The 94,720-nt window shown below is 43.4% G+C and carries 100 protein-coding genes and 1 rRNA gene (1 of these 101 only partly in view); 28 read left to right on the top strand and 73 right to left on the bottom strand.

The genetic code is table 11. The features are described from left to right. Window positions 1-383, bottom strand: a 16S ribosomal RNA gene (locus C9J48_RS16870); the annotation flags it as partial. Between the two features lie 715 nt (window positions 384-1,098). Between C9J48_RS16870 and C9J48_RS16865 the strand changes: the two genes are divergently transcribed. From C9J48_RS16865 to C9J48_RS16820, 10 genes are all read left to right on the top strand, one after another. After that, window positions 1,099-2,433 carry an O-antigen ligase family protein gene (locus C9J48_RS16865; protein WP_006232375.1) on the top strand — a complete coding sequence of 445 codons (1,335 nt, stop codon included), beginning with the start codon at window positions 1,099-1,101 and terminating at the stop codon, window positions 2,431-2,433. Between the two features lie 215 nt (window positions 2,434-2,648). Further along, window positions 2,649-3,653, top strand: coding sequence for a glycosyltransferase (locus tag C9J48_RS16860; RefSeq protein ID WP_242610860.1), 1,005 nt, complete (start codon window positions 2,649-2,651; stop codon window positions 3,651-3,653). 63 nt (window positions 3,654-3,716) lie between these two features. After that, a complete protein-coding gene (locus C9J48_RS16855) occupies window positions 3,717-4,055 on the top strand; it encodes a hypothetical protein (RefSeq protein ID WP_006232373.1) in 339 nt (112 codons plus the stop codon). A 1-nt stretch (window position 4,056) separates the two neighbouring features. Continuing rightward, window positions 4,057-5,484, top strand: coding sequence for a GumC family protein (locus C9J48_RS16850; RefSeq protein WP_006232372.1), 1,428 nt, complete (start codon window positions 4,057-4,059; stop codon window positions 5,482-5,484). Between the two features lie 10 nt (window positions 5,485-5,494). Further along, window positions 5,495-6,568 (top strand): glycosyltransferase, encoded by a 1,074-nt coding sequence (locus tag C9J48_RS16845; protein ID WP_006232371.1) that lies wholly within the window; start codon window positions 5,495-5,497, stop codon window positions 6,566-6,568. A 24-nt stretch (window positions 6,569-6,592) separates the two neighbouring features. After that, on the top strand, window positions 6,593-8,386 hold the full coding sequence (locus C9J48_RS16840) for a sugar transferase (RefSeq protein WP_006232370.1): 1,794 nt from the start codon (window positions 6,593-6,595) through the stop codon (window positions 8,384-8,386). 57 nt (window positions 8,387-8,443) lie between these two features. After that, complete coding sequence (locus C9J48_RS16835; protein ID WP_006232369.1) at window positions 8,444-8,755, top strand: STAS domain-containing protein; 312 nt, start codon at window positions 8,444-8,446, stop codon at window positions 8,753-8,755. Beyond that, window positions 8,752-9,534: an OmpA family protein gene (locus tag C9J48_RS16830; protein WP_006232368.1), complete on the top strand. Its 783-nt coding sequence runs from the start codon at window positions 8,752-8,754 to the stop codon at window positions 9,532-9,534. The genes C9J48_RS16835 and C9J48_RS16830 overlap by 4 nt, the downstream gene beginning before the upstream one ends. Then, window positions 9,531-12,485, top strand: coding sequence for an SLBB domain-containing protein (locus C9J48_RS16825; protein ID WP_036803931.1), 2,955 nt, complete (start codon window positions 9,531-9,533; stop codon window positions 12,483-12,485). Before C9J48_RS16830 ends, C9J48_RS16825 begins: the two co-directional genes overlap by 4 nt. After that, window positions 12,482-13,177 carry a CpsD/CapB family tyrosine-protein kinase gene (locus tag C9J48_RS16820; RefSeq protein WP_006232366.1) on the top strand — a complete coding sequence of 232 codons (696 nt, stop codon included), beginning with the start codon at window positions 12,482-12,484 and terminating at the stop codon, window positions 13,175-13,177. Before C9J48_RS16825 ends, C9J48_RS16820 begins: the two co-directional genes overlap by 4 nt. A 47-nt stretch (window positions 13,178-13,224) precedes the next feature. On the opposite strand, the gene C9J48_RS16815 is transcribed toward C9J48_RS16820, so the two are convergent. The 38 genes from C9J48_RS16815 to fkpA form a co-directional block, all read right to left on the bottom strand. Next, window positions 13,225-14,205, bottom strand: a complete 981-nt coding sequence (locus tag C9J48_RS16815) for a glycosyltransferase family 4 protein (RefSeq protein ID WP_006232365.1) — start codon at window positions 14,203-14,205, stop codon at window positions 13,225-13,227. An 87-nt stretch (window positions 14,206-14,292) separates the two neighbouring features. After that, window positions 14,293-14,676, bottom strand: a complete 384-nt coding sequence (rplQ, locus tag C9J48_RS16810) for a 50S ribosomal protein L17 (RefSeq protein WP_006232364.1) — start codon at window positions 14,674-14,676, stop codon at window positions 14,293-14,295. 33 nt (window positions 14,677-14,709) lie between these two features. Then, window positions 14,710-15,699, bottom strand: a complete 990-nt coding sequence (locus tag C9J48_RS16805; protein WP_006232363.1) for a DNA-directed RNA polymerase subunit alpha — start codon at window positions 15,697-15,699, stop codon at window positions 14,710-14,712. 23 nt (window positions 15,700-15,722) lie between these two features. After that, window positions 15,723-16,343 (bottom strand): 30S ribosomal protein S4, encoded by a 621-nt coding sequence (gene rpsD / locus C9J48_RS16800; protein ID WP_006232362.1) that lies wholly within the window; start codon window positions 16,341-16,343, stop codon window positions 15,723-15,725. A 27-nt stretch (window positions 16,344-16,370) separates the two neighbouring features. Beyond that, complete coding sequence (gene rpsK, locus C9J48_RS16795; protein ID WP_005370963.1) at window positions 16,371-16,760, bottom strand: 30S ribosomal protein S11; 390 nt, start codon at window positions 16,758-16,760, stop codon at window positions 16,371-16,373. Window positions 16,761-16,779: 19 nt separating this feature from the next. Then, a complete protein-coding gene (rpsM, locus tag C9J48_RS16790; protein ID WP_006232361.1) occupies window positions 16,780-17,136 on the bottom strand; it encodes a 30S ribosomal protein S13 in 357 nt (118 codons plus the stop codon). Between the two features lie 144 nt (window positions 17,137-17,280). Continuing rightward, window positions 17,281-17,394 (bottom strand): 50S ribosomal protein L36, encoded by a 114-nt coding sequence (rpmJ, locus tag C9J48_RS16785; RefSeq protein WP_006232360.1) that lies wholly within the window; start codon window positions 17,392-17,394, stop codon window positions 17,281-17,283. A 36-nt stretch (window positions 17,395-17,430) separates the two neighbouring features. Further along, window positions 17,431-18,747 (bottom strand): preprotein translocase subunit SecY, encoded by a 1,317-nt coding sequence (gene secY / locus C9J48_RS16780; protein ID WP_006232359.1) that lies wholly within the window; start codon window positions 18,745-18,747, stop codon window positions 17,431-17,433. A gap of 22 nt (window positions 18,748-18,769) precedes the next feature. Continuing rightward, a complete protein-coding gene (gene rplO / locus C9J48_RS16775; protein ID WP_006232358.1) occupies window positions 18,770-19,204 on the bottom strand; it encodes a 50S ribosomal protein L15 in 435 nt (144 codons plus the stop codon). Between the two features lie 5 nt (window positions 19,205-19,209). Next, on the bottom strand, window positions 19,210-19,389 hold the full coding sequence (rpmD, locus tag C9J48_RS16770; protein ID WP_006232357.1) for a 50S ribosomal protein L30: 180 nt from the start codon (window positions 19,387-19,389) through the stop codon (window positions 19,210-19,212). Between the two features lie 5 nt (window positions 19,390-19,394). Further along, window positions 19,395-19,892, bottom strand: a complete 498-nt coding sequence (gene rpsE, locus C9J48_RS16765; RefSeq protein WP_006232356.1) for a 30S ribosomal protein S5 — start codon at window positions 19,890-19,892, stop codon at window positions 19,395-19,397. A gap of 13 nt (window positions 19,893-19,905) precedes the next feature. Beyond that, window positions 19,906-20,259: a 50S ribosomal protein L18 gene (rplR, locus tag C9J48_RS16760; protein ID WP_006232355.1), complete on the bottom strand. Its 354-nt coding sequence runs from the start codon at window positions 20,257-20,259 to the stop codon at window positions 19,906-19,908. 9 nt (window positions 20,260-20,268) lie between these two features. Then, window positions 20,269-20,802, bottom strand: a complete 534-nt coding sequence (gene rplF / locus C9J48_RS16755; protein ID WP_006232354.1) for a 50S ribosomal protein L6 — start codon at window positions 20,800-20,802, stop codon at window positions 20,269-20,271. Window positions 20,803-20,814: 12 nt separating this feature from the next. After that, a complete protein-coding gene (gene rpsH, locus C9J48_RS16750) occupies window positions 20,815-21,207 on the bottom strand; it encodes a 30S ribosomal protein S8 (protein ID WP_006232353.1) in 393 nt (130 codons plus the stop codon). Window positions 21,208-21,241: 34 nt separating this feature from the next. Continuing rightward, window positions 21,242-21,547, bottom strand: a complete 306-nt coding sequence (gene rpsN / locus C9J48_RS16745) for a 30S ribosomal protein S14 (protein WP_006232352.1) — start codon at window positions 21,545-21,547, stop codon at window positions 21,242-21,244. Between the two features lie 15 nt (window positions 21,548-21,562). After that, window positions 21,563-22,102 (bottom strand): 50S ribosomal protein L5, encoded by a 540-nt coding sequence (rplE, locus tag C9J48_RS16740; RefSeq protein WP_006232351.1) that lies wholly within the window; start codon window positions 22,100-22,102, stop codon window positions 21,563-21,565. A gap of 17 nt (window positions 22,103-22,119) precedes the next feature. After that, a complete protein-coding gene (gene rplX, locus C9J48_RS16735) occupies window positions 22,120-22,434 on the bottom strand; it encodes a 50S ribosomal protein L24 (protein WP_006232350.1) in 315 nt (104 codons plus the stop codon). A gap of 11 nt (window positions 22,435-22,445) precedes the next feature. Then, a complete protein-coding gene (gene rplN, locus C9J48_RS16730) occupies window positions 22,446-22,817 on the bottom strand; it encodes a 50S ribosomal protein L14 (RefSeq protein WP_006232349.1) in 372 nt (123 codons plus the stop codon). 164 nt (window positions 22,818-22,981) lie between these two features. After that, window positions 22,982-23,236, bottom strand: a complete 255-nt coding sequence (gene rpsQ, locus C9J48_RS16725) for a 30S ribosomal protein S17 (protein WP_006232348.1) — start codon at window positions 23,234-23,236, stop codon at window positions 22,982-22,984. Beyond that, window positions 23,236-23,427 (bottom strand): 50S ribosomal protein L29, encoded by a 192-nt coding sequence (gene rpmC, locus C9J48_RS16720; RefSeq protein WP_006232347.1) that lies wholly within the window; start codon window positions 23,425-23,427, stop codon window positions 23,236-23,238. The genes rpsQ and rpmC overlap by 1 nt, the downstream gene beginning before the upstream one ends. After that, a complete protein-coding gene (gene rplP, locus C9J48_RS16715) occupies window positions 23,427-23,837 on the bottom strand; it encodes a 50S ribosomal protein L16 (RefSeq protein ID WP_006232346.1) in 411 nt (136 codons plus the stop codon). The genes rpmC and rplP overlap by 1 nt, the downstream gene beginning before the upstream one ends. A gap of 11 nt (window positions 23,838-23,848) precedes the next feature. Continuing rightward, the gene (rpsC, locus tag C9J48_RS16710; protein WP_006232345.1) at window positions 23,849-24,538 is read right to left on the bottom strand and encodes a 30S ribosomal protein S3; all 690 of its coding nucleotides are present in this window, start codon (window positions 24,536-24,538) and stop codon (window positions 23,849-23,851) included. Between the two features lie 15 nt (window positions 24,539-24,553). Further along, window positions 24,554-24,886, bottom strand: coding sequence for a 50S ribosomal protein L22 (gene rplV, locus C9J48_RS16705; RefSeq protein ID WP_005302797.1), 333 nt, complete (start codon window positions 24,884-24,886; stop codon window positions 24,554-24,556). Between the two features lie 10 nt (window positions 24,887-24,896). Further along, window positions 24,897-25,175, bottom strand: coding sequence for a 30S ribosomal protein S19 (gene rpsS / locus C9J48_RS16700; RefSeq protein ID WP_007469141.1), 279 nt, complete (start codon window positions 25,173-25,175; stop codon window positions 24,897-24,899). 17 nt (window positions 25,176-25,192) lie between these two features. After that, window positions 25,193-26,020, bottom strand: coding sequence for a 50S ribosomal protein L2 (gene rplB, locus C9J48_RS16695; protein ID WP_006232342.1), 828 nt, complete (start codon window positions 26,018-26,020; stop codon window positions 25,193-25,195). An 18-nt stretch (window positions 26,021-26,038) separates the two neighbouring features. Then, on the bottom strand, window positions 26,039-26,341 hold the full coding sequence (rplW, locus tag C9J48_RS16690; protein WP_006232341.1) for a 50S ribosomal protein L23: 303 nt from the start codon (window positions 26,339-26,341) through the stop codon (window positions 26,039-26,041). Next, window positions 26,338-26,940 carry a 50S ribosomal protein L4 gene (rplD, locus tag C9J48_RS16685; protein WP_006232340.1) on the bottom strand — a complete coding sequence of 201 codons (603 nt, stop codon included), beginning with the start codon at window positions 26,938-26,940 and terminating at the stop codon, window positions 26,338-26,340. The genes rplW and rplD overlap by 4 nt, the downstream gene beginning before the upstream one ends. Window positions 26,941-26,955: 15 nt before the next feature. Continuing rightward, a complete protein-coding gene (gene rplC, locus C9J48_RS16680; RefSeq protein ID WP_006232339.1) occupies window positions 26,956-27,585 on the bottom strand; it encodes a 50S ribosomal protein L3 in 630 nt (209 codons plus the stop codon). Window positions 27,586-27,597: 12 nt separating this feature from the next. After that, entirely contained in the window at window positions 27,598-27,909 is a 312-nt protein-coding gene (gene rpsJ, locus C9J48_RS16675) for a 30S ribosomal protein S10 (protein ID WP_006232338.1), read from the bottom strand. An 860-nt stretch (window positions 27,910-28,769) separates the two neighbouring features. Beyond that, window positions 28,770-29,954 carry an elongation factor Tu gene (gene tuf, locus C9J48_RS16665; protein ID WP_107281187.1) on the bottom strand — a complete coding sequence of 395 codons (1,185 nt, stop codon included), beginning with the start codon at window positions 29,952-29,954 and terminating at the stop codon, window positions 28,770-28,772. 101 nt (window positions 29,955-30,055) lie between these two features. After that, window positions 30,056-32,152, bottom strand: coding sequence for an elongation factor G (gene fusA, locus C9J48_RS16660; RefSeq protein WP_107254621.1), 2,097 nt, complete (start codon window positions 32,150-32,152; stop codon window positions 30,056-30,058). A gap of 78 nt (window positions 32,153-32,230) precedes the next feature. Then, complete coding sequence (gene rpsG / locus C9J48_RS16655; RefSeq protein ID WP_006233899.1) at window positions 32,231-32,701, bottom strand: 30S ribosomal protein S7; 471 nt, start codon at window positions 32,699-32,701, stop codon at window positions 32,231-32,233. Window positions 32,702-32,793: 92 nt separating this feature from the next. Next, a complete protein-coding gene (gene rpsL, locus C9J48_RS16650) occupies window positions 32,794-33,168 on the bottom strand; it encodes a 30S ribosomal protein S12 (protein WP_006233900.1) in 375 nt (124 codons plus the stop codon). Between the two features lie 179 nt (window positions 33,169-33,347). Continuing rightward, entirely contained in the window at window positions 33,348-33,641 is a 294-nt protein-coding gene (tusB, locus tag C9J48_RS16645; RefSeq protein ID WP_006233901.1) for a sulfurtransferase complex subunit TusB, read from the bottom strand. A 7-nt stretch (window positions 33,642-33,648) separates the two neighbouring features. Continuing rightward, window positions 33,649-34,005, bottom strand: coding sequence for a sulfurtransferase complex subunit TusC (gene tusC, locus C9J48_RS16640; protein ID WP_006233902.1), 357 nt, complete (start codon window positions 34,003-34,005; stop codon window positions 33,649-33,651). A 38-nt stretch (window positions 34,006-34,043) separates the two neighbouring features. Then, window positions 34,044-34,436: a sulfurtransferase complex subunit TusD gene (gene tusD, locus C9J48_RS16635; RefSeq protein ID WP_006233903.1), complete on the bottom strand. Its 393-nt coding sequence runs from the start codon at window positions 34,434-34,436 to the stop codon at window positions 34,044-34,046. Then, window positions 34,433-35,122 carry a helix-turn-helix transcriptional regulator gene (locus C9J48_RS16630; protein ID WP_373456046.1) on the bottom strand — a complete coding sequence of 230 codons (690 nt, stop codon included), beginning with the start codon at window positions 35,120-35,122 and terminating at the stop codon, window positions 34,433-34,435. The genes tusD and C9J48_RS16630 overlap by 4 nt, the downstream gene beginning before the upstream one ends. 223 nt (window positions 35,123-35,345) lie before the next feature. Beyond that, a complete protein-coding gene (gene fkpA / locus C9J48_RS16625) occupies window positions 35,346-36,164 on the bottom strand; it encodes an FKBP-type peptidyl-prolyl cis-trans isomerase (RefSeq protein WP_107254617.1) in 819 nt (272 codons plus the stop codon). Between the two features lie 180 nt (window positions 36,165-36,344). Here fkpA and C9J48_RS16620 point away from each other — a divergent pair, with 180 nt between their 5' ends. Together C9J48_RS16620 and C9J48_RS16615 are read left to right on the top strand one after the other, a co-directional pair. Next, entirely contained in the window at window positions 36,345-37,322 is a 978-nt protein-coding gene (locus tag C9J48_RS16620) for a WD40 repeat domain-containing protein (RefSeq protein ID WP_006233819.1), read from the top strand. Between the two features lie 51 nt (window positions 37,323-37,373). Further along, on the top strand, window positions 37,374-37,595 hold the full coding sequence (locus tag C9J48_RS16615; protein ID WP_006233820.1) for a SlyX family protein: 222 nt from the start codon (window positions 37,374-37,376) through the stop codon (window positions 37,593-37,595). 95 nt (window positions 37,596-37,690) lie between these two features. Here the strand turns inward: C9J48_RS16615 and slyD are convergent, their stop codons facing one another. The 4 genes from slyD to kefG form a co-directional block, all read right to left on the bottom strand. Continuing rightward, window positions 37,691-38,251 (bottom strand): peptidylprolyl isomerase, encoded by a 561-nt coding sequence (gene slyD / locus C9J48_RS16610; RefSeq protein WP_006233821.1) that lies wholly within the window; start codon window positions 38,249-38,251, stop codon window positions 37,691-37,693. A gap of 79 nt (window positions 38,252-38,330) precedes the next feature. Beyond that, a complete protein-coding gene (locus tag C9J48_RS16605) occupies window positions 38,331-38,540 on the bottom strand; it encodes a YheV family putative zinc ribbon protein (RefSeq protein ID WP_006233822.1) in 210 nt (69 codons plus the stop codon). A gap of 96 nt (window positions 38,541-38,636) precedes the next feature. Continuing rightward, the gene (kefB, locus tag C9J48_RS16600) at window positions 38,637-40,439 is read right to left on the bottom strand and encodes a glutathione-regulated potassium-efflux system protein KefB (protein WP_006233823.1); all 1,803 of its coding nucleotides are present in this window, start codon (window positions 40,437-40,439) and stop codon (window positions 38,637-38,639) included. Beyond that, window positions 40,429-41,028, bottom strand: a complete 600-nt coding sequence (gene kefG / locus C9J48_RS16595) for a glutathione-regulated potassium-efflux system ancillary protein KefG (protein ID WP_006233824.1) — start codon at window positions 41,026-41,028, stop codon at window positions 40,429-40,431. The genes kefB and kefG overlap by 11 nt, the downstream gene beginning before the upstream one ends. A gap of 241 nt (window positions 41,029-41,269) precedes the next feature. Here kefG and C9J48_RS16590 point away from each other — a divergent pair, with 241 nt between their 5' ends. Then, the gene (locus tag C9J48_RS16590; protein ID WP_036804496.1) at window positions 41,270-43,195 is read left to right on the top strand and encodes an ABC transporter ATP-binding protein; all 1,926 of its coding nucleotides are present in this window, start codon (window positions 41,270-41,272) and stop codon (window positions 43,193-43,195) included. Continuing rightward, window positions 43,182-43,655, top strand: a complete 474-nt coding sequence (locus C9J48_RS16585) for a TIGR02444 family protein (RefSeq protein WP_006233826.1) — start codon at window positions 43,182-43,184, stop codon at window positions 43,653-43,655. The genes C9J48_RS16590 and C9J48_RS16585 overlap by 14 nt, the downstream gene beginning before the upstream one ends. A gap of 21 nt (window positions 43,656-43,676) precedes the next feature. Here the strand turns inward: C9J48_RS16585 and C9J48_RS16580 are convergent, their stop codons facing one another. After that, on the bottom strand, window positions 43,677-44,276 hold the full coding sequence (locus C9J48_RS16580) for a LysE family translocator (protein ID WP_006233828.1): 600 nt from the start codon (window positions 44,274-44,276) through the stop codon (window positions 43,677-43,679). A gap of 148 nt (window positions 44,277-44,424) precedes the next feature. On the opposite strand from C9J48_RS16580, the gene C9J48_RS16575 reads away from it, so the two are divergent. The 4 genes from C9J48_RS16575 (at window position 44,425) to C9J48_RS16560 (ending at window position 48,093) form a co-directional block, all read left to right on the top strand. Further along, window positions 44,425-45,825, top strand: coding sequence for an aminotransferase-like domain-containing protein (locus C9J48_RS16575; RefSeq protein ID WP_006233829.1), 1,401 nt, complete (start codon window positions 44,425-44,427; stop codon window positions 45,823-45,825). Window positions 45,826-45,840: 15 nt separating this feature from the next. After that, window positions 45,841-46,803, top strand: a complete 963-nt coding sequence (locus C9J48_RS16570; protein WP_006233830.1) for a hydrolase — start codon at window positions 45,841-45,843, stop codon at window positions 46,801-46,803. Between the two features lie 82 nt (window positions 46,804-46,885). Further along, window positions 46,886-47,101 (top strand): YheU family protein, encoded by a 216-nt coding sequence (locus C9J48_RS16565; RefSeq protein WP_006233831.1) that lies wholly within the window; start codon window positions 46,886-46,888, stop codon window positions 47,099-47,101. A 122-nt stretch (window positions 47,102-47,223) separates the two neighbouring features. Then, a complete protein-coding gene (locus C9J48_RS16560) occupies window positions 47,224-48,093 on the top strand; it encodes a phosphoribulokinase (RefSeq protein ID WP_006233832.1) in 870 nt (289 codons plus the stop codon). Between the two features lie 90 nt (window positions 48,094-48,183). On the opposite strand, the gene C9J48_RS16555 is transcribed toward C9J48_RS16560, so the two are convergent. Then, window positions 48,184-48,588 carry an OsmC family protein gene (locus C9J48_RS16555; RefSeq protein ID WP_006233833.1) on the bottom strand — a complete coding sequence of 135 codons (405 nt, stop codon included), beginning with the start codon at window positions 48,586-48,588 and terminating at the stop codon, window positions 48,184-48,186. A gap of 249 nt (window positions 48,589-48,837) precedes the next feature. On the opposite strand from C9J48_RS16555, the gene crp reads away from it, so the two are divergent. Beyond that, window positions 48,838-49,470, top strand: coding sequence for a cAMP-activated global transcriptional regulator CRP (crp, locus tag C9J48_RS16550; protein ID WP_006233834.1), 633 nt, complete (start codon window positions 48,838-48,840; stop codon window positions 49,468-49,470). Window positions 49,471-49,720: 250 nt separating this feature from the next. Next, window positions 49,721-49,915, top strand: coding sequence for a hypothetical protein (locus C9J48_RS16545; protein WP_006233835.1), 195 nt, complete (start codon window positions 49,721-49,723; stop codon window positions 49,913-49,915). A gap of 65 nt (window positions 49,916-49,980) precedes the next feature. On the opposite strand, the gene C9J48_RS16540 is transcribed toward C9J48_RS16545, so the two are convergent. From C9J48_RS16540 to rpe, 9 genes are all read right to left on the bottom strand, one after another. Further along, window positions 49,981-50,772 (bottom strand): DUF1338 domain-containing protein, encoded by a 792-nt coding sequence (locus tag C9J48_RS16540; RefSeq protein WP_006233836.1) that lies wholly within the window; start codon window positions 50,770-50,772, stop codon window positions 49,981-49,983. A 55-nt stretch (window positions 50,773-50,827) separates the two neighbouring features. Next, the gene (gene astD, locus C9J48_RS16535; RefSeq protein WP_006233837.1) at window positions 50,828-52,285 is read right to left on the bottom strand and encodes a succinylglutamate-semialdehyde dehydrogenase; all 1,458 of its coding nucleotides are present in this window, start codon (window positions 52,283-52,285) and stop codon (window positions 50,828-50,830) included. A 90-nt stretch (window positions 52,286-52,375) separates the two neighbouring features. After that, complete coding sequence (astA, locus tag C9J48_RS16530) at window positions 52,376-53,392, bottom strand: arginine N-succinyltransferase (RefSeq protein ID WP_006233838.1); 1,017 nt, start codon at window positions 53,390-53,392, stop codon at window positions 52,376-52,378. A gap of 225 nt (window positions 53,393-53,617) precedes the next feature. Beyond that, entirely contained in the window at window positions 53,618-54,835 is a 1,218-nt protein-coding gene (locus tag C9J48_RS16525; protein ID WP_006233839.1) for an aspartate aminotransferase family protein, read from the bottom strand. 356 nt (window positions 54,836-55,191) lie between these two features. Then, a complete protein-coding gene (locus C9J48_RS16520; RefSeq protein WP_006233840.1) occupies window positions 55,192-55,770 on the bottom strand; it encodes an aminodeoxychorismate/anthranilate synthase component II in 579 nt (192 codons plus the stop codon). A 107-nt stretch (window positions 55,771-55,877) separates the two neighbouring features. Continuing rightward, complete coding sequence (locus C9J48_RS16515; RefSeq protein WP_006233841.1) at window positions 55,878-58,223, bottom strand: ExeM/NucH family extracellular endonuclease; 2,346 nt, start codon at window positions 58,221-58,223, stop codon at window positions 55,878-55,880. A 261-nt stretch (window positions 58,224-58,484) separates the two neighbouring features. Continuing rightward, complete coding sequence (gene trpS, locus C9J48_RS16510) at window positions 58,485-59,504, bottom strand: tryptophan--tRNA ligase (protein ID WP_006233842.1); 1,020 nt, start codon at window positions 59,502-59,504, stop codon at window positions 58,485-58,487. A 105-nt stretch (window positions 59,505-59,609) separates the two neighbouring features. Beyond that, window positions 59,610-60,299, bottom strand: coding sequence for a phosphoglycolate phosphatase (locus C9J48_RS16505; protein WP_006233843.1), 690 nt, complete (start codon window positions 60,297-60,299; stop codon window positions 59,610-59,612). A 2-nt stretch (window positions 60,300-60,301) separates the two neighbouring features. Beyond that, window positions 60,302-60,976, bottom strand: coding sequence for a ribulose-phosphate 3-epimerase (gene rpe, locus C9J48_RS16500; protein WP_006233844.1), 675 nt, complete (start codon window positions 60,974-60,976; stop codon window positions 60,302-60,304). 151 nt (window positions 60,977-61,127) lie between these two features. On the opposite strand from rpe, the gene C9J48_RS16495 reads away from it, so the two are divergent. Next, the gene (locus C9J48_RS16495; RefSeq protein WP_006233845.1) at window positions 61,128-61,343 is read left to right on the top strand and encodes a DUF2970 domain-containing protein; all 216 of its coding nucleotides are present in this window, start codon (window positions 61,128-61,130) and stop codon (window positions 61,341-61,343) included. Between the two features lie 8 nt (window positions 61,344-61,351). On the opposite strand, the gene dam is transcribed toward C9J48_RS16495, so the two are convergent. The 9 genes from dam to pilM form a co-directional block, all read right to left on the bottom strand. After that, a complete protein-coding gene (dam, locus tag C9J48_RS16490) occupies window positions 61,352-62,188 on the bottom strand; it encodes an adenine-specific DNA-methyltransferase (protein ID WP_006233846.1) in 837 nt (278 codons plus the stop codon). A gap of 114 nt (window positions 62,189-62,302) precedes the next feature. After that, window positions 62,303-63,829, bottom strand: coding sequence for an AAA family ATPase (locus C9J48_RS16485; protein WP_006233847.1), 1,527 nt, complete (start codon window positions 63,827-63,829; stop codon window positions 62,303-62,305). 14 nt (window positions 63,830-63,843) lie between these two features. Further along, a complete protein-coding gene (gene aroB, locus C9J48_RS16480; protein ID WP_006233848.1) occupies window positions 63,844-64,923 on the bottom strand; it encodes a 3-dehydroquinate synthase in 1,080 nt (359 codons plus the stop codon). 23 nt (window positions 64,924-64,946) lie between these two features. After that, window positions 64,947-65,465, bottom strand: coding sequence for a shikimate kinase AroK (gene aroK / locus C9J48_RS16475; protein ID WP_006233850.1), 519 nt, complete (start codon window positions 65,463-65,465; stop codon window positions 64,947-64,949). A 163-nt stretch (window positions 65,466-65,628) separates the two neighbouring features. After that, a complete protein-coding gene (locus C9J48_RS16470) occupies window positions 65,629-67,326 on the bottom strand; it encodes a type IV pilus secretin PilQ (protein WP_006233851.1) in 1,698 nt (565 codons plus the stop codon). A gap of 22 nt (window positions 67,327-67,348) precedes the next feature. After that, window positions 67,349-67,870, bottom strand: a complete 522-nt coding sequence (locus C9J48_RS16465) for a pilus assembly protein PilP (RefSeq protein WP_006233852.1) — start codon at window positions 67,868-67,870, stop codon at window positions 67,349-67,351. Further along, window positions 67,867-68,466, bottom strand: coding sequence for a type IV pilus inner membrane component PilO (locus C9J48_RS16460; protein WP_006233853.1), 600 nt, complete (start codon window positions 68,464-68,466; stop codon window positions 67,867-67,869). The genes C9J48_RS16465 and C9J48_RS16460 overlap by 4 nt, the downstream gene beginning before the upstream one ends. Continuing rightward, window positions 68,459-69,118, bottom strand: coding sequence for a PilN domain-containing protein (locus tag C9J48_RS16455; protein WP_006233854.1), 660 nt, complete (start codon window positions 69,116-69,118; stop codon window positions 68,459-68,461). Before C9J48_RS16455 ends, C9J48_RS16460 begins: the two co-directional genes overlap by 8 nt. Further along, window positions 69,115-70,149, bottom strand: a complete 1,035-nt coding sequence (gene pilM, locus C9J48_RS16450; protein ID WP_006233855.1) for a type IV pilus biogenesis protein PilM — start codon at window positions 70,147-70,149, stop codon at window positions 69,115-69,117. Before pilM ends, C9J48_RS16455 begins: the two co-directional genes overlap by 4 nt. A 151-nt stretch (window positions 70,150-70,300) precedes the next feature. Here pilM and C9J48_RS16445 point away from each other — a divergent pair, with 151 nt between their 5' ends. Further along, window positions 70,301-72,874 (top strand): penicillin-binding protein 1A, encoded by a 2,574-nt coding sequence (locus C9J48_RS16445; protein WP_036804502.1) that lies wholly within the window; start codon window positions 70,301-70,303, stop codon window positions 72,872-72,874. Window positions 72,875-72,962: 88 nt separating this feature from the next. Here the strand turns inward: C9J48_RS16445 and oxyR are convergent, their stop codons facing one another. After that, window positions 72,963-73,862: a DNA-binding transcriptional regulator OxyR gene (oxyR, locus tag C9J48_RS16440; RefSeq protein WP_006233857.1), complete on the bottom strand. Its 900-nt coding sequence runs from the start codon at window positions 73,860-73,862 to the stop codon at window positions 72,963-72,965. A 162-nt stretch (window positions 73,863-74,024) separates the two neighbouring features. Between oxyR and C9J48_RS16435 the strand changes: the two genes are divergently transcribed. From C9J48_RS16435 to C9J48_RS16425, 3 genes are all read left to right on the top strand, one after another. Next, on the top strand, window positions 74,025-74,753 hold the full coding sequence (locus C9J48_RS16435; RefSeq protein WP_006233858.1) for a glutathione peroxidase: 729 nt from the start codon (window positions 74,025-74,027) through the stop codon (window positions 74,751-74,753). A 118-nt stretch (window positions 74,754-74,871) separates the two neighbouring features. Further along, the gene (locus tag C9J48_RS16430) at window positions 74,872-76,323 is read left to right on the top strand and encodes a dihydrolipoyl dehydrogenase (RefSeq protein WP_006233859.1); all 1,452 of its coding nucleotides are present in this window, start codon (window positions 74,872-74,874) and stop codon (window positions 76,321-76,323) included. Between the two features lie 147 nt (window positions 76,324-76,470). After that, window positions 76,471-76,719 (top strand): DUF3624 domain-containing protein, encoded by a 249-nt coding sequence (locus tag C9J48_RS16425; RefSeq protein WP_006233860.1) that lies wholly within the window; start codon window positions 76,471-76,473, stop codon window positions 76,717-76,719. An 83-nt stretch (window positions 76,720-76,802) separates the two neighbouring features. Here the strand turns inward: C9J48_RS16425 and argH are convergent, their stop codons facing one another. The 4 genes from argH to argC form a co-directional block, all read right to left on the bottom strand. After that, the gene (argH, locus tag C9J48_RS16420) at window positions 76,803-78,680 is read right to left on the bottom strand and encodes an argininosuccinate lyase (RefSeq protein ID WP_006233861.1); all 1,878 of its coding nucleotides are present in this window, start codon (window positions 78,678-78,680) and stop codon (window positions 76,803-76,805) included. 112 nt (window positions 78,681-78,792) lie between these two features. Continuing rightward, the gene (locus tag C9J48_RS16415) at window positions 78,793-80,007 is read right to left on the bottom strand and encodes an argininosuccinate synthase (protein WP_006233862.1); all 1,215 of its coding nucleotides are present in this window, start codon (window positions 80,005-80,007) and stop codon (window positions 78,793-78,795) included. Window positions 80,008-80,131: 124 nt separating this feature from the next. Continuing rightward, entirely contained in the window at window positions 80,132-80,911 is a 780-nt protein-coding gene (gene argB, locus C9J48_RS16410) for an acetylglutamate kinase (RefSeq protein ID WP_006233863.1), read from the bottom strand. A 10-nt stretch (window positions 80,912-80,921) separates the two neighbouring features. Then, entirely contained in the window at window positions 80,922-81,935 is a 1,014-nt protein-coding gene (argC, locus tag C9J48_RS16405; protein WP_006233864.1) for an N-acetyl-gamma-glutamyl-phosphate reductase, read from the bottom strand. A 731-nt stretch (window positions 81,936-82,666) separates the two neighbouring features. On the opposite strand from argC, the gene ppc reads away from it, so the two are divergent. Together ppc and C9J48_RS16390 are read left to right on the top strand one after the other, a co-directional pair. Next, window positions 82,667-85,297 (top strand): phosphoenolpyruvate carboxylase, encoded by a 2,631-nt coding sequence (gene ppc / locus C9J48_RS16395; protein WP_006233865.1) that lies wholly within the window; start codon window positions 82,667-82,669, stop codon window positions 85,295-85,297. 435 nt (window positions 85,298-85,732) lie between these two features. Next, window positions 85,733-86,299: a PadR family transcriptional regulator gene (locus C9J48_RS16390; RefSeq protein ID WP_006233866.1), complete on the top strand. Its 567-nt coding sequence runs from the start codon at window positions 85,733-85,735 to the stop codon at window positions 86,297-86,299. An 80-nt stretch (window positions 86,300-86,379) separates the two neighbouring features. On the opposite strand, the gene metF is transcribed toward C9J48_RS16390, so the two are convergent. The 3 genes from metF to C9J48_RS16375 all read right to left on the bottom strand — a co-directional run bounded on the left by metF (window position 86,380) and on the right by C9J48_RS16375 (window position 91,151). Continuing rightward, entirely contained in the window at window positions 86,380-87,279 is a 900-nt protein-coding gene (gene metF / locus C9J48_RS16385; RefSeq protein WP_006233867.1) for a methylenetetrahydrofolate reductase, read from the bottom strand. Window positions 87,280-87,567: 288 nt separating this feature from the next. Beyond that, window positions 87,568-89,985, bottom strand: coding sequence for a bifunctional aspartate kinase/homoserine dehydrogenase II (locus tag C9J48_RS16380; protein ID WP_006233869.1), 2,418 nt, complete (start codon window positions 89,983-89,985; stop codon window positions 87,568-87,570). After that, window positions 89,985-91,151 (bottom strand): O-succinylhomoserine (thiol)-lyase, encoded by a 1,167-nt coding sequence (locus C9J48_RS16375; RefSeq protein WP_006233870.1) that lies wholly within the window; start codon window positions 91,149-91,151, stop codon window positions 89,985-89,987. Before C9J48_RS16375 ends, C9J48_RS16380 begins: the two co-directional genes overlap by 1 nt. 180 nt (window positions 91,152-91,331) lie before the next feature. Here C9J48_RS16375 and metJ point away from each other — a divergent pair, with 180 nt between their 5' ends. Continuing rightward, entirely contained in the window at window positions 91,332-91,649 is a 318-nt protein-coding gene (gene metJ / locus C9J48_RS16370) for a met regulon transcriptional regulator MetJ (protein ID WP_006233871.1), read from the top strand. A 191-nt stretch (window positions 91,650-91,840) separates the two neighbouring features. Here metJ and C9J48_RS16365 read toward each other — a convergent pair whose 3' ends face one another. After that, complete coding sequence (locus tag C9J48_RS16365; RefSeq protein WP_036804510.1) at window positions 91,841-93,004, bottom strand: cation:proton antiporter; 1,164 nt, start codon at window positions 93,002-93,004, stop codon at window positions 91,841-91,843. 98 nt (window positions 93,005-93,102) lie between these two features. After that, window positions 93,103-94,720, bottom strand: the 3' portion of a protein-coding gene (locus C9J48_RS16360; protein ID WP_006233875.1) for a cation-translocating P-type ATPase. It continues 1,133 nt past the right edge of the window; 1,618 of the gene's 2,751 nt are visible here — the last part of the coding sequence; its start codon lies beyond the right edge, outside the window; its stop codon occupies window positions 93,103-93,105.

Genomic DNA, 94,720 nt, shown 5'->3' with positions numbered 1-94,720 from the left:
TTTCCCCCATTGTGCAATATTCCCCACTGCTGCCTCCCGTAGGAGTCTGGACCGTGTCTCAGTTCCAGTGTGGCTGATCATCCTCTCAGACCAGCTAGGGATCGTTGCCTTGGTGAGCCTTTACCTCACCAACTAGCTAATCCCACCTGGGCTAATCTTAGCGCGAGAGGCCCGAAGGTCCCCCTCTTTGGTCCGAAGACGTTATGCGGTATTAGCTATCGTTTCCAATAGTTATCCCCCACACTAAGGCATATTCCCAGGCATTACTCACCCGTCCGCCGCTCGTCAGCAAATTAGCAAGCTAATTCCTGTTACCGCTCGACTTGCATGTGTTAGGCCTGCCGCCAGCGTTCAATCTGAGCCATGATCAAACTCTTCAATTAAAGTTTTGTTGGTCTTTCGACCGGCTCAATGATTTTTACTGATATTCTTGTTTCATTCTTCTTGCGAAGAAATGAAGCATAAATTGACTGTGTCATCTTGCGATGATTAAGGTCACTCAGTTCATTGATAAATCTTTCGACTTAAAATTTCACGAGTGCCCACACAGATTGCATGGTCAAATTGTTAAAGAACAATACTTAAAATCAGATTAACGCCTTAGCATCAACCATCCTTTGAAGTGGACGGACATTTTATCCAAATGCATTACCGTGTCAAGCACTTTGTAATGATTCGTTATCCGTGCATCGATTAACCGGCTACTCACCGTTTCGATGGGCTGCATTATAGATAATAAGAGACTATTGGCAAGTAAAAAAACACAAAAAAAAACCAACTGACGACTTTCCCACCAAAGGTGGCGTTATCACACCAAGTTGAACAATTTCAACGCTATTGTTTAAAGAACTTTACGAGGGAGTCTTAATGAGTACCTATATTCTGGCATCAAGATTGTATGGCTACTAAGGATGAAACAGACTTAATCAATAGTATTGCAAATGAGTAAAGATATTGCGGCTTATCGAAAAGGAATACTAGGATGAACTTATCGCAACGATACGCTTTAGGAAAGATCGAGCATTGCCCATCTCCTACATTAACAGCAAACCACTTTAGCCATCATATACCACTATATATAGAGAGAGCCTAAGCACGATGAAACGATGCAATCAATTATGGTTAGCGTTTGGCGGATGCATCTTAACTTATGCCGCGTGGGCTCTGTTGGGTACTGATAGCTTATTGCTCTGCGCAATCATTATTTTTCCATTTATCATCAATCACTCATTTACCATATGCGTCTTCTTTATTCTTTTTTCTTATTTTCGCTTACATGAAGCGTTTCCTATTTTAATGCCACTTCATATTCCATTGCTACTCGCAACATTTAGCATTGCAGGGTTATGCATCCATCTATGGTTAAAACGTGACGAGATTCATTGGCATTCGTTGCAGACATTTTTTTTACTATTCAGTTTTTGGGTCTTTATCTCATGTTTGTTGGCGACGAATCGAGCCGAGGCATTCGCAACATTTAACAATAGCTTTATTAAAATAATCATTATGGTTTTTGCTATTAGCTGGCTACCGACTAAACAAAAACAGTTAAAGCCGATACCTATTTTATTAATACTTTGTGGTGTCAGCCTCTCTATTCTTGCTTTATATAATAGCATCAACGGTATTGGGTTAGTAGAAGGTACTCGCGTCACTATTGGGCGAGATATCGGTTCTATCTTAGGTGATCCAAATGATTTATCTCTTGCTCTTCTATTCCCTCTTTCTTTTGCATTAACGAATATTTTTCAAGGCAGCAAAGCACAGCGTACTATGACCGCCTTGTTTATGATCATTTTGGTCAGTGGTATAATAGCCACTCAAAGCCGAGGTGGATTACTTGGTATTACTTCCGCCTTCTTTACTTTAATGTTGCTACGCAGCCGCTCAATTATCATTCCCTCAATAATCAGTGGTATTGGATTAATACTTCTCGTGGTATTTGCAGGTATAAGCGATCGATCTTCAGGAGGATCAGGAGAAGAAGGGATTGATGAGTCTTCAATGGGTCGCTTATTTGCATGGGAAGCTGCATTTAGAATGGCACTAGCAAACCCTTTGACAGGCGTTGGACTTGATAATTTTTATTTTAACTACTTTTTTTACTCTCCCCACTGGGACGGCAAGAATCATGCTGTACACAGTACATGGTTTCAAATTTTAGGTGAAACCGGCTTTATTGGCTTTCTTTTGTTTATTTGCTTACTTGTAGGAACTTTTACGCTGAGCTATCAGTTACTAAACCGCCTACGCAATCATGAAATGAAACCTATCGCAGAAGGGTTATGGATAGGGCTGATCACTTTTTGTGTTAGTGGCACCTTTCTCACCCAAGGAACAACATGGCCGTTATATATATTGATTAGCTTATTAATCGCCTTAGACAGGCTGACAAGTAATGTCACGACCGCACACTCAATATCGGCACAATGACAATCTTTACGGCAGAGTTCACCCAATTTAAGGCTTAAATTGCAATTTGCAAAAACGGAAGTACAAAAAACTAAGGAATATTTATGGAATTTCTCGTATTTGGTGAAGATTGGGGGCGCCACCCTTCAAGTAGCCAACACTTACTTTCAGTATTAATGCATGATCATTCTGTAACTTGGATAAACTCCATAGGGTTAAGGCAACCCAACCTTACAATGCGAGATTTAAAACGCATTAATGAAAAAATCACTACCGCACTCACAAATTATGAACCACTAGCAGTATCTATAAAGCCAAGGAAAATAATCAAACCCTTAGTGTGGCCTTTAGCTAAAAGCGTTAACATGCTAAAAATAAATCAGTTTTTATTAAGACGACAGATTCCACCAAAGAAATACCATCGAGTCATATGGGCAGCCCTACCTACAGCAGTTGACTATCTCGAGATAAGTGAAAGCGATTTGGTTATTTATTATTGTGGTGATGATTTTTCAGCCCTTGCAGGTGTTGACCACCAATATGTCGCAGAAGCTGAGCAGCGCCTTATTCAAGTATCCGATATCATCCTTACCGCTAGCCCGACTCTGCAACAAAAGTTTCCACAAGATAAAACCTGGCTTCTTCCTCATGGTGTGGCTATCAATAACTTTAAACAACCGACCTCGAAGCCTACTGAAATATGTGTAGATCAGCCTAGCATTGGATTTTATGGCAGTATTAACAATTGGTTAGATATGAAATTGCTAAAATGTTTAGCAGAATCTCGCCCACATATGAATTTTTACCTTGTAGGTAGAAAAGATGTTAACCCCTTTGAACTTAAGCAACTCTCGAATATCCATTTTTTACCCGCCTGTCCTCACAATCAACTACCAGGGTATTTACAGCATTGGTCTATTGCCATTTTGCCTTTTGTTGATAATCCCCAAATACAAGCTTGTAATCCTTTAAAGCTAAGGGAATATCTCGCTTCTGGATGCCCAGTAATTAGCTCCAACTTTCCTGCCGCAACGGAATACCAACCACTAGTTACCATTGCAACAACAGTTAATCAATGGCTTGAAGCAATCGATAAGTTAAGTCAGTTATCAGAATTAGAACGACAACATTATGCGACTAGAGCACAAGATAAAGTGAAAGATGAAAGCTGGGAAAATAGGGCCAAAGAAGTACTCCAATTAATTTCATCTGCCTTAAAACAAAAGAAATATTCAAGTTAACCTCACATTAGGCATTTTTTTTGCTAAACCTTTCTGTATGCGGTAAACAAAAAGGAGAGAAAGATGAAATGGATTGGGTACGTTATTTTAACGTCATTTTTATGGGGTTGTGCAAGTTCACCACAAAAAAGCCAAGAACTAGAGCTATTTTTTAGCCCGGAACAAATATCATTAACAGCAGAACAAACACGAAAAATAAACGTTTTTTTAGACCATAATCCTTATAACCAACTAACAGTATACGTTGGCCCTGCAAACTTAGACGATAAATTCAAAGCTTTATTACAAAGCCAAAAACGTATTAAAGCGGTGAACAAATTATCACAAATGAAAGATATACCAATGCGGTTGGAGTTTGCACCACAGCAAGCAGCCGATACGCTGTTAATTCAGAGCCAGTAAAATGCGACATTTATTGTTTGCTCGGCTCTACCCTTTGCTTCATGCCTTATGGCGCTATCGGTATTTAGTTTTAATTCCGATCATTATCATGCCTATTCTAATGACAACGGGCGGCTTATTTAAAGCTAAGCGATACTATTCCGAGACAACAATTTTAGTACAAGAGTCTGCACTGCTAAATCCATTTTTGGAAGACCTCTCAATTTCGGTCAACTTAAAACAACGCATTAAAGCGTTGCAAGTCATCATTCATAGTCGAAATATTTTAGAAAATGTCACTCATGATTTAAATCTAGCGCCACCAGATGACTTACTACAAACAGATAATATGATTAATCTACTGCGTAAAAACTTATCTTTATCGCTACTTGGTAATGATCTTGTTCAACTTAGCCTAACCTGGAAAACGCCATCAGAAATTCCTTTGATTTTAAATAAAGTCTCTGATGTTTTTAAAGAAAAATTACGCGCGCCAGGACGAGCATCTGTTGATGGTTCAGAACTATTTTTACAACGACAATTAGAAACAACCCAATTGGATCTCGAGTTAGCTGAAAGTGCACTGGCGAAATTCAAAGCAGCCAACGCTAATAACCTACCTCAATTACAAGGTGCAAATGCACAAAATGACCTCCAGCTAGCCAATCAAACCCGTGAAACTGAACTGAATTTACTACAAGCTAAAAGTAAGCGAGCAAATCTCTACCAAAGGCTAGCGAGCACGAACCCTATCGTTGGCATCTTAGAACAAGAGATAGTCAAATCTGAAGCTGAACTTGCAATATTACGCGCGAGTTATACAGACCAACACTCGTCCGTCAAAGGTGTGATCCGACGACTTAATCGCTTAAAGCAGGAAAGATCCCGTCTAGTTGATGAGCAACAAACGTTAAATCCACAGGAAATAAATCAGCTGTGGCAGCGAATCGCAAACAGTAATCAAAGTAACGACCCAACTAAGCAACCGATATTATTAAGTCAATTTGAAAAATTACAACATGCAGAAAGCCAAATACAAGCATTAAGCGAAGAACTCACCTTATTAAAAGAGCAAACCAACGAACTATCAGAAAAACGGATGGAATTCGCTGATTTAGAAAAACAACTGAAAATATTACAGCGAAACTACGATGTAAAATCAAACGTTTACAACCAGCTATTTGAACGTTATGAGATGGCTAAGGTAACAGGGCACCTTGGTCGCTTTGAAGAACCCGAAAAATTAAAAGTGATTGTGCAACCAATAGAACCTAAGAGACCACTAAATTGGCCATGGTGGATCAATTTTTGCTTAGGTATTGTTGTTGGTTTTGGATTAGGCGCTTCCCTTGCAGGAGTTGTCATCCTCTTTGATACACGCCTTTATCAAACCGACCATATTGCCAAATTAACACAATCACAGGTACTGGTTCGAGTACCTCTGTTTTAGGGGGAGTCTAATGGAACACATCACATTACAAGTTGTGCAACATCTACAACCTGGAGGAATAGAAAAGCTCGTGTTAAATCTCGCTCGATTTGCCTCCCCTTGCCACAAAGTTTATATCGTCGCGCTAGAAGGCAATAAAGAAACAGCCATAAAGCAGTGGCCTGAATTACGCACTTTCGAATCACAATTATTTTTTCTCAACAAACCTATTGGTAGGAACCTTTCAACAGTTATCAAGCTAAAGAAATTGATAGCAAAACTGAATGTAACAATGCTTCATTCACACCATATCGGGCCTTTGTTTTATAGCCGACTAGCATTGCTGGGGCATAAAGCAACACACATACATACTGAACACGATAGTTGGCATCTCGCCGATAAAAAACAGTGCCGCATGACGCGTTACTTACTCAATACCAATAGAGTAAAACTCATTGCTGATGCACCAAGAGTTGCCTATCAACTAGAAAAGATATTATTACTCAGCCCAGATCATGTGATTTGTAATGGAATTGATACTCAGTATTTCACGCCAGGTAATCAGCTCATCGCACGGAAACAATTTAACCTACCGTTAGATAAGAAATTAATCGGTTGTGCCGGTCGACTGGTTAAAGAAAAAGGGATTGATACATTAATAAGGGCGCTTCATGACCTACCTAAAGATCACCACCTTGTTATAGCTGGTGATGGTCCTCAATCTCGACAATTACGCGCAGAAGTACAAAAATGGCTGGTTACGGATCGTATACATTGGCTTGGTTATTGCGCTCAAATGCGTAATTTCTACCGTGCGATTGATGTCTTTTGTATGCCATCCCGTCAAGAGGGGCTCCCTCTTGCATTACTGGAAGCGCAATCTTGTGGCAATAGTATTGTTGCTACGACGGTAGGCGCAATACCAGATCTTATTTGCCCACAAACAGGAATACTAGTTCCACCTGATGATGAAACAGCGCTTACAAAAGCATTAATACAAGTGTTAGAACAAGACCCAAATGCAGCGAATCAAACAGTACAGTTCATTCAACACCAAGCAGACGTGAGAGCCATGACTGCTGCATATGAAGCATTATCTTGTTAAATAAACCTTAAACTCGAGGCTGTCATGATTTTAGGATGGATCATTTTATTTGTAATAACTGCCGTTATTATCTATCACCATTTTGTTTATACCGCAGCGTTAGTTTGGTTAGGAAATAAAAGAAAAAATGAAATAAAAGAAAAGCACAAAGACCCATTAATTTTTCCCAGTATCTCTCTCATCATGCCCGCTCATAATGAAGAGGCTTACATTGAAGCCAAGCTCGCGAATATATTAATGCTCGATTATCCGGCTGAAAAATTGCAGGTTTTAATCTGCTGCGATGGTTGTAGTGATAATACCGCTGAAATTATTGCACAGTATGAATCACAATTTACCGCAGCTGGAATACGCCTTAAATTCTGGGTCAAAAAAAGCAACCGAGGAAAATTAGCACGCCTCAATGAATTAATGACTTACGCAAAAAATGAAGCCGATATTATATCTCTTACCGATACCTCTGCTTTAATATCGATTGATGCTTTAAAACAAGTTGCTAAAAGTTTTGAAAATGAAGAAACAGGTGCAATTACTTGCAGCTATTTACTGGCTTCTCCTTCTGAAGGTGAAAACCAATATTGGCAATGGCAAAATAATATCCGTTTTGCCGAGTCTCAATTGGGCAGTGTTATCGGAGGAAATGGGGCATTTTATGCCATGAGATCTCATCTCTACTCTCCCCTTCCCGAAGATACGATAAATGATGATTTCATTTTACCGATGATGGTATTAAAGCAAGGCTTTAACATTATCTTTAATCAAAATATCAACAGTGTTGAGATTGCCCCGACAAGTCAAAATGAAAACCATCAAAGACGACAAAGGATTGGAGCCGGTAATTTACAACAATTAATACGTTGTCAATTCGTCTTTACCCACAAAAACCTGAGAGTCCGTTGGTTGTTTACTTCCGGAAAAGGCCTTCGCACAGTGATGCCATTCCTATTCGTGGGTTATTTTATTACTTCAGTATTAATGGCATTACAAGGCTCGGCATTGGCCTTGGGTATGGTGATTAGTCAATTATCCATATACGGTATTGCATCTCTACCGCTAATCAATATCCATTCAAAGGTTATCGATAAAGTTCATTACATTATCGGGGCATACTATTCTTCTCTACTTGGCATGCTACGGTATTTGAACGGACAATTTAAGCAAGGGTGGCGCCACTTACCGCCCCTGAGTAACTATCAAACACAATCGACCCAAACGATAAAGCGAATGAGCGATATCATTTTTAGCTGCATTGGTCTAATTCTGACACTGCCACTATGGCCATTCATCGCCTTCGCCATTAAATATGATTCCTCTGGTCCTATATTTTATCGCCAAATACGAGTCGGTCAGATAAGTGAAACAAAAGTAGAGTTATTTGAAATATTTAAATTTCGCACCATGACAAATGATGCAGAAAAAAAATCAGGTGCGGTATGGGCGACAAAAGATGACCCTCGAATAACCAATACTGGCCGTTTTTTACGAGCAACACGTTTGGACGAACTGCCACAATTCATAAATGTAATAAGAGGCGACATGTCCTTAATCGGCCCCCGTCCTGAACGACCAGAAATGTGCGGTAATTTGCAAAATGCATTGCCATTTTATTTAGAAAGAACGACAGGACTTCGACCAGGCCTAACCGGTTTAGCGCAAGTTAATAGCGGCTACGACAATGATCTTGAGGATGTTAAAAATAAAATAGCTTGGGATCACGCTTACGCCATCGCATTAAGTTCACCAATACAGTGGCTTCGAATGGATTTGTATATTCTATTCAAAACATCTTACATCATGTTTGCCAAGCGAGGGCAATAACTGGCACACACTTTGTATTACTCCTTATGAGTCCAAATCTTTATATAAGGCGGTTATATGTTAACTCTTTCCCAGCCAGCAGTAGCACTTTCTTTAGAGCATGAATTCGATGTCCAGAGTGCTAGGCAACTAGAAGTTGAATTTGAAACCTTAAGTAATACAGAAAAAAATGAGCTAGTAATTGATATGACACACGTACAATTTATTGACTCTTGTGGAATCGGTGCCATTGTTTTCTTATACAAACGTCTAAAAAGTCGTAATAAAAATTTGTGTCTACTCAATGTTAATGGTCAGCCTAGAAAGCTCATGCAAATGCTACGAATAGATAAAGTTATCCCTCTGGTCACTTCTGCGGAGTTTTTATGATATGGAGACTGATCTGCTTGCTTACACCATTAGCCTTAGGAGGTTGCACCTTATGGCCGCCTGTAGAAGATAATGATCCAGATCCTCCGGTTCAAGTACAGCTTCGTCAACTAGAGCATCACGGTTTTGAGCTGCAAATATTAGCAACTCGTGGTGCCAAGCTTTGTTTACCGGGGCAATATCAAAAGCTTGAGTACCTTTATTTAAAAGCGCGCGATGAGGCAAAAGCTGGGTTTGATAAAGATGCTGAAATCACCCTACTTCAATACCAGACTCAACAAGCGATTATTCAAACGCAAATGGATTGGCTTGAATATCACACCACATGCTTTGACCATAGCTATTCAGAAGTTGAGCTAAAAGAAAAACTCCTTGTTTTCATGGCTCTTGATAATCAATTTGCGTTAAATCGTGCAGAGCTCTTACCTGATTATCAACAAGCATTACGCTATGCCGCAACAATATTGAAGCGACAATCTCATTGGCACCTTCAACTTACAGGTCATACCGACTCATTAGGTACTAGTGATAGCAACATCCAACTAGGAATGAAAAGAGCTTCAGCCGTTAAACGATTTCTGATTGAACAGGGGGTTAAATCAAACCAAATCGCGGTATTTAGTGCAGGAGAAAGTATGGCTATGGATGACACTCACTCACGAACCCAACGCCTTGCAAATAGAAAAGTTGAGGCACAAGTTCTTGTTGAACATCACGCACAATCTTTACACCGTGTGTATTCACTAAAAGACTGGAACGCAGTACGAGAATCATTATGAGAAGAATGTTCCTACTTCTTCTGCTAATAATGCCTTTTTCTTACGTATGGGGAGATACATTAACACCCGGCGATCGAGTTTTTTTACAAGTTCCAGGTGAAGCGGCTTTTGATACCCCATACACGATTAATGACCAAGGGCAATTACGGTTACCTGAAGTAGGCTTAGTCAATGTTGCAGGGTTAACCGTAATAGACGCCGAACAGCATGTACGTCAAAAACTTGCATCTATATATCGCAACCTTGATGAATTTAAACTCACGATAATGGAGCAGCTGATTCGAATTAAGGTGCTCGGCTATGTAGAAAAGCCAGGAACAGTATCACTTAAACCTGGAAGCAATGTACAAATGGCGCTTTCCGCTGCTGGCGGAGCAAGACCAGGAGCACAATTAGATAAGTTCAAGTTACTACGTAATAGCAGTACCAAAATATTCAATTATAAAGCCTATCTAGATTCTGGCGATCAGACTCTACTACCCAGCCTTAAAGGTGGTGATACTATTTTCATCCCTGCCTCTCCATTATTAGGCAACATCGAAATGAATTTTGATGATATGTCGATACATGAAAGAGGAGATGCCGACGAGGCACAAGGCATAACTATTTTCGGAGAGTTACGCAATCCAGGTACTTTCAGCTTCAAGCCTAATATGACGGTTGTCGATGCATTAATGCGAGCCAACGGTGTTACTCGTTATGCCGATGTAACAAAAATACGCGTGATTACCAATGGGATGTCTTATCGATTCAATTTAAGTGCCTACCTTGAAACTGGAGATACCAGTAATCTTCCTCCAATAAAACCAGGTACAACTATTTTCGCCCCAATTGAAGCGCCTGAAAAAACGAGTACCGATGATATCCAAGGTGTCACCATTTTTGGTGAATTGCATAAGCCAGGCACCTTCAGCTTCAAACCAAACATGAATGTCGTCGACGCACTAATGCGGGCAGAAGGTGTTACCCGCTATGCTGATGTCACGAAAATACGCGTCATAACAGATAATGTTCCCAGCCAATTTGATTTAAAAGCCTACCTTGATACTGGTAAAACAGACAACATGCCAGAAGTTAAACCTGGTACTATTATTTTTGTTCCTATTGAAATAAAAGATATCAACACAACCTCACGAACCATCTACGTGATGGGCGAGGTAAAAGCCGCAGGGCCCTATGAAACATCACCAGGTACAAGTTTCATCGATGTTCTTGCAAATGCTGGGGGGCCAACTCGTTTTGCTGATACAACGAATATAAAAATATTAAGTAATACAAAGGCTCCTATCGCAATAAACTTGGTTGAATATGCACAGAACCCAGCCAAATATACTCTTCCAGCAATGTCCCCCGGTGATGTAGTTTTCATACCGGAAAAAGTTGATCTTAATGAAAAGTCATGGCTAAAAGTGACCAATGATCGTGCAATAAAAATTATGGGGGCGGTCTATAAACCAGGTCGTTACGAATGGCATGACAGTATGACATTCATGGATTTACTCGCTCACTCTGGTGGCCCAAAACAACAAGCTAATCTCAGTAACATTCGAATAATTAAAGAATCTACTGCAGAAAATAAAGGGCACGAAGTTCAATTTTTCGACTTACAAGCGTTTACAAAACAAGGAAGCCCAACAAATTTACTTCCTAATTTAAATGCCAGCGATACTGTCATCGTCGATGAATTACCTCATGATCCTACCGATAATAAAGCCGGTTGGATTAGACAGGCAGCTAAAGATTCCATTTATATTTTTGGTGAAGTGGGTGCTCCTGGGCGTTATGCTTTTAACCAAGAACTTGGTTTTTTAGATATTCTGTCTGCGGCCGATGGCCCAAATAGTAAAGCTGACATTCAAGAAATATTAATTAGCCACAGAAACGGTAAAACAAGTCGAGTTACACGTTTTGATTTAGCTCGATACTTTGAAACAGGCAATGAAAAGGTGTTGCCAAAAGTGAATGCAGGCGATGTTATTTACGTGCCAAAAACTGAAAGTGCCGCAGATACAAAAGCTGTCAAAGTCATTGGTGCAGTCAATACTCCTGGACGTTATAAATGGAATAACCAAATGTCCTTTCTTGATTTACTCGCGATGGCTGGCGGCCCAAAACAGGAAGCCAATATTAGTAATATTCGCATTATTAAAGAGAGCCTAGTTGGGAAAGAAAATGTCATTTATTTTGATTTAGAGAGCTTTATAAATGAAGGGGGTAATTTTGCAGGTCTTCCTCAATTAGAAGCAGGCGATACAATTGTTATTGATGAATTACCTCATGACCCTTCCGACAATAAAGCAAGTTGGATACGCCAATCATCAGATGATTCGATTTATGTATTCGGTCAAGTTGGCGTTCCTGGCCGTTACGCTTTTAACCGCGAATTAGGCTTTCTCGATATATTATCTGCAGCCGATGGCCCTAACGGTGAGGCAGACTTACGTCAAATTAGAATCAGTCATCGTGATGGCAATAAGACCAAAGTCACTCAATTAAATCTATCGCTATACTTTGAAACAGGTGATGAATCATTAATCCCCAAGGTTGTGCCTGGAGATGTGATATATGTACCTCGACGTCAAGGTGATTGGCTAGATAAACCTGCAGAACGCGTTGTTCGATTAATGGGGGCCGTCAATAAGCCGGGGCGCTATTCGTTCAATACACAAATGAATATTTTAGATTTGCTTGCTGAAGCTGGTGGGCCAACAGATAAAGCCTATATCGACAGAATAATGATCGTAAATACATCATGCTGCGGTGATAAATCACAAACATTTAGCTTAAGAGATTATGTTAATGATCCCAGTCGTAGCCCACTCCCTCTACTCCGCCCTGGTGATACCGTGTACGTCCCAGATCAAGATGACTCAGTAACAGAGCAGTTCCGCCAAGGGATAAGGGATGCACTAGGTATTATCACGTTAATTGTATTAGGGGCAGCCTTATGAAGCCGTGGCTAAGCCAAGAGTATGACCAATTATTCCAGCAAATTCATCAACAAGAAGCGCGAGTCATTAGCTTTACTGGGGCAAGCCCACAATGTGGAAGTTCAACAATGTGCTATTGGCTTGCTAGACGTTGCGCTGAAGATAACAATAAAGTTTTATTGATCGATCTTGATCTGTCGGGATCAGGACAAGGAAATCACACCACAGACTGGGAAACGAATGGCTCAGGTGAAATGGACGCGATTATTCATAAAACATCACAACTAGATATTCTTCCCCCTCCGAAAAATCAAGAAACCACAATGGCTCTACGACAACCACAAACACTATTAAATACTATCCAACGGTGGCAACAAACCTATCACTACATTATTTTTGATGCAGGTACTGTTTCAGCGGCTAACTGGCGTAACCTTCCAGCAGCAAACATCTGCCATGCTAGCGATGCTGCTATCTTATGTATAGCGGCAGCAAAAACAACGGAAAGTGAAGTGCTTACAAGTATCGATAGGCTAAAACAAGGAGGGGTGAATTTATTAGGGTGTATAGTGAATGACCAACATAACCCATCTCTGGCCTGTGAAATATTACGAATTTTAGATACAAAAGCATCATGGCTTCCCAAAAAGATTAAAATAGGGCTCACCCACTATCTGAATCAAAATTCAATGCTACAAGGCAAATATCAATAGATGCAATACATTCAGCAAGCGAAATTTTAGATAAGTCTGATGAGAGTTCACAATTGATAGGCTTTTTCTATTTGTTCCCAACGACTTTCCCCAGTGAAATCATCAATAATTTTGGCATACGAATCTTTTGAAAGCGCTCTCCACTCGATATTATCGTAAGCATCCAACTTATCGATTAAAATAGATAATCTTTCCCAATCCGATTCTTCAACAATCCAATCACTAGCAACTAATTTACTAAGGTCACCCACATTTGTTGCGATAACAGGAACACCATGTGCCATCGCTTCTAGCGCCGCCATTGGCAGCCCCTCAGCCCGTGAACTAATTACAAGTACATCAATTAAAGACCAATGTTCCTCCATTGAGTCAACTGCACCATACCAATGAATATTTTTTTTAGCTATGAGTTGAGATTGTTCATCACCATCGCCAAAAACATGAAATTGGCAGCCTGTAAGCAGGTCACTCAACTCAATAAAGCGATCAATTCCCTTTTCATGACTCAGGCGACCAACAAAACCGACTTGTAGAACCTGATGTTTGGAACGCATTTTAAACACTGGTAATTGCATAATGAAATTATTCAGCAAATGACAACGAAAAGGAACGGTACGCTTAATCCTAGAGCTAACGGCAAAATTATAGGAAAGAAAACTTGTTATTCGATTTAAATACTCATAAGACGCCAGTTTTCCACTTAATTTCTCTCCCGCATGGAAACTACTTATTGCACGAAATGAATATCTAAGTCGATAGAATCGAGAGAGTAAAGAGGCTTTATAACCATGGGCATGAACAACATCTGAGGGTAAAAGCAGACTAAAGAATAAAGACGGAGCCATATCAGATAAGAAACGGTACTTAATTTTATTCGCGCAGAGACGTTGATACAGAGGGTGATCGGGATAATAGTCCACAAACAAAACTTCGACATTTCTGTTTTGTTGCTTAACCAGAAGAGCAAATTGCAATATGTGACTTTCTATACCACCAAAGCCTGAACTGTCGATAAATAAATAAATCATGTCATTCTCCATACTATGAAGAAGATTACATGCAAAAAAAAAGCCGAGTCTTAAACTCGGCTTTCTCTTAATTTAGCAAACTAAAGCTTATTCAGCTGAAGCAGCTTCCTGAGCAGGACGATCTACTAGCTCGATGTAAGCCATTGGGGCTTTATCGCCAGTACGGAAACCGCATTTCATAATGCGCGTGTAACCACCTGGACGCTTAGCAAAGCGTGGACCTAATTCAGTAAACAATTTCGCTACCACTGCGTTATCACGCGTGCGGGCGAAAGCAAGACGACGGTTAGCAACACTGTCTGTCTTTGCTAGGGTAATCAATGGCTCAATTACGCGACGTAGCTCTTTTGCTTTTGGCAAAGTAGTCTTGATAATTTCGTGACTTACCAAAGAGCTAGCCATGTTGCTGAACATCGCTTTACGATGGCTGCTGTTGCGGTTGAGTTGACGACCACTCTTACGATGGCGCATGACCTAATCCTTCTAACTAGATATCAGTAACTATTAATCTTCAGCGATTGATGCTGGCGGCCAGTTTTCTAAGCGCATGCCTAGAGAAAGACCACGTGATGCCAACACATCTTTGATTTCTGTCAAAGACTTCTTACCAAGGTTTGGAGTCTTTAGAAGCTCTACCTCAGTACGCTGAACGAGATCACCGATGTAATGGATCGCTTCTGCTTTCAAACAGTTAGCAGAGCGAACAGTTAGTTCAAGATCGTCTACAGGACGCAGTAGGATCGGATCGAACTCTGGCTTCTCTTCTTTCTCTTCAGGAACTCGTACATCACGAAGATCTACAAATGCATCCAGTTGCTCAGCAAGAATAGTTGCTGCACGACGGATAGCTTCCTCAGGATCAAGTGTACCGTTTGTCTCCATATCGATTACTAGCTTATCAAGGTCAGTACGTTGTTCAACGCGAGCTGCCTCTACAGCGTAAGCAATACGGTCAACTGGGCTGTAAGTTGCATCAACTAACAGACGACCAATTGGACGCTCATCTTCTTCAGTGTGAATACGAGCTGATGCTGGTACATAGCCACGACCACGTTCTACCTTGATGCGCATGCTAATCTCAGCATGGTCATCAGTAAGGTGGCAGATTACGTGCTCTGGGTTCGCAATCTCAACATCACCATCATGGGTGATGTCACCTGCAACAACAGGGCCTGCACCAGACTTGTTCAGAGTAAGAATAACTTCATCTTTACCCTCAACCTTAACGGCTAGACCTTTAAGGTTTAAAAGGATCTCGAGAATATCTTCTTGAACTCCCTCTTTGGTGCTGTACTCATGTAACACACCATCGATTTCTACTTCAGTTACAGCACAACCTGGCATTGAAGATAATAAAATACGACGAAGAGCGTTTCCTAGCGTGTGGCCAAAACCACGCTCTAGTGGCTCTAGAGTTACTTTTGCGTGCGTCGTGCTAACTTGTTCAATATCAACAAGACGCGGCTTAAGAAATTCTGTTACAGAACCCTGCATTGTGTCCTCTCTTAACTATAGCTTTACTTAGAGTAAAGCTCGACGATCAAGTGTTCGTTGATGTCGGCAGACAAATCAGAACGTTCTGGAAGGCGCTTGAAAGTACCTTCTAGTTTGCTGTTATCTACTTCGACCCAAGTCGGTAGTTCACGCTGTGTAGCAACTTCAAGAGCTGCTTTAATGCGTGCTTGGTTCTTAGCTTTCTCACGAATGCTAACAACGTCGTTTGCCGCTACCTTGAAAGAAGGAACGTTTACGACTGTACCGTTAACTAGAATCGCTTTGTGGCTTACCAGTTGACGTGATTCAGCTCGTGTAGAACCAAAACCCATACGGTAAACTACGTTATCTAAACGACCTTCAAGAAGCTGAAGCAGGTTTTCACCTGTGTTGCCTTTAAGGCGAGCAGCTTCTTTATAGTAGTTACGGAATTGTTTTTCTAATACGCCATATGTACGACGAACTTTCTGCTTCTCACGAAGCTGAACACCGTAGTCAGACAGACGACCACGTCGAGCACCATGTTGGCCCGGCGCGTTATCAATTTTACACTTGGTATCAATCGCACGTACGCCTGATTTAAGGAATAAATCAGTGCCTTCGCGACGGCTAAGCTTCAGCTTAGGACCCAAATATCTTGCCATGTTCTTTCTCCAATATTCCTAGGAACGTTATACGCGACGTTTCTTAGGTGGACGACAACCGTTATGAGGAATCGGAGTCGCATCAACAATGTTAGTGATACGGAAACCCGCTGCATTTAATGCACGGATTGTAGACTCACGACCAGGACCAGGTCCCTTAACCATAACTTCCAGGTTCTTAACGCCATATTCTTTGGCCATTTCACCACAACGTTCAGCAGCAACCTGTGCAGCGAACGGAGTAGATTTACGAGAACCACGGAAACCTGAACCACCTGCAGTTGCCCATGAAAGAGCATTACCTTGACGGTCTGTAATGGTTACGATTGTGTTGTTAAAAGAAGCATGGATGTGCGCTACGCCATCAGCTACTTGCTTGCGTACGCGCTTACGAGCGCGAGTTGGTTGCTTTGCCATTGTACTCTACCTTATCCGACTATCTTTTGATCGGCTTGCGCGGACCTTTGCGGGTACGTGCGTTGGTTTTAGTACGCTGTCCACGTAGAGGTAGACTGCGACGGTGACGGATTCCACGGTAACAACCAAGGTCCATAAGACGCTTGATGTTCATAGAAACTTCACGACGTAGATCACCTTCTACAGTGTATTTAGCTACACCATCACGCAGTAGATCGATCTGCTCTTCAGATAATTCACTGATCTTAACACTTTCAGCAATACCCGCTTCAGCTAAAACAGCCTTAGAACGAGTTTTACCGATTCCGTAAATCGCGGTAAGCGCGATAACAGAATGTTTTTGATCAGGAATGTTAATGCCTGCAATACGGGCCACTATTCACTCCTAGTACTTTACAAGAATAACCACTGCAGAGCCCGTTTAGGATACGCAGTGGTGGTACAATTCTTTGCACACACAAAAGATTGGTTGGCTAATTTAGCCAACCTACCTTCAATTTGCAAGAAATATTTCTGCTAATTAGCCTTGGCGTTGCTTATGCTTCGGCTCAATGCAAATTATACGCACAACACCGTTGCGCTTAATAACTTTACAGTTACGGCAGATTTTCTTAACGGAAGCACGAACTTTCATTGCTAAACTCCGTAAAGGTTATCTAACATCAAGGACTTAGCCTTTGAGGTTAGCCTTTTTCAAAACAGACTCATATTGTTGAGACATCATGTGTGTCTGAACTTGAGCCATGAAATCCATAATAACTACAACTACGATTAGTAGTGATGTACCGCCAAAATAAAAGCGTACATTCCATGCAATCATCATAAACTCGGGGATCAGACAGATAAAGGTAATATACATCGCACCCGCTAAGGTTAAGCGTGTCATAACTTTATCAATATATTTCGCAGTCTGTTCGCCCGGACGAATACCAGGTACGAATGCACCAGACTTCTTCAAGTTATCAGCTGTCTCGCGAGGGTTAAACACCAACGCGGTATAGAAGAAACAGAAGAAAATAATCGCAGCTGCATAAAGCATTACATAAAGCGGTTGACCAGGGCTAAGTGCAAGCGATATATCGCTTAACCAACCAAGGTTCTCGTTCTGTCCAAACCACTGAGCCAGTGTGCCTGGAAACAGAATAATGCTTGATGCAAAAATCGCTGGAATTACACCTGCCATATTAATTTTCAATGGCAAGTGAGTGCTTTGCGCTGCGAAGACACGACGGCCTTGTTGACGCTTGGCATAGTTAACGACGATACGACGCTGACCACGCTCCATAAACACTACAAAATATATTACAGCGAAAGATATAACCGCAATTAACAGTAGAAGAAGTACGTGCAATTCACCTTGACGTGCTTGCTCAACAGTTTGTCCGATAGCTGGTGGCAAACCGGCTACAATACCAGTGAAAATAATCACTGATATACCGTTACCGATACCACGCTCAGTAATTTGCTCACCTAACCACATTAAAAACATGGTACCAGTGATCAAACTAACAACCGCAACAAAGTAGAAACCAAGGCCTGGATTAATTACCAGACCAGGAATCATACTTGGTAACCCTGTAGCAATACCAATTGCTTGGAAAGTTGCCAAAACAAGCGTGCCGTATCGGGTGTACTGGCTAATCTTACGACGACCAGATTCACCTTCTTTCTTCAACTCGGCTAATGCCGGATGAACTACCGTTAGCAACTGTACGATAATCGATGCCGAAATATACGGCATGATACCTAGTGCTAAGATAGAAGCACGCTCGAGTGCACCGCCAGAGAACATGTTAAACAGTTCAATAACGGTACCTTTTTGCTGTTCGAACAAATCGGCAAGTACAGCAGCGTCAATACCAGGGATAGGCACAAAAGAACCTGCTCGGAAGATTAAGATTGCACCTAATACGAATAGAAGGCGTGTCTTAAGCTCTGCTAGGCCACCTTGTGCACTACGAAAATCTTTTCCTGGTTGTTTAGCCATCTGTACCTCATCCTCGAGTTAATTATTCCTCGATTTTACCGCCGGCAGCTTCGATTGCAGCTTTAGCGCCTTTAGTCACGCGAAGACCATTAACTGTTACTGAACGAGCGATCTCACCAGAAAGGACAACTTTTACAAACTTGATGTCTTTAGTGATAAGGTTTGCTGTTTTCAGTGTAGCTAGATCAATCACATCACCATCGACTTTCGCCAGTTCGCCTAGACGAACTTCAGCTGTTACCAAGCTCTTACGAGAAGTAAAACCGAATTTTGGTAGACGCTGTTTCAAAGGCATTTGACCGCCTTCGAAGCCTGGACGGACAGAACCACCAGAACGTGATTTCTGACCTTTGTGACCACGGCCACAAGTTTTACCCAGACCAGAACCGATACCACGGCCTACGCGCTTCGCAGAAGGCTTAGAACCCGGAGCCGGTGATAGAGTATTCAAACGCATACTGATTACTCCTCAATTTTAACCATGTAGTGAACTTTATTGATCATGCCGCGTACGCAGGCAGTATCTTCAAGCTCAACAGTGTGGTTGATACGGCGAAGGCCTAGACCACGCAAACAAGCTACATGCTTCGGTAAACGACCGATAGAGCTCTTTGTTTGTGTTACTTTAATAGTATTTGCCATGTCGATCACCCCAGAATTTCTTTAACAGAAAGGCCACGCTTTGCAGCGATCATTTCTGGAGAGTTCATTCCGCCTAAACCATCAATTGTTGCGCGAACAACGTTGATTGGGTTAGTAGAACCGTATGCTTTAGCTAGTACGTTACGGATACCCGCAACTTCTAGCACTGCACGCATTGCACCACCGGCGATGATACCAGTACCTTCTGAAGCAGGTTGCATGTACACTTTAGAACCAGTGTGGCGACCTTTAACAGCGTGGTGTAGAGTACCGTCGTTTAGCGCAACTGTAATCATGTTACGACGTGCTTTTTCCATTGATTTCTGGATTGCAGCAGGAACTTCACGTGCCTTACCGTAACCAAAACCGATGCGACCGTTACCGTCACCAACTACTGTTAGTGCAGTAAAACTGAAAATACGACCACCTTTAACCGTTTTTGAAACACGATTAACTGCGATAAGCTTTTCATTCAAATCTGATTGAGTCTTTTCGTTAGCCATCTTTCCGCCTACCTTAGAATTTCAGTCCAGCTTCACGAGCAGCTTCTGCTAGAGCAGCTACACGGCCGTGGTATTGGAAACCAGAACGATCGAAAGCAACATTAGAAATGCCTTTTTCAATCGCGCGCTCAGCAATAGCTTTACCTACAGCTGCAGCAGCGTCTTTGTTACCGGTGTTCGCAATTGACTCACGGATCACTTTTTCTAGGGTAGAAGCGGCAGCGATAACCTCAGAGCCGTTCGGTGCAATTACCTGAGCATACACATGACGTGGAGTACGGTGTATTACTAGGCGAGTTGCGCCCAGTTCAGCAATCTTACGACGTGCTCGGGTCGCACGACGGATACGAGATGCTTTCTTATCCATAGTGTTACCTTACTTCTTCTTAGCTTCTTTAGTACGCACGACTTCGTCGGCGTAACGAACACCTTTACCTTTATAAGGTTCAGGGCTACGGTAAGCGCGAATGTCCGCCGCTACCTGTCCAATAACCTGCTTATCAGTACCCGTAAGTACGATTTCAGTTTGTGTTGGACATTCAGCTTTAACACCAGTTGGCAATACATGCGCTACTGGGTGCGAGAAGCCCAAAGTAAGGTTAACAGTATTACCAGCAACATTTGCACGGTAACCTACGCCTTTAAGGGTTAGCTTCTTAGTAAAGCCTTCAGTAACACCAACAACCATGTTGTTCACTAATGCACGAGCAGTACCTGCTTGTGCCCAAGCTTTATCAAAGCCTTCGCGTGGACCAAATGTGATGGTGTTTTCTTCCTGAGTTAAAACTACTGCGTTATTAGCAACAAGAGCTAGTTCGCCCTTAGGACCTTTAACAGTAATTTCCTGACCGTTGAGTTTAACTTCTACGCCAGCAAGAAGTACTACAGGTGCTTTTGCAACACGAGACATGTCCTACTCCTATTATGCTACGTAGCAGATAATCTCACCGCCAAGACCCGCTTTGCGAGCAGCGCGGTCGGTCATAAGACCCTTGGAAGTGGATACAACAGCAATACCAAGGCCACCCATCACTGACGGTAGCGCATCTTTTTTCTTGTAGATGCGTAGGCCAGGACGTGAAACACGTTGGATTTGCTCGATAACTGGGTTAGCTTCGAAGTACTTAAGAGTAACTTCTAGCTCTGGCTTAACTTCACCTGTAACAGTGAATTCAGCCACAAAACCTTCTTCTTTCAAAAGAGCTGCAATTGCAACTTTTTGCTTAGAAGATGGCATTTTAACAGCAACTTTTTTTGCTGTTTGACCGTTACGAAGACGGGTCAGCATATCCGAAATCGGATCTTGCATGCTCATAGTCAATACTCCGTGATTCTAAATTGGTAACTAATTACCAGCTGGCTTTACGTAGACCCGGAATCTCGCCTTTCATGCAAGTTTCACGAACCTTGATACGGCTTAAGCCGAACTTACGTAAGTAACCGTGTGGACGTCCAGTCTGGTTACAGCGATTACGCTGACGAGATGAACTAGAATCACGTGGTAGAGACTGAAGCTTAAGCACTGCGTTCCAGCGGTCTTCTTCAGACGCATTCACGTCACTAATAATAACTTTTAGCGCTGCACGCTTTTCAGCGAACTTAGCTACTAGCTTGGCACGTTTAGCTTCGCGTGCCTTCATTGATTCTTTAGCCATATGTAACCCTTACTTTTACTTACGGAATGGGAAGTTAAAAGCAGATAACAGAGCTTTTGACTCTTCATCAGAAGCAGCAGAAGTAGTGATAGTAATATCAAGACCACGCACTCGATCTACTTTGTCGTAGTCGATTTCTGGGAAGATGATCTGCTCACGAACGCCCATGCTGTAGTTACCACGACCATCGAAAGAGTTCGGGTTTAGACCACGAAAATCTCGAATACGAGGAACAGCAATTGAAATTAGACGTTCAAAGAAATCCCACATACGTTCGCCACGTAGGGTTACTTTACAGCCAATCGGGTAGCCCTCACGGATCTTAAAACCAGCAACAGACTTACGAGCTTTAGTAATTAACGGCTTCTGACCTGCAATAGCAGTCATGTCAGCAGCAGCATTTTCTAAAAGCTTTTTGTCGTTGATCGCTTCACCCACACCCATGTTAAGTGTGATTTTTTCGATCCTTGGGACTTGCATGATACTCTTGTATTCGAACTTTTCAGCAAGCTCTTTTACAACAGTCTCTTTGTAGTAATCATGCAGTTTCGCCATAGTGTACTACTCCAAAATTACTTAATAGTTAAGCTATTAGATTTAAAGAAACGAACTTTTTTGTCGTCTTCGAATCGAAAGCCTACACGGTCTGCTTTGCCGGTTTCAGCATTGAAGATTGCAACGTTAGAAACATCAATAGCTGCTTCTTGTTCAACGATGCCACCTTGCACACCCATTGCCGGTACAGGCTTCTGGTGTTTTTTCACAAGGTTAATACCTTCAACGATAACTTTACCGGTTGCAAGAACCTTAGTTATTTTACCTTTCTTACCTTTATCTTTACCGGTAAGAACGATAACTTCGTCGTTGCGACGGATCTTAGCTGCCATTTTGTTACTCCTTACAGTACTTCAGGCGCTAGTGAAACGATTTTCATGAATTTCGTATTACGAAGTTCACGTGTCACTGGGCCAAAAATACGAGTACCGATCGGTTGCTCTGTAGTATCGTTCAATAATACGCAAGCATTACGGTCGAAGCGAATGACAGAGCCGTCTTGGCGACGAACGCCTTTACGGGTGCGTACAACCACCGCCTTCAGAACATCACCTTTTTTAACTTTACCGCGAGGAATTGCTTCTTTCACAGTAATCTTGATGATATCACCGATGTGTGCGTAACGGCGGTGAGAACCACCCAGAACCTTAATACACATTACGCGACGAGCGCCGGAGTTATCGGCTGCGTCAAGCGTACTTTGCATTTGGATCATGTTAGTGCTCCGCTTATTTTAAAACATCTAGACCCACTACGGATCGATATGCCTTTTCTTCAAAGGCGGCGAATAATAACACCATTTTCGACCGATGGGTAGACAAAAAATAAACGGCCCCAATATTTTTCAGGGCCGCTTAATCATTTAGTTGCTAAGTTCGCTTAACCGCGAGCTTTTTCAACTACGCGTACCAATGTCCAAGACTTAGTCTTAGATAGTGGACGACATTCACGAACTTCAACAGTGTCACCTAGGTTACACTCATTGTTTTCATCGTGTGCATGAAGCTTAGTCGTACGCTTAATGTACTTACCGTACATTGGGTGTTTCACCATGCGTTCGATAGCAACAACGATAGACTTGTCCATCTTGCTGCTAATTACACGACCAAGCTGGATACGAGTTTGTTCGCTCATTATGCGCCAGCCTTCTCAGTAAGAACGGTTTTAACACGTGCGATATCACGACGTACAGCTTTCAGGTTATGAGTCTGCTGTAGTTGACCAGTCGCAGCTTGCATGCGCAAGTTGAACTGTTCACGTAGTAGGCTCACAAGCTCAGCATTTAGTTCTTCAACGCTTTTAGCGCGTAGATCTACAGCGTTCATCACATTACCGCCTTAATTACAAATGTTGTCTTGATTGGTAGCTTACGTGCAGCAAGTTTAAATGCTTCACGTGCTAGTACTTCAGGAACACCATCCATTTCATAAAGAACTTTACCTGGTTGGATTTGGGCAACCCAGTATTCTACTGAACCTTTACCCTTACCCTGACGAACTTCCAACGGCTTGCTTGTAATAGGCTTGTCGGGGAAAACTCGAATCCAGATTTGGCCTTGACGTTTCACATGACGAGTCATGGCACGACGAGCAGCTTCAATTTGGCGAGCAGTCAAACGACCACGACCAACAGCTTTAAGACCAAATGTACCGAAGCTTACGTCAGTACCGTTCGCTAGACCGCGGTTACGACCTTTAAAAGTCTTGCGGAATTTAGTGCGTTTTGGTTGCAGCATCAATAAACTCCTTATTTACGGCTTTTGCGCTGCTTCTTAGGCTTGTCAGCCTTAGGCTCTTCAATTGGCATACCGCCTAGAACTTCACCTTTGAAGATCCAAACTTTAATACCGATAACACCGTATTGGGTGTGAGCCGAAGAAGTTGCGTAATCAATGTCAGCACGAAGAGTGTGTAGAGGTACACGACCTTCACGGTACCACTCTGAACGTGCGATTTCAGCGCCGCCTAAACGACCACCTACTTGAACTTTGATACCCTTAGCGCCAAGACGCATAGCGTTTTGAACTGCACGCTTCATAGCGCGACGGAACATAACACGACGTTCTAGTTGAGACGCGATGCTGTCACCAACTAATTGAGCGTCTAGCTCTGGCTTACGTACTTCAGAAATGTTGATCTGAGCTGGAACACCCGCGATCTTTGAAATATGAGCACGTAGTTTTTCTACGTCTTCGCCTTTCTTACCGATAACGATACCAGGACGAGCAGTGTGAATAGTCACACGGATGCTCTTCGCTGGACGCTCGATAACAACACGAGATAAAGACGCTTTTTTCAGTTCTTTAATAAGAAACTGACGTACCTTGAAGTCGCCATCTAGGTTGTCAGCGAATTCTTGGCTATTAGCAAACCAAGTGGTATTCCAAGGCTTAACGATGCCTAGACGAATACCATTAGGATGTACTTTCTGACCCATTGCTTTCTCTCCTAGTTAGCGGTCTGCTACAACAACAGTGATGTGGCTAGAACGCTTCAAGATGCGATCGGCACGGCCTTTAGCACGAGGCATAATACGCTTCATGGTAGGACCTTCGTCAACGAAGATTTTTGCAACATTAAGATCATCAATGTCTGCGCCTTCGTTGTGTTCTGCGTTAGCGATAGCTGACTCTAGAACTTTCTTGATTAAATCAGCAGCTTTTTTGTTGCTGAAGTTAAGAATTTCTAGAGCCTGTGCAACTGGCTTACCGCGCAGTTGATCTGCTACCAAACGTGCTTTCTGAGGCGAAATACGAGCAAAACGATGTTTAGCAATAGCTTCCATATCCTACTCCTTAGCGCTTCTTAGCTTTCTTATCTGCAGCGTGGCCGCGATAAGTACGTGTTGGTGCAAATTCGCCTAGCTTGTGACCGATCATTTCTTCAGAAACGAAAACAGGTACGTGCTGACGACCATTATGGACAGCGATGGTCAAACCGATCATCTGAGGGATGATCATTGAGCGACGGGACCAAGTCTTTACAGGCTTCTTGTCTCCGCTTTCCACCGCTTTCTCTACCTTCTTCAGCAAGTGCAGGTCAATGAAAGGACCTTTCTTGAGAGAACGTGGCATGGCTTATCCTCTGATAATTATTTTTTATTACGACTACGTACAATGTACTTGTCGGTGCGTTTGTTCGAACGAGTCTTGTAACCCTTAGTTGGTACGCCCCAAGGGGATACCGGGTGACGACCGCCTGATGTACGACCTTCACCACCACCGTGTGGGTGATCGACTGGGTTCATTACAACACCACGTACAGTTGGACGGATACCACGCCAGCGTGAAGCACCAGCTTTACCTAGCTCACGTAGCATGTGTTCCGAGTTACCAACTTCACCAAGTGTCGCACGACATTCAGAAAGAACTTTACGCATTTCACCAGAACGTAGACGTAGAGTCACATAAGTGCCTGTACGTGCAATGATCTGAGCGTAAGCGCCAGCTGAACGAGCCAACTGAGCGCCTTTACCTGGCTTAAGCTCAACACAGTGTACTGTTGAACCTACAGGAATATTGCGCATTGGTAACGTGTTACCAACTTTGATTGCAGCATCTTCGCCAGACTGGATCATGTCACCAGCTGACACACCCTTAGGTGCGATGATGTAACGGCGTTCACCATCAGCATAAAGTACTAGTGCAATGTTTGCACTACGGTTTGGATCATATTCCAAACGCTCTACTTTTGCCGGGATACCATCTTTAGTACGCTTAAAGTCGATTAGACGGTAATGTTGTTTATTACCACCACCGATGTGACGTACTGTGATACGACCGTTATTGTTACGACCACCAGACTTAGAGTTTTTCTCTAAAAGTGGTGCGTACGGCTTACCCTTATGCAGGTCAGAGTTAACCACTTTTACTACGTGGCGACGACCCGGGGAAGTCGGCTTACATTTAACAATAGCCATTCTTCTTTGCTCCTAGCCTTACTCTGCACTACCAGCGAAGTCGATGTCTTGACCTTCTTTCAAGATAACGTACGCTTTCTTCCAGTCACTACGACGGCCTTGGCGTGCACCTTGACTTTTGGTCTTACCCTTAGCAACAAGAGTATTTACAGACTTAACTTCAACCTCGAACAGTTTTTCAACTGCTGCTTTAATCTCTCTTTTTGTCGCAGTAATCGCTACTTTAAACACGATAGTATTCGCGCTTTCTGCAGCCATTGTTGCTTTTTCAGAGATGTGCGGAGCACGTAGAACTGTTAAAATACGCTCTTCAGTGATCATGCTAGCATCTCCTCAACTTGCTTAACTGCAGCTGCAGTCATCACAATTTTGTCAAAAGCGATCAAGCTAACTGGGTCGATTGTCGCTGCATCACGAACGTCTACCTTGTAAAGGTTACGTGCTGCAAGGAATAGATTCTCATCTAATTCGCCAGTTACGATAAGAACGTCAGACAGATCAAGCTCTTTAAGCTTAGCTGCTAGTTCTTTTGTTTTTGGTGCTTCTACAGAGAAGTTATCAACAACGATTAAACGCTCTTGACGAACTAGCTCAGAAAGAATGCTCTTCATTGCACCACGGTACATTTTTTTGTTAACTTTCTGGCTATGGTCCTGTGGACGAGCTGCGAAAGTTACACCACCGGTGCGCCATAAAGGACTACGAATAGTACCTGCACGTGCACGGCCTGTACCCTTCTGGCGCCATGGTTTTGCACCACCGCCAGAAACGTCAGAACGAGTTTTCTGAGCACGAGTACCTTGACGAGCACCTGCTGCGTAAGCAACAACTACCTGATGTACTAGAGCTTCATTGAAATCACGTCCAAAAGTAGTTTCGGAGACAGTTAGCGCATCAGCGCCTTTGACTACCAATTCCATTACTAACTCCTCGACCTACGCTTTAACAGCTGGTTTAACGATCACGTTGCCGCCGATTGAGCCTGGTACTGCACCTTTAATAAGAAGCAGATTGCGCTCAGCGTCAACACGTACGATCTCTAGGTTCTGAGTCGTAACACGCTCAGCTCCCATGTGACCAGCCATTTTCTTGCCTTTAAATACGCGACCTGGAGTTTGACATTGGCCAATTGAACCCGGTGCACGGTGAGACAAGGAGTTACCATGGGTCATATCTTGAGTACTGAAGTTCCAACGCTTAATTGCGCCTTGGAAGCCCTTACCTTTAGATGTGCCAGTAACGTCTACTTTTTTAACTTCGTTGAACAGTTCAACATTTAGCTCAGCGCCAACTGTAAACTCTTCACCATTTTCTAGACGGAATTCCCAAAGACCGCGTCCAGCTTCAACACCCGCTTTCGCGAAGTGACCAGCAGCTGGTTTAGATACACGGTTAGCTTTCTTAGTTCCAGTAGTGATCTGAATTGCGTTGTAACCGTCAGTCTCAAGAGATTTAACTTGAGTTACACGGTTAGCTTCAACTTCAACCACTGTTACTGGGATAGAAATGCCTTCTTCGGTAAAGATGCGGGTCATGCCCACTTTACGACCGATTAGACCAATCATTTCTTACTCCCCTTAACCTAGGCTGATCTGGACATCAACGCCAGCAGCTAGATCTAGACGCATAAGAGCATCAACAGTTTTATCTGTTGGCTCAACGATGTCGATAAGACGCTTGTGAGTACGGATTTCGTACTGATCACGTGCATCTTTATTGACGTGTGGAGAAGTAAGAACAGTGAAGCGTTCTTTACGTGTAGGAAGAGGGATAGGACCCTTAACCTGCGCGCCAGTACGCTTAGCTGTTTCAACGATTTCCGCTGTTGACTGATCAATCAGACGGTGATCGAACGCCTTAAGGCGGATACGAATACGTTGGTTCTGCATGAGACAGAGCTCCAATTAAAATTTACACAAACAATATCGCCATTCTAATTCGAATAAACGAATGAATGCCGATTGATTTATGTGAAACCGTAGTGTCCCATTTGGACACGTTGTCAGTCAATTTAATGACTGCGAACATAAGTCAGAGTATACATTATTAAGTCATATAAATGACTTCTTCCTCAATGCTTATTGGTTCACAACTGTCTTTATAAGGACAGTGCGATGCATTATACAGATCACACTTTAGAGTGCAAGCCTCGTTCGCAAAATAATCAAACTGGAGTGCTTGGTAAGGGTTAGGGCTATCAATATTCTAGCAATCAACGGCTTATAAATAGACCTATCTCATTAATAATTAAGCTCTATTCTCATCAATAATCTAAGCCTGATTGTTGCTTGTTATGGCTCTCTTATCAATCAAGCTTAATTATTTTTCCAGCCAATCAACGTGTTCTTCATCATCATCTAAAATATTTTGGAATAATTCCCGTAAAACATAATCACGTATAACTTCAACATATGCGATTGCCTAATACTTTTTTAGTGCTGAATAATTTTGGATTGAGCTTTCATTGGGAATGCCCCTCCTCTTTCAGTTCATCTAAGAATAAAACCGATTTAAGAGTGCAAAAGACTGCAGGTTGGCTATAGCGGGGACTAGCTATTTTTCAAAGCTAATCGTAATTGTCTCTTGGGTTAATCTGATGATGTTTTTGTCATTGAAAATGATTATGCAAGATAATTTGGAATAGAATTTAATAACGAAGAAGGAAAAGAGAGTTATAGATTAACAAGTGAAATTTAGACATTAAAAAAGGGAGCCTAAGCTCCCTTTTGCGTTGTTCAATTATTGCAAATTAAGCAATGATTGTTGCAACAACACCAGCACCTACAGTACGGCCACCTTCACGGATAGCAAAACGTAGACCTTCATCCATCGCGATAGGAGCGATTAGAGTAACAGTCATAGCAATGTTATCACCAGGCATTACCATCTCAACGCCTTCTGGCAATTCGATAGTACCCGTTACGTCAGTTGTACGGAAGTAGAACTGTGGACGGTAACCTTTGAAGAAAGGAGTGTGACGACCGCCTTCATCTTTAGAAAGAACATAGATTTCTGAAGTGAAAGTAGTGTGTGGAGTGATTGAACCAGGCTTAGCAAGAACTTGACCACGTTCAACTTCATCACGCTTAGTACCACGTAGAAGAACACCAACGTTCTCACCAGCACGGCCTTCGTCAAGAAGCTTACGGAACATTTCAACACCAGTACATGTAGTAGTGATAGTCTCTTTGATACCGATGATAGCAACTTCTTCACCAACACGTACGATACCTTGCTCAACACGACCAGTTACAACAGTACCACGGCCTTGAATTGAGAAAACATCTTCGATTGGAAGGATGAATGGAAGATCGATTGCACGCTCTGGCTCTGGGATGTAGTTATCTAGAGCTTCAGCTAGTTCAACGATTTTCTCTTCCCACTGAGCTTCACCGTTAAGTGCGCCAAGTGCAGAACCCATGATTACTGGGCAATCATCGCCTGGGAAATCGTATTCAGAAAGAAGTTCACGAACTTCCATTTCTACTAGTTCTAGTAGCTCTTCATCATCAACCATGTCACATTTGTTCATGAATACGATGATGTAAGGAATACCAACCTGACGACCAAGAAGGATGTGCTCACGTGTTTGTGGCATAGGACCATCAGTTGCAGCAACAACTAGGATACCACCATCCATTTGAGCAGCACCAGTGATCATGTTTTTAACATAATCGGCGTGTCCAGGACAGTCAACGTGTGCATAGTGACGAGTAGGAGTATCGTATTCTACGTGAGAAGTAGAGATTGTGATACCGCGCTCGCGCTCTTCTGGAGCGTTATCGATAGAAGCGAAGTCTTTTGCATCACCACCGTACACTTTTGCAAGTGTAGTACAGATAGCAGCAGTTAGAGTTGTTTTACCGTGATCGACGTGGCCGATTGTACCAACGTTAACATGCGGTTTTAGACGTTCAAATTTTTCTTTAGACACGATCGTGTTCCTTCCTAGTTAAGATACGCCCCCCACTAGGTTAGGGGACGCGTCCGAAGTTTGTATTTTATGCGTCTACAACTGTAGACGCAATAATGAAATTATGTTCGCTCTGCGATTATACGATTAGCAACATTTTTTGGTACTTCAGCATATTCGCTAAATTCCATAGAATAAGACGCGCGGCCTTGTGTTGCTGAACGTAAATCAGTTGCGTAACCGAACATTTCAGAAAGAGGTACTTGAGCTCGAAGAATCTTAAGATTCGCCGGGCCATCATCCATACCTTCGATCATGCCGCGGCGACGATTAATGTCACCAACAACATCACCCATCCAATCTTCAGGTGTAGTTACTTCAACTTTCATCATTGGCTCAAGGATCACAGGGTTTGCATTTAATGCACCGTCCCTGAAGGCCATAGAACCAGCAATTTGAAACGCAATTTCGCTAGAATCTACATCATGGTAAGAACCATCAAAGAGTGTCGCTTTGACATCAAGAATAGGGAAGCCCGCAAGCACACCACTATTCATTTGCTCTTCAACGCCTTTGGCTACTGCACCAATAAATTCTTTTGGTACAGAACCACCCACGATTTCATCAACGAAAACAAAACCTTCATCAGGTTCTGACGGTTCGATCTTTAGCCAGACATGTCCAAACTGACCGCGTCCACCTGATTGACGTATGAACTTGCCTTCAGATTTAGTTGTACCACGAATTGTTTCACGGTATGCAACTTGAGGGTTACCCACGTTACAGTCAACACTGAATTCACGTTTCATACGGTCAACAATGATATCAAGGTGAAGCTCACCCATACCAGAGATTAAAGTCTGGCCTGATTCATTATCGGTTTCCACTCGAAAAGATGGATCTTCTGCCGCTAGTTTACCTAGCGCAATGCCCATCTTATCTTGATCAGCTTGAGATCTTGGCTCAACCGCAATCTGGATTACTGGTACAGGAAATTCCATGCGCTCTAAAATAATTTTATTATTTAAATCACACAGAGTATCGCCAGTAGTCACGCTTTTAAGGCCAATTGCTGCAGCGATATCACCAGAGCAAACTTCTTTGACCTCTTCACGCTTATTTGCGTGCATCTGAACGATGCGACCTAAACGTTCACGTTTTTCTTTTACAGAGTTGTAGACAGTATCACCAGATTTTACAACACCTGAGTAAACACGCATGAATGTCAATGTACCTACGAACGGGTCAGTTGCGATTTTAAACGCAAGGGCTGCAAACGGTTCATCATCATTAGAATGACGCTCTGCAGCATTACCCAGTTCGTCTTCACCAGTGATAGCTTTCACTTCAGTTGGTGAAGGTAAGAAATCAATAACGGCATCTAGCACAGCCTGAACACCTTGGTTCTTAAATGCTGAACCACACGTTGCCAATACGATTTCATTATTCAATGTACGTTGACGAAGACCTGCCTTGATTTCTTCTTCAGACAGCTCACCTTCTTCAAGGTATTTTTCCATTAGTTCGTCATTTGCTTCTGCAGCCGACTCAACTAAGTTCATGCGCCATTCATCAGCAAGGTCTTGCATATCTGCTGGAATGTCTTCATAGGTAAAAGTCATACCTTGATCTTCAGAAGACCAATTAATAGCCTTCATCTTGAACAGGTCGATTACACCTTTAAATTCTTCTTCAGCACCAATATTAAGCTGGATTGGCACTGGGTTCGCACCAAGACGGGTTTTGATTTGGTCAACAACACGCAGGAAGTCGGCACCAGCACGGTCCATCTTGTTTACGAAAACCATACGTGGCACTTCATATTTATCAGCTTGACGCCACACAGTCTCAGACTGAGGCTCAACGCCTGAAGAACCACAGAAAACGACAACAGCACCATCGAGTACACGTAGAGAACGTTCAACTTCGATTGTGAAGTCAACGTGTCCAGGGGTATCAATGATGTTTATGCGATGCTCTGGAAACTGGGCTTCCATACCACGCCAAAACGTAGTAGTAGCAGCAGAAGTGATAGTTATACCACGCTCTTGCTCCTGTTCCATCCAGTCCATTGTAGCAGCGCCATCGTGCACTTCACCGATCTTGTGGGATAGGCCTGTATAAAACAGAATACGTTCGGTAGTCGTTGTTTTACCAGCGTCAACATGAGCACAAATACCAATATTACGGTATCGCTCGATAGGTGTTTTACGAGACACGGTTGTATCCTCTTACTAAGGGGAACCTTAGAGTATGGTTTAGATGCAACAGGAAACGCCTGCTGCATCCATTCGCTATTACCAGCGGTAGTGTGCGAATGCTTTGTTCGCATCTGCCATGCGGTGAACGTCTTCACGTTTCTTAACAGCAGTACCTTTGTTGTCAGCCGCATCAAGCATTTCGCCTGCAAGACGCTGAGCCATAGATTTTTCACCACGCTTACGCGCAGCTTCAACTAACCAGCGCATAGCTAGTGCATTACGACGTACTGGACGTACTTCTACAGGCACCTGGTAAGTTGAACCACCCACACGGCGAGATTTAACTTCTACCGCTGGACGTACATTTTCAAGAGCTTTTTCGAATACTGATAAACATTCTTCACCAGAACGTTCAGTCATAGTATCTAGTGCAGTGTAAACAATTTTTTCTGCAGTAGATTTCTTTCCGTCAACCATAAGGATGTTAACGAATTTTGCCAGCAGATCAGATCCGAACTTAGGGTCAGATAGAATTTTACGCTGGCCGATTACGCGACGACGTGGCATGGATATATCTCCGTTGTCTTCTTCAGGTTATCCAAAACTTTTCAGTTTTTTCAAATTTAATTTAAATGTTTGGCCTTACTTAACGGAATCCATTAAGACTTAGGACGCTTAACACCGTACTTAGAACGACCTTTCTTACGGCCATTTACGCCTGCACAGTCAAGTGCACCACGAACGGTGTGGTAACGCACACCTGGTAAATCTTTAACACGACCACCACGGATAAGAACAACTGAGTGCTCCTGAAGGTTGTGACCTTCGCCGCCGATGTATGAAGTAACTTCAAAGCCGTTAGTTAAACGAACACGACATACTTTACGTAATGCTGAGTTCGGTTTTTTAGGTGTAGTAGTGTAAACACGAGTACATACACCACGCTTTTGCGGGCACGCTGCTAGTGCAGGCACGTTGCTTTTTACAACTTGCTTTACACGTGGCTTGCGAACCAGCTGGTTAATAGTTGCCATTAAATAGCTCCTGAAATATTACTTTCGTAAAGTGTGAAAAATCTGCCTCCCAACAACAGGAGGACGCGAAATTTTAGGCGTCGCACATTAGGGTGTCAAGATGTATACAACGATCAATCAGGTGATCATTTCTTAAACAATCATGAAAATTGACAGTTAACCCGATCTAAAGCGGGATTTCACTCCCATTTAACCTGTGCTTCATGTTGAACAGACAAGGAAACAAACCCTGAATAATCAACAACTTCAAAACACTCGTCAACTTTATCCACAATTCCTCTCGCCAAGAGATCTTCTTTCAGTAAATATATTTTTACACCTGAAACTTTTATTGTTTTAGACCAAATATTTTCTCGTAATCCGGCAAAAACTGCATCTTGAAGCAATAAAATCTCATCATCTTGGCTTATATAGCGTAGACAGCTTTGCAAAGACTGGGTATGAAAAGGTGATGTGGTGACGGTATGAAGCATAAAACCCTCAGAAACTTAGAACACAGTGACAATGCTGTAATTTTGTTTTTATGCCCATTTCATCTAGGACAGTAATGTCGATAATAAAATCATTTTTAGTTAACCCACGCATATTCATTGAATCTTGGCAGACGTAAATATTATCAATGTCGTATAGCTCAAGCATTTTAAACGTCGCAATATAATCACGCGACAAAACAAGAGCAGGCTGCTGATTTTTTACTAATTGAAATACACCATCATCCATAAAAAATAAATGCAGGTCTTCACTGTAAGCCGATGTCGCCAATACCGCATCTAGCCCTTCTCGACCATGACTTACGCCGTGAGGTGCAGTTCGAAATACAAAGCCTAATGGTTTCATGTTGCTCTCTTAAAAATTCAGCTTAAACAAAGTTTTATTTAAAATTGAATAACCCGATCTGCAGTTAACATCGATTCAGCTAACCCACCTAATCCAGCCTGTTCAAAACCTGTTGCTAGGTTATCTGCTGATAACATGTTTTGTGCTGCTTCTTGCTTACCGACAATGCCGCGGCGCAATGCCGCGGCTACACACGTTTGTAATTCGACTGAATGCGTTATTGAAAGCTGTTGCCAAGCGGCAACAAGATCAAATTCATCAGAGGCGGGTACTGTTAACGCTGAGCCATTCTGTACCCCCTCTTGATAAAAGAAGATACGCGATAACTGGTGACCTTGCGCTAATAGTGCCAATGCAAATTGGTAAGCCGAACGTGCTGCTTGTGTGCCATAGACAGGACCATTAACCACCAGCACGTAATTCAATGTCATTTTTCGCCATCCTCTGTCTTACGCTGGCGAATATATAAATACACAGTGTGCTTAGAGATATTCAGACGATCGGCGACACGGTTAATCGCGTCTTTAATATCGAAAATACCTTTATCATAGAGATCCATCACTATCTGACGGTTCTTGGCATTATTTGAAACACTCTTATCGGCGTTAATCTCTTCGATTGTACGCTCTACAGTTTGATCGACTAATTCATCCACATCGCTTGCAAAATTAACCGTTGATGCAGCTTGTTTTGCTTCATCTGTTGGCATAAATGATTGCAGAATCTGAGAAAAAGGAGCATCTAAATTAACGTTAATACACAACAGACCAATGATGCGGTCTTCACCATTGCGAATAGCAATAGTGATGGACTTCATTAAGTCGCCACCTTTTGCCCGTGTAAAATAGGCACGCGAGAAATTACGTTCTGACCCTTCAATATCACGCAGCATGCGTAGTGCCAGATCAGTAATTGGTGAACCAACCTTACGCCCCGTATTTTCACCGTTAGCAATTTTGATTGCAGAGGTATTGAGATCGTCCAAAGAGTGCAAAACAATTTCACAAAAAGGCCCGATCAAGGCTGCCAGACCGTCAACAACGGCTTCATATGAACGCAAAATGATGTAGTCATGCTCAGTAAAAGTGCGCGTTTCCACTAAGTCATGTTCAATCATGACTTCAGAGCCAAAGTTATCTGTAGATGCCACTGCTAATTCTTCCATTGCAAATATCCATTACATTCATAATCTGCCTAATGTGCATTAAGAGATAATCAATAGAATGGACATAAAATCAAATCCTGTTAGTAAGTTTATCAGAATATATATAAAAAAAGACCCGACATGAGTCGGGTCTTATCAAACTATATGCTAATAAAATTAGCTTTGATTACACAATTTATTGCGTTTCAAGCTCTGTAGCTGGTTTATCAGCTTTAACAATCTGCAATAATTCAACTTCAAAAACTAAAGTAGAGTTTGCTGGAATACTTGGGTTTGCTTGTGAGCCATATGCTAATTCAGGCGGGATAACAAACTTAAACTTAGAACCAACAGGCATTAATTGAACACCTTCAGTCCAACCAGGAATCACCTGATTCAGCGGGAACGTTGCTGGTTGATTACGCTTATATGAGCTATCAAATTCAGTTCCGTCAGTTAATGTACCTTTGTAGTGAACTTGAACAGTATCTGTTGCTGCTGGTTTCTCACCTTCAGCTGATTTTTCTACTTGGTATAGTAGACCTGATTCAGTCTTTGCTACGCCTTCTTGTTTTTCAAACTCGGCACGGAATTCTTCACCCGCTTTAATGCTTTTCTCTGATTCTACTTTTGCTTTCTCTGCAACAATATCAGATACACGCTTATCAAGATCTTGAAGCGCTTGTTGTGTTTCTTCTGGCGTCATACGGCTCTTATTAGCGAATACATCACTCACACCAGCAAGTACATCATCACGATTTAGCTCTAAACCAAGTTCTTTCTGCTGGTCTAAGTTAGCTGATAAGTATTGTGCAAGTGATGCACCAATAGCATACGCTGATTTTTGATCTTCAGATGCAAACGCTTCTGTCGCTTTCTCAGAGGTTGCTTCAGCTGCTACCTGCTCTACTTTTGCAGGCTCTGCAGGTGTTGTTTCCGTCGTTTTTTCATCTTGGCAGCCAACAGCTAATAAAATAGTTGCAGCCAAAAGAGACATCTTTAGAACAGGTTTCATGTATTTCTCCGTCATTCGATGAGGCTTACCCTCATTTCTCGCTTTGCCTTTCACTGTAGATGTGAAAAACTTGCCATATTAATATACTAATACCAATCTGATTAAATTGCTGCTTAGTCAGTACGTTAATCAAATAATATTTTCTTACATGATAATAAAGTGAACCGGAACCAGACCTTAATGCGCAAAGTATTCCTTATAGTAGGCTTCATTTTGGCACTCACATCACTCAGTGGCTGTTTTTTTTCATCATCAGAGGTTAACCGTTGGGTATTAGCCTCTGATGGTGCCACCAGCTTTAGCCTCAGCCGTGATGGTCGCTTCGCTTTATTACACTCAACTCAACAAGGTATCTTGCTATGGGACTTACAGCAAAACAAAAAGTTAGCTGATTTTGGTTCTCAAGACCCACATCACAATACCGTCATTTCTAGTAGTATTTCTGATAACAATCGGTTTGCCATCACCGCCACAGCCCAAAATTTTGCAGTATGGGATTTAGCGTGGGGGAAATCTGACGGGTTATGGTCTCTTTCCGATGGCGTTATTCGAGATGTTGATATCGCTAACAATGGTCAGCATATCGTATTGGCTTTATCTAACGGTAAAGCCTTATACATCGACTTGGGCACTGGACGGCGCTTAGAGTTCCTCGCTCATCAAGAAAAAGTGAACTCTGTCGCTATTTCTGCTAACGGACAATATGTGTTATCTGGCGGAAATGACTACTTTGCTTACCTATGGAATACCCGTTCAGGGCAGATTATTCATTCCTTTGAGCATACTTCACGAATAAATCGAGTCGCCCTTCAGCGTGATGGTAAATTAGCGATGACAGCAGATGGGGGGAATGATATTTTTATTTGGGATTTGCAAACAGGGAAGAAACAAACAGCGCTTTCCATTCATTTACGTCAACAAAATTTATCCAGCGCACGCTTTTCTGATGATGGAACAAGGTTAGCAACTGGCACCCCTTCTCGCAGGGTGGAACTTTGGGATACCACAACAGGCAAGAACATAGGCCGATGGGAAGCGGCGCCACTACAAGATGCTCGACCACCGTCTGCAGTGGTGTATGATGTTGCTATTACGCCTTCAGGGCAGGTAGTCTCTGGTACATCAGCTGGTATTGCCCAAACCTGGACAACAGATTAAATCCCATCAGAGTATTCTCTGAACGGTATAACATTTTTGGTACCTAACCTCATGACTGATATTGAAAAACTACAAGCTCAAGTTGACGAGCTAGAAATGAAGCAAGCTTTTCAAGAACAAACAATCGATGATCTTAATGAAGCACTAACGAATCAACAATTTCAATTTGATAAAATGCAGGTTCAGCTTAAATTCTTGGTGGGTAAGGTTAAAGGCTTTCAATCATCAAATATGGCCGAAGAATCGGAAGAGACTCCGCCGCCGCACTATTAAGTGTTCTCGTAAGCAAAATTCAAATAAAAAAACGGGAAGCAACTGCTTCCCGTTTTTTGTTATTCATTAAGAGTAATACTTAATAAATAAAGCTATTAGTGAGAACAGCCACAGCCGCCTTCACCACAACCTTCTTCTTTTTCTTCAGCGTGGTCGTGATCGCCACAGCTACCACCGCCACAACAACCACCACCTTGGTGAATGTGACCGTGTGAAATCTCTTCTTCCGTAGCTGCGCGAACAGCAACAACTTCAGCAGTGAAAGTCAGTGTTTGACCTGCAAGCATGTGGTTACCATCAACAACAACTTCGTCGCCATCAACTTCAGTTACTTCAACAGGGATTGGTCCCTGATCAGTATCTGCTAAGAAACGCATACCAACAGTGATTTCATCAACACCTTGGAATACGTCTGCAGGTACACGTTGTACCATTTCATCTACGTGTTCGCCGTATGCATCTTCAGGAGCAACAGTTACTTCAAATTTGTCGCCCGCTTCACGGCCTTCCAATGCTTTTTCTAAGCCAACGATTAGGTTGTCATGGCCGTGTAGGTAATCAAGTGGTGCGTCAACAGTTGACTGATCAACTACAGCGCCTTCTTCAGTTTTTACTTGATATGCCAAGCTTACTACGATGTCTTTAGCGACTTTCATGTTTACTCCGAAAATTTGAGCTAGGTGTTAAGGCTGCATGATACCGAATTCTTGTACCAAGATGCTAATCATAAGCGATCTATTCAGGTTTAAAAATACCGATAACCTGCTGGCCCTTATCTTCAGCAAGGTGTTCACTTTGCTCTACAGACTTAGGAAGACGACGATCTACGTGATGACACTCTACGCATTCGACAATCTCAATTTCATTTTCTTTCCACCAGCGCAAGGTATCTTGCTTGCTACAAGCAGGACATACCGCACCAGCAATAAATCTTTTCTTTGCCATACTACTCATCCCTTTATTGCACGCGTCCCTTTACTACAACTCGCTGAATAACAACAATTCTGCATTGAGTATGATGTGTGCCTTGTTATAAGCACATCAATCCCAGCCATTGTGTCTATCTCGCTCACCACGCATCTCTCGGTCAAAAATTTCTTCGAGCTCTTTGCGGGCTTCTTTGGAGCGAGAAGCAAGATGAACATCTTCCGAATGCTGCGGCAATAAATCTCGTAATGCCGTAGTGTCTAGTTTACGGAAGTGTGCTTCAGCGCGCTTGGCTTTGTATGGGTGCATGCCTAAAGATATGAGGGCTTGTCGACCTAAATCAAGAGCACCAGCAAAAGTTTCACGCGAGAAGTTATCAACCCCATGACTCAATAACTGGTGCGCCTCTACCCGGCTGCGTGCACGCGCCAGTACTTTCAGCTTTGGAAAATGCTGCTGGCAAAGGGTCACGACTTCCATCACTTCATCGGGCTCATCAGTACAAATTATGATGGCTTCTGCTTTATCTGCCCCTGCTGCCCGTAATAGATCCAGCTGAGTTGCATCGCCATAATACACCTTGTAGCCAAACTTACGTAAAAACTGAATTTGGCTAGGATCACGCTCTAATACCGTGACGCGTATTTTATTGGCAAATAATAGACGCCCTACCACCTGACCAAAACGGCCAAAGCCTGTAATGATCACTCGAGGCTCACGATCAATCACATCGCTTTCTAAAGCTTCATCTTCTGATTTAAAGGTATGAATAAACCAACGGTCTTGCAGTAAGAGAATTAAAGGCGTTGTCATCATTGAAATACTAACAACCACTAATAGGAATGACGACAACTGCGTCCCTAATAATCCTTCACCTTGAGCGGCAGTAAATAAGACAAACGCAAATTCACCACCTTGACTTAAAATTGCTGCCATCTGACTACGCGATTTAGCTCGAATACCGAATAGTCGAGCTAACCCATACAAGAGTAAACCTTTCACTATTACTAAGGCAGCAACTGCAGCTAAGATTTGTAAAGGGAACTCGAATAACAGCCCCAAATTAACCGCCATACCGACAGAGATAAAAAACAGCCCCAGCAATAACCCTTTGAACGGTTCGATCGCAATTTCTAATTCATGACGGTATTCACTTTCAGCCAATAACACCCCAGCTAAAAATGCCCCTAGTGCCATAGATAGCCCCAGAGACTGCATACCTAATGCAATACCAATAACCAGCAAGAGTGCCGCGACATTAAATAGTTCACGCACCCCACTAAGTACCACCCAACGAAATAATGGGCGCAATAAAAAATGACCGCCGACCAATAAAGCCGCAATACCACCGATCATCCAAGCAAAATCAAGCCAGCTGCCCCCTCCGCCTCCCGCTAAAATCGGCAGTACTGCCAACATTGGGATTACGGCAATATCTTGGAATAGTAAAACGGAAAAGCTCGATTGACCGGTTTCGCTACCGTCGAGGCTCTTCTCTTCAATAACCCGCAATGCAATCGCAGTAGAAGAAAGTGCTAACCCCATACCGATTACCAATGCATCTCGCCAAGTAATAGAAGGCATCAAGCTACTGCAGGCCATAACAATACCTGCAATCACTAAACTCGTCACCAATACTTGCCCGCCACCCAGCCCCAATATTGGGCTGCGCATTTGCCATAGTTTTTTGGGGTTTAGCTCTAAGCCAATCAAGAACAGAAGTAATACGACACCAAATTCAGAAAAGTGCAGGATCGCTTCCACATCTGATATCAACCCTAATCCCCAAGGACCAATCGCAATACCCGCGATAAGGTAGCCCAATACCGAACCAAGCCCTAAACGCTGAGCAATAGGCACCGCAACAACGGCAGCCGCAAGGAAAATAACAGTTACAGACAGCACATCATTCGCCATCGTTATTCTCCTTACCTTCTCCATCATCTGATGGAATTTGCTCGCTATCCACTAACGGATGCTGTAACCACTCTCGATAATTTGCACAATGCTGCTGTCGTTCTTCAAGCGGTATACGCCTAGCCCAGTGTAAAATCAACGGCTCCATCCATGTCATCTGGCATAAATCAGCCGTTAGTTCGAACGGTCGTAGAATTTCAGCAATGCTGCATCGGTTATAGCCGTCAGGGGTATATGCTTCTGCCGCACCACCGGTTGTGACCACTGAACGCCAGTATTTCCCTTTGGTGGATACCCCTTCACCGTGGGCATAGCCTTTGCTTAGCACTACATCGATCCACTCTTTCAATAAAGAAGGGCAAGAATACATATAAAGCGGATGTTGGAAGACAATGATGTCATGTTGCTCCAGCAGCTGGTGTTCGAAAACCACATCAATAAAGAAATCAGGATAAGCGGCATATAAATCATGGACAGTAACATTCGGCAAGTCGGCAATGCTTGCTAGCATCTCTTGATTTGCTACCGACTCTTGTGGATCTGGGTGCGCATAAATCACCAGAATTTTTGGCTGTCCTTGTTTGGTCATAACGTCCCTTGCTATATCCTTGAGTAAAAGTGCTCTGCTATATAGCCAAAATATTCTTAACTAATATGCACATAATACATAATTATGACTTGTACGGGATATTGATCGTGAGATTGCCCAATTCTTCTTACTAGATTTAGCCGCATAATTATTACGGTGTTAGCAGTCAATGCCAGTTTGGTATAGACTGCCGCTAATTTCGAGCACTTTTTTTGCGGAGCGGGCTACCCCGACACTATCGATGATTACCTTTTCGGACATGCAACTTTTACGAGGCGGTAAAGTCCTTCTCGATAACGCCACGGCGACGATTCATCCCGGTGACAAAGTCGGACTAGTCGGGAAAAACGGCTGTGGTAAATCCACCTTATTTGCTTTATTAAAAAATGAACTGAGTCTAGATGCCGGTAATTGCCAATTCCCGTCTAACTGGGAATTAGCCTGGGTAGCGCAGGAAACACCAGCACTTGAACGCAATGCCATTGACTACGTGATTGATGGTGATCGTGAATACCGTCAACTTGAACGTGAATTAGCCGCCGCAGAAGAAAGTAATAACGGCATTAAAGTAGCCGAACTCCATGCCAAATTAGATACCATTGGCGGTTACACAATCAATGCGCGCGCGTCTGAATTACTCGACGGCCTAGGGTTTTCCCAAGAACAAATGCAATGGCACCTCACCCAGTTTTCTGGTGGTTGGCGTATGCGTTTGAACCTAGCCCAAGCACTGCTATGCCGCTCCGATTTACTCCTACTCGATGAACCGACTAACCACTTAGATCTCGATGCTGTTATGTGGTTAGAAAAATGGTTACAAAACTACCGCGGTACCTTAGTACTTATTTCTCATGACCGTGATTTTCTTGATCCTGTGGTTAACCGCATTATTCATGTCGAGAACCAAACGCTAAACAGCTACACCGGTAACTATTCATCGTTTGAAGTCCAACGGGCAGAAAAGTTAGTGCTACAACAGGCCATGTACCAGAAACAGCAAAAGCAAGTTTCTCACATGCAATCGTATATCGACCGCTTCCGTTACAAAGCGAGTAAGGCACGCCAAGCACAAAGTCGAATTAAAGCGCTAGACCGAATGGAAAAAGTGTTGCCAGCCCAGCTTGATAACCCATTTTTGTTTGAGTTCAGAGAGCCACAAGCGTTGCCGAATCCGATCTTGATGATGGACCAAGTTGCAGCGGGCTATAGCAACAACCTTATCTTAGAAAAGATCCGCCTGAACCTCGTACCGGGTAGTCGTATTGGCTTATTAGGGCGTAACGGTGCCGGTAAATCGACTCTGATTAAATTGTTGTCGGGTGAGCTTCCAGCACAGGCTGGCGATTTAACCTATTCACAAGGAGTGAAGATTGGTTACTTTGCCCAGCATCAACTAGAAACACTGCGCCTTGACGATACCCCATTGCAGCATTTAGCCCGACTCGCACCGCAATCTACCGAGCAACAGCTGCGTGATTACCTCGGTAGCTTTGGTTTCAATGGTGAAAAAGCCCTTGATAAAGTTGGTCCTTTTTCGGGTGGTGAGAAAGCCCGTTTGGTATTAGCCTTGCTTGTATGGCAACGCCCTAACCTATTGCTGCTCGATGAACCAACCAACCACCTTGATTTGGATATGCGCCAAGCATTAACCTTTGCGCTGCAATCTTATGAAGGTGCGATGGTTATCGTTAGTCACGACCGTTACCTATTACGTGCGACAACGGATGATCTGTATCTGGTGCATGATCATCAAGTAACACCATTTGATGGTGATCTATCGGATTACCATAAATGGTTAACCGAACAGCAGCGTAATGAGCGCCGAGAACTACAAGCCGCTAAGCCTGAAGTCAGCAAAGAAAACAGTGCCGCATCACGTAAAGAACAGAAACGATTAGAAGCCGAGTTACGTAAGCAAACAGCACCATTGCGCAAAAAAATCACGCAACTTGATAAGCAGATGGAAAAGCTCAGTGCCGATATTGCCGATGCGGAAGAGAAGCTAGCTGATTCAACTATCTATGAAGCAGATAACAAAGTACTACTGCACGAGCAACTTAAACGTCAGGGGGATGCTAAATCAACACTAGAGGATGTTGAGATGGAGTGGATGGATCTGCAAGAAGAGCTGGAATCAATGGAAGCTGCGCTGAATGCAGACAACTAGAACTGTAATACTGAACTCACAGGATTTTTGGCAGTTCAGCCTGAGCCATTATGCTCAGGCTGGGGTGCAGCCTGCGTGTCTCACATTGCAAGATTCCTATCAGGGCAACGTTAATCTTGCCCTGCTATTACATTGGCTTGATATCCAGAAGATTCAACTTAGTGATGCTAAGCTACACTCTCTGGTGGTAAGCCTTGTATCAAGTGATTGTCGGTTGCAACAGTACCGGGCAATGCGTAAACAGCTTAAACCTCAAGTAGATCTTGTGGGTTACCATCAGTTACTGGCATTTGAGCTTGCACTGGAGCAAGACCAACAGCATGCACTTATCACTCAATTCAATCAATTTAACGTCTCACCACCAAAAGTAATCTCCCCTTCACTACTTACCAATAATTTAGAGCGTTACTGCTTGCAACAAAAAGCGACTGTATTGCTATCTAAACTCCAAGCCAAATAATCACTTATCGACATAAATGCCTTACCAAATCATCACCACACAGCTGGCAGTTAATATACCCATAGCAATATTAAAAACACGACGTGTTTGAGGGCTATTGAGCCACCTGCCAATCAAAGTGCCAAAACTTGCCCAAATAGATACACTCGGAAAACACACTAAGAAAAAAATCACCGCAACCAAACCCGCGGATTGCCAATAATTGTCGCCCGCCATGGTAAAGGTACTAATAGCCGTTACCGACATCATCCACGCTTTTGGGTTCACATACTGAAACATCGCCGCAGCCATAAACGTCATCGGCTCGCCATCTTGCTGATCCGCTCTGATGCTTGACTTGGCAGTCGCAATTTTCCACGCGAGATAGAATAAGTACGCGCTACCGGCCCAACGTAAGATTTCATGCAAAATCGGAAAGCGGGTAAACATAACGCCAAGCCCAGCCGCAACCAATACAATCATCGAAACCAAGCCAGAACCGATCCCCATCATGTGAGGTAACGTGCGCCAGTAACCAAAATTAGCCCCCGATGCCGTCACCATCAAATTATTCGGACCAGGTGTACCGGTCATCGTTGCCGCAAAAGCCGCTAAAGACATAATAAACTGCCATTCTAACATCACTGTCACCCTCCTGATTTATGGTTCATTACCAACTCAATTTAAATTGTATCGATACAATTTAAGTATTCTTTGTTTTTTAATTGTTTTTCACGCACAATCAACCCTAACAGTTGGCTTAACAGTGATCAAAAGGTTTATTGTCACCATGACAATCATGAATATTGTATTAGAACCCACTACCAGTGAGCACAAAAGTGATCCTATCTACCGTCAAATTGCCGATGCGATTGCATTGCAGGTAGATTCTGGGCAATTACAGCCTGGTAGCAAATTGCCCACCCATCGCGCATTAGCCGATCAGCTCACTGTCACTGTTGGAACAATTACCCGTGCTTATGCAGAAGCAGAGCGACGAGGTCTGGTCGAAGCACGTATCGGTGCAGGCACTTATGTGTGTCAGGCAAATCAACCAAGCTGGGTTTATAACTATTCAGAGCAAGAAGAAGAGGAATGTAACTTCGGCTACAACATTCCCCCGCGCCTTGATCGATCGGACATGCTCAAACAAGCAATGGCGAATATTGCTGCGCACCCTGAGCAACTGAATCAAATGATGCTGTATCAAGATCCGCAGGGGCTAGCCGAGCACCGTGACATTGTGTGTGGGTGGCTTCAGCAGAAAGGATTTGAACTTGACCCACAACGCGTACATTTTACCTCTGGCGGGCAGCATGCAGCCCAATTAGTACTCGCAGCTTTTTGCCGTAGTGGGGACACGGTATTGGTTGAGCATGTGTCATACCCCGGATTTTTAAGCTTGGCACGCCAGCAACAAATATCGATAAAACCTGTCGAAATGGATGAAGAAGGGCTCATACCTGCAAGCTTAGAAGCCGCTTGCCGTTTGTATCAACCACGTATTATTTACAGCACCCCAACCTTACAAAACCCAACAACAGTAACGATGGGCGAACAACGCCGCCAAGACATCCTCGCGATTTGCCAACAGCACCAAGTATTATTTGTTGAAGACGACGTGAATGGGCTATTGCCGACTGAGCGCCCGACACCAATGGTGAACATCAATTCAGAACAAGTGATCCATATTGGTGGGCTATCTAAATGTTTAGCACCAGGATTGCGCCTTGGTTATATTCAAGTACCTACGCGATTACAAAAACGCTTAAACGCAGCCTTACATAATCACAGCTTAATGATCAGCCCTTTGCTGACAGGCATCGCTTGTGAGTTAATTATTAGCGGGGATGCAGATCGTATCTTGCACCAAATACGTACTGATATTAATCAGCGTCAGCAACTCGTGGCTCAACACCTTGGACGCTTTGATATTCGACATAGCCCTCACAGCTTTCATGTATGGCTAACATTGCCCGACTATTGGCTCTTAAGTGACTTTGTTCAAGCAGCTAATCAACAAGGTGTCGTGGTGAAGTCGGGAGAATTATTCTCGCCGCCAGGTAGTACTATCCCGCCAGCTGTTAGGCTTGCCATTAGTGCACCGTTTACACATAGGAAGTTGGAACAAGGATTGCTTATACTTTCAGAGTTACTTAGAAACGATCCCATAAACGATTTCACGCTCTGATAAACGGAGAGCCCTATGCATTTTAAACCAGCGAGCGGTCTTAAGAACGCGCACCTTCAAACCTTATTACCGCGCTTTATTCGTCGCAAACCATTGTTTACGCCCGTTACTCAGCGTATCGAAACACCTGATGGCGACTTTTTGGATTTAGCATGGACAGAGCAACCCAAGAACGATCACCAGCAGCCCTTAATGATCCTTTTTCATGGTTTGGAAGGTAGTTTCTGCAGCCCGTATGCCAATGGTTTGTTGCACGCTGCAAAACAACAAAATTGGCTCGGGGTAATGATGCACTTTCGGGGTTGTAGTGGTGAAATTAATCGCCAGCCTCGTAGTTATCATTCGGGTGAAATCAATGACGCCACCTTTTTTATCCAATGGCTAAAACAACAATTTCCTAACCGACCCTTTTTTGCCGTTGGGATCTCGCTAGGTGGCAATATGCTGGTGAACTATTTAGCCGCAACAGGTGACCAATCTGGACTCACTGCAGCACAAGTTATTTCACCGCCTTTAAATTTAGCCTCATGTTCAGAACGCATCCAACAAGGATTTTCTAAGGTTTATCAGCAATATTTATTAAACTCGATGAAAAAAAATCTAACTAAAAAGATCACGAACTTGCCTGATAAAATGCCGATCGGTTCACAACAAGTCGACAATATTCAGTCGCTATGGCAATTTGATGAATTAGTCACCGCCCCTTTACATGGCTTCAAAGATGCGGCTGATTACTATCAGCAATGCAGTGGTATTGATAAATTACAACACGTCAAAATTCCGCTACGTGTTATTCACGCCAAAGACGATCCCTTCATGACCGACGCGGTTATTCCTGCACAACCCCTGCCTTCTCACGTGGATTACCACTTAACCCCTTACGGCGGTCATGTTGGCTTTGTGTCTGGTTCGTGGCGAAACCCAAATTTTTGGTTAGAAAAAACAGTGCCAGAATGGTTTCATCGACATATAAACTAAAACCGAGCGCTGAAGCCTAACAGCAGACTAAAACAACTGATAAAATAGTCAGCTTAAATCACTCTCTTTATTTGTGCGCATTATGATCATACCTTGGCAAGACCTAACCCCAGAGACACTTACTAGCTTAATTGAACATTTCGTTCTACGTGAAGGCACTGATTACGGTGATAATGAGCTCACTATGGAACAAAAAGTACAGCATGTTCGTCAACAATTAGATGCGGAAGATATTGTGATAGTGTTCTCAGAGTTGCATGAATCTGTCGATATTAAACTGCGTAGTGAACTGGGATAGCCATTGTTCAGTTCAAGATATGCGACTGATAGCATTTTCGATATTTGAGAACGACTTTACCTTGACCTAGACTTAACACCCTGTTAATAACTTGTAGCGTAATCTTAACGACAGGATATTTCATGTCTGCAAAACATCCCATAATTGCAGTGACAGGGTCGTCTGGTGCGGGAACCACCACCACCTCTGAAGCTTTTCGTAAAATGTTCAATATGATGAACATCAATGCCTCGTGGCTTGAAGGCGACAGCTTCCACCGTTATACCCGTCCAGAAATGGATGTTGAAATCCGCAAAGCGAAAGAGCAAGGTCGTCATATCAGTTACTTTGGTCCTGAGGCCAACGATTTTCCACAGCTCGAAGAATTTTTTCGCCAATATGGCGATGATGGTAGCGGTCAGTTCCGACGGTATTTGCACACATTTGATGAAGCCGTACCGTACAATCAAATGCCGGGATCTTTTACCCCATGGCAAAAGCTGCCTGAAAATACCGATGTCTTATTCTATGAAGGTTTACACGGTGGCGTGGTTGATGGCGAGGTAAATGCGGCTGAACACGTTGATTTGCTAATCGGCATGGTACCAATTGTAAACTTAGAGTGGATTCAAAAAATCGTTCGCGATACTCGTGACCGCGGTCATTCACGCGAAGCTGTGATGGAATCAATCGTTAGATCAATGGACGACTACCTTAATTACATCACACCGCAATTTTCTCGTACTCACATTAACTTTCAGCGCGTCCCTACTGTAGACACATCAAACCCATTTAGCGCCAAGGGAATACCTAGCTTAGATGAAAGTTTTGTGGTGATCCGATTCCGTGGTATCGAAAATGTTGATTTCCCTTATTTATTGTCGATGATCCAAGGCTCATTCATGTCACGCCACAATACTTTGGTTGTGCCTGGCGGAAAGATGAGCTTTGCGATGGAGCTTATTGTTCGTCCACTCATCCAGCAACTGATTGATACCGGCAAAGTCGGTTAAACGACGTCAGATAGATATAGCCAGTTAAACCTGACAAGCAGTAAGAGCCAAAAATGAGTAACGGTACTGTCAATCCGTTACTCGATTTTTTTAGGCGTTAACGACCTCATAGGAATGGGTCAATTCAACCCCTTTCCCTAACATTAAGCACACTGAACAATACTTTTCTAATGAATCGCGAACTGCTTTCGCCACCAACAATTCATCCAAATCATACCCTGTTACCACAAAATGCAAATTTGCACCGGTAAATAATTTAGGCGATTGCTCTCTGCGTTCGGCGTCAATTTGTGCTTCACAAGCGGTGATTTTTTGTCCCGCAGATTTTAATCCGTCGACGACATCTACCGAGCTGCATCCACCAGCAGCCATCAAAACAAATTCCATTGGGCTTGGTGCTTTTTCGCCACCATTACCGTCCATCACAACACTATGACCCGAATTTGATTGAGCAAGGAAAGTCATTCCTTCTACCCATTTCACGCGTGATTTCATCGCATTCTCCAATTAACTAATGACTGTGTGATCATGTGCACACTTATGAGTACCAAATGACGGCTCCAGATAGATCAATATCAAGAAATACCCGCCGAAAAAAGATAAACTCAAGGGTAATTATTCAGGTTAGCTTGCAGCACAGCGGCTGAATGAATATCCTAATCAGCGAACAATACTATTGTTAGGCCCACCGTCAAACTATAGGGATGTCGTTGTTGGGCAACAAACGCAGAGGAAGTTAGTAATATGGTACCAGGTAAACCTCAAACAGATCCTACCCTAGAGTGGTTTCTTTCCCATTGCCACATCCACAAGTACCCTTCAAAAAGTACTTTGATTCACGCTGGCGAAAAAGCAGAAACGCTTTACTACATCGTGAAAGGCTCTGTTGCCGTATTGATTAAAGATGAAGAAGGTAAAGAAATGATCCTTTCTTACCTTAATCAAGGTGACTTCATTGGTGAGCTTGGTCTATTTGAAGAAGACCAAGAACGTACTGCATGGGTACGTGCTAAATCGCCTTGTGAAGTAGCTGAAATTTCTTTCAAGAAATTCCGTCAACTTATTCAGGTTAACCCTGACATTTTAATGCGTCTATCTTCTCAGATGGCAACTCGCTTACAAGTGACTAGCCAGAAAGTAGGTGACCTTGCATTCTTGGATGTTACAGGCCGTATCGCACAGACATTGCTAAACCTTGCTAAGCAACCTGATGCGATGACTCACCCAGACGGTATGCAGATTAAGATCACTCGTCAAGAAATCGGCCAGATCGTTGGTTGTTCTCGTGAAACAGTCGGTCGTATTCTTAAGATGCTAGAAGAGCAGAATCTTATCTCTGCTCACGGTAAAACTATTGTTGTTTACGGCACTCGCTAAACGTCTATAAATTACCTTTCTAATAAAGCCGCTTTGAGCGGCTTTTTTTATATCTCTGTTTGTTATATAGGCTCACAGCACGGTGACTATTTCCCTTCCTACCCTAGTCCAATCACACCCTGCGATTAACACAATGCATTATTAATCCCTCAAAGGCATATTTTTGTCGTTCTCATCACAATCAATTCACTTGCCACGCCCCAAAAGAATGCTACATTATGCATATGCTTTTTATATTGAGACGTCTGATATGGATATCGAACGCTTTGCGCCAAACACGCACCTACCAACACCAGCCATCATTGCTTCGTTACCCACCACTGTTGAAATGACAGGGTTCAGTGACCAACGCCATTACCTAGAGCAACAAACCAATTTCAGCCGACGTCATCACAGCACCGATGACAGTGAACTATGGGTAAATACCTTAGATAGCGAACATTAAAAAAGCAGCGACCAAGGTCGCTGCTTAATCAATATTAATGATAACCACCGCTAACCAATTAGCGGTTAATTGGTGCTCTCAAAAATCTTATCTGCAGAGGCTTCTACAAACCCACCATATAGCTCGCCATCAGCTTGCGGGTAGCGCTTAGCAAACTCATAAAAACCACCCGGAATGTGTTTTACACCATCAAGAAAACCCACTGCAACTTTATCTGCCATGGTCGATGACTGCTCTAACATCACTTCAGGATCGCCTTTCACTTCCCCACCAGATTCATTAATCGTAAAGCCGTTATGACGCAATAAATGATTCACATCACGTACTTCCGTGAATTGCTCAAGCTGATTAATACTAACCGTAAAGTGATTGGCACCAAAACCATGCGCTGCCACCCATCCAGCATATTCACTTTCAGCCGCGAGCATCTCATACGTCTCAGAGTCAATATCCCATAACCGCCCACCATAGATAAATGACGGATCATGGAATGCAGTTTCAGGAGCTTGGTTGACTAACTCGCGCACCGTTTGCTGGAGTTGCGCTGAACACTGTCCCACCATCAGCTCACTAATAAACACCTTAGGAGCGTCTGGGTTAGGGTGCTCGAAATGCTCGGCATACAATTTCTTGGCTTCAAAGCGATATTGACCGCAAGGTTTATAACCAATAGCAATGAAAGGAGCAGCTAGTTTATCGAGCCCTACCTTTGGTAAGTTAAAGGTACGCAACGCAATATGATCATTGAGTAAGGGCTCATCTTCGGTTAATAGTGCATGCACTTGCGCCGCTGATGGACAAAGACGCTGGGTATAGTCTTGCCATAAGGCGTTAAACAATTGTTCCACTCTTTCCATGATGAATCCTTCCCCTTTGCTGAATTAGTATTGTGTTGATTACGGTGCAACTCGATTAAAGTGCAATACCTGGTGACAATTGTGCTGGTAATTCTGTTTGCTCACCTTCCATTGAAGCCATTGGGTAAGCACAATAATCTGCCGCATAATAAGCACTTGGGCGTAAATTACCTGACGCCCCAGGACCACCAAATGGCGCATCGCCACTTGCCCCTGTAAGCTGACGATTTCGATTCACAATGCCTGCACGAATATTGTCGATGAAATATTGCCATTCGCTATCATCCGTAGAAACTAGACCTGCAGATAAGCCATAGCGCGTGTCGTTCGCTAACTCTACGGCTTCAGGTAAATCTTGATAACGCACAACTTGCAACAATGGACCGAAATACTCTTCATCCGGTAACTCAGTCACATTACTGACTTCAATAATGGCAGGAGAGACGACCGCACCTTGCCCTCTTTTCGCTTCCAACAACACTTCAGCGCCAAGACTTACAAGGTTGGCTTGTGCTGCAATAATACCGTCAGCTGCACGCTCAGAGATTTGTGGCCCCATAAATGGTTGAGGGTCTGCAAATGGCCCACCAATTCGAATCTGAGCGGTAGCTTCAACCAAACGGTTTACAATCGCATCGCCTTCAATGCCCTGCGGCAAGTACAAACGACGTGCACACGTACAACGTTGACCCGCACTAATAAACGCAGACTGAATAATCGTATAGACCGTGGCATCTAACTCACCATAAGACTTAGAAATAACCATCGGATTATTGCCGCCCATTTCAAGGGCTAACATTTTGCCCGGCTGGCCTGCATATTGGCGGTGTAAAATATGCCCAGTATTGGCACTACCTGTAAACAATAGACCATCAATGCCTTTTGATCCTGCAAGTGCTTCACCCGTTGGGCGGGCGCCTTGCACCATATTCAATACGCCTTGAGGTAATCCTGCCTGTTCCCACAGTTTCATGGTTTCTTGAGCCACTTTCGGGGTTAATTCTGACGGTTTAAATACCACTGTATTGCCCGACAGCAACGCAGGAACAATATGACCATTCGGCAAGTGCCCAGGGAAGTTATAGGGCCCAAATACCGCCATAACACCTAATGGACGATGACGCAGTACCGCAGCTGTACCTGCAATGTCTTTTTGTTTTTCACCCGTACGTTCATGGTAAGCACGTAACGAAATCGCAATTTTACCGACCATTGCACCCGCTTCAGTACGGGTTTCCCATAATGGCTTGCCTGTTTCTTCTGCAATGGTGTAAGCGATGTGCTCACTGTGCTCTTTGACCAGTTCAGCAAATTTTTCAACGACAGCTTGGCGCTCTAATAAATCAGTTTTACGCCATGTTGTTAGCGCTTCACGGGCAGCGCTGACCGCTTGTTCAACTTGTTCTGCAGTTGCAGCATCACCTTGCCAAATCTCTTCGCTGCTAAATGGGTTTAACGAATTCATCGCTTCGCCCTTACCTGCTAACCAGTTTCCTGCAATCCATTGAGTCATGATGTTCTCCTGTATCTGCCCGTTATACCCGTCTGAACAAGTATTATTTCTTTAAATAACTGAATGCCGTAGTGGCTGTTATCACTCAGCTTACTGCTCGATTAAACGAACGTGATCGCCATTTTTCACTTGCAGCGCCGCTGCCATTTCAGTGGTTATCTGCGCTATGTTTTTCTCTTCATCAACCTTCACTTTACCCACCACAGCTCGGAAGCCATCAAATGAGCCATTACTGATGATGAAGTCTTTTCCACTCGTACATTCACCAACCTCAACGGTACACGTGATCGAATGGCGTACCGATTCAATATTGCGTACGTCACATTCAACCGTTGGACCGGCATCAAAAATGTCGACGTAACCGCGGCAACAAAAGCCTTCTTTTTCTAATAGGCGTAATGCTGGGCGAGTTTTTTCATGTACTTGTCCAATCACAGCTTGTGCTTCTGGGCTCAATAAGCTGACGTAAATCGGTAGCTTTGGCATAAGATCAGCAATGAAGCCTTTGGCCCCGATACCAGTTAGGTAATCAGCATGCGTAAAATCAATAGAGAAGAAATGCTCTTTTAGCCAATGCCAGAACGGGGAATTACCCTCTTCATCTGATACGCCACGCATTTCAGCTAATACCGTTTCAGAAAAGCGATGGCGATGCTCTGCCATCATTAAAAAGCGACATTTAGACAGTAAACGACCATTCAAGCCTTGACGCCATTCAGGGCGAAGGAACAAGGTACACAGCTCACTGTTGCCCGTATAGTTATTACCAAACGTCAGCACTTTTACGACGTTATGCACGCCTAAACGCCGCGAGGCGTGAACAACCGTACTGAGGTGATAGGTATAGAAAGGATTATCAAGGCCAATTGCAGCTTCGATTGCCGTTGTTCCTGCGATTTCACCCGTTTCCGTGTCTTCCGCAACCATCAAGTAGCCTTCAGTGCCCGGTTCGGTTACTTCTTTGCCGAAGCTTTCAACTGAGTGTGCAATCCTGTTACGTAGCATTTCTTCGTTAACAGGTAATGACGTGAAACCATGGCCAGATTCTTCCGCACAGCGCATAAGCGCCGGGTAATCGGCTTCGGTAATAGGACGAATAACCAGCATCGAACTCCCTCCTGATGCAGGTAGCGACAGGGTCGCTATCTATAAATTGAATGGGTAAACCTACTCACTTCCCTTCTCTCACTTTTAAGATAAACAAGAAAAAACAGGGGCACACAGCATGTCGCTATCTGCAGTATTGAGTAAGCAACAGTGGCCAAGCTCCTGCTAGCCACTGTATGAAGCAGTTAAATGAATGCGCTAACTGCTGATATATTTTGATACGACTTATTTATTATAAAGCTTAGCAATAGCTCGTTCTAAACGCGCCATACCTTCATCAACGTCAGCTTTATCAATCACCAGTGATGGTGTGAAGCGAACAACGTTAGTACCGGCAACCAATACCATTAGCCCTTCTTCAACAGCAGCAAGCAATACATCACGAGCACGCCCCTGCCATTCTTCATTCAGCGCAGCACCGAGTAATAAGCCTTTACCACGCACTTCGGAAAAGATTGGGTACTTAGCATTGATTTGCTCAAGCGCATCACGGAACCACTGCTCACGCTCTTTAACACCTGCGAGTACCTCTGGTTTAGAGACTTCATCAACAACCGCTTCAGCAACAGCACACGCCAATGGGTTACCGCCATAGGTTGAACCGTGGGTGCCGACTTTCATGTGTTCAGCCAATTTTGCTGTTGTCAGCATTGCACCAATTGGGAAACCACCACCTAATGATTTGGCAGTGCTTAAGATATCAGGTGTTACACCCAGACCTTGGTAAGCATAGAAATTACCAGTACGGCCATTACCCGTTTGTACTTCATCAAAGATTAATAGTGCATTGTGTTTATCACACAGCTCACGAACACCTTGCACAAATTCAGAGGTTGGCGAGATAATTCCACCTTCCCCTTGAAGCGGCTCCATCATGATTGCACACGTGCGATCTGACATGATCTCAGCCAGAGCCGAAAGGTCGTTATATGGAATATGAGAAATTGCTTGTGGTTTAGGGCCAAAACCATCGGAGTAAGCTGCTTGACCGCCAACGGTTACCGTAAAGAATGTACGACCATGGAAACCTTGATTGAACGCGATAATTTCTGATTTTTCAGGACCAAACTTATCAACCGCATAACGACGCGCTAGCTTCAATGCCGCTTCGTTCGCTTCTGCACCTGAGTTTGCAAAAAATACTTTTTCAGCAAAGCTGTGCTCGGTTAACTTTTTAGCAAGACGTAAGGCTGGTTCGTTAGTCATCACATTACTTAAGTGCCATAGCTTTTCAGCTTGCGACTTAAGTGCATTAACCATCACTGGATGACAATGCCCTAAACAACTCACAGCAATACCACCTGCAAAGTCGATATATTCGCGATCTTCTTGATCCCAAATTCGAGCACCTTGCCCCTTCACAGGAATAATCTGCATAGGAGAATAACAAGGTACCATTACCTCATCGAATAATTTACGTTCTACTTTATGTTCCATTGTCATCACATTATCCTTCTGTGCATGTCGCCCTAAGCATAGTATTTACATTTTATTAACCAATTCCAATAGCAGAATATTTTTTTTATCTGAAGCTGAAAATGATTAAATGGGAATAATGTACATATTTATGCGGGTTATAGGAAAGTTTATTAACCCGAGTTCCACTAAAGCTGTTTTTCCATATAGGAAATAATGCAAACAGTGAAATATGTTAGTGAATAAGATTGCTCAAGATACCCAGCAGAAAAAGATAATGAAATGTTAAATAAAGTGATAGAGATCGCGCTTATGCGACAAATAAAAAGCGTAAAAAATCCAAAATGACACTTTTTATTTTATTTTGTAGGATAAAAACACCTTTAGCGGCGGGCTAAAAAGTTGGCTAATAGTTGGTGACCTTGCTCTGTCAGAATGCTTTCTGGGTGAAATTGCACCCCTTCAATCGGTAATATTTTATGGCTAATCCCCATAATTTCATCAAACTCACCATCGCGCTCTGTCCATGCCGTCACTTCAAAACACTCAGGTAAAGTATCGGCTTTTACCACCAAGGAATGGTAACGCGTCACCGTTAAGGGATTATTAAGAGTACGGAAAACACTGGCATCAGTATGAATGATAGGTGATGTTTTACCATGCATAACCTGACGAGCACGCACCACCTGTGCACCAAATACCTGTGCTATCGATTGATGGCCTAAACAGACCCCAAGAATGGGTAACTTACCGGCGAAATATTCTATCGCTTGTAATGAAATACCTGCATCATCAGGCGTACAAGGCCCCGGAGAGATAACCAGATGAGAGGGATTTAGCTCAGCAATGCCAGCGATATCGATGTCATCATTACGTATAACTTTAACGTCTGCGCCTAACTCGCAGAAGTATTGATACAAGTTATAGGTAAAAGAGTCATAGTTGTCGATGATTAGCAGCATAGCAAGTACCCAGTATGGTTCGGCGCTCTATTTTGCTATAGAAAATAAGAAAGGCAAGCCCAAGATAGCTTGAGTTTGCCTTTTTAGGTTAAATCACGAAAAGATCGCTACTGAATACGGCACGAATTACCGTTATAGACAGCCTTTAGCTTTCCTTCCAAAACTAGTGGTGTAAAAGTACAAGGCACATCATAAACCCCGTAAGCAAGAATGCTAAGGTCTACGGCGTCACCCGCTTTGATACCTACGTGTTTAAGAAAACGATCTTTTTCAGTGTACGTACGCTTGTCCCCACCCATCATCCATGGCTGAGTGCTGTCCCAATACCAAGTATTGAATACCGGATAAACAGGTTGGTGGCTTTTATTCTGAATCTTCAGCGTAAAACCAAGCTTTTTCATTTTATATTTCAGGCTGATAATAACAGGATCATGATCAGACGCTGAATACGGACCTTCAGACTTGGCCAACGAGCCACTGTATTTATCTGAATATTCAAATAATGAGTTCTCGACCGAGTTAATATGCCAGTCCTCAATGCCGACCACTTTTTTCTTTAAGCTTTTATTCGCTAGCGCATGATCTAGGCTGCCCAGCTCACCACCATAGCTGTATGAATAACTATCATCACCATGCCATTCAGACGCCAGGTTAATTAGCCCCAAGCCTTTCCCCGCTTCCACACCGGTTGCGTGCAATGGCAGCCCGGCAATTGACGTGCCCGATGCCGACATAATTTTACGTTCTGCTTTTTTCGGCTTGTAGTCAGTTAACACACGAACCGGATCTTCCATCCCATACGCATTCATATCCCCCATGACCAATAAATCGCCTTTCACTTTTTTCAGCTCTTGGCTTAATGTCATCGCACCCGATACACGGAACGCATTACAGTGCCCCTGGAGATCCGCAGGATCGTCCTCATACTCGCCATTAACCCAGTCTTCGTAACAACCCGAGCCTTTCGACTTCAAGTGGTTCACAACAACCGAGAGGGTTTCTGACTTCTTCTTGGCTCCTACAATCTTGAAGGTTTGCATCAAACTATCACGCTGATACTTATCCAGCTGCTTTGCTTCACCATCAGGATTATTACCGGTAATGTGCTGTTCAGGCATACGGATGACCTGAGCATCATCGGCGGGTGTCACCTTGGCTGGGCGATAAATTAATGCCACCATAATGGCATCGCTGCCAAGGTACTTACCTTGATTTTTATCTTCATCAGCAATTTCAATGTACTCATAATGTTCAGCACTATCATTAAATTGCAAATTCAACTCTGTGACTAAATTAGCAAGGGCACCATTAGTACCAAAGCCATTATTTTCCATTTCCATAATGCCAAGGATATCTGCATCCATGGCTTTCAGTGCATTTACAATTTTAGTACGCTGCAATGAAAATTCACTTAGCGTTTTAGCGCCACGATTACACCCTTTTGCGGCATCAGCATCGGCTTGATCGCTGCATGTTGCATTCAAATCACCCCCAACTTCACTGGCACTGGTAAATAAATTCAGCACATTAAAACTGGCCACTTTTATATTACTGTCGATGTATTCAACAGGGGCAGCAGTGCGATCGTCTTGGTGGATAAAATCTGCAGGTTCAATACTGTTGGTGGGAATTAAGCGGTATTGGCCGTAACTGAAACCAATAACACCTTCGAGGTTCACAAGCTGATCGCCGACTCGAATATAACCTTGCTCAGCATCTAAACCCGGAAAGTAAGGGATAACACCATTCGGTGTTTTTTCATCAGTATCGATGTAAAGTTTGTTTTCCGCATTTTGCTTTGCAAGGGTTACTGCATCTTCACTACCTGCAATATGAAGCTGAGTCGGTTTGAGCAATGGCTCCTCATGGGACAGCAGCATATTGTTACGGTAAGAATCATAATCAAAGCCAAAATTACGGGTGATCTGCAAGTCACTATCAGGTGCTAGACGAACCAACATACCTTCATAGCGATCCATTGCCTCAACCAGTGTTTCACCGTCTCTCACTTTAATATTTGTCGCAATGATCGGGCTCACTTCATGCCCAACTTCAACCTTGTCTTTTTGAGCGACAAGCTGGGTCATGCCGTAATGCTCTTTCACTTTGGCTTCTACGCACACTTCCATTCCCGGCTGTATGTCAGCACTCGGGGCCGAGCCGGTGTAAACAAAAATGCCATCTGATGTGTCTTCGTTGTCATCGCCAGCCGCATCCTGAATAAAAAAACCTTTATACAGGCTGCTCATCGATTTGGTAACAACGCCTTTGACGAAGTACGCATCAGGGCTAATGTACTCACCATCCGGAATTAACGGGCTAGAACTACCATCACCTTGAACCGAATAAATAGGCGTTAATGTTTGCTCTTCACACGAAAAGTCTGACGCGTGTGAGGTTACGCTAACCATCGCAACCGCGATGGCTAAAGGGCTTAATTTAAGCATGCGCATTGTGCAATCCTTTACATTTATGTGTTTGGTGTCTTAAAAGGTGTGCATTATTTAACAAAGTTACATGCCATTAATGTGACAAAACCGACAAACAAGTGTCATAGCTAAATGCAATTAATCGCAACTAGACATTGATGCAATAAATTCATTCATTTTCAACAGAATGCAAAATCAATCGCTTAATGAATATACAGCTAGAAACAACAGGTATAAAAAAAGCCATGAATCACTTCATGGCTTTTTTTATATACAGCTAGTCAGTTATGGACGAGCAACAAATCCTACTGCTTCGTAGGCTTTCTTTAATGTCACTGCAGCACGTGCAGAGGCTTTTTCAGCTCCCGCTTTCATGACGGCATCCATGTAGGCACGATCTGCTCGAATACGCTTGTATTCTGCTTGTACGGGCTCAAGCATTGCAACGATGGCTTCACCAACGTCTTTCTTAAAAGGACCATACATTTCAACACCAGTATATTGTGCTTCGATGTCAGCAAATGTTTTACCTGTTGCGCCTGAGTACAGACCCATAAGGTTGGCGATACCGGCTTTGTTTTCGATATCGTGAATAATACTTGGTGGATTCTGTGCGTCTGTTTGTGCTTTATTGATCTTTTTCAGAATCGATTTAGGCTCTTCAAGAAGAGTAATAACGTTTTTACGGTTATCGTCTGATTTAGACATCTTCTTTGTTGCATCTTGCAGGCTCATCACACGTGCATTCACCGCTGGAATGTACGGTTCAGGCACTTCAAAAATCGGCTGCTCTTCACTACCGTATAAATTGTTAAAACGGTTAGCGATGTCACGAGCTAGCTCAAGATGCTGCTTCTGATCACTGCCTACTGGTACTTTATGCGCACCATAAAGCAGAATATCGGCCGCCATTAATACTGGGTAACCAAATAAGCCAACATTCACATCATTCGCGTGGCGTGCTGATTTATCTTTAAACTGCGTCATACGATTAAGCTCACCCATCTGGGTGTAGCAGTTTAGAATCCAACCTAGCTGAGCATGCTCTGGTACATGAGACTGAACAAACAACGAACTCTTCTTTGGATCAACACCAACAGCAAGACAAATAGCCAATGCATCTAACGTTGCTTCGTGCAGTGCTTTTGGATCTTGGCGAACGGTAATTGCGTGGAGATCGACGACACAGTACTGACAATCGAAATCATCCTGCATTTGTTCCCACTGACGCAGCGCACCCATGTAGTTACCAATACTCAATTCACCGGAAGGCTGCACGCCACTTAAAACAATGGGTTTACTCATTATGGGTTATCCTTTGTTACCTAAAATATTCAGCGGCATTCAAGCCGCTGACAGAATTCGATATGTATATATAAGCACTAGTTTAACCGGAACAGGCCAGTAGTACTAGCAAGCTAGTTTAACCACATCCAGTAATTGACTAAAGTGATCTAGCACAACATCTGGGTTACTAGCGCTGATTGGTTGACCGTAATTGTAACCGTAAGTGAGACCAACAACATGACATGTTGCCGCCTTTGCTGCCAGAATATCATTACGTGAATCACCGATCATCAGCATTTCGCTGGCGGCTAATTGATGCTTTTCCATCAACCAATGCAGCGCAAATGGATCCGGTTTTTTCAATGGAAAGGTATCACCACCAATCACATCAACAAAATACTCACTAATACCGTGCTGCTCAAGTAAATGTGGTACAAACTGAGCTGGTTTATTGGTCACGATTGCCATTGGAATATTGGCGTTGTGGAACGCTGCCAATGTTTCTTTTACACCTGTATATAAGTGACTTTTCTTATGGCCACCTTCATCGTAAAAGCGATCAAATAATGCGCGCGCTTCTTGATGAAGTGCAGGATCCAGCTCTGGGTCAAGTTCAAGGCTCTGGCTAAGCGCACGACCAATAAGAATATCAGCCCCGTTACCTATCCACGTTGTTACCTGCTCGACGGTCACTCTATCACGACCTAATGCCTGCATCGCTTTATCAGCGGCTTCTGCCAAATCAGGAACGCTATCAAGCAACGTTCCATCAAGGTCAAAAGCAATAAATTTAATGCCTTCAAATTGCTTCATGCTTAACGCTCAACCTTTGCAAGCTCTGCACGCATTTCATCGATCGCTGCTTTGTAATCAGGCTTGTTAAAGATTGCAGAACCAGCAACAAACATATCTGCACCCGCTTCAGCGATTTCACGAATATTATCAGCCTTTACGCCACCATCAATTTCTAAGCGGATGTCGTAACCTGATGCATCGATACGTTGACGTACTTCACGAAGCTTATCCAATGTATTTGGAATAAATGATTGACCACCGAAACCAGGGTTAACTGACATCAGTAAGATCATATCGATCTTGTCCATTACATAATCAAGGTGATGAAGTGGAGTTGCAGGGTTAAATACGACACCCGCCTGACAGCCACACTCTTTAATTAACTGCAAAGTACGATCCAAGTGCTCTGTTGCTTCAGCATGGAAAGTAATCATTGTTGCACCCGCTTTAGCAAAGTCAGGAATAATACGATCAACTGGCTTTACCATTAGGTGAACATCAATCGGCGCAGTAATGCCGTAGTCACGTAATGCTTTACATATTGGCGCACCAAACGTCAGGTTGGGTACATAGTGATTATCCATCACATCAAAGTGCACCACATCGGCACCGGCAGCTAATACTTTCTCAACGTCTTCACCAAGACGAGCGAAATCTGCAGATAAGATAGATGGAGCGATCAAAAAGTCCTTCATGTTCAGCCTCTATACGTTACATACGATACGGTCGTAAAATCGGCGCAATTCTACCCGATCCTGTTAACGATGTCTTAACCGATCTAGTTAGGTTTTGTGACTATGCTTAAAAGAATAAAGTGAGAACGAGTGCATTAAGAGGAAAAGTTGAATGGATTCAGAAAAAAAAACATCACCAAAGAAGCGGAAAACTCGCATAGCAATCAGTGTTATTGCTGCTTTATTTGGGGTGCAATCAGAAAGGAACCGCCAACAAGACTTTAATCAACAAAGTCCTCGACCATTTATTATTGGCGGTATTATTGCAATTGGGCTTTTTGTCGCATTGCTGATTACGATAACGCTATTGGTTACCGCAAAACACTAGCCAATAAATCAGCAGTTAGGTGATTTTTCTTGTGACTTAAATAAGGCCAATAACTCATCGACTTTATTGCGTCCACTGCCATTACGGCTGATAGTTCGTCTTACTTTCACGACTGACAAATCTGCACCATGATATAAACGACGCGTTAACTTAGTATCATGATTTGAAATAAGCACTGGAATTTCACGTTCCGTGGCGGCTTTTTCTGCCACATCGGCCAAATCGGCTTGATCGTCCAGACTGAAGCCATTACCTGCATAAGAGGTAAAATTAGCCGTCGTAGATAAAGGGGCATAAGGAGGATCGCAGTACACGACACAACCTTTACGGGCGCGAGAAAACGTCTGCTGATACCCTTCACAAACAAATGTCGCTCGCTTTGCTTTCTCGGCAAAAAAGTACATTTCTTTTTCTGGGAAATAAGGCTTCTTATAGGAGCCAAATGGAACGTTAAAGCCCCCTTTTTTGTTATAACGGCATAGGCCATTAAAACCATGACGGTTCATGTATAAGAAATACAACGAACGCACATAAGGGTCTTGTGTTTTATTAAATTCTTCACGAATTTTTAAATATTCTTCTTTTTGATTAAATTCCGGCGTAAAAAGCTTTCGTACATCTTCAACGTACTTTTCTGGGTCATCTTTAAGGATGTTATAAAGGTTGATCAGATCTGGATTGATATCTGCCAATAGATACTGCTCAAAATCAGTATTCAAAAATACCGACCCCGCCCCAACAAAAGGCTCAACTAATTTACGCGCAGGTGGCAGGTGGCGTTGAATTTCCTCGACTAGAGAGTACTTACCCCCAGCCCATTTCAGAAATGCACGATGCTTCTTCATTCAGCTAACCTACTACCTATACCACCACGAAAGGTTGCGGATTGTACCTCATTTATTACCTTGTCTGTACCTATTACCGGAAATAACTACGCTCAAACAGCAAGGATATTACGATTATTTAGCTTGACCTATTTCACGATGAATTTGTGCGTACGATTTAACCCAAGGCTGTACAGCTTGAACACTATCTGGCAATAACAGCTCTGCACGCCTTGCCGTCACAATATCTTTATAATTACCCGTAATAACGATAAACCATGCTTCGCCTTTTCGACGGGTCTCATACAAAGTCGCAATATTTTGAATCTTATGTTCAGCAATAAATTTCTGTGCAGTGCTAAGAGATTGTAATGCTGCAAGCTGCAAGGCGTAATGGCGAGAATTAACGTTTTTGAGCTCTTCACCTAATACAGCTGATTTTTTTTGCTGAACAGATAATACTGGTGCAGCCGCTTTCTGTTGAGGAGTAACGGGATCACTAGATACTGTTGTGACATCATTGGTATTTATATCAGTATTGCTTTGCGTTGTTTCGGGAGTAGCTGCTTGTTGAGCGAGCGCTTCTTGTCCACTCGTCCCTAAAGCTTGCCCACTTAACATCGCATCAACCACTTGTGAAGGCACGACAACGCGCTGACTATCGTCATTACGCCCAACCGTTAGCCCTTCACTCGATATCTCTTGCGGTAACACACGGGCGTCATCTATCGCCCTATCTGACGAACTCAACGCAACTGTTTCAGCCTGCTGTGCATCAATGGTCGCAGATTGAGCTGTATCATCCTCATCATAATGCCCCGTCTTCAGGTTTTCTTTTGCAGTATCAGTAACGATCGGGTTATTTGCACTTGGTTCTGACTTATCATTCGCAGGAAAAAACCAAAAAACTACACCGGCAGTTAATATTGCTAACACAACTACAAGTAATGCCAGCGGAGAGAGTGTGCGTGATGAAGAGTTAGCCATGTCGTTATCCGTATTATTTAGTTGCATCAACGCGCGAGGTTTGGGTTCAGCCAAAGCGGCTTTTTCCTTTAACTCACGTCTTCCATTTGCATCTAACGCATCGCTAGACAGCACTACTTCGACAAAGGTTTGCACTTCTTGTTCCGTTAAATCAGAGATTTCGAGTTCAAGTGGCATTTGCCCCTGCCCATGAGAGACCTGATCTAAGTATTTATTTAGTCGTCCTGTTTGACTAAAGAGTAATACATTAATTTGCCATAATGGTTCACTTTGGGCGCGAGTGATTATAGCCCAAAGTTCAGCAACCAATGCTGGGCTTAATAAGTGCGCATCATCAATGATCAATAAAACATTACATCGATGACCTTCAAGCATCCGCTCAAGGCTTTGAATTAATGGATCTTGATCATTAAATAGTGGCTGATTAACTAACTGTTTAAGCACGATCGAACGATGTTGGCTATCCGTTTGAGCAGGATGGCACAATAACAAGGCTTGATTACAGTTTTGAGAATAGTGTTCAAGATAGTGCTGAGCAAGCCACGTTTTACCCGCACCTTCAGTGCCAGTAATTTGAATAAGATTGGAATTAAAGCGGGTTAAAAATTGAATGCGCGAAAGCAATTGGATCTGACTATCCAGATCCAACTCTCGAGCATTACTGTCGTTGGTCATGACCACCGACAAATTTATGCATTAATCACACGGCGCAAAACGTCGTGTGGTACATCTGATATAACTTTAGCAGTACCGATAGATGTTGGTAAAACGAGGCGCAATTGACCGGATAAAACTTTTTTATCACGCATCATATGCTTGATAAAATCATCGTAATCCATCGACGTCGGTTTACTTATTGGCAACTGTGCTCGTTCATGCAAACGGGTAATACGGAGAACATCCTCTTCTGATAACAAACCCTGCTCATGAGCAGTTTTTGCCGCAAACACAGTACCCACTGAGACAGCTTCACCGTGTAGCCAGTTTCCATATCCCATTTCAGCTTCAATTGCATGACCGAATGTATGACCTAAATTGAGCAAGGCACGAACGCCAGACTCTTTTTCATCAGAAGCAACAACATCAGCTTTAATTTGACAACAACGACCAATTGCATAACACAAAGCCTCATTGTCTAAAGCTTGTAGCTTTTCAATATTCTGTTCTAACCAAACGAAAAACTCGTAGTCAGCGATAATGCCATATTTGATCACTTCAGCCATACCCGAAGCAAACTCACGGGCTGGTAATGTTTTCAAACACTGATTATCAATAACTACCGCTTTCGGTTGATAAAAAGCACCGATCATATTCTTGCCCAAAGGATGATTCACAGCAGTTTTACCACCTACTGATGAATCGACCTGAGACAACAACGTCGTTGGTACTTGAACAAAATCAACACCACGTTGGTAACTTGCAGCTGCAAAACCGACAACATCACCAATGACGCCGCCCCCTAGTGCCACCATCACCACATCGCGACCATAATTACCTTGCAGTAAGAATGTCATGATCTGATTAAATGTTTCTAAGGTTTTATATTGCTCGCCATCCGGTAATTCTAATAACGATACTTCGCACTCTAAAGTACGAATAGTAGCCATCACTTGCGCTGCGTAAAGTGGTGCGACAGTTTCATTACTGACCACAACAACACGTCGACCTGCACTTATTGCAGACGCAAACAACGCCGGGGTGTTAAACAACTCGGCGCCGATAGAGATAGGGTAGCTTCTGTCACCTAGGTTGACGTTGATCCGTTCCATGGTCAGCTTCTCTTGTTTAGTAATTAACGCTCTTCAAGCATATTGATGATTTGGTTGGCAACTACTTTGGCGCTCTGATCATCAGTGCGTACCACATAGTCGGACACTTCTTCATACATTGGATTGCGTTCTGCAGCAAGAGCTTCAAGTACTTCACGTGGAGCATCCGTTTGAAGCAACGGACGCTTTTTATCTCGTTGGGTACGTGCTAACTGTTTCTCGATTGTCGTTTCAAGATAAACAACAACACCACGAGCAGATAAGCGGTTACGGTTCTCTTTACTGATAACAGAACCACCACCTGTCGCGAGAACAATACCTTGCTCTTGAGTCAGATCGTCAATAACACCTTCTTCGCGAACACGGAAGCCTTCTTCACCTTCAACATCGAATACCCAGCTTATATCAGCTCCGGTACGATCTTCGATAACGGTATCAGAATCAAAAAACTCCATGTGCAACTGTTGTGCAAGGTGTCTACCAATAGTACTTTTGCCGGCACCCATAGGTCCGACCAGGAAAATATTTCGTTTTTCAGCCATTGTTAGCAATTTTACGCGCGGTTAATAAAACGACACCGCCCGCAGGCCATCAATAAATAAGCCCGAGGCGCCAAGTTCCTCACATATAATTCGTGATAAGACCGAAAATTATCTCAGGACTGACTGCCACTTGGCAATAGCTAGAGTGAATCAATAGTAAAGATTAGTGTAAAACTATCTTCGGAGTGATAAAAATCAATAGCTCACGCTTACCCATTTCTTCCAAAGAATGCCGAAAAAGTGCCCCTAAATACGGTAAATCCCCCAATAATGGCACTTTACTGACACTTTTGTTCATCTGATGCTGATAGATCCCACCCAGTACAATTGTTTCACCATTTTCGACTAAAACTTGAGTTCCAATGCGCTGAGTGTTGATTGAAACGGCTTCACCGATGCCCGTAACCACTGTTTTTCCGGGTTCATCTTGCGTTACCACCAAATCGAGCACTAATTTATTGTCTGGCGTAATCTGTGGTGTCACCATCAAACTCAGTACTGCTTTTTTGAAATCAATCGACACTGCGCCACTCGAAGATGCCTCCAAATACGGAATTTCGGTCCCTTGTTCGATATAGGCCGTTTGCTTGTTTGTAGTCACTAATCGTGGGCTTGAAATAATTTCAGCTTTAGATTCAGATTGCAGTGCCGACAGCTCTAAATCGAGCAAAATATCACCAACCTTGGCGATTTGAAATGCGATGGATGATGCTCCCGCTTTTTGCGCCGCTAAATTTACATTCAAAAAGTCATCCACGCTGACATCATCTTTTAGTAAACCAACCGACCCTAAATTGCTTTCAATTGATCCTCCTAACGTAAAGTTACCATTATGCTTAGAGACCCCCCAGCGAACCCCTAATTCATCAACATCACCTTCATTAATGGTCACGATGCGTGCTTCAATCTGCACTTGTTTAACCGGAATATCTAAAGCACTAATAATATCTTTGATGCTCTCAATACTGCTTGGCAAATCTTTAATGATGATTGAATTCGTTCGGTCATCGACGTGTAATGAACCACGCCCTGATAGCATGCTAACGCCATCTTCAGTGCCTTGTAGTAAATCAGCAAGATCAACCGCCTTCGCGTAATTGACTTGAATAAGCTCAGAACGCAATGACGCTAATTCATTTTCTTTACGCTTTGCTTCTAACGCTTTTTGTTCATTTTGAGCCAGTTCAGCTTTAGGTGCCACTAAGACCACTGAATTATTAACACGCTTATCTAGCCCTTTCGCTTGCAGGATAATATCCAACACTTGCGGCCATGGCACATCATCAAGACGCAATGTCACGTTACCTTGCACCGTATCTGAGACCACTAAATTAAAATCGTTATATTCGGCGATTAGCTGTAAAACATTGCGCACCGGCACATCTTGGAAGTTAATCGAAATCGGTTTGCCTTTGTAAGCAATTCCTTCTTTTTGAGTCTTGGTCTTTTTTTCAGTCGTAATCATCACATTAAACTGCGCACCTTTCAGGCTGTAGTTGTAACGAAAAGCACTGTTCATTGTAAGAATTAACCGTGTTCCTTTCTCTATTTTGAAAGTTTCGATTGAATTTACCGCAGTCGCAAAATCAGCAACATCTAAGGTATAAATCATTTCATCACTGATCGATGTATCTAAGATATCAACAAATAGCTGTTTACCTGATTGGTGTATATCAACTAAAAATTGCGATTTTGCAAGCTGGACATTTAGTACACCTTGCCCTTTTTTATCCCTTTTAAAGTCAATCACTTTCACTTGATTATCTATAAGCACTGTTGCTGGAACAGCCAATGGCAATATACAAACGATAAGCAAACATAAATGCTTTAATATATTGGAGATGAATAAAATCCGATTCATTAACTTTGTGCCTCTTCCTTGATCACTGCTGACTAAGAGCAAGGTGGGTTGTTCGTTTTAACCAACACCCCGCTCCATCAGGTAAAATTTCGTCAACATCAATACTGCGAGAGCCAACACGCTGGACCTTGCCGTGGTTTAACCCGAGATAATGCCCTTCCCTGACTTTCATCAGTTGACCTTCAGGCGTGTAAATCAAGGCCCATAGTTGCTTACGGTCACCCAGTACCCCTTTCATTGTGAGCGTATCGAGTGGGTAGCTCTCCAATGCAGCCAATTCTCGTTGTAAATTCGGTTGCCAGCACGACTTGTTACTCGTTTCAGCAGTATCCATTTGTTTAGGATAAGGGCGCACAAAAGGACCACGTGAATCCGTCATCACAAATTCATCCGCAATAAATTCAAATTGGGCAGGTAACGGGTCAATTCGAACTTCTGCCGCCAAGTGCGTATTAGAGATAAACATTGAAATAGAATCATTATTCGCTCGACACCCCACCAGTAATAAGCAGAACATGAACGGCAAGTAAAAAGGATGCCTCATAATGCCACCTCTTTTTGTTGGGCTTTGAAGCGGTATGTACTTGCTGATACTTTTAACGATAAGGTGTTTTTATTTTGACCATGCTCGGTCACGGTTAAATCAACATCTTTTAGCGTCACGATACGAGGTAGCTGTGCAATAGATGCTGCAAATTTACCGATTTGCTCATAATTACCGGTCAGTTGCATATTCAAGGGCAGCTCATAATATTGCGTTTTCTCGATACGCCCCCCCCATTGAATACCTTGAAACTCCAATCCATTATTCACACCAATATCATTAATACCTGATAGTAAACTGGCTAACTCCTTCTCGACGGGTAACTGTACAATCACCAATTGGTACCGCTTATTTAATTCATTAATCTGTTGCTTCACTGTCGGTAAAGCGGCGACTAACGAAGCACGATTGATAACGCGTGAACGCAATTCCACTTCGTTCTGCTTTAACTGGGTTAATTCACCTTCCAACGGAGTAAGCCAATACCAATACCCCACAGCAACAACAACCAATGATAATAAAAGCGCCACCACAGATTGAGATCCTAATGGCCACTCGGTGATTTCATCAAAGTCTAAATCTTGCCAATCATTCACTGTGTGCCTCCTTGCACACGGTGAGCGTGTTGTCGTTGTTACATAAACTCCCTTCAGTTTTTTTGACTAACTTATACCCAGCATCATACGTAGACGCCACCATGGCTGGTGTTTTCATCGAGAAAGAAGCTTTAAAGCTGGTAAGATCTTCTGAATTGCTCCCTTTTGTGGCTTCAATAGAGTGCATTGCTACATCTTTCAACCATTCCGAACGTTCTGCATTAGACAACAATGAAGCAAGTCGACCGTTAGAGTTACTGACACCGTTGAGTAAAACGTTTCCCTCTTTCAACGAGATATTGTCGAGGTACACCCCTTGGGGTACTAACGCTGGCAGCATGCTTAAGAGATGGGTGGCACGATTACGTTCAGACTGAATGTCTTCAATAATACGTAATCGACTATTTAATACTTCCCGCTGCTGTTCCAATTCAGGTAGAAAGGACAGCTGACGATCTAGCGTATCAACTTCTAACTGCAGCTGATCATTACGTACTTGCTGCAGCTCTTTTTGATACCCAATAAATTCAGCCATCAACCAATGACCAGCAGCAGCAACAAAAACGGCTGCCACTAATAAACCCATAAAACGTCGTTTGTGTTGTATCCGTTTGTCTTCCCGCCATGGGAGCAAATTCAATTTAGCAATCATTGACTCCCCCCTCGAATAGCCAAGCCGGCAGCCACGGCAAACTGGCTATTCAATGCAGTATCAGAGACAGCCTCTAACTTTTTATGACAAATAAAATGGGCAAAAGGGTTCATTAACTCGACCTCAACCCCCAGTAAACGCTGTAAAAGCTCACTTGAAATAACATATTGTCCGCCCCCACACAGCCAAATCCCCTTTAGAGATGATCGCGGGTGGGTGGAATTATAAAGCTGAAACTGTCGCTTCAGTTGATCCGCTAATTGCTGAGTAAAACGCTCTATCTCATCACTCGAAAGCCGTACTTTCAGAACAGGTCCATCGTCATGAAAATCATTAACTAAGGTGTTACGGTGCGGGGATGAAGAATACTTACGTAATCCAAACGCGATTTCTCGATGATACGCTGCCGCATTTTGGGGCTTGATACAAAATTCAGTCAGACACTCCCCAACATCAACGATGCCCCACTGTTCATGGATGCCAGACATCTCAGCACTATACTCAGCAAGCCATAACAAAGCATGGGTTTGTAGCTCCATCACCTTGGGTGATAATCCCGCTTTTTTAATGGCAATAATGCGGGTATCTACCGCCTCTTTTCGAGTAGCAAAGATCTGATAAGGCATGGTCGTGGTGACGTCAGAAAATGCATTGGATTCTAAAGGGAAGAAATCCACCCATAACTCTTCAACAGGAAAAGGAGAAGAACTCCCTAAGGCTTGAGAGACGGCGAATACCGTCTCATCTTCTTTAAGGTTGGTATCTAGCTGGATAACTTTACTAATTACCGCACTGTCTGGTAATGCCAATGTCACTATTTTGGCCCCAAAAGGTAAACTCTTCTTTAATTTACGTATTGCTGACAACAGCACAGTGGAATCTACGCTATGCTGCTCGTTGATGACGGGTGACGTCAACACAACCTCAGCATAAGCGGCTAATTCCAATCGTTCTTTTTTTTGAGACAAAGCAACCGCTTTTACGCTGTGATTGCCAATATCAATTCCAATACTTAATGGGTTCCGAAACATACCGTGCTATGCTCCCTGATAGTGGAAAAGCAATTTCTTTCAAAAAAAACACCATCCGGTGATGCTCTCTTTATTCAATTATTTTTTAAACTACTTGTTGAAAGATAATGAATAATGGCCGGTTGAACGATGGCGTAACGGGAAATCTCTAGTGAAGTTCATAAAGCGACTACTTATACTTGCAATCATTTGCATAACTCTTGGAGTCAGTACTATTTTTGGCTTTTACCTTTATGTAAAACCAGAACTCCCAGATGTAGCAACACTCAGAAATGTGGAACTGCAAACCCCTATGCAGGTCTTTAGTGCCGACGGTGAATTGATTTCACAGTTTGGTGAAAAACGCCGTATACCATTAGCGTTAAAAGACATCCCACCTCAAATGATTAATGCATTCATTGCGACTGAAGACAGTCGTTTTTATCAACACCCCGGCATTGACCCAATTGGTATTACCCGTGCTGCTTTTGTGGTGCTGACATCAGGTTCAGCCAAACAAGGGGCTAGTACCATAACTCAGCAGCTCGCACGAAATTTCTTCTTAACGAATGAAAAGAAGATCATGCGTAAAGTGAAAGAGATTTTTATTGCGATTCACATCGAGCAACTGCTAACGAAAGATGAAATTTTAGAGCTGTATCTCAATAAAATTTATTTGGGTTACCGCTCTTATGGTGTTGGTGCAGCTGCGCAAGTGTATTTTGGCAAAGATATTAGCCAATTAACCCTAAGTGAAATTGCGGTTATTTCTGGCTTACCAAAAGCACCGTCAACCATGAACCCTATCTATTCATTGGATCGTTCAACCACACGTCGGAATGTGGTGCTGAGTCGTATGTTTGCAGAAGGCTACATAACGCAAACCGAACTGAATCAAGCCCGTTCAGAGCCAATTGTTGCTCGCTACCACGGGGCTGAAATTGAGCTGAGTGCACCTTATTTTGCTGAACGCGCTCGTTCATGGCTTGTTGAACGCTACGGAGAAGATGCATATACCTCCGGCATGCGCGTGTATACAACGGTCGATAGCAAACTACAAAAATCCGCGCAACATGCAGCAATATCAAACTTGCTAAACTACGATCAACGCCACGGCTTCCGCGGTGCAGTCGCAACATTGTGGCAGCCAGGTCAAACGGCAATGGCGGAAAACGACATCGTCGAGCACCTAAAAAAACAACCAAGCTACGGGGATCTCACCCCAGCAGTTGTAACCAATGTCGACAAGAAAACAGCTAACGTCGTCATTAAAGGCGGTGAAAATGTCACTCTTGAATGGGATGGTCTGAAGTGGGCGCGCAAATTTGTCACAGATACTCGCCAAGGAGCAGCACCCAAGAAAGCAGCCGATATTTTAGCCTCTGGTCAACAAGTTTGGGTTCAACCTAAAACCAAGCAAGCTGAAGACGGTACAGAAAGCACCTATTGGGTACTGAGCCAAGTTCCCGATGCCAATACAGCATTCGTGGCGGCCTCACCGCAAAACGGGGCAGTATTAGCAATGGTAGGCGGCTTTAACTTCGCGCACAGTAAATTTAACCGTGCAACTCAGTCTGTACGCCAAGTTGGTTCAAGTATTAAGCCCTTTATCTACTCTGCAGCAATTGATAACGGTATGACACTGGCAACACTGGTTAATGATGCACCAATCAATCGCTGGGATCAGAGCCAAGGCACTGCGTGGCGTCCTAAAAATTCACCACCCACATACAATGGCCCTACCCGCTTGCGCATTGGTTTAGCGCAATCGAAAAACGTTATGGCGGTGCGCGTATTACGCAGTGTCGGTTTAGATCAAACTATTAGTTTCCTAACACGCTTTGGCTTTAAACGTGATGAGATCCCTCGCGCTGAAGCAATTGCTTTAGGAGCAGGTAGCCTAACGCCAGTTGAAATGGCGCAAGGTTTTTCCGTTTTTGCTAACGGTGGTTACTTTGTTAAACCCTATTTCATTGAACGTGTAGAAGACGCTTACGGTAATTTAATTTACCAAGCAAACCCTAATATTGTCTGTAACGACGAATGTCAGGATGAAAAGCAATCTACTGGTGAATCCATAGCGACAAACCGTGCCGTTATTAATGATATCGCCATTAGCGAACAAGAATTAGGGACGGCAGGCAGTGCCCAAGAACCAGATCAACAGCCCGTTAAATATGCTCCGCAAGTTATTTCAGAATCGAATGCTTTCTTAGTTCGTGAAATGATGGCGAGTAATATTTGGGGCGGAGGCAACTGGCGGACAGGTACTGGCTGGAATGGTACGGGGTGGCGAGCTCAAGTACTTAAGCGCCGTGATATTGGCGGAAAAACCGGTACAACCAATGGTTCGAAAGATGCTTGGTACTCAGGTTTCGGTCCTAATATTGTTGCAACTGCATGGGTTGGTTTTGATAAACATAGCCGTGAATTAGGTAAAGCATCATGGAACAATAACCTAGGTAAAGAGCAAATATCTGGCGGTGAAGCGGGGGCTAAAACAGCACAACCTGCATGGATTGAGTTCATGAAGGCTGCATTACAAGATGTGCCAGTGCAGACTAAACAATTACCCGAAGATATTGTGACAGTACGTATTGACCGTGAAAGTGGCAAGCTATCGAATCGTAATGATGCCAGCTCGATGTTTGAATATTTCGAAAAAGGTACCGAACCAACAGAAACTGTCAGTGAAAGTGGGTCTGAAAGTATTTTTGAAGTAGACAGTTCTGACGAATTGTTCTAACGCGTTATTGATAATAACGTAACGAAAAGAGCGTCAATACAACAACAGTATTGACGCTCTTTTTTATTCCTCAACAACACGTTAATCGTTATTGTTCAAAATACGTCACCATGCGATCTTTAATTTCTGTCGCTATTTTTTCATAGCGAGTACGTAATGGTGAGCCAGGGCGATAACATAAAGTAATTAAACGGGTCGGGATAGGATCATGAACCTTGATATAACAAACACCATCACGGCTACGTTCTTTTGGGGTCGCAAGTTGCGGTAATAACGTTATCCCACTTCCTGCAGCAACCATATTACGCAATGTTTCTAGGCTCGTTGCTTTAAAGCGCCCATCTTCATTCGCCCCTGCCGCAAAACAAAAACCCATTGCCTGATCTCGTAAGCAATGCCCATCCCCAAGCATCAAGAGCGTTTCACCATGAAGGCTAGCCATATCCATCTCGTCTTTTTCAGCCCAAGGGTGGGTATCTGGCACCGCCACGACCATAGGTTCATCATAGAGTGGTAATTCAATAAAGCTTTCTGTTTCTTTTACTGCCGCCAGCAAAATACAGTCTAATTTACCTTCTTCTAATAAATGCGTTAATTGACTGGTTTGTGCTTCATGAAGAAACAGTTCGAGATCAGGAAAAGATTCTCTAAACATTGGAATGATTAATGGCAACAAATAAGGACCAACAGTAGGAATAAACCCGATATGAAGCGGCCCACTCATACTCTCCCCTTGCTGACTAGCCAGTTCCGTTAATACCTTCACTTCCAGCAGCACTTTTTGCGCCTGAGCAACAAGGCTCAACCCGGCGTCAGTAAAAAGTACCCGACGACTGGTGCGTTCTAATAAAGACACCCCTAACTCGTCTTCCAATTTCCGGATCTGCCCACTTAATGTAGGTTGGCTAACAAAACACGACTCTGCAGCTTTTCTGAAATGCTTGTGCTCTGATAAAGCGATAAGGTATTCAAGATCACGAATGTTCATATTGCTTTGATTTCCACTGATAGGTATAAACTATCAAAACCATAGCAGCAAACGATTGGAGCTATCAAGTCAAAAATCGCATAATCATCACATCAAAAGGGAGCACAGATTGATACGCTCCGATTGAATCAAATAAATATTTTTAATTTAAGGAATTACATTATGTTCGCATCTAAAGAAGGTCAGGCTGTACCACAAGTAACGTTCCACACTCGTCAAGGCGATGCATGGGTCGATGTTACAACAGAAGAACTATTCGCAAACAAGACAGTGGTTTTATTTAGCCTACCAGGTGCTTTTACACCGACGTGTTCTTCAAGCCACTTACCTCGCTACAACGAGCTAGCATCAGTATTTGCAGAACACGGCGTTGATGAGATTGTGTGTGTGTCAGTGAACGATACGTTTGTAATGAACGCATGGAAAGCAGACCAAGAAGCAGAAAACATCACATTCATTCCAGATGGTAACGGTGAATTCTCGAAAGGCATGAACATGCTGGTTGATAAAGAAGACTTAGGTTTTGGACCTCGTTCATGGCGTTACAGCATGCTAGTTAAAAACGGCGTGGTTGAAAAAATGTTTGTTGAGCAAGAAGAACCAGGCGACCCGTTCAAAGTCTCTGATGCTGATACTATGCTTAACTACGTTGCACCAAACCACAAACTACAAGAATCAATCACCGTATTCTCTAAGCCTGGTTGTCCATTCTGTGCAAAAGCAAAGCAGAACCTAATCGACAAAGGCCTTCAGTACGAAGAAGTGGTATTAGGTAAAGATGCAACAACTGTCAGCCTACGTGCTATCACAGGTCGCAGCACAGTTCCTCAGGTATTCATCGGTGGTAAGCACATCGGCGGCAGTGAAGAATTAGAAACATACTTAGCTTAATTCGAGCAATAGCGCTCAAGTAACATCCGTTACTTAAATTAGAAAAGCCAATAAATAATTGGCGAGACAATCTGTATTTTCCGTCTCGCCTTTTTTGATTTTGCTCGGAGATACCAAAATGAAAACCTTGAATGTTGATGTAGCTGTTATTGGTGGTGGTACTGCTGGTCTTGGTGCTTATCGTGCAGCTAAAGCACACACAAACAGTGTTGTGATGATTGAAGGTGGCAAATACGGCACCACATGTGCTCGCGTAGGTTGCATGCCATCGAAGCTACTGATCGCAGCCGCTGAAAGCGTTCATCAAATCGAAAAAGCACCAGGCTTCGGTATTCACCCTCAAGGTGAGATAGTAATTAACGGTCAAGAAGTCATGGCTCGCGTGAAAAGCGAACGCGATCGCTTTGTCGGATTCGTTTTGGAAGGGGTTGACGAAATTCCAGCCGAAGACAAGATTATTGGCTACGCAAAATTTGCCGATGATAATACCTTAATCGTCGATGATCACACCAAGATCGTTGCTAAGCGTATTGTTGTCGCAACCGGCTCTCGCCCTGCTTACCCAGCAGTATGGAATGAGCTCGGTGATCGCCTAATCATTAATGATGATGTTTTTGAATGGAATGACTTACCTAATTCAGTCGCAGTATTTGGTCCAGGTGTTATTGGCTTGGAACTAGGTCAAGCACTTAAGCGTCTAGGGGTTGAAGTCATTATGTTTGGTCTAGGCGGCCAAGTAGGTCCACTGACCGATCCTGACGTCATGGCTTACGCTTATAAATCGTTCAATGAAGAATTCTACCTCGATGCTGATGTGCAAGTAGAAAGCATGAAGCGTGAAGGTGATGTGGTTGAGATCAAGTATATTGGTAAAGAGGGTGAGCTAAAAGACATCACCGTTGATTATGTATTAGCGACAACAGGTCGTCGCCCAAATGTTGATCAGTTAGATATCGACAATACCAGTTTAGAACTTGATGCGCGTGGTGTACCAGTGGCTGATTACTACACCATGCAGACATCAGTAAGCTCGATATTTATTGCAGGCGATGCAAGCAACCAGCTTCCATTACTGCATGAAGCTGCAGACCAAGCACGTATCGCGGGTGATAATGCGGGTCGCTATCCTGAGATCCGAGCCGGTCTTCGTCGCTCAAAGATTTCTGCGGTGTTCTCTGATCCACAAATCGCAATGGTGGGAGAAACTTACAAAGAACTTACGACACGTTTAGGTAGTTGTGGGTGCTTTGAAACAGGTTTTGTTTCTTTCGAAGAGCAAGGTCGCTCTCGCGTTATGCTACGAAACAAAGGCATGCTACATGTCTATGGCGAGCACGGTACAGGCCGCTTCCTTGGCGCTGAAATGATTGGTCCAAATGCTGAGCACTTAGCACACCTATTAGCATGGGCACACCAGAGTAAAATGACTGTTGCTGAAATGCTGGATATGCCATTTTACCATCCCGTAATTGAAGAAGGTGTGCGTACTGCGCTGCGCGATCTGAACGCCAAGTTACATCTTGGTCCAGATATGATTAAACACTGCCTAGACTGTGGCCCTGGTTGTTAATAAGTACAACGCACAAGCACTCTTAATAACCAATAAAATAATCCTGTAAAACTCTTTGCCCTCCCCCCTACGGAGGGCTTTTTTCGTTACACCTAAATCATCGAGCGTTACAATACCCATAACATTCGTTAAGTAAGAGTGAGCCTGATGGGATGTAACCTGTGTAAGAATGATGCATTCAACCAACAAGCATTTAGAAACAAGCTCGGCCGTTGCCGTCAATGTATGTGGCAACTGGCTCTATTAAGTAGCTTGAGCTGGGGAGCTTGGGGATATTTTTATCAAGATACCCCCACAGTGGTTGAATCCATTACATTGATATTTGCTGCCAGTGCCTTCTCATTATTACTTGGCACTCACCTCATCACGGCTTTAATTCGGTACTTACGCCCATAAAAAATCCGGCACTATATTTTTCATAGTTACCGGATTGATTCGTACTATCTCACTCGCGTCTGTTACTTAGCCATACAACACGGCTACGCGACGTTCACCGTTGGGATTGCTTGTTCACAACCTAAACGCACTTCTAGTGCCACTTCATCACACGCATGCTGACGTGGACAACGGTCACAATCTTTCATCACTTTTTCTGGCAGTAATGATTTCGAGGTTGGAATAAAACCCTGCTTCATGAAAAACTCTGGTAGTCGTGTCAGTACAAAAACCTTTTTGATTGCCATTTGATCGGCTTTCTCTATCAAATGTTCAACAATCGCTTTCCCCTGACCTTGTTCTTGCCAACCCGCTTCGATTCCTAGCGAACGGATTTCAGCTAACCCTGAATCATAAACATATAACGATGCACAGCCCGTTACGACACCATGGTGTTCTGCCACTGCAAATGAGCCAATATCTCGGACTAATTCATTACGTTTTCTCGGCAAGTTTTCACCCAGCCCTGCCCAGTAAACCACCATGCTTTCAATGGCATCAAGATCAGTTAAACGCGCACCACGTACTTTCACGCCCGGTGAATAACGTTTTTCTAAACGCTTCTCGACCTGCTCAATCGCATAATCAACCTGATTGGGTGCGACACCACCTAAGGCACAACGTTTATCAAGACATGACTGGATAGTCAGAATTGGATAAACATCCTCTTCAATAACAGCCGAGAATTGTTTCATTTCATCGAGAGACAATTCTTCTAACGCGCATCCTTTTGCAATGGCAGCAACAACGGCAACCCCCACAATATGGTGAGCTTCACGGAATGGAATGCCTTTCGATACCAAGTAATCAGCGAGCTCAGTTGCATTCGAATAACCTTGCATAGCCGCTTCTAACGTACGTTCTTTATTTACCTGAATACCATCGAAACATAATGCTGCCATTTCCATACAGTCATGCCAGCTATCAAGCGCATCAAAAAGACCTTCTTTGTCTTCTTGCATGTCTTTGTTATATGCCAGCGGCAAGGCTTTAACGGTCATCATCATGCCCGTCATTGCGCCATAAACACGGCCACATTTACCACGGATAAGTTCAAGAGCATCAGGGTTTTTCTTCTGTGGCATCAAAGACGACCCCGATGTCACTGTATCTGCTAACTCGATGAAGTTCGATTCACCTGAGTTGTAAAAAATTAAATCTTCAGCCATACGCGAGAGGTGAAGCATCGAGATAGAAGCAACCGAGAGTAGCTCCATTACATGATCACGATCAGACACTGAATCTAAGCTGTTACGTGTTGCTCGGTGGAAACCTAAACTGTGCGCAAGTACTTCACGATCAATAGGATATGCCGTTCCCGCTAACGCGCCAGATCCTAACGGACAAGTATCCAAACGATCTAAAGCATCACTTAAACGCGAGTGGTCACGCTCAAACATCTCAACATACGCTAGGCACCAATGTGCAAAGGTAACAGGCTGAGCACGCTGCAAGTGCGTATAACCGGGTAATACCGTACCTTGATGATCACGAGCGACTGAAACAAATTGATTCTGTAATTTGTCGAGCATAAGCAGAAGCTGCTGACCTTGTTGGCGGCACCACAATTTTAAATCAGTTGCCACTTGGTCATTACGAGAACGTCCTGTGTGTAATTTTTTACCCAAATCACCCACTTTACTGATCAGTTGCTGTTCAACCCAACTATGGATATCTTCAGCATCCGAACGTAAAATTTGCTCTGGATCTTCCATTACCGCCAGTTTTAGCTCATTCAATGCTAATTCTAAACGCTGCTGTTCTTCTTCTGTTAAAACATCAACCTGTCGTAATGCTTTTGACCATGCAATAGAACCAACGATGTCTTGCTCCGCCAAACGGTAATCAAAACGTAATGAATCGTTAAACTGCTTAAACCGTGTGTCAGCTGCCTGACTAAAACGTCCGCCCCATAATGCCATGGTACTACTCCTATGCTTTACTGCTCGACTTGCTCATTGCTTCATTATTGTTGTAACCGCTCATCTCACCTTCCGCAATATTCCGCCAAAAGGCAAGATGAAAGTCACTTTGTTATTTTTGTTTTTTCTGTGTGTTCAATGCACGAATACGGCTCGCTAGCGAGTAAAGACGAATGAATCCACCAGCATGACTGTGATCATAGACTTCATCTTCACCGAAGGTTGCAAACTCTTCAGAGTACAAACTATTCACTGAACGCTTCTGAATCACTGTAGCTTGACCTTTATACAGTTTCACTACAACTTCACCACTCACATCTTGAGCCAATTCATCAGCTGCAGCTAGCATCGATTTACAAAGTGGGGTAAACCAACGACCATCATAAATAAGGTGTGACGCCTTAAGGCCTACCGTCTCACGGAATTCATACGACTCTTTATCAAGTACCAATTGCTCTACTGCACGTAGCGCCTCATTCATGATTGTACCGCCAGGGGTTTCATAACAACCACGAGACTTAATACCAACCAAACGGTTTTCAACGATATCGATACGGCCCACACCGTGCTCTGCACCTTTTTCATTCAGGTAAGTCAGGACATTAAACGGCGACATTGCTTCACCATCGACAGCAACTACTTCACCTTTTTCTACCAAAATCGACACCGTTTCAGCTTTTTCTGGTGCATCTTCAGGATCTTTCGTCCATACCCAGCACAGTTCATTCGACTGATTCCATGTATCTTCTAATACGCCACCTTCTGTTGAAATGTGCCATGCGTTTGCATCACGAGAGTAGATTTTTTCAAGTGATGCTGTGCAAGGAATATCACGCTCGGCAAGGTAATCTAGCAATGCTTCACGGCTACGTAAATCCCACTCACGCCACGGTGCAATCACCGTTAGTTGAGGAGCAAGCGCTGCATACGCACCTTCAAAACGAACCTGATCGTTACCTTTACCAGTACAACCATGACATACCGCATCAGCACCGACGGCTAACGCACATTCAACTTGTGCTTTCGCAATAATAGGACGTGCCATTGACGTACCCAACAAGTACTTACCTTCGTAAATAGCACCTGTCTTGAGGCTTGGGTAGATGTAATCTGCTACCATTTCTTCTTTTAGATCGGCGATGTAACAAGATGATGCGCCAGATGCGATCGCTTTTTCTTCAATCCCTTCAAGCTCTACTGCACCTTGACCAACATCTGCCACAAAAGCGACAACTTCACAGTCATAGTTCTCTTTTAACCATGGGATGATTGCTGATGTATCTAGACCGCCGGAATAGGCTAATACGACTTTAGTTACCTTACTCATGATGCTCTCCTTGTGCCCGTTCGACGGTCATACCGCTCAGGCGTTTCTTGTTAAAATTACTTATTAAATACAGGTTGTAATCGGTGTTACATATTTTGTTTAGCTGAGAGGCTAGTTCAAGAATCTAACTTGAGAACTTGGTTCCGATGTTTTGCCCATCAAACAAAGCCGCTAATTTATCGGGATAACGCCACGTCGCCACTTCGATAGGTCGACCTAACGCTTTTGCAGCTTCAATAGCCGCACGAACTTTGACTATCATGCCGTCCGTAATAACTGCTTGCGTGATTAAGTCTTCAGCTTGTTGTTCTGTTAACGCTGAAATTAAGTGACCTTTGCCATCTAATACGCCACTCACATCAGATAACAGGACTAATTCAGCATCTAATGCCGCAGCCACTGCCACTGCCGCTTGATCTGCATTAACGTTCATCAGCTCACCATTGGCATCTAAACCAATAGAGCTCACTATTGGTAAATACCCAGAGGCCATAATCTGGCTCACCAGTGCACCATTACCAGGAGCTGCTTTACCAACAGACCCTAATTCTGGGTCTAGTTCGGTGATTTGACATAAGCCACCATCGGCTAAGCTTAAACCCACCGCCGCGACACCTGATTTTATCGCTTGCCCTTGCAGCATTTTATTAGCGGTTCCTGCTAATGCACCCGCTATAAAAGGAATTTGTGCTTTAGGTGTCACACGCAAGCCTTCTTTCTTAACTGTTTTCAGTTGCAGCTGCTTCATCAAGTCATCAACAAGGTAACCACCACCATGTACCAGCAGTAATGGACGCTGTGCCGACGCTTGATATGCGCTAATCGCTGTAAATAACTTTTCAAGGGTGTCGTTACATGACAAAACAGCACCACCTAACTTAATAACTAAAGGGATCTGGCTCATAGTGATGCTCCTATATCAACGCCGTTAATTGCGGGAATTCATTTCGAATATTTATGCACTGCATCGCTTGTGACGATGCACCTTTTAATAAATTATCAATCGCCGATGTTAAAACAATGTGTCGACCTTGTACTTTCCAACCAATATCACAGAAGCAAGTATTAACAACATTCTGAATACTTGCTGTTTGTTCACCCAGTAAGCGGACTGCATGAACATCACCTGACGATTGATACGCACCCACCATACACTCAGACACCTGTTGCATATTAGCACCATCTGCTAGTTTCGCGGTAATGGTGGCAAGAATGCCACGTTTAAAGTTACCAAGGTGTGGGGTAAAAATAATGTCACAATCAAGATGATTGGCGATTTCAGGTTGATGTCGGTGAGTAAATACACCGTAAGCTTGTAGGCTCACTTCGCAATAACTACTCACCATTGATGCTTTACGACCTGCGCCTGAAACACCACTGACAGCATTAATAACAGGCCATTGATTTTTATCGATAAGCCCAGCTTCAAGCAATGGCTTCAATGCCAACTGTGAAGCGGTAGGGTAACAACCCGGAACCGCAATTAACTGGGCTTGTCTTACAGCTTCGCTATTCCACTCTGCAAGTCCGTATACTGCTTGCTCTAGCCACTGAGTATGTTGATGTTCAAAGCCATAGTATTTGTTATAAAAATCATCACCTTTAACCCTGAACGCCCCAGACAAGTCAAACACCTGACACCCTGCTGCAAGAAAAATAGGGGCTAGGTTATGGCTAACTTCATGCGCTGTCGCAAGCAGAACAATGTCAGCTTGTTTGGCAATAGCTTCTGGGTTAATTAATGGCTGTAGAGGTAGATCAACAATGCCTTTTAGCTGGCCATGTAAATCACTAATAGGTTTATTCGCATCCAAACTATTGGCTGAAACATATAAACCACCGAGTTCAAGATGTGGATGTACGTGCACCATTTTTGCTAGTTCGGCACCGGTGTAGCCGCTAGCGCCTACAATAAGGGTGTTCAACATAATGATTTCCGTTTATTTGGCTTTGATTGTTAAAGCATTTGGTTTGAAACAGCGCTGCTGATGCAGCTAATGATGAGGTGCGCGCGAGGCACCAAGCGATTAAGACTTAGCGTCGTCGGAGGGAATCTTGATTATTAATCATCGCTTGGTTCATGTTAATTTTTCCTACGTCTCGTTCAAAAATCCGTTTGCTATCCATGCAAATCGATAAGAACGCGAATAATAGATTTTTATTCACGCCTTCTGAATTTATATGTTTACCGATTAATCTATACGCTGTCAACAGCGGAAGCAGAAAAAATGCCATTTCTCCTCAATATCCGCTTCTATGAAGTCTCATTTGTACTGATTCCACCAAATTCATTGGTAAAACCTTCGAAAAGCACAAACCAACCTATTTTCACTTTATTGGATTTTTCCAATCACGCTGAGTTTTCATCCCTCATGACCAAGGTCACCAATACATGATCTCTGACTATGGCATGATGATAAAATCAACCAATTTCGCTTTACTTTTGACCAATATAAGCATAAGCACACAAAAAACGTGCTTTATGACTCGTTTTTACGAAATAAAATTTCAGACTTAAAACAAGTGTATGACCAAAATCAAATCTAGCTCGATTTATCACCGATAAATGCAATCAATGTTGACCTGAAAGTGGGATCGCGGATAGATTGTTAAGTATATGGATGAATTTGATGTAACAAAATTACGAGATGGATGCGATATGAATGAAAAGTACAGTGCGTTAAGAAGTAACGTAAGTATGCTCGGCCACATGCTGGGGAATACTATTAAAGATGCACATGGTGAGGCTCTATTCGATAAAGTTGAAACCATACGTAAGCTGTCTAAATCTGCTCGCGCAGGCGATGATAGCGATCGTGCTAAGTTAATCGACGAGTTGCAAAACCTTCCCGACGATCAACTCCTTCCTGTCGCTCGCGCCTTTAGTCAATTTTTGAATTTGACCAATATTGCCGAACAGTACCACACCATTTCTCGCCACTGCGAAGAACAAGTTTGCAGCCCTGACTCAATCGATTCTTTATTTGGCAAACTGAATGCCAACAGTATCAGCCAGTTTGATTCCATTCAGGCGGTACGCGATTTAAATATCGAGCTTGTGCTAACAGCACATCCAACCGAAATAGCCCGACGTACCATGATCCACAAATTGGTACAGATTAATAAATGCTTATCAAATCTTGAGTTGAGTGAGTTATCTCACAGTGAACGTCAGCGTGTTGAACAACGCCTAGAGCAACTGATCGCACAAGCATGGCACTCCGATGTTATTCGTAAGCAGCGCCCGACTCCGCTTGATGAAGCAAAATGGGGATTTGCTGTTGTTGAGAATTCTCTCTGGCATGCGGTACCTGAATTTTTACGTCAGTTTGATGAAAAACTCGTACAGCACCTGGGTGAAAACCTACCATTAGATGCATCTCCCGTAAAATTCACCTCTTGGATGGGCGGTGACCGAGACGGCAACCCATTTGTCACCTCTGACGTAACGCGTGAAGTGATGCTACTTTCTCGCTGGAAAGCTGCAGATTTATTCTTGGGAGATATTCAAGAGTTAGTTAGTGAACTATCAATGGTTAAATGTAATGACCAAGTTCGCGAACTCGCCGGTGAAGAGCACGAACCTTACCGTGCTATTTTAAAAGATTTACGCACCAAGCTAACCAATACCCGTGATGTCTTGGATGCCAAGATTAAAAAACAAGATGTACCCAACCTCGCCATCATTGATGATGTTGATCAACTTTGGACACCACTGCACGCGTGTTACCAGTCACTACGTGAATGCGGCATGGGCATTATTGCTGATGGTCTATTACTTGATGTACTTCGCCGTATTAAATGTTTCGGTATTCACCTTGTGCGTCTTGATATCCGCCAAGAAAGCACCCGTCACTCAGATGTTATTTCTGAACTTACCCGCTACCTCGGCCTTGGTGATTACGAACAGTGGAATGAACAAGATAAAGTCGCGTTCTTAGTACGTGAGTTAGCATCTAAACGTCCCCTGTTACCACTAGCTTGGCAACCATCGGCAGAAGTACAAGAAGTGCTCGACACGTGTAAAGCCGTTGCAGAGCAATCTCGTGAAGCATTAGGGGCTTACGTTATTTCAATGGCACGCACGGCATCTGATGTGCTTGCTGTTCACCTACTACTGAAAGAAGCGGGCTGCCCATTCCGTCTGGATGTATGCCCACTGTTTGAAACACTCGAAGATTTAAATAACGGTGCATCCGTTATTAAAGAATTAATGAGTATTGATTGGTACCGCGGTTTTATTCAAAACCATCAAATGGTGATGATTGGCTACTCTGATTCAGCCAAAGATGCCGGCGTAATGGCGGCTGGTTGGGCACAATACCGTGCAATGGAAGAATTAGTTGAAGTCTGTGAAGATGCCAGTGTCGAACTAACGCTATTCCACGGCCGTGGTGGCTCTATTGGTCGTGGTGGTGCACCAGCGCATGCTGCACTACTCTCGCAACCACCTCGTAGCTTAAAAGGCGGTCTACGCGTTACAGAGCAAGGTGAAATGATTCGCTTCAAGCTTGGTCTACCTGATGTGGCCGTCAATAGCTTAAGCCTATATGCGAGCGCGACGCTAGAAGCGAACCTATTACCGCCACCAGCACCGAAAAAAGAATGGTGCGATTTAATGGATGTGCTGTCAGAGGTCTCTTGTGAATCATACCGTAACGTGGTTCGTGGTAGCGAAGAATTCGTTCCTTACTTCCGCGCTGCGACGCCAGAACTCGAGCTGGGTAAATTACCGCTGGGTTCGCGTCCTGCAAAACGTAATCCTAACGGTGGTGTTGAAAGCTTACGTGCGATTCCATGGATTTTTGCATGGTCACAAAACCGCTTGCTACTGCCTGCATGGTTAGGTGCTGGTGAAGCCATTCAATATTCTATCGACAAAGGGCACGCACAACTATTAGAAGATATGTGTCGTGAGTGGCCATTTTTCTCTACACGCTTAGGCATGTTAGAAATGGTGTACACCAAGACAAATGTAGGCATCGCTGAATACTATGACCAACGCTTAACAGACAAGTCGTTATGGCCGTTGGGGCAGAAATTACGTGATCAGCTACAGCAAGATATTAAAGCCGTTTTAAACGTGGAAAATAACGCACACCTCATGGAGCAAAATCCTTGGGGCGCTGAAGCAATCCGCTTACGTAATATTTATGTTGAGCCACTCAATATGCTACAAGCTGAATTGTTGTACCGAACCCGTCAACAAGACGAACCATCGCCGATTTTAGAAGAAGCGCTCATGGTCAGTATTGCCGGTATCGCAACAGGTATGCGTAACACAGGTTAAGCTAACAAAATAATTACCCCCTCATAAAGGTCGCTTTTGCGGCCTTTATTTTATGCTGCTCACCGCTTTACTTACCTTTAAACAGCTGCATTATTCTGCTCGGCACATTTAATTCCCTTTCAATCTCAACAATGAGACATTCAATTCACTAGTCACTGCGCTAGAGTCAAAAAACAATATGAACCAGATTGTTTAAAACTTAAGTGCAGTGCCGTAAATAATGAAAGATTCAAACGTAGGTCACAAGATGTATAATTTATTGCTTTGATGAATAATAAATTTAGTCAGCTAGGTATCGATATTGAGTATATTAATGATACTCTGTGCGATCTCAATCAAGCAGTGCAACAAGACGATTATAAAACGCCAAAGAGCGAAGGGTAACGTCCGTTTGATTGTTTTTTTTATTTTGTCGTATTTTATCGGATAGAAGAGATGTCACTACCTCACGTAATACTAACAGTACTATGTAGCAGAGATGCTACTGGTTACGATATAACAAAAGAATTCTCACACAGTATTGGTTACTTTTGGAAAGCGAGCCACCAGCAGGTGTACCGTGAACTGAATAAGATGGCCGGCAACGACCAAGTAACTTGTCAACTAGAGCCCCAAGACGGTAAACCAGATCGCAAGGTCTATTCAATTACTGATCTAGGACGTCAGGCATTACTTGAGTGGTTCCAAGAACCAGCTCGTAATCCAACTATTCGTGATGAGTTCTCAGCGAAACTGCTTGTTTGTGGTGTTCATAATTCTGAACCCATGCAACAGCAACTAGAAGCACTAATCGAAGAGTCTCATACTTTAATGGGTCACTACGCTGAGCTTGAGAAAATCCACTTTGCTAATCACAAAGAAATGGATCGTCAAGCGCGCTTAGATCGCCTAACGCTTCGTCGTGGTGTACACAACCGTCAAGCTTGGATTTACTGGGCTGAAGAAGTGTTAGCTGAATTGAAAGATATGGATAGCGCTGATAGCGATGTTCAAATCAATTAATATTCTTTACTGAGTATTTATTGATAATAAAAAAGCCGCAACAGCGGCTTTTTTTAATTCTAACATTTGGGAAGCATGATTTATTTAGCTTCAACTTCGGCACGTACACCTAATGTATGGCAAATCGCATACGTCAACTCTGCACGATTCAGTGTATAGAAGTGAAAATCTTTCACCCCTTCTCGGCTCAGCACTCGAACCATATCAATGGCATTACTCGCACCTAACATCTGACGACTGAGAAGATCATCATCTAAGCCTTGGTACTGCTTCTCTAGCCAACCTGGGATCTTCACGTTATTGGCCGCTGCAAAGCGCTTGGCTTGCGTCATGTTAGAAACAGGCAAGATACCAGGTACAATCTCAACATCGATACCAGCAGCCACACAGCGGTCACGAAAACGTAAGTAGCTTTCTACATCAAAGAAAAACTGGGTAATGGCTCGGCTAGCGCCCGCATCCACTTTACGTTTTAGATTAATCAAATCTGCCTGAGCACTTTTCGCTTCTGGGTGCACTTCAGGGTAAGCTGCAACTGAAATATCAAAATCAGCTTCTTTACGTAGTAACTCAACCAAATCGGCTGCATACATGTCAGGCTTAGTGCCTTGAGCGGGTAAATCACCACGTAGCGCGACGATATCACGAATACCATTGCGCCAATAATCTCGAGCAATAGTACGCAGCTCGTCACGGCTCGCATCAATACAGGTTAAATGAGGTGCAGCAATCAGCCCTGTTTGATCTTTAATGTCTTTAATAATGGAGTGGGTACGATCACGCTCACCAGAATTTGCACCGTAAGTTACAGAAACAAATTTTGGCTTCAGTGTTTTTAAGCGGTGAATTGAATGCCATAAGGTTTCTTCCATCTTTTCACTGCTTGGTGGAAAGAATTCAAAAGAAACATTGATATCACCGTTAATATCAGCAATGTTCTGGTTTAACGAGTCTAGATGACTTGCGTGAGAGTATCCCATAGTGAATCCCTTCCTTTTTGGCCGTGTGGCCAGCTCCCCAAATGGTGACGTCTTAAATAACCGTTTAGACGTCTATATGTCTACAGAATGTCGTGTAACCAATTTAATGTCAACAAAGTGATCATGAATTTTTTTCAAGTTCACATTGCATAAACTTCAACATAGTAAATATACGCCAAATAAGCAAAAACCCGCATATAGCGGGTTTTTAATATCATTCAGTGATTACGGCCAATCCTATACCCTATGGTAAACATTCATACTATTAAGGTAAGTATTCATCCTATTTTATAGAAGCGCAGCAAGACGATTAATATCAGACAACAAGGCACCAGCGGTGACATCACGCCCCGCACCTGGGCCACGGATAACCAACGGATTATCACGATACCAACGGCTTTCAATCGCAAAAATATTATCACAAGGTAATAAATTGGCTAATGCATGCTCTTGAGGCAACGCTTCTACGCCCACATTGGCTTTGCCATTTTTATCTAAGCGAGCAACATAGCGCAATACTTTATCTTCTTGCTGTGCTTTCGTTAAACGTTCAAGTAACAGCTCATCCAGTTTTTCGGCCTGTTCAAAAAAGCCATCGATGCTCAATGCCGCTAAATCATCAGGTACCAAGGATTCGACTTTCACCTGCTCAGGTTCAATCTCTAAACCTGATTCACGCGCCAGTATGACAAGCTTTCGCATCACATCGCTACCATCCAAATCATGGCGAGGATCTGGCTCTGTTAAGCCTTGCTGCCAAGCCTGCTCAATTAACTGAGAAAACGGTAATGCGCCATCATATTGCTGAAATAGCCACGATAACGTACCCGAAAAGATACCTGACACCGCGATAATGTCATCGCCACTCTCACGTAAATCACGCACGGTATGGTTAACGGGTAAACCTGCCCCTACTGTTGCGTTATATAACCAATGACGGCTGGTTTTAGCAAAAGCGTCTTGAACCGCATGATAATCTTTACTCGAGGCTGATCCTGCGACTTTATTTGCTGAAATCAGATGCAGACCACTTTCCGCAATGCAGGGATACCTTGCTGCAAGTTGAGCACTGGCAGTCACATCTAAGATGACGACATCGTCATAATCACTCGACGCTAATGCGGGAAATAACTCCCCATTAGCATAACTAATGGCTTCCTCATCAAAGCTATTGAGTGCACGTTTAGGGTTAATACCACTAAAGTCAATCCAATGACGGCTGCTATCAACCACCCCAACCAAGGTAAAGCTCATACCGTGGCGTTTTTCTAGCTGTTCTTTTTCTCGCTCAAATAATTCAAGCCAACGGCTACCGATATTGCCTTTACCACATAAAACAATACCGACACGTTTTTGGGCTTGGAATAAGCTTTGGTGAATACGGGCGACCAAACCTTCGGTATCGACTTTACGCAATACAGCGATCAAACTTAACCCTGATTCCGCTTCAGTCATGAACTCAACCGGTAGCCCTTTTAGCTGCTGATAAAAGCCATGACAATGCACTGGATTATTGACTACGCCGGCACCGACAGCCGCAACCATCGAGAAACCTTCGCGCAGGCGTAGCTCTGCCGCGACACCACGATTCTGTAATAGCTCTAATACGCAGTTCACCATTTCACTGGTATAAGCCAATAAAATACGTCCTAACTCGACTTCAGCACTTTGCGCTAGTGGCAATAACTGAGCTCGCTGCAGAGTACATTCTATATCGGTTTTTATTGCATCAAAATCATGAGATCGCGGTACATCTAATTCAATTAAACAGACTTCATCTAATGAGGTTACGATTTTAGCGCCACGCCCAGAAGCCAACACTCGCTCGACACGTGTCGAACCTGATTCTGGCTGATGGCTGCATCGCAAAGTGAGATCAATCGTGCTTTGCGCAACAGGTTGAAGTGTTCGACTGTGTAAGACTGGCGCGGCAAGGCGGGCAAGTTCATCAGCTTCGTCTAAGCGTAATAATGGCAACAAACATGCGTCAGCAACTTTGCGAGGATCCGCGCTGTACACACCCGCCACATCACTCCAGATCGTAACACGAGAAACGTCCGCTAATGCCCCGATAACCGTTGCCGAATAATCCGACCCATTTCGCCCAAGTAGCACTGTTTCTGACGTTTGGTTACGCGCCATAAAACCAGTGATCACAATACGGCACTTATTATGCTGAACCAGTTGCTGTTGTAATAACGGCCTTGAAAGTGTGCGATCCACTTCTGGCTGTACTGCACGTTCAGCACGCAGGAAGTCACGAGAATCTAAACTGACCGCAGACATATTATTACTATTAAGCAATGCCGCTAGCAGTCGTGCCGACCATAGCTCCCCATGGCCGAGTATCGAAGAACGTACTGCCTCTGTGATTTCTAACCCGCTAAGCTTTGCCAGTTCACTTAATTCAGCGTGTAACTGGCTCAGTAATCGATCAGCTTGCTCGCCATGCACTAGCGCTTCAATTAAGTGTTGCTGAAACTGACGTAGCTCTTGTAATGTTTCATGCGCTTGACGCCCATCTTTACCTAGGCGCTCTACCCATTCAATTAGGCAATTGGTAGTTTTGCCCGCCGCAGAGACCACAATAAGATCATTCGGGTGGGAATATTCTCGCAGAATACCCGCAACACGGCGGTAGCATTCTGGATCTGCCAGACTACTGCCACCAAATTTGTGCAATTGACGTTTCACTGTTTGAACCATTACACCGCCTCCGCAGCCAGAGTAAATGCTTGTTCAAGATCGTTAATTAAATCTTGAGGATCTTCCAAACCAACAGAAAGGCGTAACAGTGACGTTTTAATACCAGCTTCTGCTTGTGCTTCATCAGACATAGCACGGTGTGTCATGCTTGATGGATGCGCAATTAAGCTTTCGGTTCCACCTAATGATTCTGCTAATGAAAATAATTTTAATGCCTCAACGAAAACTTCAAGTTGGCGGTAAGTACCTGCCAGCTCAAAGCTAAGCATAGAACCAAATCCTTTTTGCTGACGCGCTGCAATCTCATGGCCTGGGTGCTCAGGCAAACTAGGATGATAAATTTGGCCAACCAGAGCATTTGTTTGTAGGTACTTAAGGATCTCGGCACCATTCTCTTCATGCATCCGCATTCTTGCACCTAACGTACGCACACCACGTAATGTTAAGTAAGCATCAAACGGTGCACCCGTAGCACCAATGCAGTTAGCCCACCAAGCAATGTTTTCTGCTTGATCTGCATCTTTTGAAATTAAAACGCCACCCACAACATCCGAATGACCATTGATGTATTTCGTCGTCGAATGCACCACAAAATCAGCGCCTAATTTAATAGGTTGCTGTAAAAGCGGAGAAAGAAAGGTGTTATCAACGGCAACCTGCGCGCCAACCGCTTTAGCTTGCTGGCACAATGCTTCTACATCAATCACACGTAATAATGGGTTCGACGGGGTTTCAACCCAAACAATTTTAGGTTTTTTCGCCAGCGCTTGAGCAAGCGCTACGGGATCTGACTGATCGATAAATAAAACGTTAAAATCACCTTTATTAGCACGTGTATTAAACAGGCGGTAAGTACCACCATAACAATCATGCGGGGCAATAATTAAATCATCAGGGCTAAGCAATGCCGATACAAGCAAGTTAATTGCAGCAGTTCCGCAACTCGTCACAACGCCACCGGCACCGCCTTCGAGATCAGATAAGGCATCAGCTAACATGTTCCGCGTGGGATTGCCTGATCGAGAATAGTCGTACTGCGGTAACTCACCGAGTTTGGGGAAACTATAAGTCGATGTCAGATAAATAGGTGGAACAACAGCGTTGTGCTGACTGTCTGATTCAATACCTGTGCGCACAGCGATGGTGGCAAGTTGCTTGTCACTCATTATTACCTTCCTTGTTTCAGGCTTAGCCCGTTCCTGAATAAAATAGCAACAACAACATTACCGACATTAAACTAAGACGTCAACACTTCTAGACGTCCATATGTCTTTGCATGTGGCGGTAAATCCGGCTAAAATTCGGGTTATAATTATTTAGCCCTAATATCGCTGAGAAGGTAGAACATGGCAGAGTGGAATGGCGAGTACATCAGCCCATACGCGGAACATGGTAAGAAAAACGAACAAGTTAAGAAAATTACTGTTTCGATTCCATTAAAGGTTTTAAAAATCTTGACTGATGAACGCACTCGTCGCCAGGTAAATAACCTGCGTCATGCAACAAACAGTGAATTACTGTGTGAAGCATTCCTACATGCTTATACAGGTCAGCCGTTACCAACTGATGACGATATTCGTAAAGATTGTCCAGATGCACTTCCAGCAGAAGCGAAAGCGATCATGGATGAAATGGGCATTACTTACGAAGACATCAACGAATAACGTTCATCTTCTAGGTACAAAAAAACTGACTGTGGTGACAACTCTGGTACCACAGTCAGCAAATATGGAAACACGCTACTTTTTGTAATTTTTAATGATAGCTTTTACTTTATTAGTTCTCCGCTTACGCCGCACGCCCTATCATCAATGTAAAAAGAAAAATAGTAATCACAATACCTAGCAATTTAAGTTCACGCCTTTTCATAGCTTTCTCCTTCCTGTCTTTCATTTAGAATGAGTTTTCTCACCACCATAATAAACACACCAGTCAGTACCAAGTTCAGTGCTAACGACAGCATGCTGATAGTGACAATCGGTCCACCAAAGCCATAACCAAGACTGATCATCAACACACCAGCCCCCACTTCACCGCGCGGCCACATACTAATCGACAACGCTAATCGCTCTTTGAGTGAAGCTTCTTTGCGGTAACAAAATAGAGGGAACATCTTGCCGACATTGGCAATGATCGAGATAACGACAACATGGTAAGTAATTTCAGCCAATGACATAGCAGGCATAGAGAGCGTGATGCTATCAGACGCAGTAATATCAGCCGAACCAAAAATTTGTGGCAAACTTAAGCCAACCAACACCATGAATACACCAGCAATCAAGCTGGATAGCTGTTGATCAGACGCCGACTCATGCTGCGATTTCATCATGCAACCCAACACAAACGCAGGTAACAAGACTTCAAAATGAACACCGCTGCGTAGGTAAAACAATTCGCACACAACAGCTATCACAACGGCATACCCCAACACGGCAGAAGCTGAAGAAGGAATAGACCACAAATGTAAATAACGATAACCCAGCGCCAATAGACCAAACATTAGCACTAACGTCAGGCCTAGCGCGGGTTGCCATCCCACCACCAAAATAGACAATGGAATCATCAGCAGCACAGTATCTAAGTCATCAAAAATGGCCAAAATACGGGCTTTATTAAATACCCATGTTGCGCCTAGCCCAGCTGCAGTCAGCATGGCAAATAACACCCCCGCCGATGTTGGTGCAGCAAAGCGACCAATAACTAATGTTTCTTTCCAAGCATCTACGTTGCTCCATAGCTCTGGTGGCATTAGCACAAAGATGAAATACACCACGACAGCGATCCATGGGAATGTTGCTGTTGTCATGGCGACAACATAATCCCAGCGGTATTGTTTCAGGTTGTTTTTATCAATTTCAAACTCACGGCCCACATTGATCATAATGTAAGCCAGTGCCGACATGGTCAGCACCATAATGACTGGTTGCAACTTGCTATAACTAGGAATGAAAGATGGTAGTAGTTGAGAACAAACCAGCCCCACCAATAAGAGTGCGGAATATACGATAATCTTTTTCACGTCATAACCCCTGTATTACATTGCTCATAGAATTAGCTTGCAATCCATTGCTCATAAAAAGTAGCCTGCAATCCATTGCGGAATTGCAGGCCAACGGGTTAGACGAATTTCACTTTCGTTATTTCTTTGATACCTGATAGCACAAAGGTCGGTACTGATGCCGCAACAACCACAGCCAACAAGTGACCGAATGATAGTGACTCAGTATTAAATACCAATTGACCAAAGCCGGTGTAAATCACCGCTAAAGATAGCGTGGCAGACAACACCACTGCACCAAGTAAATACTTATTGGTGAATGGATTTTTACGGTATAACGTTGTAAAACTACGCGAATCAAACAGGTGCCATAGCTGAGAGAAAATCAGCATTGCAAACGCCACTGTCTGTGCATATTCAGCACTGTGACCAGCATTTAATGCCCAGCTAAACGCTAGGTAACTCATGCCCCCCAATGCCAAACCACGAATTACAATTCTGACACCTAGGCTATTGCCAAAGAAGCCTTCGTTACGCTTACGCGGTTTACGCGACATCACGTCGTTCTCTTCCGGCTCAACCCCTAATGCCAACGCAGGTAGACCATCAGATACTAAGTTAATCCATAAGATCATCAATGGTGTAAGCGGCAGAATAGTTGCTGGCCCCATCACTAAGAAGGCAATCAGTATTACTGCTACTTCACCCACGTTCGCTGTCAATGCCTGACGAATAAACTTGCGTAAATTATCAAAGATCTGACGACCTTGACGCACAGCTTTCACAATCGTGCTGAAGTTATCATCCAACAAAATTAGGTCGCCAGAGTCTTTTGCTACCGAGGTACCAGAAATACCCATAGCTACCCCAATATCAGCTCGGCGAAGTGCTGGTGCATCATTCACACCATCACCAGTCATTGCAGGTACTTCATTGTTTTCTTGCTGTGCTTTCACGATACGAAGTTTATGTTCTGGGCTCACACGAGCAAATACGGCAACCTCAGGGCAGATACGGCGTAGCTCTTCATCGTCCATTTCATCCAATTGAGCTCCCGTAATGACCTTATCGTTTTCACTACGGATAATGCCAATATCTCGTGCAACAGCAGCAGCCGTTAAGGCATGATCACCAGTGATCATGACAGTACGAACGCCAGCATCAAAACAGCTATTTATCGCATCACGCACTTCAGGCCGTGGAGGGTCCATAATGCCGTACAAACCTAGAATTGTGATGTCATGTTCCAACTCATGATGATCACGTTCTAAATCTTCATCTGTCAAAGGGCGGAAGCCAACAGCAAGTGTGCGCAGTGCTTGATCAGCAAACTCTTCAATCGCTTTCTGGTAATTCGCAATATGTTGCTCGGCAGGACTAGACGCCAGTGCCAAATTCCCTTGCATTTCCTGACCCGAATGGACTACCACATTACCGTCAACCATAAAGCCCGATGCTTTACGCAAGATGACATCTGGTGCTCCTTTTACAGCCAAGAAATGTTGGCCAGCTTTATCTCGTACAATTACCGATGCCATTTTTCGACCTGAGTCGAACGGGAATTTCTCAACTAAGGTAAAATCACCCGACGCCAACATAGTGCCTTGCTGCAAGCCAGCTTTCGCTGCCGCGACAATCAATGCGCCTTCAGTTGGGTTACCGCGCACCGTGTATTTACCTTCATCTTGTAAATATTGGGCATCGTTACATAACGTTGCAACAGTCAAGCCTTGCATC

Source organism: Photobacterium profundum (assembly GCF_003026285.1).
GTDB lineage: Bacteria > Pseudomonadota > Gammaproteobacteria > Enterobacterales > Vibrionaceae > Photobacterium > Photobacterium profundum.
Note: the sequence above shows the minus strand (reverse complement) of the source record. Positions and strands in the feature narration are given on the sequence as shown.

Bases quoted from the DNA above. Each gene is read 5' to 3' on its own strand.
- rplD (WP_006232340.1), bottom strand. From the start codon at position 26,940: ATGGAATTGGTAGTCAAAGGCGCTGATGCGCTAACTGTCTCCGAAACT.
- trpS (WP_006233842.1), bottom strand. From the start codon at position 59,504: ATGAGTAAACCCATTGTTTTAAGTGGCGTGCAGCCTTCCGGTGAATTG.
- rplO (WP_006232358.1), bottom strand. From the start codon at position 19,204: ATGCGTTTGAATACTCTATCACCGGCTCCGGGTTCTAAGCCTTCTGCG.
- C9J48_RS16865 (WP_006232375.1), top strand. From the start codon at position 1,099: ATGAAACGATGCAATCAATTATGGTTAGCGTTTGGCGGATGCATCTTA.
- rplV (WP_005302797.1), bottom strand. From the start codon at position 24,886: ATGGAAGCTATTGCTAAACATCGTTTTGCTCGTATTTCGCCTCAGAAA.
- rpsJ (WP_006232338.1), bottom strand. From the start codon at position 27,909: ATGCAGAACCAACGTATTCGTATCCGCCTTAAGGCGTTCGATCACCGT.
- kefG (WP_006233824.1), bottom strand. From the start codon at position 41,028: ATGACCAAACAAGGACAGCCAAAAATTCTGGTGATTTATGCGCACCCA.
- C9J48_RS16830 (WP_006232368.1), top strand. From the start codon at position 8,752: ATGATATGGAGACTGATCTGCTTGCTTACACCATTAGCCTTAGGAGGT.
- C9J48_RS16585 (WP_006233826.1), top strand. From the start codon at position 43,182: ATGCAGACAACTAGAACTGTAATACTGAACTCACAGGATTTTTGGCAG.
- rpsH (WP_006232353.1), bottom strand. From the start codon at position 21,207: ATGAGCATGCAAGATCCGATTTCGGATATGCTGACCCGTCTTCGTAAC.
- C9J48_RS16435 (WP_006233858.1), top strand. From the start codon at position 74,025: ATGTTCGCATCTAAAGAAGGTCAGGCTGTACCACAAGTAACGTTCCAC.
- C9J48_RS16590 (WP_036804496.1), top strand. From the start codon at position 41,270: ATGATTACCTTTTCGGACATGCAACTTTTACGAGGCGGTAAAGTCCTT.
- C9J48_RS16860 (WP_242610860.1), top strand. From the start codon at position 2,649: ATGCGAGATTTAAAACGCATTAATGAAAAAATCACTACCGCACTCACA.
- C9J48_RS16375 (WP_006233870.1), bottom strand. From the start codon at position 91,151: ATGAGTGACAAGCAACTTGCCACCATCGCTGTGCGCACAGGTATTGAA.
- pilM (WP_006233855.1), bottom strand. From the start codon at position 70,149: ATGTTTCGGAACCCATTAAGTATTGGAATTGATATTGGCAATCACAGC.
- argH (WP_006233861.1), bottom strand. From the start codon at position 78,680: ATGGCATTATGGGGCGGACGTTTTAGTCAGGCAGCTGACACACGGTTT.
- rplF (WP_006232354.1), bottom strand. From the start codon at position 20,802: ATGTCTCGTGTTGCAAAAGCACCTGTAGTACTTCTTGCTGGCGTAGAA.
- rpsD (WP_006232362.1), bottom strand. From the start codon at position 16,343: ATGGCAAGATATTTGGGTCCTAAGCTGAAGCTTAGCCGTCGCGAAGGC.
- astA (WP_006233838.1), bottom strand. From the start codon at position 53,392: ATGCTGGTTATTCGTCCTATTACCGAAGCCGATTACCCGGCGCTTATG.
- C9J48_RS16515 (WP_006233841.1), bottom strand. From the start codon at position 58,223: ATGCGCATGCTTAAATTAAGCCCTTTAGCCATCGCGGTTGCGATGGTT.
- C9J48_RS16555 (WP_006233833.1), bottom strand. From the start codon at position 48,588: ATGAAATCACGCGTGAAATGGGTAGAAGGAATGACTTTCCTTGCTCAA.
- tusD (WP_006233903.1), bottom strand. From the start codon at position 34,436: ATGACATTGAATTACGTGCTGGTGGTTAATGGTCCTGTCTATGGCACA.
- rpmC (WP_006232347.1), bottom strand. From the start codon at position 23,427: ATGAACGCTGTAGATCTACGCGCTAAAAGCGTTGAAGAACTAAATGCT.
- C9J48_RS16485 (WP_006233847.1), bottom strand. From the start codon at position 63,829: ATGACCAACGACAGTAATGCTCGAGAGTTGGATCTGGATAGTCAGATC.
- rplC (WP_006232339.1), bottom strand. From the start codon at position 27,585: ATGATTGGTCTAATCGGTCGTAAAGTGGGCATGACCCGCATCTTTACC.
- rpsS (WP_007469141.1), bottom strand. From the start codon at position 25,175: ATGCCACGTTCTCTCAAGAAAGGTCCTTTCATTGACCTGCACTTGCTG.
- dam (WP_006233846.1), bottom strand. From the start codon at position 62,188: ATGAAGAAGCATCGTGCATTTCTGAAATGGGCTGGGGGTAAGTACTCT.
- C9J48_RS16825 (WP_036803931.1), top strand. From the start codon at position 9,531: ATGAGAAGAATGTTCCTACTTCTTCTGCTAATAATGCCTTTTTCTTAC.
- metJ (WP_006233871.1), top strand. From the start codon at position 91,332: ATGGCAGAGTGGAATGGCGAGTACATCAGCCCATACGCGGAACATGGT.
- rpsN (WP_006232352.1), bottom strand. From the start codon at position 21,547: ATGGCTAAAGAATCAATGAAGGCACGCGAAGCTAAACGTGCCAAGCTA.
- secY (WP_006232359.1), bottom strand. From the start codon at position 18,747: ATGGCTAAACAACCAGGAAAAGATTTTCGTAGTGCACAAGGTGGCCTA.
- kefB (WP_006233823.1), bottom strand. From the start codon at position 40,439: ATGGCGAATGATGTGCTGTCTGTAACTGTTATTTTCCTTGCGGCTGCC.
- rpmD (WP_006232357.1), bottom strand. From the start codon at position 19,389: ATGGCAAATACTATTAAAGTAACACAAACAAAGAGCTCTATCGGTCGT.
- C9J48_RS16605 (WP_006233822.1), bottom strand. From the start codon at position 38,540: ATGGCAAAGAAAAGATTTATTGCTGGTGCGGTATGTCCTGCTTGTAGC.
- C9J48_RS16815 (WP_006232365.1), bottom strand. From the start codon at position 14,205: ATGATTTATTTATTTATCGACAGTTCAGGCTTTGGTGGTATAGAAAGT.
- astD (WP_006233837.1), bottom strand. From the start codon at position 52,285: ATGACTCAATGGATTGCAGGAAACTGGTTAGCAGGTAAGGGCGAAGCG.
- C9J48_RS16615 (WP_006233820.1), top strand. From the start codon at position 37,374: ATGACTGATATTGAAAAACTACAAGCTCAAGTTGACGAGCTAGAAATG.
- rpsE (WP_006232356.1), bottom strand. From the start codon at position 19,892: ATGGCTAACGAAAAGACTCAATCAGATTTGAATGAAAAGCTTATCGCA.
- rplQ (WP_006232364.1), bottom strand. From the start codon at position 14,676: ATGCGCCATCGTAAGAGTGGTCGTCAACTCAACCGCAACAGCAGCCAT.
- C9J48_RS16495 (WP_006233845.1), top strand. From the start codon at position 61,128: ATGGATTCAGAAAAAAAAACATCACCAAAGAAGCGGAAAACTCGCATA.
- C9J48_RS16455 (WP_006233854.1), bottom strand. From the start codon at position 69,118: ATGATTGCTAAATTGAATTTGCTCCCATGGCGGGAAGACAAACGGATA.
- rplW (WP_006232341.1), bottom strand. From the start codon at position 26,341: ATGATCACTGAAGAGCGTATTTTAACAGTTCTACGTGCTCCGCACATC.
- rpsG (WP_006233899.1), bottom strand. From the start codon at position 32,701: ATGCCACGTCGTCGCGTAATCGGCCAGCGTAAAATTCTATCTGACCCT.
- C9J48_RS16845 (WP_006232371.1), top strand. From the start codon at position 5,495: ATGGAACACATCACATTACAAGTTGTGCAACATCTACAACCTGGAGGA.
- slyD (WP_006233821.1), bottom strand. From the start codon at position 38,251: ATGAAAGTCGCTAAAGACATCGTAGTAAGCTTGGCATATCAAGTAAAA.
- crp (WP_006233834.1), top strand. From the start codon at position 48,838: ATGGTACCAGGTAAACCTCAAACAGATCCTACCCTAGAGTGGTTTCTT.
- rpsL (WP_006233900.1), bottom strand. From the start codon at position 33,168: ATGGCAACTATTAACCAGCTGGTTCGCAAGCCACGTGTAAAGCAAGTT.
- C9J48_RS16840 (WP_006232370.1), top strand. From the start codon at position 6,593: ATGATTTTAGGATGGATCATTTTATTTGTAATAACTGCCGTTATTATC.
- aroK (WP_006233850.1), bottom strand. From the start codon at position 65,465: ATGGCTGAAAAACGAAATATTTTCCTGGTCGGACCTATGGGTGCCGGC.
- tusC (WP_006233902.1), bottom strand. From the start codon at position 34,005: ATGAAACCATTAGGCTTTGTATTTCGAACTGCACCTCACGGCGTAAGT.
- C9J48_RS16835 (WP_006232369.1), top strand. From the start codon at position 8,444: ATGTTAACTCTTTCCCAGCCAGCAGTAGCACTTTCTTTAGAGCATGAA.
- C9J48_RS16505 (WP_006233843.1), bottom strand. From the start codon at position 60,299: ATGAAGCAATTTGAAGGCATTAAATTTATTGCTTTTGACCTTGATGGA.
- fkpA (WP_107254617.1), bottom strand. From the start codon at position 36,164: ATGAAACCTGTTCTAAAGATGTCTCTTTTGGCTGCAACTATTTTATTA.
- C9J48_RS16630 (WP_373456046.1), bottom strand. From the start codon at position 35,122: ATGATTGAACATGACTTAGTGGAAACGCGCACTTTTACTGAGCATGAC.
- aroB (WP_006233848.1), bottom strand. From the start codon at position 64,923: ATGGAACGGATCAACGTCAACCTAGGTGACAGAAGCTACCCTATCTCT.
- C9J48_RS16570 (WP_006233830.1), top strand. From the start codon at position 45,841: ATGCATTTTAAACCAGCGAGCGGTCTTAAGAACGCGCACCTTCAAACC.
- argC (WP_006233864.1), bottom strand. From the start codon at position 81,935: ATGTTGAACACCCTTATTGTAGGCGCTAGCGGCTACACCGGTGCCGAA.
- C9J48_RS16620 (WP_006233819.1), top strand. From the start codon at position 36,345: ATGCGCAAAGTATTCCTTATAGTAGGCTTCATTTTGGCACTCACATCA.
- rplR (WP_006232355.1), bottom strand. From the start codon at position 20,259: ATGGATAAGAAAGCATCTCGTATCCGTCGTGCGACCCGAGCACGTCGT.
- C9J48_RS16540 (WP_006233836.1), bottom strand. From the start codon at position 50,772: ATGGAAAGAGTGGAACAATTGTTTAACGCCTTATGGCAAGACTATACC.
- rplN (WP_006232349.1), bottom strand. From the start codon at position 22,817: ATGATCCAAATGCAAAGTACGCTTGACGCAGCCGATAACTCCGGCGCT.
- rpsK (WP_005370963.1), bottom strand. From the start codon at position 16,760: ATGGCAAAGCAACCAACTCGCGCTCGTAAGCGCGTACGCAAGCAAGTA.
- rpsC (WP_006232345.1), bottom strand. From the start codon at position 24,538: ATGGGTCAGAAAGTACATCCTAATGGTATTCGTCTAGGCATCGTTAAG.
- C9J48_RS16850 (WP_006232372.1), top strand. From the start codon at position 4,057: ATGCGACATTTATTGTTTGCTCGGCTCTACCCTTTGCTTCATGCCTTA.
- C9J48_RS16525 (WP_006233839.1), bottom strand. From the start codon at position 54,835: ATGACAATGGAACATAAAGTAGAACGTAAATTATTCGATGAGGTAATG.
- metF (WP_006233867.1), bottom strand. From the start codon at position 87,279: ATGGGATACTCTCACGCAAGTCATCTAGACTCGTTAAACCAGAACATT.
- oxyR (WP_006233857.1), bottom strand. From the start codon at position 73,862: ATGAACATTCGTGATCTTGAATACCTTATCGCTTTATCAGAGCACAAG.
- C9J48_RS16415 (WP_006233862.1), bottom strand. From the start codon at position 80,007: ATGAGTAAGGTAACTAAAGTCGTATTAGCCTATTCCGGCGGTCTAGAT.
- C9J48_RS16575 (WP_006233829.1), top strand. From the start codon at position 44,425: ATGACAATCATGAATATTGTATTAGAACCCACTACCAGTGAGCACAAA.
- C9J48_RS16470 (WP_006233851.1), bottom strand. From the start codon at position 67,326: ATGAATCGGATTTTATTCATCTCCAATATATTAAAGCATTTATGTTTG.
- rpmJ (WP_006232360.1), bottom strand. From the start codon at position 17,394: ATGAAAGTTCGTGCTTCCGTTAAGAAAATCTGCCGTAACTGTAAAGTT.
- C9J48_RS16430 (WP_006233859.1), top strand. From the start codon at position 74,872: ATGAAAACCTTGAATGTTGATGTAGCTGTTATTGGTGGTGGTACTGCT.
- C9J48_RS16465 (WP_006233852.1), bottom strand. From the start codon at position 67,870: ATGAGGCATCCTTTTTACTTGCCGTTCATGTTCTGCTTATTACTGGTG.
- C9J48_RS16855 (WP_006232373.1), top strand. From the start codon at position 3,717: ATGAAATGGATTGGGTACGTTATTTTAACGTCATTTTTATGGGGTTGT.
- rpsQ (WP_006232348.1), bottom strand. From the start codon at position 23,236: ATGAGCGAACAAACTCGTATCCAGCTTGGTCGTGTAATTAGCAGCAAG.
- C9J48_RS16580 (WP_006233828.1), bottom strand. From the start codon at position 44,276: ATGTTAGAATGGCAGTTTATTATGTCTTTAGCGGCTTTTGCGGCAACG.
- rplP (WP_006232346.1), bottom strand. From the start codon at position 23,837: ATGCTGCAACCAAAACGCACTAAATTCCGCAAGACTTTTAAAGGTCGT.
- C9J48_RS16805 (WP_006232363.1), bottom strand. From the start codon at position 15,699: ATGCAGGGTTCTGTAACAGAATTTCTTAAGCCGCGTCTTGTTGATATT.
- C9J48_RS16545 (WP_006233835.1), top strand. From the start codon at position 49,721: ATGGATATCGAACGCTTTGCGCCAAACACGCACCTACCAACACCAGCC.
- rplE (WP_006232351.1), bottom strand. From the start codon at position 22,102: ATGGCGAAACTGCATGATTACTACAAAGAGACTGTTGTAAAAGAGCTT.
- tusB (WP_006233901.1), bottom strand. From the start codon at position 33,641: ATGCTTCATACCGTCACCACATCACCTTTTCATACCCAGTCTTTGCAA.
- C9J48_RS16565 (WP_006233831.1), top strand. From the start codon at position 46,886: ATGATCATACCTTGGCAAGACCTAACCCCAGAGACACTTACTAGCTTA.
- rpe (WP_006233844.1), bottom strand. From the start codon at position 60,976: ATGAAGGACTTTTTGATCGCTCCATCTATCTTATCTGCAGATTTCGCT.
- C9J48_RS16820 (WP_006232366.1), top strand. From the start codon at position 12,482: ATGAAGCCGTGGCTAAGCCAAGAGTATGACCAATTATTCCAGCAAATT.
- ppc (WP_006233865.1), top strand. From the start codon at position 82,667: ATGAATGAAAAGTACAGTGCGTTAAGAAGTAACGTAAGTATGCTCGGC.
- C9J48_RS16380 (WP_006233869.1), bottom strand. From the start codon at position 89,985: ATGGTTCAAACAGTGAAACGTCAATTGCACAAATTTGGTGGCAGTAGT.
- C9J48_RS16560 (WP_006233832.1), top strand. From the start codon at position 47,224: ATGTCTGCAAAACATCCCATAATTGCAGTGACAGGGTCGTCTGGTGCG.
- rplX (WP_006232350.1), bottom strand. From the start codon at position 22,434: ATGGCAGCTAAGATCCGTCGCAACGACGAAGTTATCGTTCTTACCGGT.
- argB (WP_006233863.1), bottom strand. From the start codon at position 80,911: ATGAGCCAGATCCCTTTAGTTATTAAGTTAGGTGGTGCTGTTTTGTCA.
- C9J48_RS16390 (WP_006233866.1), top strand. From the start codon at position 85,733: ATGTCACTACCTCACGTAATACTAACAGTACTATGTAGCAGAGATGCT.
- rplB (WP_006232342.1), bottom strand. From the start codon at position 26,020: ATGGCTATTGTTAAATGTAAGCCGACTTCCCCGGGTCGTCGCCACGTA.
- C9J48_RS16425 (WP_006233860.1), top strand. From the start codon at position 76,471: ATGGGATGTAACCTGTGTAAGAATGATGCATTCAACCAACAAGCATTT.
- C9J48_RS16520 (WP_006233840.1), bottom strand. From the start codon at position 55,770: ATGCTGCTAATCATCGACAACTATGACTCTTTTACCTATAACTTGTAT.